Origin of the sequence: Pseudomonas sp. HS-18 (assembly GCF_020401845.1) — a bacterium.
GTDB lineage: Bacteria > Pseudomonadota > Gammaproteobacteria > Pseudomonadales > Pseudomonadaceae > Pseudomonas > Pseudomonas nitroreducens.
The window spans coordinates 2,148,212-2,260,676 of record NZ_CP084413.1 but is presented as its reverse complement, the minus strand read 5'-3'; the positions used below and the strand labels follow the sequence as shown (position 1 = coordinate 2,260,676).

At 62.5% G+C, this 112,465-nt stretch carries 111 protein-coding genes, 2 tRNA genes, 6 pseudogenes and 3 riboswitches (2 of these 122 cut by a window edge); of the genes and pseudogenes, 73 read left to right on the top strand and 46 right to left on the bottom strand.

Annotated elements, in window-relative coordinates; all coding sequences use genetic code 11:
• The 15 genes in view from LDJ84_RS10610 to hypE are tightly spaced (at most 60 nt apart) and all read left to right on the top strand, a layout consistent with a single transcriptional unit that may run on beyond the window.
• Positions 1 to 222, top strand: the 3' end of a protein-coding gene (locus tag LDJ84_RS10610; protein ID WP_034076038.1) for a nickel-dependent hydrogenase large subunit. The gene continues 1,635 nt to the left of window position 1, outside the view; 222 of the gene's 1,857 nt are visible here — the last part of the coding sequence; its start codon lies off the left edge, out of view; the stop codon is at positions 220 to 222.
• Positions 223 to 282: 60 nt separating this feature from the next.
• Positions 283 to 966, top strand: coding sequence for a Ni/Fe-hydrogenase, b-type cytochrome subunit (gene cybH, locus LDJ84_RS10605; protein ID WP_034076039.1), 684 nt, complete (start codon positions 283 to 285; stop codon positions 964 to 966).
• The gene (locus tag LDJ84_RS10600; RefSeq protein ID WP_034076040.1) at positions 963 to 1,601 is read left to right on the top strand and encodes a HyaD/HybD family hydrogenase maturation endopeptidase; all 639 of its coding nucleotides are present in this window, start codon (positions 963 to 965) and stop codon (positions 1,599 to 1,601) included. Before cybH ends, LDJ84_RS10600 begins: the two co-directional genes overlap by 4 nt.
• Position 1,602: 1 nt before the next feature.
• Positions 1,603 to 1,926 carry a HypC/HybG/HupF family hydrogenase formation chaperone gene (hypC, locus tag LDJ84_RS10595; RefSeq protein ID WP_034076041.1) on the top strand — a complete coding sequence of 108 codons (324 nt, stop codon included), beginning with the start codon at positions 1,603 to 1,605 and terminating at the stop codon, positions 1,924 to 1,926.
• A complete protein-coding gene (locus LDJ84_RS10590; RefSeq protein WP_034076042.1) occupies positions 1,923 to 2,405 on the top strand; it encodes a hydrogenase in 483 nt (160 codons plus the stop codon). The genes hypC and LDJ84_RS10590 overlap by 4 nt, the downstream gene beginning before the upstream one ends.
• A complete protein-coding gene (locus LDJ84_RS10585; RefSeq protein WP_099049065.1) occupies positions 2,402 to 3,277 on the top strand; it encodes a hydrogenase expression/formation protein in 876 nt (291 codons plus the stop codon). Before LDJ84_RS10590 ends, LDJ84_RS10585 begins: the two co-directional genes overlap by 4 nt.
• Entirely contained in the window at positions 3,274 to 3,498 is a 225-nt protein-coding gene (locus LDJ84_RS10580) for a rubredoxin (RefSeq protein WP_034076045.1), read from the top strand. Before LDJ84_RS10585 ends, LDJ84_RS10580 begins: the two co-directional genes overlap by 4 nt.
• The gene (gene hybE / locus LDJ84_RS10575; protein WP_058168052.1) at positions 3,491 to 3,970 is read left to right on the top strand and encodes a [NiFe]-hydrogenase assembly chaperone HybE; all 480 of its coding nucleotides are present in this window, start codon (positions 3,491 to 3,493) and stop codon (positions 3,968 to 3,970) included. The genes LDJ84_RS10580 and hybE overlap by 8 nt, the downstream gene beginning before the upstream one ends.
• Positions 3,967 to 5,049: a hypothetical protein gene (locus tag LDJ84_RS10570; protein WP_058168054.1), complete on the top strand. Its 1,083-nt coding sequence runs from the start codon at positions 3,967 to 3,969 to the stop codon at positions 5,047 to 5,049. The genes hybE and LDJ84_RS10570 overlap by 4 nt, the downstream gene beginning before the upstream one ends.
• A complete protein-coding gene (locus LDJ84_RS10565) occupies positions 5,042 to 5,389 on the top strand; it encodes a hydrogenase maturation nickel metallochaperone HypA (protein WP_023105843.1) in 348 nt (115 codons plus the stop codon). The genes LDJ84_RS10570 and LDJ84_RS10565 overlap by 8 nt, the downstream gene beginning before the upstream one ends.
• A 21-nt stretch (positions 5,390 to 5,410) precedes the next feature.
• Entirely contained in the window at positions 5,411 to 6,364 is a 954-nt protein-coding gene (gene hypB, locus LDJ84_RS10560; protein ID WP_051878648.1) for a hydrogenase nickel incorporation protein HypB, read from the top strand.
• Entirely contained in the window at positions 6,357 to 7,529 is a 1,173-nt protein-coding gene (locus LDJ84_RS10555; protein ID WP_058168056.1) for a hypothetical protein, read from the top strand. Before hypB ends, LDJ84_RS10555 begins: the two co-directional genes overlap by 8 nt.
• Positions 7,520 to 7,753 (top strand): HypC/HybG/HupF family hydrogenase formation chaperone, encoded by a 234-nt coding sequence (locus tag LDJ84_RS10550; protein WP_031630801.1) that lies wholly within the window; start codon positions 7,520 to 7,522, stop codon positions 7,751 to 7,753. Before LDJ84_RS10555 ends, LDJ84_RS10550 begins: the two co-directional genes overlap by 10 nt.
• Entirely contained in the window at positions 7,750 to 8,880 is a 1,131-nt protein-coding gene (hypD, locus tag LDJ84_RS10545; RefSeq protein ID WP_023105839.1) for a hydrogenase formation protein HypD, read from the top strand. The genes LDJ84_RS10550 and hypD overlap by 4 nt, the downstream gene beginning before the upstream one ends.
• Positions 8,881 to 8,909: 29 nt before the next feature.
• Positions 8,910 to 9,941: a hydrogenase expression/formation protein HypE gene (gene hypE, locus LDJ84_RS10540; protein ID WP_269465861.1), complete on the top strand. Its 1,032-nt coding sequence runs from the start codon at positions 8,910 to 8,912 to the stop codon at positions 9,939 to 9,941.
• A 257-nt stretch (positions 9,942 to 10,198) separates the two neighbouring features.
• Here the strand turns inward: hypE and LDJ84_RS10535 are convergent, their stop codons facing one another.
• A complete protein-coding gene (locus tag LDJ84_RS10535; protein ID WP_226046301.1) occupies positions 10,199 to 10,597 on the bottom strand; it encodes an IS110 family transposase in 399 nt (132 codons plus the stop codon).
• A gap of 96 nt (positions 10,598 to 10,693) precedes the next feature.
• A complete protein-coding gene (locus tag LDJ84_RS10530) occupies positions 10,694 to 11,074 on the bottom strand; it encodes an IS110 family transposase (protein WP_226046300.1) in 381 nt (126 codons plus the stop codon).
• Between the two features lie 345 nt (positions 11,075 to 11,419).
• On the opposite strand from LDJ84_RS10530, the gene LDJ84_RS10525 reads away from it, so the two are divergent.
• The 16 genes and pseudogenes from LDJ84_RS10525 to LDJ84_RS10450 all read left to right on the top strand — a co-directional run.
• Complete coding sequence (locus LDJ84_RS10525) at positions 11,420 to 11,935, top strand: sigma-70 family RNA polymerase sigma factor (RefSeq protein ID WP_023105836.1); 516 nt, start codon at positions 11,420 to 11,422, stop codon at positions 11,933 to 11,935.
• Positions 11,932 to 12,918: a FecR domain-containing protein gene (locus LDJ84_RS10520; RefSeq protein WP_023105835.1), complete on the top strand. Its 987-nt coding sequence runs from the start codon at positions 11,932 to 11,934 to the stop codon at positions 12,916 to 12,918. The genes LDJ84_RS10525 and LDJ84_RS10520 overlap by 4 nt, the downstream gene beginning before the upstream one ends.
• A gap of 111 nt (positions 12,919 to 13,029) precedes the next feature.
• Positions 13,030 to 15,459, top strand: a complete 2,430-nt coding sequence (locus LDJ84_RS10515) for a TonB-dependent siderophore receptor (protein ID WP_181400551.1) — start codon at positions 13,030 to 13,032, stop codon at positions 15,457 to 15,459.
• A gap of 35 nt (positions 15,460 to 15,494) precedes the next feature.
• The gene (locus LDJ84_RS10510; RefSeq protein WP_023105833.1) at positions 15,495 to 15,758 is read left to right on the top strand and encodes a GNAT family N-acetyltransferase; all 264 of its coding nucleotides are present in this window, start codon (positions 15,495 to 15,497) and stop codon (positions 15,756 to 15,758) included.
• A gap of 135 nt (positions 15,759 to 15,893) precedes the next feature.
• Entirely contained in the window at positions 15,894 to 16,472 is a 579-nt protein-coding gene (locus LDJ84_RS10505) for an aldehyde dehydrogenase family protein (protein ID WP_201022401.1), read from the top strand.
• Between the two features lie 63 nt (positions 16,473 to 16,535).
• Positions 16,536 to 17,326, top strand: a pseudogene (locus LDJ84_RS10500) (SDR family NAD(P)-dependent oxidoreductase).
• Positions 17,327 to 17,330: 4 nt separating this feature from the next.
• Positions 17,331 to 17,672 carry an alpha/beta fold hydrolase gene (locus tag LDJ84_RS10495; RefSeq protein ID WP_034076308.1) on the top strand — a complete coding sequence of 114 codons (342 nt, stop codon included), beginning with the start codon at positions 17,331 to 17,333 and terminating at the stop codon, positions 17,670 to 17,672.
• A 158-nt stretch (positions 17,673 to 17,830) separates the two neighbouring features.
• Positions 17,831 to 18,223, top strand: coding sequence for an Ohr family peroxiredoxin (locus tag LDJ84_RS10490; protein ID WP_058168058.1), 393 nt, complete (start codon positions 17,831 to 17,833; stop codon positions 18,221 to 18,223).
• Positions 18,224 to 18,299: 76 nt separating this feature from the next.
• On the top strand, positions 18,300 to 18,602 hold the full coding sequence (locus LDJ84_RS10485; protein WP_034076332.1) for a putative quinol monooxygenase: 303 nt from the start codon (positions 18,300 to 18,302) through the stop codon (positions 18,600 to 18,602).
• 201 nt (positions 18,603 to 18,803) lie between these two features.
• Positions 18,804 to 19,847 carry a zinc-dependent alcohol dehydrogenase family protein gene (locus tag LDJ84_RS10480; RefSeq protein ID WP_034076304.1) on the top strand — a complete coding sequence of 348 codons (1,044 nt, stop codon included), beginning with the start codon at positions 18,804 to 18,806 and terminating at the stop codon, positions 19,845 to 19,847.
• Positions 19,848 to 19,948: 101 nt separating this feature from the next.
• Positions 19,949 to 20,374 carry an Ohr family peroxiredoxin gene (locus LDJ84_RS10475; protein ID WP_034076302.1) on the top strand — a complete coding sequence of 142 codons (426 nt, stop codon included), beginning with the start codon at positions 19,949 to 19,951 and terminating at the stop codon, positions 20,372 to 20,374.
• A complete protein-coding gene (locus LDJ84_RS10470; RefSeq protein ID WP_034076300.1) occupies positions 20,371 to 20,829 on the top strand; it encodes a MarR family winged helix-turn-helix transcriptional regulator in 459 nt (152 codons plus the stop codon). The genes LDJ84_RS10475 and LDJ84_RS10470 overlap by 4 nt, the downstream gene beginning before the upstream one ends.
• An 80-nt stretch (positions 20,830 to 20,909) precedes the next feature.
• Complete coding sequence (locus tag LDJ84_RS10465) at positions 20,910 to 21,917, top strand: NAD(P)H-dependent flavin oxidoreductase (protein WP_051878640.1); 1,008 nt, start codon at positions 20,910 to 20,912, stop codon at positions 21,915 to 21,917.
• A gap of 31 nt (positions 21,918 to 21,948) precedes the next feature.
• Positions 21,949 to 22,509, top strand: coding sequence for a glutathione peroxidase (locus LDJ84_RS10460; protein WP_034076298.1), 561 nt, complete (start codon positions 21,949 to 21,951; stop codon positions 22,507 to 22,509).
• A 74-nt stretch (positions 22,510 to 22,583) separates the two neighbouring features.
• Positions 22,584 to 23,579, top strand: a complete 996-nt coding sequence (locus LDJ84_RS10455) for an aldo/keto reductase (RefSeq protein ID WP_034076296.1) — start codon at positions 22,584 to 22,586, stop codon at positions 23,577 to 23,579.
• A 49-nt stretch (positions 23,580 to 23,628) separates the two neighbouring features.
• Positions 23,629 to 24,402, top strand: a pseudogene (locus LDJ84_RS10450) (NAD(P)-dependent alcohol dehydrogenase); the annotation flags it as partial.
• Here LDJ84_RS10450 and LDJ84_RS10445 read toward each other — a convergent pair.
• Positions 24,379 to 24,552, bottom strand: a pseudogene (locus LDJ84_RS10445) (CopG family transcriptional regulator); the annotation flags it as partial. The pseudogenes LDJ84_RS10450 and LDJ84_RS10445 sit on opposite strands and share 24 nt — an antisense overlap.
• Positions 24,553 to 24,574: 22 nt before the next feature.
• Between LDJ84_RS10445 and LDJ84_RS10440 the strand changes: the two are divergent.
• Positions 24,575 to 25,012, top strand: coding sequence for an MFS transporter (locus tag LDJ84_RS10440; RefSeq protein ID WP_201022402.1), 438 nt, complete (start codon positions 24,575 to 24,577; stop codon positions 25,010 to 25,012).
• 9 nt (positions 25,013 to 25,021) lie between these two features.
• Here LDJ84_RS10440 and LDJ84_RS10435 read toward each other — a convergent pair whose 3' ends face one another.
• The 3 genes from LDJ84_RS10435 to LDJ84_RS10425 form a co-directional block, all read right to left on the bottom strand.
• Positions 25,022 to 26,203 carry an MFS transporter gene (locus LDJ84_RS10435; RefSeq protein ID WP_226046299.1) on the bottom strand — a complete coding sequence of 394 codons (1,182 nt, stop codon included), beginning with the start codon at positions 26,201 to 26,203 and terminating at the stop codon, positions 25,022 to 25,024.
• A 164-nt stretch (positions 26,204 to 26,367) separates the two neighbouring features.
• Complete coding sequence (locus tag LDJ84_RS10430; RefSeq protein ID WP_034076294.1) at positions 26,368 to 27,168, bottom strand: endonuclease/exonuclease/phosphatase family protein; 801 nt, start codon at positions 27,166 to 27,168, stop codon at positions 26,368 to 26,370.
• A 16-nt stretch (positions 27,169 to 27,184) separates the two neighbouring features.
• Positions 27,185 to 27,727: a Chromate resistance protein ChrB gene (locus tag LDJ84_RS10425; protein ID WP_034076292.1), complete on the bottom strand. Its 543-nt coding sequence runs from the start codon at positions 27,725 to 27,727 to the stop codon at positions 27,185 to 27,187.
• Between the two features lie 175 nt (positions 27,728 to 27,902).
• A riboswitch (Fluoride riboswitch) is annotated at positions 27,903 to 27,964 on the top strand.
• A 142-nt stretch (positions 27,965 to 28,106) separates the two neighbouring features.
• Here LDJ84_RS10425 and crcB point away from each other — a divergent pair.
• The 9 genes from crcB (at position 28,107) to zapE (ending at position 35,975) form a co-directional block, all read left to right on the top strand.
• Positions 28,107 to 28,490 (top strand): fluoride efflux transporter CrcB, encoded by a 384-nt coding sequence (gene crcB, locus LDJ84_RS10420; protein WP_034076290.1) that lies wholly within the window; start codon positions 28,107 to 28,109, stop codon positions 28,488 to 28,490.
• A gap of 13 nt (positions 28,491 to 28,503) precedes the next feature.
• Complete coding sequence (locus LDJ84_RS10415) at positions 28,504 to 28,848, top strand: DUF190 domain-containing protein (protein WP_034076288.1); 345 nt, start codon at positions 28,504 to 28,506, stop codon at positions 28,846 to 28,848.
• Between the two features lie 20 nt (positions 28,849 to 28,868).
• Positions 28,869 to 29,402, top strand: coding sequence for an inorganic diphosphatase (gene ppa, locus LDJ84_RS10410; protein ID WP_034076285.1), 534 nt, complete (start codon positions 28,869 to 28,871; stop codon positions 29,400 to 29,402).
• 68 nt (positions 29,403 to 29,470) lie between these two features.
• Positions 29,471 to 29,791 carry a hypothetical protein gene (locus LDJ84_RS10405; protein WP_146219700.1) on the top strand — a complete coding sequence of 107 codons (321 nt, stop codon included), beginning with the start codon at positions 29,471 to 29,473 and terminating at the stop codon, positions 29,789 to 29,791.
• Positions 29,792 to 29,835: 44 nt separating this feature from the next.
• Entirely contained in the window at positions 29,836 to 31,674 is a 1,839-nt protein-coding gene (gene ilvD / locus LDJ84_RS10400; RefSeq protein ID WP_226046298.1) for a dihydroxy-acid dehydratase, read from the top strand.
• A 48-nt stretch (positions 31,675 to 31,722) separates the two neighbouring features.
• Positions 31,723 to 31,788: riboswitch (Fluoride riboswitch) on the top strand.
• A gap of 117 nt (positions 31,789 to 31,905) precedes the next feature.
• Entirely contained in the window at positions 31,906 to 32,346 is a 441-nt protein-coding gene (locus LDJ84_RS10395; RefSeq protein WP_034076280.1) for a hypothetical protein, read from the top strand.
• A complete protein-coding gene (cfa, locus tag LDJ84_RS10390; protein ID WP_052165114.1) occupies positions 32,343 to 33,503 on the top strand; it encodes a cyclopropane fatty acyl phospholipid synthase in 1,161 nt (386 codons plus the stop codon). The genes LDJ84_RS10395 and cfa overlap by 4 nt, the downstream gene beginning before the upstream one ends.
• Before the next feature lie 51 nt (positions 33,504 to 33,554).
• Positions 33,555 to 34,838 (top strand): phosphopyruvate hydratase, encoded by a 1,284-nt coding sequence (gene eno, locus LDJ84_RS10385; protein WP_034076279.1) that lies wholly within the window; start codon positions 33,555 to 33,557, stop codon positions 34,836 to 34,838.
• 54 nt (positions 34,839 to 34,892) lie between these two features.
• A complete protein-coding gene (zapE, locus tag LDJ84_RS10380) occupies positions 34,893 to 35,975 on the top strand; it encodes a cell division protein ZapE (RefSeq protein WP_034076277.1) in 1,083 nt (360 codons plus the stop codon).
• An 18-nt stretch (positions 35,976 to 35,993) separates the two neighbouring features.
• Here zapE and LDJ84_RS10375 read toward each other — a convergent pair whose 3' ends face one another.
• From LDJ84_RS10375 to LDJ84_RS10340, 8 genes are all read right to left on the bottom strand, one after another.
• Positions 35,994 to 36,608: a histidine phosphatase family protein gene (locus LDJ84_RS10375; protein ID WP_058343387.1), complete on the bottom strand. Its 615-nt coding sequence runs from the start codon at positions 36,606 to 36,608 to the stop codon at positions 35,994 to 35,996.
• Between the two features lie 21 nt (positions 36,609 to 36,629).
• Positions 36,630 to 37,100 (bottom strand): HAD family hydrolase, encoded by a 471-nt coding sequence (locus LDJ84_RS10370; protein WP_034076273.1) that lies wholly within the window; start codon positions 37,098 to 37,100, stop codon positions 36,630 to 36,632.
• Between the two features lie 20 nt (positions 37,101 to 37,120).
• The gene (locus LDJ84_RS10365; RefSeq protein WP_034076266.1) at positions 37,121 to 37,540 is read right to left on the bottom strand and encodes a universal stress protein; all 420 of its coding nucleotides are present in this window, start codon (positions 37,538 to 37,540) and stop codon (positions 37,121 to 37,123) included.
• 3 nt (positions 37,541 to 37,543) lie between these two features.
• Positions 37,544 to 38,788, bottom strand: coding sequence for a cation:proton antiporter (locus LDJ84_RS10360; RefSeq protein ID WP_034076264.1), 1,245 nt, complete (start codon positions 38,786 to 38,788; stop codon positions 37,544 to 37,546).
• Complete coding sequence (locus tag LDJ84_RS10355) at positions 38,781 to 39,128, bottom strand: DUF190 domain-containing protein (RefSeq protein WP_034076262.1); 348 nt, start codon at positions 39,126 to 39,128, stop codon at positions 38,781 to 38,783. The genes LDJ84_RS10360 and LDJ84_RS10355 overlap by 8 nt, the downstream gene beginning before the upstream one ends.
• Before the next feature lie 143 nt (positions 39,129 to 39,271).
• Positions 39,272 to 39,334: riboswitch (Fluoride riboswitch) on the bottom strand.
• Between the two features lie 2 nt (positions 39,335 to 39,336).
• The gene (locus tag LDJ84_RS10350) at positions 39,337 to 40,302 is read right to left on the bottom strand and encodes an inovirus-type Gp2 protein (protein ID WP_226046297.1); all 966 of its coding nucleotides are present in this window, start codon (positions 40,300 to 40,302) and stop codon (positions 39,337 to 39,339) included.
• A gap of 328 nt (positions 40,303 to 40,630) precedes the next feature.
• Entirely contained in the window at positions 40,631 to 40,837 is a 207-nt protein-coding gene (locus LDJ84_RS10345) for a helix-turn-helix transcriptional regulator (RefSeq protein WP_034076322.1), read from the bottom strand.
• Between the two features lie 66 nt (positions 40,838 to 40,903).
• Positions 40,904 to 42,274 (bottom strand): hypothetical protein, encoded by a 1,371-nt coding sequence (locus LDJ84_RS10340; protein ID WP_157763316.1) that lies wholly within the window; start codon positions 42,272 to 42,274, stop codon positions 40,904 to 40,906.
• 187 nt (positions 42,275 to 42,461) lie between these two features.
• On the opposite strand from LDJ84_RS10340, the gene LDJ84_RS10335 reads away from it, so the two are divergent.
• Positions 42,462 to 43,139, top strand: coding sequence for a hypothetical protein (locus tag LDJ84_RS10335; protein ID WP_146219698.1), 678 nt, complete (start codon positions 42,462 to 42,464; stop codon positions 43,137 to 43,139).
• 469 nt (positions 43,140 to 43,608) lie between these two features.
• Here LDJ84_RS10335 and LDJ84_RS10330 read toward each other — a convergent pair.
• The 3 genes and pseudogenes from LDJ84_RS10330 to LDJ84_RS10320 all read right to left on the bottom strand — a co-directional run.
• Positions 43,609 to 43,969, bottom strand: a pseudogene (locus LDJ84_RS10330) (transposase); the annotation flags it as partial.
• Between the two features lie 12 nt (positions 43,970 to 43,981).
• Positions 43,982 to 44,200 (bottom strand): annotated as a pseudogene (locus tag LDJ84_RS10325) (transposase); the annotation flags it as partial.
• 622 nt (positions 44,201 to 44,822) lie between these two features.
• Positions 44,823 to 45,170 carry a hypothetical protein gene (locus LDJ84_RS10320; protein ID WP_034076256.1) on the bottom strand — a complete coding sequence of 116 codons (348 nt, stop codon included), beginning with the start codon at positions 45,168 to 45,170 and terminating at the stop codon, positions 44,823 to 44,825.
• 515 nt (positions 45,171 to 45,685) lie between these two features.
• Between LDJ84_RS10320 and LDJ84_RS10315 the strand changes: the two genes are divergently transcribed.
• From LDJ84_RS10315 to LDJ84_RS10265, 11 genes are all read left to right on the top strand, one after another.
• Positions 45,686 to 47,029: an SrfA family protein gene (locus LDJ84_RS10315; RefSeq protein WP_071557648.1), complete on the top strand. Its 1,344-nt coding sequence runs from the start codon at positions 45,686 to 45,688 to the stop codon at positions 47,027 to 47,029.
• A gap of 12 nt (positions 47,030 to 47,041) precedes the next feature.
• Positions 47,042 to 50,161, top strand: coding sequence for a virulence factor SrfB (locus LDJ84_RS10310; protein ID WP_034076252.1), 3,120 nt, complete (start codon positions 47,042 to 47,044; stop codon positions 50,159 to 50,161).
• A complete protein-coding gene (locus LDJ84_RS10305) occupies positions 50,158 to 52,848 on the top strand; it encodes a putative virulence factor (RefSeq protein ID WP_034076250.1) in 2,691 nt (896 codons plus the stop codon). The genes LDJ84_RS10310 and LDJ84_RS10305 overlap by 4 nt, the downstream gene beginning before the upstream one ends.
• Before the next feature lie 3 nt (positions 52,849 to 52,851).
• Positions 52,852 to 53,919 (top strand): hypothetical protein, encoded by a 1,068-nt coding sequence (locus LDJ84_RS10300; protein ID WP_034076248.1) that lies wholly within the window; start codon positions 52,852 to 52,854, stop codon positions 53,917 to 53,919.
• Positions 53,919 to 55,886 (top strand): vWA domain-containing protein, encoded by a 1,968-nt coding sequence (locus tag LDJ84_RS10295; protein WP_034076246.1) that lies wholly within the window; start codon positions 53,919 to 53,921, stop codon positions 55,884 to 55,886. The genes LDJ84_RS10300 and LDJ84_RS10295 overlap by 1 nt, the downstream gene beginning before the upstream one ends.
• 1 nt (position 55,887) lies before the next feature.
• A complete protein-coding gene (locus tag LDJ84_RS10290; protein ID WP_034076244.1) occupies positions 55,888 to 56,580 on the top strand; it encodes an ATP-binding cassette domain-containing protein in 693 nt (230 codons plus the stop codon).
• Positions 56,564 to 57,787: an FtsX-like permease family protein gene (locus LDJ84_RS10285; protein ID WP_034076242.1), complete on the top strand. Its 1,224-nt coding sequence runs from the start codon at positions 56,564 to 56,566 to the stop codon at positions 57,785 to 57,787. Before LDJ84_RS10290 ends, LDJ84_RS10285 begins: the two co-directional genes overlap by 17 nt.
• Before the next feature lie 85 nt (positions 57,788 to 57,872).
• On the top strand, positions 57,873 to 59,324 hold the full coding sequence (locus LDJ84_RS10280; protein WP_161791514.1) for an SUMF1/EgtB/PvdO family nonheme iron enzyme: 1,452 nt from the start codon (positions 57,873 to 57,875) through the stop codon (positions 59,322 to 59,324).
• A 33-nt stretch (positions 59,325 to 59,357) separates the two neighbouring features.
• Positions 59,358 to 60,086 carry a hypothetical protein gene (locus LDJ84_RS10275; RefSeq protein WP_034076240.1) on the top strand — a complete coding sequence of 243 codons (729 nt, stop codon included), beginning with the start codon at positions 59,358 to 59,360 and terminating at the stop codon, positions 60,084 to 60,086.
• Between the two features lie 5 nt (positions 60,087 to 60,091).
• On the top strand, positions 60,092 to 60,592 hold the full coding sequence (locus LDJ84_RS10270) for a hypothetical protein (RefSeq protein ID WP_034076238.1): 501 nt from the start codon (positions 60,092 to 60,094) through the stop codon (positions 60,590 to 60,592).
• A 48-nt stretch (positions 60,593 to 60,640) separates the two neighbouring features.
• Positions 60,641 to 61,900 carry a VWA domain-containing protein gene (locus tag LDJ84_RS10265; RefSeq protein ID WP_034076236.1) on the top strand — a complete coding sequence of 420 codons (1,260 nt, stop codon included), beginning with the start codon at positions 60,641 to 60,643 and terminating at the stop codon, positions 61,898 to 61,900.
• 316 nt (positions 61,901 to 62,216) lie between these two features.
• Here LDJ84_RS10265 and LDJ84_RS10260 read toward each other — a convergent pair whose 3' ends face one another.
• From LDJ84_RS10260 to LDJ84_RS10190, 15 genes are all read right to left on the bottom strand, one after another.
• Positions 62,217 to 63,302: a hypothetical protein gene (locus LDJ84_RS10260; protein WP_034076234.1), complete on the bottom strand. Its 1,086-nt coding sequence runs from the start codon at positions 63,300 to 63,302 to the stop codon at positions 62,217 to 62,219.
• Between the two features lie 25 nt (positions 63,303 to 63,327).
• Complete coding sequence (locus tag LDJ84_RS10255) at positions 63,328 to 64,911, bottom strand: FUSC family protein (protein ID WP_052165112.1); 1,584 nt, start codon at positions 64,909 to 64,911, stop codon at positions 63,328 to 63,330.
• Positions 64,912 to 64,913: 2 nt separating this feature from the next.
• Positions 64,914 to 65,717 carry a hypothetical protein gene (locus tag LDJ84_RS10250; RefSeq protein WP_034076232.1) on the bottom strand — a complete coding sequence of 268 codons (804 nt, stop codon included), beginning with the start codon at positions 65,715 to 65,717 and terminating at the stop codon, positions 64,914 to 64,916.
• Between the two features lie 15 nt (positions 65,718 to 65,732).
• Positions 65,733 to 67,169 carry a hypothetical protein gene (locus tag LDJ84_RS10245; RefSeq protein ID WP_034076230.1) on the bottom strand — a complete coding sequence of 479 codons (1,437 nt, stop codon included), beginning with the start codon at positions 67,167 to 67,169 and terminating at the stop codon, positions 65,733 to 65,735.
• 24 nt (positions 67,170 to 67,193) lie between these two features.
• Positions 67,194 to 67,850, bottom strand: a complete 657-nt coding sequence (locus tag LDJ84_RS10240; RefSeq protein WP_071557649.1) for a thermonuclease family protein — start codon at positions 67,848 to 67,850, stop codon at positions 67,194 to 67,196.
• A gap of 473 nt (positions 67,851 to 68,323) precedes the next feature.
• A tRNA-Pro gene (locus tag LDJ84_RS10235) sits at positions 68,324 to 68,400 on the bottom strand.
• An 85-nt stretch (positions 68,401 to 68,485) separates the two neighbouring features.
• Complete coding sequence (locus LDJ84_RS10230) at positions 68,486 to 68,842, bottom strand: MerR family transcriptional regulator (RefSeq protein ID WP_015476661.1); 357 nt, start codon at positions 68,840 to 68,842, stop codon at positions 68,486 to 68,488.
• The gene (gene ihfA, locus LDJ84_RS10225; protein WP_003090661.1) at positions 68,823 to 69,125 is read right to left on the bottom strand and encodes an integration host factor subunit alpha; all 303 of its coding nucleotides are present in this window, start codon (positions 69,123 to 69,125) and stop codon (positions 68,823 to 68,825) included. The genes LDJ84_RS10230 and ihfA overlap by 20 nt, the downstream gene beginning before the upstream one ends.
• 3 nt (positions 69,126 to 69,128) lie before the next feature.
• Positions 69,129 to 71,507, bottom strand: a complete 2,379-nt coding sequence (gene pheT, locus LDJ84_RS10220) for a phenylalanine--tRNA ligase subunit beta (RefSeq protein WP_024763165.1) — start codon at positions 71,505 to 71,507, stop codon at positions 69,129 to 69,131.
• A gap of 34 nt (positions 71,508 to 71,541) precedes the next feature.
• Complete coding sequence (pheS, locus tag LDJ84_RS10215; protein ID WP_024763164.1) at positions 71,542 to 72,558, bottom strand: phenylalanine--tRNA ligase subunit alpha; 1,017 nt, start codon at positions 72,556 to 72,558, stop codon at positions 71,542 to 71,544.
• A gap of 97 nt (positions 72,559 to 72,655) precedes the next feature.
• The gene (rplT, locus tag LDJ84_RS10210) at positions 72,656 to 73,012 is read right to left on the bottom strand and encodes a 50S ribosomal protein L20 (protein WP_003099086.1); all 357 of its coding nucleotides are present in this window, start codon (positions 73,010 to 73,012) and stop codon (positions 72,656 to 72,658) included.
• Between the two features lie 21 nt (positions 73,013 to 73,033).
• Positions 73,034 to 73,228 carry a 50S ribosomal protein L35 gene (gene rpmI / locus LDJ84_RS10205; protein ID WP_017516491.1) on the bottom strand — a complete coding sequence of 65 codons (195 nt, stop codon included), beginning with the start codon at positions 73,226 to 73,228 and terminating at the stop codon, positions 73,034 to 73,036.
• 60 nt (positions 73,229 to 73,288) lie between these two features.
• A complete protein-coding gene (gene infC, locus LDJ84_RS10200) occupies positions 73,289 to 73,840 on the bottom strand; it encodes a translation initiation factor IF-3 (protein WP_169887484.1) in 552 nt (183 codons plus the stop codon).
• Positions 73,840 to 75,762 (bottom strand): threonine--tRNA ligase, encoded by a 1,923-nt coding sequence (gene thrS / locus LDJ84_RS10195; protein ID WP_037015433.1) that lies wholly within the window; start codon positions 75,760 to 75,762, stop codon positions 73,840 to 73,842. Before thrS ends, infC begins: the two co-directional genes overlap by 1 nt.
• A 241-nt stretch (positions 75,763 to 76,003) precedes the next feature.
• A complete protein-coding gene (locus tag LDJ84_RS10190; RefSeq protein ID WP_065327427.1) occupies positions 76,004 to 76,837 on the bottom strand; it encodes an alpha/beta fold hydrolase in 834 nt (277 codons plus the stop codon).
• A gap of 256 nt (positions 76,838 to 77,093) precedes the next feature.
• Here LDJ84_RS10190 and LDJ84_RS10185 point away from each other — a divergent pair, with 256 nt between their 5' ends.
• Both LDJ84_RS10185 and LDJ84_RS10180 read left to right on the top strand, forming a co-directional pair.
• On the top strand, positions 77,094 to 77,447 hold the full coding sequence (locus LDJ84_RS10185; protein WP_226046296.1) for a histone-like nucleoid-structuring protein, MvaT/MvaU family: 354 nt from the start codon (positions 77,094 to 77,096) through the stop codon (positions 77,445 to 77,447).
• 443 nt (positions 77,448 to 77,890) lie between these two features.
• Positions 77,891 to 78,115, top strand: a complete 225-nt coding sequence (locus tag LDJ84_RS10180) for a hypothetical protein (protein WP_017516486.1) — start codon at positions 77,891 to 77,893, stop codon at positions 78,113 to 78,115.
• Positions 78,116 to 78,183: 68 nt separating this feature from the next.
• On the opposite strand, the gene LDJ84_RS10175 is transcribed toward LDJ84_RS10180, so the two are convergent.
• Positions 78,184 to 78,705: a DUF4946 domain-containing protein gene (locus LDJ84_RS10175; RefSeq protein WP_169887454.1), complete on the bottom strand. Its 522-nt coding sequence runs from the start codon at positions 78,703 to 78,705 to the stop codon at positions 78,184 to 78,186.
• Positions 78,706 to 78,843: 138 nt separating this feature from the next.
• Positions 78,844 to 78,920 (bottom strand) — tRNA-Val (locus tag LDJ84_RS10170).
• A gap of 186 nt (positions 78,921 to 79,106) precedes the next feature.
• Here LDJ84_RS10170 and LDJ84_RS10165 point away from each other — a divergent pair.
• The gene (locus LDJ84_RS10165) at positions 79,107 to 80,390 is read left to right on the top strand and encodes an NAD(P)/FAD-dependent oxidoreductase (protein WP_054911130.1); all 1,284 of its coding nucleotides are present in this window, start codon (positions 79,107 to 79,109) and stop codon (positions 80,388 to 80,390) included.
• 36 nt (positions 80,391 to 80,426) lie between these two features.
• On the opposite strand, the gene LDJ84_RS10160 is transcribed toward LDJ84_RS10165, so the two are convergent.
• The 5 genes from LDJ84_RS10160 to moaA all read right to left on the bottom strand — a co-directional run bounded on the left by LDJ84_RS10160 (position 80,427) and on the right by moaA (position 84,251).
• The gene (locus tag LDJ84_RS10160; RefSeq protein WP_226046295.1) at positions 80,427 to 81,404 is read right to left on the bottom strand and encodes a formate/nitrite transporter family protein; all 978 of its coding nucleotides are present in this window, start codon (positions 81,402 to 81,404) and stop codon (positions 80,427 to 80,429) included.
• Positions 81,405 to 81,485: 81 nt separating this feature from the next.
• Positions 81,486 to 81,971: a hypothetical protein gene (locus tag LDJ84_RS10155; protein ID WP_226046294.1), complete on the bottom strand. Its 486-nt coding sequence runs from the start codon at positions 81,969 to 81,971 to the stop codon at positions 81,486 to 81,488.
• Positions 81,968 to 82,303 carry a low molecular weight protein tyrosine phosphatase family protein gene (locus LDJ84_RS10150; RefSeq protein WP_024763156.1) on the bottom strand — a complete coding sequence of 112 codons (336 nt, stop codon included), beginning with the start codon at positions 82,301 to 82,303 and terminating at the stop codon, positions 81,968 to 81,970. Before LDJ84_RS10150 ends, LDJ84_RS10155 begins: the two co-directional genes overlap by 4 nt.
• Positions 82,304 to 82,362: 59 nt before the next feature.
• Positions 82,363 to 83,193: a substrate-binding periplasmic protein gene (locus tag LDJ84_RS10145; protein WP_226046293.1), complete on the bottom strand. Its 831-nt coding sequence runs from the start codon at positions 83,191 to 83,193 to the stop codon at positions 82,363 to 82,365.
• 62 nt (positions 83,194 to 83,255) lie between these two features.
• A complete protein-coding gene (gene moaA / locus LDJ84_RS10140) occupies positions 83,256 to 84,251 on the bottom strand; it encodes a GTP 3',8-cyclase MoaA (protein ID WP_226046292.1) in 996 nt (331 codons plus the stop codon).
• Between the two features lie 193 nt (positions 84,252 to 84,444).
• Here moaA and LDJ84_RS10135 point away from each other — a divergent pair, with 193 nt between their 5' ends.
• Positions 84,445 to 85,098 (top strand): TetR/AcrR family transcriptional regulator, encoded by a 654-nt coding sequence (locus LDJ84_RS10135; protein WP_037017082.1) that lies wholly within the window; start codon positions 84,445 to 84,447, stop codon positions 85,096 to 85,098.
• A gap of 196 nt (positions 85,099 to 85,294) precedes the next feature.
• On the opposite strand, the gene LDJ84_RS10130 is transcribed toward LDJ84_RS10135, so the two are convergent.
• Entirely contained in the window at positions 85,295 to 85,726 is a 432-nt protein-coding gene (locus tag LDJ84_RS10130; RefSeq protein WP_024763153.1) for a GlcG/HbpS family heme-binding protein, read from the bottom strand.
• A 338-nt stretch (positions 85,727 to 86,064) separates the two neighbouring features.
• On the opposite strand from LDJ84_RS10130, the gene gcl reads away from it, so the two are divergent.
• The 11 genes and pseudogenes from gcl (at position 86,065) to LDJ84_RS10075 (ending at position 100,492) form a co-directional block, all read left to right on the top strand.
• Entirely contained in the window at positions 86,065 to 87,840 is a 1,776-nt protein-coding gene (gene gcl, locus LDJ84_RS10125) for a glyoxylate carboligase (RefSeq protein WP_037017074.1), read from the top strand.
• Positions 87,841 to 87,976: 136 nt separating this feature from the next.
• Positions 87,977 to 88,759 carry a hydroxypyruvate isomerase gene (gene hyi, locus LDJ84_RS10120; RefSeq protein ID WP_226046291.1) on the top strand — a complete coding sequence of 261 codons (783 nt, stop codon included), beginning with the start codon at positions 87,977 to 87,979 and terminating at the stop codon, positions 88,757 to 88,759.
• A gap of 69 nt (positions 88,760 to 88,828) precedes the next feature.
• The gene (locus tag LDJ84_RS10115; protein WP_024763150.1) at positions 88,829 to 89,719 is read left to right on the top strand and encodes a 2-hydroxy-3-oxopropionate reductase; all 891 of its coding nucleotides are present in this window, start codon (positions 88,829 to 88,831) and stop codon (positions 89,717 to 89,719) included.
• A 220-nt stretch (positions 89,720 to 89,939) separates the two neighbouring features.
• A pseudogene (locus tag LDJ84_RS10110) lies at positions 89,940 to 91,202 on the top strand (glycerate kinase); the annotation flags it as partial.
• 271 nt (positions 91,203 to 91,473) lie between these two features.
• Positions 91,474 to 92,904 (top strand): pyruvate kinase, encoded by a 1,431-nt coding sequence (gene pyk / locus LDJ84_RS10105; RefSeq protein WP_226046290.1) that lies wholly within the window; start codon positions 91,474 to 91,476, stop codon positions 92,902 to 92,904.
• A gap of 438 nt (positions 92,905 to 93,342) precedes the next feature.
• Complete coding sequence (locus LDJ84_RS10100) at positions 93,343 to 94,257, top strand: urea transporter (protein ID WP_170859721.1); 915 nt, start codon at positions 93,343 to 93,345, stop codon at positions 94,255 to 94,257.
• 32 nt (positions 94,258 to 94,289) lie between these two features.
• Positions 94,290 to 95,126, top strand: a complete 837-nt coding sequence (dapF, locus tag LDJ84_RS10095) for a diaminopimelate epimerase (protein WP_024763146.1) — start codon at positions 94,290 to 94,292, stop codon at positions 95,124 to 95,126.
• A 204-nt stretch (positions 95,127 to 95,330) separates the two neighbouring features.
• On the top strand, positions 95,331 to 96,575 hold the full coding sequence (gene sstT / locus LDJ84_RS10090) for a serine/threonine transporter SstT (RefSeq protein WP_226046289.1): 1,245 nt from the start codon (positions 95,331 to 95,333) through the stop codon (positions 96,573 to 96,575).
• Between the two features lie 76 nt (positions 96,576 to 96,651).
• Positions 96,652 to 97,503 carry an ion transporter gene (locus LDJ84_RS10085; protein ID WP_084358938.1) on the top strand — a complete coding sequence of 284 codons (852 nt, stop codon included), beginning with the start codon at positions 96,652 to 96,654 and terminating at the stop codon, positions 97,501 to 97,503.
• Positions 97,504 to 97,649: 146 nt separating this feature from the next.
• Positions 97,650 to 99,305, top strand: a complete 1,656-nt coding sequence (locus tag LDJ84_RS10080) for a mucoidy inhibitor MuiA family protein (protein WP_318784719.1) — start codon at positions 97,650 to 97,652, stop codon at positions 99,303 to 99,305.
• A gap of 188 nt (positions 99,306 to 99,493) precedes the next feature.
• Positions 99,494 to 100,492 carry a sulfate ABC transporter substrate-binding protein gene (locus LDJ84_RS10075; RefSeq protein WP_024763142.1) on the top strand — a complete coding sequence of 333 codons (999 nt, stop codon included), beginning with the start codon at positions 99,494 to 99,496 and terminating at the stop codon, positions 100,490 to 100,492.
• 93 nt (positions 100,493 to 100,585) lie between these two features.
• Here LDJ84_RS10075 and LDJ84_RS10070 read toward each other — a convergent pair whose 3' ends face one another.
• Positions 100,586 to 101,683, bottom strand: a complete 1,098-nt coding sequence (locus tag LDJ84_RS10070) for a P1 family peptidase (RefSeq protein ID WP_226046288.1) — start codon at positions 101,681 to 101,683, stop codon at positions 100,586 to 100,588.
• A 28-nt stretch (positions 101,684 to 101,711) separates the two neighbouring features.
• Positions 101,712 to 103,076, bottom strand: coding sequence for an APC family permease (locus LDJ84_RS10065; RefSeq protein ID WP_038803426.1), 1,365 nt, complete (start codon positions 103,074 to 103,076; stop codon positions 101,712 to 101,714).
• Positions 103,077 to 103,285: 209 nt separating this feature from the next.
• Here LDJ84_RS10065 and LDJ84_RS10060 point away from each other — a divergent pair, with 209 nt between their 5' ends.
• From LDJ84_RS10060 to LDJ84_RS10050, 3 genes are all read left to right on the top strand, one after another.
• Positions 103,286 to 104,089 carry a helix-turn-helix transcriptional regulator gene (locus LDJ84_RS10060; RefSeq protein ID WP_084358935.1) on the top strand — a complete coding sequence of 268 codons (804 nt, stop codon included), beginning with the start codon at positions 103,286 to 103,288 and terminating at the stop codon, positions 104,087 to 104,089.
• A 167-nt stretch (positions 104,090 to 104,256) separates the two neighbouring features.
• Entirely contained in the window at positions 104,257 to 104,841 is a 585-nt protein-coding gene (locus LDJ84_RS10055; protein WP_054910872.1) for an HD domain-containing protein, read from the top strand.
• Positions 104,842 to 104,980: 139 nt separating this feature from the next.
• Complete coding sequence (locus tag LDJ84_RS10050) at positions 104,981 to 106,372, top strand: adenylate/guanylate cyclase domain-containing protein (RefSeq protein WP_054910873.1); 1,392 nt, start codon at positions 104,981 to 104,983, stop codon at positions 106,370 to 106,372.
• A gap of 367 nt (positions 106,373 to 106,739) precedes the next feature.
• Here the strand turns inward: LDJ84_RS10050 and LDJ84_RS10045 are convergent, their stop codons facing one another.
• Positions 106,740 to 108,041, bottom strand: coding sequence for a dicarboxylate/amino acid:cation symporter (locus LDJ84_RS10045; RefSeq protein WP_024763138.1), 1,302 nt, complete (start codon positions 108,039 to 108,041; stop codon positions 106,740 to 106,742).
• A 363-nt stretch (positions 108,042 to 108,404) separates the two neighbouring features.
• On the opposite strand from LDJ84_RS10045, the gene LDJ84_RS10040 reads away from it, so the two are divergent.
• Positions 108,405 to 109,406 (top strand): AraC family transcriptional regulator, encoded by a 1,002-nt coding sequence (locus LDJ84_RS10040; protein ID WP_024763137.1) that lies wholly within the window; start codon positions 108,405 to 108,407, stop codon positions 109,404 to 109,406.
• 61 nt (positions 109,407 to 109,467) lie between these two features.
• On the opposite strand, the gene LDJ84_RS30685 is transcribed toward LDJ84_RS10040, so the two are convergent.
• The 3 genes from LDJ84_RS30685 to LDJ84_RS10020 are packed head-to-tail and all read right to left on the bottom strand — an operon-like array spanning position 109,468 to position 112,153.
• Positions 109,468 to 110,811 carry an ATP-binding protein gene (locus tag LDJ84_RS30685; protein ID WP_024763136.1) on the bottom strand — a complete coding sequence of 448 codons (1,344 nt, stop codon included), beginning with the start codon at positions 110,809 to 110,811 and terminating at the stop codon, positions 109,468 to 109,470.
• The gene (locus LDJ84_RS10025; protein ID WP_037009287.1) at positions 110,808 to 111,485 is read right to left on the bottom strand and encodes a response regulator; all 678 of its coding nucleotides are present in this window, start codon (positions 111,483 to 111,485) and stop codon (positions 110,808 to 110,810) included. The genes LDJ84_RS30685 and LDJ84_RS10025 overlap by 4 nt, the downstream gene beginning before the upstream one ends.
• Before the next feature lie 56 nt (positions 111,486 to 111,541).
• Positions 111,542 to 112,153 (bottom strand): hypothetical protein, encoded by a 612-nt coding sequence (locus tag LDJ84_RS10020; protein ID WP_226046287.1) that lies wholly within the window; start codon positions 112,151 to 112,153, stop codon positions 111,542 to 111,544.
• Positions 112,154 to 112,351: 198 nt separating this feature from the next.
• Here LDJ84_RS10020 and napE point away from each other — a divergent pair, with 198 nt between their 5' ends.
• A protein-coding gene (napE, locus tag LDJ84_RS10015) for a periplasmic nitrate reductase, NapE protein (RefSeq protein ID WP_054910878.1) crosses the window boundary here: on the top strand, positions 112,352 to 112,465 show its 5' portion. Its footprint extends 54 nt past the window's final position; the window shows 114 of its 168 coding nt (coding positions 1–114); the start codon lies at positions 112,352 to 112,354; its stop codon lies off the right edge, out of view.

The following is a 112,465-nucleotide window of genomic DNA, read 5'->3' as shown; positions in this document are numbered from 1 at the left end:
AACTACCAGTGCGTGGTGCCCAGCACCTGGAACGGCAGCCCGCGTGACAGCAAGGGGCAGATCGGCGCCTTCGAGGCGGCGCTGATGAACACCCCGGTCGCCGTCGCCGAGCAGCCGGTGGAAATCCTCCGCACGCTGCATTCCTTCGACCCCTGCATGGCCTGCGCGACCCACGTGATGAGCGAGGACGGCGCCGAACTGAGCACGGTCACGGTGCGCTGAAGCGGCCCGCAGCCAATCGCCGGGCGCCTGCGCGCGCCCGGCGCATCCGAGGTGACGACTATGTCTGAACATCCGGCCCGCGCCAGCGGGCATTCCGAATACGTCTACGAGGCGCCGGTGCGCCTGTGGCACTGGATCAACGCCGCGTGCATCGTCGTGCTGGCGATCACCGGCTACTTCATCGGCTCACCGCTGCCGACCCAGCCGGGCGAGGCCAGCGCCAACTTCCTCATGGGCTATATCCGCTTCGCCCACTTCGCCGCCGCCTACCTGTTCGCCGTGGGCCTGATCGGCCGCGCCTACTGGGCGCTGGTCGGCAACCACCATGCCCGCGAGCTGTTCTGGGTGCCGCTGAGCCGAGGCGCCTACTGGCGCGAGTTCGGTGCCTGGTTGCGCTACTACCTGTTCATCGGCCCGGTGCCGGCACCGACCTTCGGCCACAACCCGCTGTCGCGCTTCGCCATGGTCTTCGTCTTTCTGCTCACCTCGCTGTTCATGCTGGTGACCGGCTTCGCCCTGTACGGCGAGGGCGCGCAGATGGGCTCCTGGCAGGAACGCGCGTTCGGCTGGGTGCTGCCGCTGCTCGGCCAGTCGAACAACGTGCACATCCTCCACCACCTGGGCATGTGGCTGCTGATCCTGTTCATCCTGCTGCACGTGTATGCCGCCGTGCGCGAGGAAATCTGCGGCCGCCTGAGCCTGATCGGCGGCATCATCTCCGGCTACAAGACCTTCAAGAAATGAACGCATCCCTGCCTGACACCCCGCCGCGCATCACCGTGCTCGGCATCGGCAACCTGCTCTGGGCCGACGAAGGCTTCGGCGTGCGCTGTGTCGAAGCACTGCAGCAACGCTACCAGTTCGCCGACCACGTGACCCTCATCGATGGCGGCACCCAAGGCCTGTACCTGATCCAGCACGTGCAGCAGGCCGACTACCTGCTGATCTTCGATGCGGTGGACTACAACATGGCCCCCGGCACGCTGAAATTCGTCGCCAACGACGACGTGCCGCGCTTTCTCGGGGTGAAGAAGCTCAGCCTGCACCAGACCGGTTTCCAGGAAGTGCTGATGCTCGCCCAGCTCACCGGCCAGTACCCGCAGCGGGTGCTGCTGATGGGCTGCCAGCCGGAATACATGGACGACTATGGCGGCAGCCTGCGGCCCTGCGTGAAAGCCGCCCTGGAGCTGGCCCTGGAGGCTGCCCTGGAAGTCCTGCAGGACTGGGGCGGCGCGCCACGGCCGCGCACGCAGGCGCTGCCCGAGGACGAAGCGGTGACCCTGCTGCACCTGGAGCTGGCGCGCTACGAGCGCGAACGCCCCAGCGAAGAGGACGCCTGCCGGGTCGGCGACGAGCGCATCCTGGCGCGGCGCAACTGACATGTGCATCGGCCTGCCCATGCAGATACTCGCCACCCGCCCGGGCGCGGCACTGTGCATCGATCGCCACGCCCGCCAGCGCTGGATCGACACCGCGCTGGTCGGCGAATACCCACTTGGCGACTGGCTGCTGGTGTTCATCGACGCAGCCCGCGAGCACCTGGATGCCACCCGTGCCGCGGAAATCGACGCCACCCTGGCCCTGCTCGACGCCGCCCTGCACGGCGAGGCACAGACCGACGCCGCGTTCGCCCTGCCCTCGGCCATGAGCGCCGAGCAACTGGCCGGGCTGCTCGGCCAACCCGTTTCAAAGGAGCCCGCATGAGCGAATCCACCGTCTTTCCACCCCCCCTGCCTGCCACCCCGGCGGTGCCGCCACTGATCGCCCGCCTGGTCGAACAGCACGCCGCCGACTGGGTCGGGCTGGACACCCTCGACGCCTGGCTGCAAGCGCCCGGCGAGGCCCTGCTGCTGCTCTGCGGCGACCCGCAACGCTACCCGGAAGGCCTCGATGTGGCCGTCATTCTGCCGGAGCTGTGCCGGGCCCTGAGCGCGCGTCACGCCTGCCACTTGCGTCTGGGCGTGGGCCGCCGCGACGACGAAGCGGCGCTGGCCGAACGCTTCGCCCTGCGCCGCTGGCCGAGCATCATCTGGCTGCGCGACGGCCACTACGTGACCCAGATCGACGGCATGCGCGACTGGGACGCCTACCTGCACCTGGCCGGCGCCGCCCTGCAACAGCGCCAGGCGCTGATCCCGCTGCGCGCCGACGAGCCACCACGCGCCCCTGGAGGTTGCCAATGAACGGAGCCACGCCCATGGACCCGCTGCTGTACATCCCCCTGACCGACATCGGCCCCGGCTCGCAACCCGAAGACGACGCGGTGCTGGAATACATCAGCATGCCCCAGGGCATGTACACCCATTCGCTGCCGGAACTGCCCGAGCCCGAGGTGCTGGACGCCGCACCCGGCGCGCGGCAGATGCTCGGTGAAATCCTCCATATGCTGCGCAGCCGGCATGCCGGTGACTGCCCGCCGAGCCTCGATCTGCGGCTGTGCAGTGCGGCCGACCGAGCACTGCTCGACCAGTTGCTCGGCGAAGGCGAAGTGAGTGCGCGCATCGGTGCCGGCGTGCGCATTCAGGAATCGATCTTCGCCGGGGTATGGCGGGTCTTCGGCGACGAGCATGACCATATCGACGTGGCCCCGGCGCCGGCCGTGCTGCGCCGCGCGGCGCGCATCGACACCTGCGCGCGGGCCTTCGCCACGCCCCTGCCGCTGCCGGACGGGGTGATGAACGCCCCGGCAATCCTCACCGAACTGCAGGACCGCACCGCGCGCTGGCAGCCCGGCGACGCTGCCCATGTGCTCAACCTCAGCCTGCTGCCGCTCTCCGAGCAGGATGTGCCGTTCCTCGATGCGCGCCTGGGCGAAGGCCCGGTGCTGGTGCTGGCGCGCGGCTACGGCAACTGCCGGATCAACAGCACCGAGGTGGCCAACTGCTGGCGGGTGCGCTACTTCAACTCGCAGGATGCGCTGATCCTCGACACCCTCGAAGTCACCGACCTGCCCGAAGTGGTGCTCGCCGCCCCGGAAGACATCGCCGACTCGCTGGAGCGCTTCGAAGACATCATCCAGTGGTTCGAAGGCGAATGCGCGCAGGTTCCGCGATGAGCGCGCGCGAGGGTTTCGAAGGCAGCTACCTGGGCGACCGGGCGCGCCTGGCCGACGACACACGCCTGGAATGCAAGATCTGCTGGTGGGTGTACGACCCGGCCGAGGGCGACCCGGTCTGGCAGATACCTCCGGGCACACCCTTCGCCCGCCTCCCCGACCACTGGCGCTGCCCACACTGCGACGGCGAGGCCGAACAGTTCATGGTGCTCGATGACTGACCCGACCCTGCGCGCCGAGGCGCTGGCCCGGCGCTTCAGCGAAATCGCCGCGACGCGCATGCGCGACCTGCCGCTGCTCAACCCCGCGCTGGGCGTGGAAGCCGTCGGCTTCGCGGCGCAGAGCCTCGGCGCAGAAGCCGGCAGCGGCCTGCTCGGCGTGCTCGTCACGCCTTGGTGCATGAACCTGATCTGGCTGCCCGACCCCGGCCAGCCCCGGCCACGCGAGGGCGAGTCGCGCGAATACCGCATCGGCGAGCAGCAACTGGGCTTCATCGCCGCACATGACGAGGTCTTCGGGGCCTACCAGAGCTGCTCGCTGTTCTCGCCGATGTTCGAGTTCGCCGACCGGCAGAGCGCCCGCGACACCGCCCTCCAGGTGCTCGCCCTGCTGCGCCGTGGCACGCCGGACGAAGGCCCGGCGCTGGGCCGCCGGCGCCTGCTGTTCGGCCACCTGCGCGAGGCCGCGCGATGAGCCTGGAGCAGGCGGTGTCGCGCCTGGCCGGGTCATTGCAGGTGCGCCCCGGCCAACGCCCGGCGCTTTCCGGTGGGCGGCCGCCGCTGGCTGGCCGGCTGCTGCGCGGGCAACCCTGGCAGGCCGCGGCGCAGCGCCTGCCGCTGCTCTACAGCCTGTGCGGGCAGGCCCACCGGCTCAGTGCCGAACTGGCCGTGCAGGCCGCGCGCCACGGCCACGCCGAAGCCAGCGAGGCGGCGCGCCAGGCGCTGCACGCCGAGGTGCGTCGGGAGCACCAGCGGCATATCGTGCTCGACTGGCCGCGCCTGCTGGCCAGCCCCGGCAATCACAGCGCCGCGCTCGGCGCCCACCTGGGCGAAGACCCGCGCGCCTGGTTCGGCGTATCGCCGCAGGCCTGGCTGCGCGCCTGGTACGACGACCCGCGCGGCGCCTTGCAGACCTTCAGCGACGGCCGCGAACACTGGCTGGCGCGCCTGCTCAGCGCGTGCCGCCAGCGCGCCGAAGCCCTGGCCCTGCCGCTGCGCGCCCTGCCCCTGGAAGCCGGCAGCCTGCGCAGCATCGCCCACGACCTGCAACGCCGCGAAGGCTTCGTGCGGCGCCCGGAACTGGCCGGGCAGCCCTGCGAAACCGGCGCCTGGACCCGCGCCCACGCGGCCTCGTCGCCGGTCTGTGACAACGCCTGGCTGCGCCTCGGGGCGCGCCTGGCCGACCTTGCCGAACTCAGCCTGGAACACCCGCGCCCGCTGGCCCTGGGCGCCCTGGCCATGGCCGAGGGCCAGGCCCTGGCCTGGTGCGAGACCGCGCGCGGCCTGCTGCTGCACCGCGTACACGTGGAAACCCATGGCCCGCAACCGCGCATCTGCGACTACCAGATACTGGCGCCCACCGAATGGAACCTGCATCCTCGCGGCGCACTGGCCCGTGCCCTGGAGGCACTGCCCTGCGACAGCTCGGCACGGCGCCAGGCCGAACTGCTGCTGGCGGTCTACGATCCGTGCCTGGCCTACCAGATCGAGGTCGGCGCGCCCGAGCGGCCCGCCCCTTCGGCAAGCGACTCAGGAGCCTATCCGCATGCATGAAGTCAGCCTGGCCGGCGGCATACTCGCCGCCGTCGAAGACGCCGCACGCCAGGACCCGTTCGTCCGCGTCAGCCGCCTGCGCCTGGAAGCCGGCCAGCTCGCCGGGGTGGAAGTCGAAGCCCTGCGCTTCGCCCTCCAGGCCATTGCCCCCGGCAGCCTGCTCGATGGCGCGCACATCGAGATCGAACAGCCCGACGGCCAGGCCTGGTGCCTGGATTGCGCCACCCACGTCGCCCTGCCGCAGCGCGGCGCTGCCTGCCCGCACTGCGGTGGCTTCTGGCTGCAGCCCACCGCCGGCACCGAACTGCGCATCCTCGACCTGCAGGTCGAGGACTACTGAATTCGCCACAGGAGAAACGCCATGTGCGTCGTCTGCGGCTGCTCCGGCGGCCCATCCCACTCCCACACTCCCGCAGCGCCCGACGCCGGCCTGAATGCCAGCGCCGACCTGCACTACGGGCAGGGCGCCGCCGGCGTCTCGCTGCCCGGCGTGAGCCAATCGCGCACCATTCGCCTGGAGCAGGACGTGCTCGGTGAGAACGACCGCCACGCCGCGCGCAACCGCCAGGACTTCGACAGCCATGGCGTGCTCGCACTCAACCTGGTCTCCAGCCCCGGCTCGGGCAAGACCACCCTGCTCTGCGCCACCCTGCAGGCCTTGCGCCAACGCCAGGCGCAGTTGCCGCTGGCAGTGATCGAAGGCGATCAGCAGACCAGCCACGACGCCGAACGTATCCGCGCCACCGGGGTGCCGGCGATCCAGGTCAATACCGGCAAGGGCTGCCACCTGGACGCGCGCATGGTCGCCGAGGCCTATGCCCGCCTGCCGCTGCACCATGCCGTGCACGCCCGTGGGCACGGCCATGGACAGCCGACCGCACGCCTGGCGCCACCGGCGGCGGGCAGCCGGCTCGGCACCCTGCGGCCGCTCACCGCGGCAGGGCCGGCCGGCATCCTGTTCATCGAAAACGTCGGCAACCTGGTCTGCCCGGCCCTGTGGGACCTCGGCGAGGCCGCCAAGGTGGCGATCCTCTCGGTCACCGAGGGCGAGGACAAGCCGCTGAAGTACCCGGACATGTTCGCCGCCGCCAGCCTCATGCTGCTGACCAAGACCGACCTGCTGCCGCACCTGGACTTCGACGTGCAGCGCTGCCTGGACTACGCCCACCGGGTCAACCCGCGGCTGCGCGTGATCCAGCTCAGCGCCCGCGATGGCAGCGGCATGCCGGCGTGGCTGGAATGGCTGCTCGACGGCCGGGCCCGGCACCCTGGCCAACCCGGCGAACACGTATCGCTGGGGTGCCGGCATGACTGAGCTGCACACGCAACGCCTGCCGCTCGCGGCGGTCTGGCCGCCGGTACTGGCCTGTGGGGCCTGGCTGAAGAACAGCGCCTGCCTGCTGCAGGGCGACCGGGTGCTCTGGTCGCCGGTGCATGGCGACCTTGGCGAGGCGGCCAACTGCCTGGCCCTGGAAGCCTCCGTGGAGCAACTGCTGGCGCACGCCGAAGCCCCGCCCCGGCTGATCGCCCACGACCTGCACCCAGACTTCCACAGCACCCGGCTGGCGCTCGACAGCGCCGCACGCCTGGGCATACCGGCACTGGCGGTGCAGCACCACCACGCGCACATCGCCGCCGTGCAGGCCGAGCACGGGCTGGCCGGGCCGGTGCTCGGCCTGGCCCTGGACGGGGTCGGCCTGGGCTGCGATGGCCAGGCCTGGGGCGGCGAACTGCTGCGCGTCGAGGCCTCCTCCTGGCGTCGCCTCGGCGCGCTGCGGGCGCTGCCGCTGCCCGGTGGCGACAGCGCCGCCCGCGAACCCTGGCGCCTGGTGGCCGCCAGCCTGCACCTGCTCGGCCGCGGCGAGGAGATCGAGGCACGGCTGGCCCCGCAGGTCGGCGCGCCGGCCGCCGCGACCGTGGCACGCATGCTCGAACGTCGGCTCAACTGCCCGCCCAGCAGCGGCGCCGGGCGCTGGTTCGATGCCGCCGCCGGAATCCTCGGCCTGAGCCTGCGCCAGGCCTTTGAAGCCGAAGCCGCCATTGCCCTGGAACGCGCGGCCAGCGACTACCTGGCCAGCCACCCGGCGCCAGCGCCCGAGGGCCTCTGGCAGGTCTGCGACAACGGCCGCCTGGACCTGCTGCCGCTGCTCGCGCGCCTGTTCGAACTGGCCGACCAGGGCCGCGCCGCCGAAGGCGCGGCGCTCTTCCACCTGGCGCTGGCCGCGGCACTGGCCAACTGGCTGGCACGCCAGGGGGGCGACCTGCCGGTGCTGCTCGGCGGCGGCTGCTTTGCCAACCGTCTGCTCAGCGCCCGGCTTGGCCAGCATCTGGCCGCCCAGGGGCGGCGTGTATTCACTGCGCAGAGCGTTTCCTGTGGCGACGCCGGGCTGGCCCTGGGCCAGGCCTGGGTCGCCGCGCACTGGGCTGCCCCGAGCGGCCACGCGGCGCTGCCGCTGGAGGATATTCCCGCATGTGCCTAGCCATCCCCGCCGAAGTGGTCGAGTTGCGCGACAACGACCAGGCCCTGGTCGACCTGGGCGGCATCCGCAAGGAAATCTCGCTGGCGCTGGTCAGCGGCGCACAGGTCGGCGACTACGTGATCGTGCATGTCGGTTACGCCCTCGGCCTGATCGACCCGGAGGAAGCCCGCCGCACCCTGGCAATGTTCAACGAACTGGGCCTGGCCCCGGCGCAGGACCTATGAAGTACATCGACGAATACCGCGATGGCGAACTGGCCCGACAGATCGCCGCACGCATCGCCCAAGCCGCCCGGCCGGAACGCGACTACCGCTTCATGGAGTTCTGCGGCGGGCACACCCATGCCATTTCCCGCTACGGTGTGAGCGACCTGCTGCCGGGCAACGTGCGCATGATCCACGGCCCCGGCTGCCCGGTCTGCGTGCTGCCGATCGGGCGCATCGACCTGGCCATCCGCCTGGCCCTGGAGCAGCGGGTGATCCTCTGCAGCTACGGCGATACCCTGCGCGTGCCGGCCTCCGACGGGCTCTCGCTGCTGCGCGCCAAGGCCCGCGGCGGCGACATCCGCATGATCTACTCCCCGCAGGATGCGCTGAAGATCGCCGAGGCCAACCCCACCCGCGAGGTGGTGTTCTTCGCCGTCGGTTTCGAAACCACTACCCCGCCCACCGCGCTGGTGATCCGCGAGGCGGCCCGGCGCGGGCTGGACAACTTCAGCGTGCTCTGCTGCCACGTGCTGACCCCGCCGGCCATCGCGCACATCCTCGACACCCCGGCCAGCGAGGCGGTGGCCCTGGACGGCTTCATCGGCCCGGCGCACGTCAGCGTGGTGATCGGTGCGGCGCCCTACGCCGAGTTCGCCCGGCGCTACCGCAAGCCCGTGGTGATCGCCGGCTTCGAACCGCTGGACGTGCTGCAGGCCATCCTCATGCTGGTGCAGCAGGTCAACGACGGGCGCGCCGAGGTGCAGAACGAATTCATCCGCGCCGTCAGCGAGGCCGGCAGCCGGCCCATGCAGGCGCTCATGGAAGAAGTCTTCGAGCTGCGCGAGAGCTTCGAGTGGCGCGGCCTGGGCGAGATGCCGGCCAGCGCCCGGCGCATCCGCCCGGCCTTTGCCCGGCACGACGCCGAAGCGCGCTTCGCCCTGCACTACCAGTCGGTGCCCGACCACAAGGCCTGCGAATGCGGGCCGATCCTGCGCGGGCAGAAGCGGCCCATCGACTGCCGCCTGTTCGGCAGCGTCTGCACCCCGGAAAACCCGGTCGGCTCGTGCATGGTCTCCAACGAGGGCGCTTGTGCAGCGCACTACGCCTACGGGCGCTACAAGGACATCGAGGTACACGCCGTATGAACGCTCGCGCCCCTGTCAAACGCGGCTATGTGCGCCCGCTGAACCTGCGCGACGGCCAGGTCGAGATGGCCCACGGCGCCGGTGGCCGCGCCTCGGCGCAACTGATCGAGGAACTCTTCCTGCGTGCCTTCGACAACCCCTGGCTGCGCCAGGGCAACGATGGCGCCACACTGCCGGCCCCCGGGCCCGGCGAGCGCCTGGTGATGGCTACCGATGCGCACGTGATCTCGCCGCTGTTCTTCCCCGGCGGCGACATCGGCAGCCTGGCCGTGCACGGCACCCTGAACGACGTTGCCGTCTGTGGCGCCCGGCCTCTGTACCTGGCCGCCAGTTTCATTCTCGAAGAAGGCTTCGCCCTGGCCGCGCTCAAGCGCATCGCCGACTCCATGGGCCGCGCCGCCCGCGAGGCCGGGGTGGCCATCGTCACCGGCGACACCAAGGTGGTCGAGCGCGGCAAGGGCGATGGCGTGTTCATCAGCACCACCGGGGTCGGTGCGCTCGCCGCCGGCATCGACACCGGCGGCCATCGCGCCCGCCCTGGCGACGTCATCCTGGTGTCCGGCAGCATCGGCGAGCACGGCGTGGCCATCCTCTCGCAACGCGAATCGCTGGAATTCGAAACAAAGATCGCGTCCGACAGCGCCGCCCTGCACGGTCTGGTCGCCGAACTGCTGGCCGTGGCACCGGGTCTGCGCGTACTGCGCGACCCGACCCGCGGCGGGCTGGCCACCACACTCAACGAGATCGCCGGACAGTCCGGCGTAGGCATGCTCCTCGACGAGGCCGCCATTCCGGTGCTGCCCCAGGTCGAGGCCGCCTGCGAGCTGCTCGGGCTCGACCCGCTGTACGTGGCCAACGAAGGCAAGCTGGTGATCATCTGCGCCGAGCCGGACGCCCGGGCCCTGCTCCAGACCCTGCACGCCCACCCGCTGGGCACCCGTGCCGCGCGCATCGGCCAGGTGGTCGAGGACAGCCACGGCTTCGTGCAGATGCACACCCGCTTCGGCGGGCGGCGCATCGTCGACTGGCTGGCCGGCGAACAACTGCCGCGCATCTGCTGACCCAGCCACAATTCGCGGGCTCTGGTATTCGAAAACAGCGGGCGTACGCCCAAGGGCGATACCTCCCCATCTGAAATGTATCCCCCCAGAACCCCCGACGCGCGAACCGTCCCATCGGTCGGCCGAGTGCAGGTAGCACGCAGAGGGGCGAGCGGCAGGAATGCCACGAGAGCGTTAAGATTCTATGCCAACGCTGCCTCCGGTTCGGGGCGTCGATAGGCTGTTTGCGTCTGCATCAGGGCAAAGGCAATACGGGCTTATTTGCGGGCGAGAATGGTCAGCGCCTCAGTCTTTTTCAGGCCGCGCGCCAGGTAGCTTTGATAGATCGATTGCCAGCGCTGCGTGCGGGCTGCGGACATGGCGATGCTGTGCAATAACCGGCGGATTTCCGGGTCTCCCTGCCTGGTCAGCTTGCGCCGGCCACTGTAGCGACCCGATTCCTTCAGGTGCACATCCAGACCTATGAAGGCGATGAACGCATCGCTGTTGCGGAAGCTCCCGCGCAGGAATGCCATGCTCAAGGCGGCTGCGGTCAGCGGCCCGATACCCTCGACTTTCTGGCAGCGCTTGCTCTGGGCTGTCAGTCCGGCTTCGTCCAGCGTTGACTGGATCGCGTCTTCCAGCCTCCTCTCCAGGGTGGCCATGCGCTTGAGCACGGGTTTCAACTCGCTGGCCAGCTCTCGGTCCTGAGAGAAGCTTTGGCGCAGAGAGGTCGCACTACGAACGACGACGGCACGCCGATGCAACATGGCCTACAGCCGGCTGTATACCTTGCTCGGCGGCTGCCAGGGACCCAATTGCGCCTGCTCGTGGGCCAGATAGCGGGCCAGCAGCTGAGCATCGCTGCGATCATCCTTGTTTCGACCACCAATTCCCTGGCGGTAATTGCTCAGGCGATAACCATTGATGACGTAGATCCGATGGCCCCGTGCATGGGTCAGAGTCGCGACCAGGACATGGTAGATCACCGTCGCTTCGATCGCGATCGAACAGCCAGAAGGCAGGGTCTTGAGCCAGTTCCTGATTGAACACGACTCGTTGGGCAGCTCGAACACTTCGCCCGCAGGGGCACCACAGATGCTCAGCGACTCCTTGGCCACATCAATTCCAATCACCGCAGTTTGGCTTGTCATAGAGCTCTCCGACGCTGAAGATGGAGCGACCTGTCGGGGGCTCACATAGCGCAGGCTTACCGGTATTGTCGGTTTGAGCGGCTACTCAACCGAAGGATTCCTTATCGGCGCTTGTGGTGAGCGCGTGGGCGGGGGAAGTCTCCTACCGTCTGTCTGGCTTGCAGAAGAGGGCCTTGTCCCTCCACCCTCGACAGGTTCCTACCCTAACGCCATACAAGTGGGCCATGCCCACGATCTTTTCCCCCGCGCAACTCGTTGCCACTGCGACGTGGAGACTGGGATACTTGCCAAGGCTGGTCAGGTGAGATGAGAATGTGACGCAATTGATAGTAATTCGCCACAATCATGCCCGACTCCTCCACGTCCCGCGACACCTTCCAGCAGCTCTATGCCGACAACCACCGCTGGCTGCATGGTTGGCTGTGGCGGCGGCTGGGCTGCCATGCCGATGCCGCCGACCTCACCCAGGACACCTTCCTGCGTACCTGGACAGCCCCGCAACGTGATGCCCTGCAAGAGCCCCGGGCCTTTCTCTGCCTGGTGGCCAAGCGGTTGCTGTGCTCCTTCTGGCGGCGCAACGAGTTGGAGCGCGCCTACCTCGATGCCCTGGCCGGCCTGCCGGAAGTCGTATCGCCGTCGGAAGAAGACCTGGCTGTTCTGCGCGAGGCCATCGCGGCGGTTGACCACATGCTCGACGGCCTGCCGGAAAAGGTCCGCCATGCCTTCCTGCTCAATCGCCTGGAAGGCCTCACCCACCCGGAGATCGCCGAGCGTCTGGGCGTGTCGGTGGCGACCATCGAACGCTGGATACGCCGCGCGGTGACCCAGTGCTACCTGGCCAGCCTCGGCGGGCAGCCATGAGCCAGGCAGCCGCAGGACGGTTGCCCGAGGCGATCAAGGCGGCCATCGACTGGCTGGTGCTGCTCGACTCCGGTACGGCCCAGCCGGCTGACCGTGGCGCATTCGAAGCCTGGCTGGCGAGCAGTGCCGAACACCGCCAGGCCTGGGCCTCGGTCACCGGCGCGCTGGCCCAGCCGCTGGACAGGCTGGCCGATGCGCACCGGCAGATACCCGGCAGCGAGCAGGTCGCTACCGGCGTGCTGCGCCAGTCCGGCGTGTCGCTGGAGCGTCGCCGGTTGCTGCGCGGCGGTACAGCGCTGCTGCTGCTCGCCGGGCTGCCCGGCGTGCTGACGCTGCAACGGCGCATGCCGCTGGAGGGATTGATCCGCGACTACTACAGCGGCACTGCCGAGCGTCGGCGCATTACCCTGGCCGACGGCAGCCTCCTCACGCTCAATGCGCGGACCACGGTCGACGTGGACATCAGCGCAACGCAGCGCCAGGTGCGCCTGCATCAGGGCGAGTTGTGCATTGAGGTGGCGGACGACCCACGCCGGGCCTTCGTCGTGCAGTGCGCCGAAGGCCGCGTCAGCAGCCATGCCGGCACCTTCGTGGTGGCGCAGGAGGCGGGGCACGCCTGGGTCAGCGTGATGCGCGGCAGCGCGCAGGTGAGCACGCTCTCGGGGCAGTCCGGGCAACTGCAGAGTGGCCAGACGCTGCGCTTCGATGCCTTGCGCCTTGACCCGAAGGGTACGTCGTCCCGGCGCCTGGATGCCTGGCTGCAAGGCCGTGTGGATGTGCAGGACGAAGCCCTGGGCTATGTGGTCGATGCCTTGCGCCCGTATCGCTACGGCCTGCTGCGGATCACCCCGCAGGCCGCGGCATTGCGGGTGTTCGGCGTGTTCCCGCTGGATGACACCGAGCGCGCCCTGCAATCCCTGGCGCAGGTGTTGCCGATCCGTGTCGATCACTATGGCCCGCTGACCCTCATCGACCTGGCCTGAAACCGTGGCTGAACAGCGGGGCTGAAAAAAGTTGTGATCGCGTGAGGGGATTTTTCCGCTCGTTCGACAAAGGAGGAAATTTTTCTCCGAACCTCAAGGAACGACCGCCTCATGCGCACCTCACTTCGCCCCTCGATGCCGCTGGCCTTGGCCATCGCCCTGGCCATGCCCGGCGCGTTCGCCGAACCGGCCTCGCAGCACTACCAGTTGCCGGCCCAGCCCCTGGACCAGGCCCTGCGCGAAATCGCCCGGCAGAGTGGGCGCAGCATCGTCGCCGACCCGGCGCTGGTACGCGGCCGTGCCAGCCATGCGGTAGACGGTGACTTCGACGCCGAAGACGCGGCGCGCCGGGCCTTGCAGGGCAGTGGCCTGCAACTGCGCACCACCGAGAACGGCACGCTGACCGTCGAGCGCACGCCCGAGGGCGACACGCTGGAGCTGGGCGCCACCACGGTGAACGCGGCGGCGCTGGGCGAAACCACCGAGGGCACCGGCTCGTACACCACCGGCGCGCTGACCATCGGCAAGGGCGCGCATACGCTCAAGGAAACCCCCCAGTCGGTGACGGTGATCACCCGCAAACTGATGGATGACCAGAACCTCAACACCATCGATCAGGTGATGGAGAAGACCCCGGGTATCACCGTGTCCGGCTCGCCCATGGCCGGGCAGTATTTCTACTCGCGTGGTTTCAAGATGGATGCGCCGTACCAGTACGACGGCGTCCCGCTGGATATCGGCAGCAGCTACGTACAAGCCAACAGCTTCGGCGCTGACATGACCGTCTACGACCGCGTGGAGATTCTGCGGGGTGCCTCGGGGATGATGAAGGGCGCCGGTACGCCCACTGGTGCGGTGAACCTGGTGCGCAAGCGTGGCCAGGCTACGCCGACGGCGTCGGTCACCCTGCAGGGCGGCTCCTGGGACAACTATCGTGGCCAGGTCGATGTCGGTGGCCCGCTGAACGCGGATGGCACCCTGCGTGGCCGGGCTGTGGTGGCTAAGCAGGACCGCCAGTATTTCTACGACATCGCCAAGCGCGGTGACGATATCGCCTACGCTGCGCTGGACTATGACTTCACGCCCGATACTACCGCCGGTATCGGCTTTGCCTACGAACGTGTCGATGCCACTCCCTGCTGGGGCGGCCTGCCTCGCTACGCCGATGGTAGCGACCTGAAACTCAGCCGTTCCACGTGCCTGGGCGCGAGTTGGAACACCTGGGACAGCAAGCGCAACACCGTCTGGGCCGATATCAGCCAGCGGCTCAACGATGATTGGCGCGCCAAGCTCTCCGCCATCTACACGCACAACACCCAGGATATGAAGTACCTGCAGGGCGCGGTGTTCAGCACCGTAGCCGTGGGAAGCGACAATGGCGCTCTGACCCCGCTTGCCGGGCTCTTCGACTATGACCAGACCGACTACGGCTTCGATGGCTTCATCGATGGCAAATTCCGCGCCTTCGGCCTGGAGCATGAGCTGACCCTCGGCGCCAATACCAGCCGCTCGCGCAGCAATGACGTGTGGGCACTGGAGCGTCTGACCGGAACCACCATCGATGCCTTCGACCCCGGCAAAGTGGCTGAGCCGTCCGACAGCGAGATTATCGCCAACTCCTATCGTGGTGGCTGGCCCTACCCGAGCAAGATCGATATCAAGCAGACCGGTGCGTATGCCAACCTGCGGCTGAAGCTCGCCGAGCCGCTCACCCTGGTGCTGGGCAGCCGGGTGAGCTGGTACGACTACTACAACGACAACAAGTCCTATGGCAGCGTCAGCACCTCGCGCATGACCGAGACTGGCCAGGTCACTCCCTTCGCCGCGCTGCTCTATGACATCGACCCGCATCTGACTGTCTACGCCAGCTATGCCGATGTGTTCCAGCCGCAGTCCTATGTCGATGCCGATGGCAAGCCACTTCCGCCCAAAACGGGAAAGAACTACGAACTGGGGATCAAGGGCGAATGGTTCGATGGCGCGCTCAACGGCACCGCCAACCTGTTCCAGGCTTACCAGGAACATGCGGCCGGCGCGCTGGACAGTTCATGCAACTGCTCCTACGACACGGGCAAGGTCCGTGCCCAGGGGGTCGAGCTGGAAATGAGTGGCTCGCCGATCGAGCGTCTGCAGGTACTGGCCGGCTACACCTACACCCAGACCAAGACCTTGAGTGCCGTGCGTAACGTCAACGTCGCCGCTTCCGATGGCGACACCTACAACACCCTGGTGCCCCGCCACCTGCTGCGGGTGTGGGGCGATTACGAGCTGGCCGGTGCACTGCGCGATTTTAGCGTCGGTGGTGGGGTGACTGCGCAGAGTGACATCTACCGGTTGTCCAACTCGGTGAAGAGTGCGCAGGCCGGCTATGCAATCTGGAGTGGTCGGATCCAGTACCACCTGGATGAGCACTGGAGCGTTGCCTTGAATGGCAACAACCTGTTCGACAAGAAGTACTACCAAACGATTGGCGACCGCCTGACCATGAACTACTACGGCGACCCGCGTAACTTCATGGTCACGCTCAAGGGCAGCTTCTGAGCGAACTGCCCGCCACCCGATGCAAGGACCGCACGATGTCGCCCACGCTCCGCCGCGCCAGCCCCGAAGATGCCCCCGCCATCAGTGCGGTGATCCTGCGCAGCCTGCGCCAGAGCACTGCGCAGGACTACCCGGCCTCGGTGATCGAGCGGGTGGCGCGCAGTTTCGACGTCGACGCCGTGCGCAGGCTGATCGCCCGCCGCGAGGTGTTCGTAGCCCTGGAAGATGGCCAGGCGGTCAGCACCGCCAGCCTCGACCGTGCGGTGGTGCGCAGTGTATTCGTCGACCCCGCGTGGTAGGGGCATGCATCGGTGCCCGCTTGATGGCCGCCGTCGAAGAACGGGCGCGGGCGGTGGGCGTCGCCTGCCTCAAGGTACCTGCGTCACTCACCGCACAAGGGTTCTATACGCGCCTGGGCCATCGTGCTGCCGGACGTGGACGTTGACGAAGTGGCGCTGAAGCTGTTCATGGGCGCCTTCTTCAACAGCGGCCAGGTCTGCGTGGCGTGCAAGCGCCTGTACATCCACGAAAGCATCTACGAGCGCCCGCGCGACAAGCTGCACCAACTGGCGCAGACCCTGCCGATCGGCGATTGCATGCAGCCGGGCGTGCTGTTCGGGCCGATCCAGAACCTGCCGCAGTACCGCCGCGTGCTACAGTTGCGTGACGAGGCCCGCGACGCCGGCCTGGTGCTGCTCGAAGGCGCTGCGGTACCTGAGCGCGGCTACTTCATGCCGCTGACCCTGGTGGACAACCCGCCGGAGGATTCCCGCGTGGCGGTCGAAGAAGCCTTCGGCCCGATCCTGCCGCTGCTGCGCTTCAGCGACGTCGACGAGGTGATCGCCAGCGCCTACGGCCTGGCCGGCGCGGTGTGGATCAACCAGAACCTGGAGTCATCGCCGATGGTGCCGCTGGGTGGCCACAAGCAGTCCGGCCTCGGCGTGGAGAACGGCGTCGCCGGGCTGATGGAGTTCACCCAGCCGAAATCCATCTTCATTCCCAAGTCCGCCTGACCCTTCCCACGCGACAGCGAGTCCCCAGGCTCGCTGTCGCGCCCGCACTCTGGAGACAACCGCATGAACGACGCATCTGCAAAGGCGGGCGTGCCCCTGCACGTCGACCTGTTCGACCAACTCGCCCTGGTCACCGGTGCCGGCAGCGGTCTGGGGCGGCGCTTCGCTCGGGTACTGGCTGCGGCCGGCGCGCGGGTGATCCTCTGCGGCCGCCGCCGCGACCGCTTGCGGAAGTGGCTGAGGCGATTACCGCCAGCGGCGGTCAGGCCATGGTCGAAGTCCTCGACCTGCGCGACGCCGCCACGTTGCCGGTACGCATACGCGAGCTGACCCAGGCGTACGGCAGCATCGACATCCTGGTCAACAACGCCGGCATCGGGCAGAGCGGCACAGCCCTCGACATGGAGCTGGCGGCGATGGACGAGCTCTTCGCCACCAACCTGCGCGCGCCCTTCATCGTCGCCACCGAAGTGGCCCGGCACCTGATCGCCGCCGGACGACCGGGACGCATCGTCAACCTCCTCTCGGGCGGCGCCCTGCACTACAGCAGCGGCATGGGCGCGGCACTCTACTGTTCGCTCAAGGCCGCAGTGATCCGCATGAGCGAAGCGCTGGCGCTGGAGTGGGCGAATCACGGCATCAATGTCAACGCCATCGCGCCGGGGCTGTTCGAGACCGAGATGACCGAAGAGCACCTGGCGCGCTTCCGCGAGCACATGGTCGAGCGCCTGTCACGCAAGCGCGCCGGCTTGCCGGAACAACTGGACAGCACCCTGCTCTACTTGGTGTCGCCGGCCTCCGAGTTCGTCACCGGCATCTGCCAGCACGTCGACGACGCCCAGTACCCCCGCTGACACCATGGCTCCCCGCGCGAACCTCTTCGAGTCGCAACGGCTGCGTCTGCACTACGCCGAGTGGGGCGATAGCAAAGCCCGGCCACTGCTGCTCCTGCACGGCGGCCGCGACCACTGCCGCAACTGGGATTGGGTCGCGGAGCGGTTGTGCGCGGACTGGCGCATCATCGCCCCCGACCTGCGCGGTCACGGCGATAGCCAATGGTGCCCGTCGGGCACCTACACCTACGACGCCTACCTCTGGGATTTGTTGGCCCTGGTAGAACACCTGGGCATTACGATCACTGGGCACCGCGCTGTGCGTAAACGACGGCACAACCAAGAGCCACGGCCGCCTTTGCCTTAGTAAGCCACCTTGAGGCTGCCGGCGAGGACGGCCTGCCAAAACTCCCGTGTACGGCGAACGCCCAAATATATAGCAAGCAATATTATTGCTTGCTATATATTACCAATAAATCAAGGAGGAACACATGAGCACACTTCTACAGCACGACAGTCAACGCCATAGGCGGCCGCAGCGGCACCGTCAAGAGCACCGACGGCCTTCTGGATCTACCCCTGTCCCTGCCTGCCGCGCCTGGCGGCAAGGGCGGGGCGACCAATCCCGAACAACTGTTCGCGGCTGGCTATGCGGCCTGCTTCGGCAACGCCGTCATCCACATCACCCGCAACAAGGAGACGAAGGTCCGCGACAACGACATCGAAGTCGCGGCAACTGTCGGCATGGAGTCGAACGGCAGCGGCGGTTTCACGTTGACCGTGGCACTCGACGTCACCATCGCCGGGGTCGACCAGGCGGCGGCCGAAGCAATCGTTGCCGAGGCGCACAAGGTCTGCCCGTATTCCAATGCGACCCGTGACAACATCGACGTGGCCCTGTTGGTGAAAACGCGATGACGCCATCGGCGCGCGGGCCGGGGCCCGTGCGACACCCAGCCCACCCCAAACGTCAAGGAGTTTCTTGATCATGAGCCTGCTTAAAACTGCGTTGTTCGTTCGTCTGGAGGCTCGGCCCGGAAAAGAGCAGGAGGTCGAGGCGTTCCTGGAGGCGGGCTTGACGCTCGTGCTCGATGAGCCAGCCACCGCCGCATGGTTCGGCCTGCGCCTCGGTCCCAGCACCTTCGCCATTTTCGACGCCTTCCCCGATGAGGCCGGGCGTGAAGCGCATCTGGCGGGCAAGGTCGCCGCCGCCCTGCTCGCCAGGGCCGGAGAATTGCTGTCTGAGCCACCCAGCATCGAGAAGGCGCAGGTGCTTGCCAGCAAGTTGTCCGGGTGAGGCTGTGTTTGCGGAATTCTGTCCCGTCGGATTCTCTGGCACCGGGCTTCACCTTCGAAAAGGGCGAAAGAACCCAATGACCAATTTCTTTAGTCGACTGCATCTTCCGGCTGAGCGGCGGCGAAATCCCGCCATTGATTCTGCAATTGCAAAGCTGATCGTCAAGACGGCATCCAGCAAACCACAATGGAGTACAAAGGTATGAAAGCACTCGTCTACAAGGGGCCTGGTCAGAAGGCGTGGGAAGAAAAGGAAAAACCCGCTATAGAGAAGCCGACCGACGCCATCGTGCGGATCACCAACACCACGATCTGCGGCACCGACCTGCATATTCTCAAGGGTGACGTACCCGCCGTCACGCCGGGCCGGACGCTCGGCCACGAGGGCGTCGGCATTGTCGAGGAGACCGGCAGCGCCCTGCGCAACTTCAAGAAGGGCGACCGGGTGCTGATCTCCTGCGTCACCTCCTGCGGCTCGTGTCCGAACTGCAAGCGCCAGCTCTACTCCCATTGCGCAGATGGCGGCTGGATACTCGGCCATCTGATAGACGGCACCCAAGCCGAATATGTGCGCATTCCGCACGCCGACAACAGCCTTTACCCGGTGCCGGACGGCACGGACGAAGAGGCGCTTGTCATGCTGTCCGACATCCTGCCGACCGGCTTCGAGATCGGCGTCCTCGCGGGCCAGGTGAAGCCGGGCGATGTCGTCGCCATCGTTGGCGCCGGGCCTGTCGGCATGGCCACACTGCTGACGGCGCAGTTCTATTCGCCGGGGCGGCTTGTGATGCTGGACACCGATGCCAACCGGCTTGAAGTCGCAAGGAAATTCGGTGCCACTGACACGATCAACGTTGCCGATGGCAAGGCGGTCGAAACGCTCATGGAAATGACGGGCGGTGTCGGTGTCGACGTGGCGATCGAGGCGGTCGGCATTCCCACAACGTTCGATATCTGCCAGCAGACCATAGCCCCCGGCGGGCGCATCGCCAATGTCGGCGTTCATGGCAAGCCCGTCGAGCTGCACGTGGAGAAGCTCTGGCTTCAGAACATCACCATCGCCATGGGCCTTGTGAACACCAATACCACGCCCATGCTGCTGAAGACGCTTCAGGCCGGGGGCATCTCACCGGCCCAGCTCATCACCCATCGCTTCGCGCTGGACGACATTCTGAAGGCGTACGAGGTCTTCGGCGCAGCGGCGAAGGAGAAAGCCATGAAGGTGATCCTCAAGGCCGCGAAGTAAGGCACTGACAAGACGGAGCCTTGCCTGCCGGCAAGCGCTTCCAGGATATATGGCCAGCCACAACCTGGCTGGCAGTTAATGAATTTGATCAGGAGAAACACATGAGCACACTCTACAGCACGACAGTCAACGCCATAGGCGGCCGCAGCGGCACCGTCAAGAGCACCGACGGCCTTCTGGATCTACCCCTGTCCCTGCCTTCCGCGCTTGGCGGCAAGGGCGGGGCGACCAATCCCGAACAACTGTTCGCGGCTGGCTATGCGGCCTGCTTCGGCAACGCCGTCATCCACATCACCCGCAACAAGGAGACGAAGGTCCGCGACAACGACATCGAAGTCGCGGCAACTGTCGGCATGGAGTCGAACGGCAGCGGCGGTTTCACGTTGACCGTGGCGCTCGACGTCACCATCGCCGGGGTCGACCAGGCGGCGGCCGAAGCAATCGTTGCCGAGGCGCACAAGGTCTGTCCGTACTCCAATGCCACGCGCGGCAACATCGACGTGGCCCTGTCGGTGAAGACGCGATGACGGCATCCGAGCGGGGGCGCGACGAGGATCTGCTTCATCTCGATCGCCAGCTCTGCTTTCCCCTCTATGCGGCGACCAACCTGCTGCAGCGGCTCTACCGGCCGCTGTTGAAGCCCCTGGGCCTGACCTATTCCCAGTATCTGGTGATGCTGGTGCTGTGGGAGCGCGAGGAGGTTTCCGTGGGCGAGCTGGGCGGCTGCCTGCACCTCGACGTCGGCACGCTCAGCCCGCTGCTCAAACGGATGGAGGAAGCCGGGCTGATCGTCCGCAGGCGTGACGTCGCTGACGAGCGGCGCGTTTTCGCCGCCCCGACCGCGCATGGATGGGCGCTGTACGATGAGGTGCGGCGTATCCCCGAAGCGCTCGCCGAGCGCACCGGCCTGGTCGCAGAGGAGGGAGAGCAGTTGCGCGCCCAAGCCCAGGCGTTCGTTGTCAGGCTTGCCGGCGTGGTATAGCCAACGCTCTCGCCAAATCCGTTTGCAGCCGGCCCGGTGCCAGGAGCGACAAGAGACAACACACATTCGAGGTAATAGAAATGTCTTCCAACGAGACACGTGTCTCCAGACTTTTGAAGATCGAGCATCCGGTGATCCAGGCGCCGATGGTCTGGCTGACATCCGCCAACCTGGTTGCCGCAGTGTCGGAGGCCGGGGGCATGGGCGTGCTCGGTCCCAATGCCGGGCAGACCACCAAAACCACCGATCCCGGCGAGACGGCCGAGCGCTTGCGCAATGAAATCCGCAAGACGCGGCGCCTGACGGGCAAGCCCTTTGCGGTGAATTTCCTGCTGCCGATCGAGGGCGTGGACATCAGCTACCTCTATGCCGAACCGCTTTTGAAGGTCATTCTTGAAGAAAAGGTCAGGGTCGTGATCACGGTCGGCCAGGACATCGGCAAAGGCCTGGACTACATCCGCGCGTTCAAAGAGGCTGGTATCACCGTCGTCCATCGGGAGTTGTCGCCCACCGTCGAGAACGCCCTGCAAGCGCAGCAGGCGGGCGTAGACGCCTTTATCGTCACCGGCCACGAGGCGGGCGGGCATCTCAGCGCGCACCGGATCAGCACGCTGGTGCTGTTGCCGCAGATCACTGACGTACTGCGCATTCCCGTGATCGCAGCCGGCGGCATCTACAATGGAAAAACAGCGGCAGCGGCGCATGCTGCGGGCGCGGAAGGCATCTACGCCGGTACGCGCTTCATCATGACCGATGAATCACCAGCTGCGGCAGCGGCCAAGCAGGCGATTCTAGACGTGCGCTCACAAGACCTCATCGAAGCGGGCACGCCCGGTGCCATGGCTCGGATCATCGCACCGAAACCGGGGGCTGGCGCCACAGAATCCGACGGCATCGCGGCGACCAAAACCGGCATGCTCGATGGCGATCTGGACAACGGCATCGTCTGCGTCTCTGAATCCGCCGGCGGCATCGCCAGCATCGTTCCCGCCAGGGAGGTCGTGCTGGAGCTGGCCCGGCCGTTTCATGATGCGCCTGCGACGAACGGCCCGACCACGCTGGGGCACCTGGCGGAATGCGCCGGGTGACATGACTTTCCCACACCGAAGGAAAATGGCGATGACTGCTGCTCTTTTCACCATTCCGATTACCCGCATCGACGGCGCACAGACTTCGCTGGCCGACTATGCCGGCCAGGTGCTGTTGGTCGTCAACACCGCATCCCAATGCGGCCTCACACCGCAATATGAAGGTCTGGAGGCGCTCCATTCCCGGTATCGCGAACAGGGCTTCGCGGTGCTTGGCTTCCCGGCCAATGATTTCGCCGGGCAGGAACCCGGCGACGATGCCGAAATTCAGCGCTTCTGTTCGACGGCCTATGCAGTGGATTTCCCACTGTTTTCCAAGATTTCCGTCGCGGGTGAAGGCAAGCATCCGCTTTACGCCGCGTTGATCGAAGCCAGGCCCAGGGCCCAAGGCGGCGAAACGTTCCGCCAGTGGCTGGCGGGGCATGGCGTGACGCCCAATCCCGAGCCGGAAGTGGCGTGGAACTTCGAGAAGTTCCTGGTCGGCCGCGACGGCGCTGTCATCGCCCGCTTCGCGCCCGGTATCGAGCCGCAGGACGGCGCCATCATCGAAGCGATCGAAGCGGCACTGCCCGGACAACGCCCAAACACCTGATCGGGTGAGCGGATATGCCGGGGTGGAATGATCCGGCCCCGGTCGAACACGGATTCCAAAAGAGGGGACATGACATGAACAAACGCATATTGGGAAACTCCGGCCTGGAAGTGTCCGCGCTCGGGCTCGGCTGTATGGGTATGACCTGGGCCTACGGCGCACCCGGCGAGCGCGGCGACATGATCCGGCTACTGCGCGGAGCCGTCGATCTGGGCGTCACCTTCTTCGATACCGCCGAAGTCTACGGTCCGTTCACCAACGAAGAACTGGTCGGCGAGGCGCTCGCGCCGGTGCGCGACCAGGTGGTGATCGCCACCAAGTTCGGCTTCGCCATCGACCCGAACGGCGGTCCGTGGCCGCTCGGCACCGACAGCCGCCCAGAACACATCAAGGCCGTCGCCGATGCGGCGCTGAAGCGGCTGCGCACCGATCGCATCGACCTGTTCTACCAGCACCGCGTCGATCCGCAGGTGCCAATCGAAGACGTTGCCGGCGCCGTGGCCGATCTGGTGAAGGCGGGCAAGGTCAAGCATTTCGGCCTGTCCGAGGCCGGTGCGGCAACGATCCGCAAGGCCCATGCGGTCCACTCCGTGACCGCGCTGCAAAGCGAGTATTCGTTGTGGTCACGTGAACCGGAGCAGGAGATCCTGGCCCTGCTGGAAGAACTCGGCATTGGCTTCGTCGCCTACAGCCCACTCGGTCGCGGCTTTCTGACGGGAGCGTTCGGCGCCGATGCGACCTTCAGCGACGATGACTTCCGGGGCGGCAATCCGCGCTTCCAGGCTGCGGCGCTGCGCAAGAATGTCGCTCTCGTCGATGCGCTGAAGGCAATCGCGCGGGAGAAGAACGTCACGCCGGGGCAACTCGCACTCGCTTGGCTGCTGGCGAAAAAGCCCTGGATCGTACCGATCCCCGGGACGCGCAAGCGCACCCGGCTCGAAGAAAACATGGCCGCCACCCGCGTATCCCTCAACGTGGCCGACATCGCGGCCATCGAAGCGGCTGTCGCGGCGCATCCGGTCGAGGGCACGCGCTATGACGACCAGGGGCTTGCCGCAGTGGACCTGTAGCAGTCACGAAAAATCCAGACTCCATCATCGTTCGGAAAGGATCTTGGCCATGTCCGCTTGCACCGGCTACGCCGCCGAAAACGCGACCTCGCCGCTGGCTCCCTTCTCGTTCTCACGCCGCGAACCTGGGCCCACGGATGTCGCCATCGACATCCTCTATTGCAGCGTGTGCCACTCCGATCTGCAAACCGCCCGCGGCGGATGGGGTGGCACGCTGTATCCCAGTGTTCCCGGCCACGAAATCGTCGGGCGCCTTTCGGCCGTCGGAGCGAAGGTCGCGCACTTCAAGGTGGGCGACATAGTGGCGGTCAGCTGCATGGTAGATTCCTGCTGCACCTGCCCGAGCTACCGCGAGGGGCTGGAGCAGTATTGCGAGCAAGGCATGGTCGCCACCTACAACAGCGTCGATCCCATCCTCGGCGGCCCTGCCTTCGGTGGCTACTCCAGCCATTTCGTCGTGACGGAAAGCTTCGTGCTGCGCCTGACCGCCGGCGCGCCGCTGCTGTGCGCCGGCATCACTACCTAGTCGCGGCTGCGCCACTGGGGCGCGGGGCCAGGCAAGCGGGTCGGCGGCGTCGGCCTGGGGGCTTGGCCACAGGCCGTCAAGCTCGCCCGGGCGCTCGGCGCGCATGTCATACTGTCCACCACGTCCGCATCCAAGATGCAGGACGGCAAGCGCCTGGGCGCCGACGAGGTCGTACTGTCCAGCGACGCGCAAGCGATGGCCGCGCACGGCTCGACGCTTGATCTCATCATCGACGCCGTCTCCGCCCCGCACTACATCAATCCTTATCTCGACCTGCTCAAGCAGGACGGAACTCTGCTGCAGGCAATCCAGCCATTTGGCGATGGCGGCTTCGCGCTGGTCGCCCGCGTCTGGCGAGAGCCAGGATGCCAGCGCCGCCGCGACAATGGACGATTTGGACACGCCTAGTTCATCGAGGCGCTTGGCGTGCTCGTGATGGAGAGCGATCTTCTACTCGGTGGCGATGGGTGTGAGCGGTTGCGGTTCCCTGCTGTTCGGCCGTCTTTTCGACCGCTACGGCTTCAAGGTGCTGGTCGGCCTGACGCTGGCAAGTAGCGTCTTTGCACCGCTGACGTTGCTTGGCGGGTTCTGGTGCGCACTTTTCGGCGCGGCGATTTGGGGGGTGGGCATGGGGGTGCACGAATCCATCATCCCCGCCGCGGTTGCTCCTATGGTGCCCAGCACTCGCCGCGCCTCCGCCTTTGGTCAATTCACCGCCGGCTACGGTATCGCTTGGTTCGCCGGTAGCAGCCTAATTGGTGTCCTTTACGATCACTCCGTAATGGCAACCGTAGCATTCTGCGTACTTAGTCCGTTGGCAGCCGTTCCAATCCTCTGGTACGTCGGCCTGCGGGTCGGAAATCTAGCGGAAGGCGGCGACAGTTGCTCGCCACCGGCCCCTCCGTAGATAAGCCGCTTAACGTCCAGTACCACCAGACATCCGAGCCAACACCCCAGTACCTGCGATCATTAGTATGGCCGCCAGCAGAAAAGCGAGCACGGGCGAGACTGCAGTCCATAGGAGACCAACAGTAGCGCTCGAGATGAACTTTGCGGTGCCGTTCACCGTGCCAAGCGCACCGTAACTCAGAGCCAGCGTCTCCTGCTGCACCATGTCCGCGGTTACAGTGGACTCCAGGGCCTCCTGCACGGACACATACAGGCCCGCGACGGTGAAGAGCAGTACCAGCATCGGCACGCTGTCCAACCTCAGCCAGAAAGCCAGTGCGGCCAGTAGAGCCGTCAGGCTACCCAAGGCATAACCCGCGACAAGCACCGGCAGCGAGCCCAGGCGATCCGCCAGTATGCCGATGGGGTAGGACGTCAGGACCTGGACCAGGTTGCGCCAGACATACAGCAGACCAGCAACCTGCGCCGCTTGCACCACTCCCAGGGTTCCGCTGAGCAGTTGCGTGGCCGCAAGTATGAGCAAGCTGTGGCTGAAATCACCGATACCGAATAGCCCGACGGCTCCCAGGTAGCGCTTGAAACGCAGAGGCAGGCCTTTGAGGGTCTGGAAGAACTTCAACTCGGGGTTCGCGGAGTGCTGCGGGTCCTTGACCAGGGTCAGGAACGCCAATACGGCGAGGACGCCGGGGATGACGCTCAACCAGAGCACCAGCCGGAAAGGCCCTGTCGCATCGTCCCAGGGTAGCTGTTGAGCCCACCCCAGTAGGGCGACACCAAGCAACGGGCCAATGACGGCCCCCAACGTGTCCATCGCCCGGTGGAAACCGAATGCACGCCCCCGGGTATCGGCAGTCACCGCCTGGATCACGATAGCATCGCGCAATGGGCCTCGCAGTCCTTTGCCGAACCAGGAAACCAGCCGGCCGGCAAGAAGCAGCGGCCAACCCAACGCCAGTGCTAGCAGGACCTGGCCGGCCGGCGTCAGGCCGTAGCCGATCAGGACCAGCAGTTTGCGATGCCCCAGTTTGTCAGCGATGTAGCCGGAGAACATTTTCGTGTAAGCGGCCAGAGCGTCTGCGATCCCTTCGATGGTGCCCAGTGCCGCGGCGGGTATTCCCAGTACCGCAAGGAACCCAGGAAGAATCACGGTTGTGGTCTCGTAGCAAAAATCGCCCAGGGCACTGGTCAATCCCGCTCCCGCGACTGTTCTGTTGAGCCAAGTTGATCGGCCTGTACTGCTTTGGGAGCTATCGCTTTTTTCCAAGGAACGTTCTTGATACTGGCTCATCATGCGATCTCGATAGTAAGGAGCTCGTAATCCCAACTGCTGCGCTAACGTCGGCGGAATCATGGTCAAATGTCGAAAGTCGCCAAGACCGGATAGTGATCCGAAGCACCGTCGGTGGCTGGGGTGCGAATCACCTCATAGCTGACAACCTTGCTGGCAAGGGCTGGCGTGGCCAGGACGTAGTCACACCGCATCTGCGCAAACTCGGAGTTGGTGTAGGCAGCGGTGGGTACCGTAGGTGTGGACTCAGGCTGCAGGAGACGACCTACATCGACCCAGCCAGCTGTTTCGAGCGTTGCGAGGACCGTCGTATCAGCATCACGGCCATTACTGGAGTAACGAATGCGGTGGTGCGCAGAGAGCAGATCGAACCCTTGCGGTTCTGGATCATGTGGTGATGCTGAGTTGAAGTCCCCTGCCAGCAACCGGTACTCATTGGGAGTAGCCTGCACAGCTAGGTATGCAGCTTCCCTGCGTCGGACATCGACCCCGTTCGGGCACAAATGAACGCTCGTCAACAGCAGGCTTTGCTCGCTCTCAGGCAATGCCACCCTGAGCGATGCAACGCTGTGATGAAAATTGGCCGAATCAGACTCGAACGAGAGCGGCCTCAGAGGGGAACGAATAAAGATCGCAAGATGCTGTCCAGTCCGCGGAGCCTGAGCCAAAAAGCCCCGCATCTGAAGCTGGTGCTCCATGTCATACAACCAATCACCACCGTTTGCATCGAATCCGCGTGCCTCCTGCATTAAGAAGACATCGGGATTCAGCTCCCGCACTAGGCCGATCTGCGCCACGGCCCTACGGCTATCTGCGCCGTCACGGCCGGCAAACAGGGTGTTGTATGTCAGCACTTTCAACTGCATGGAGCACCTCTTCAGATCATCGGTTTTCGTCCTGCGCCTCAAACACGCGCTGGGCGTAGGTATCCAGTAAGGTTTCGCAGTGCTGCAGGCGCTGCTCCGATTCCACCAGGAGTGGCGCGCCGTAGAAGTCCAGCTTGCGGATCTTCTCCAGCCAGTTCTGCAGCTTTTTCAAATCGACGTCGTTCTCTTCCAACTCGGCGTAGGTGAAGTGGCAGGCCGCGGTCTCCTTGGCGATTTCCGCTTCGAAGTCATCACACTTATCGAGCAGCTCGCGGTACTCCTCGTCGCGGTCAGCCTTGAAGCGTGCTACCACTTTGTCTTCCTGCAGACGGTCCAAAGCGACGGTCTCCAAGATCACTGAGTCGCCTGCCATTGCCTCGATGTCGTGCTCTAGCATCTTCAACTGACGAACATGCTCATCAGTCTTTGGGAGCAGGCAGACGCCGTTTTGCAGATACACCGCCCCCATCCCTTTGAGCTTGCGCCACAGAGCAATGCGCTTCTTGGCGGGTTCCGATGGAACCTTATAGGTGAGGAGGAGCCAGTTCTGATTCGTCATAGTGTGTAATCCTAATGTTACGGTCGTTACATATTAAAAGAATCAAAATTCATAAGCATATGGTTACAGCTATTGATTTGGATGAAAACGAGGCGATTGCTCCGCCCACGCGTCCGCCTCGTTTCAGGTATGTCATCGCAAGGATGATTTCCCTGAAGTAGGTAGAAATGCTAATTTCTTCACAGGAGATGGCATTCCTCCTTTAACCGCCTTCGTGCTGATGATGCCTACGTGAACCCTGGACAGGGTGCGTAGGTGTGCGTCCTGTCCTTTCGTATAAGGATAGGAACGTGAACGCAATTCTCCGCCCAGCCCCCCTTTCCCCGTCGGGGACATCTGTTTTCGCCTGGTCACCGCTCCGCCATGGAGTCTGGCCAGCGTGCTGAAATCCATTATCGCTATTGCCGGCGGCGCCGCCCTTGGAGCCCTGCTGCGTTGGTTCCTTGGATTGCAGCTCAATGCGCTGTTCCCCACCATTCCGCCGGGTACCTGGACCGCCAATCTCATCGGCGGATACATCATCGGCGTGGCCGTGGCCTTCTTCGCCGCCAACCCGGCGCTCAGCCCTGAATGGCGCCTGTTGATCATCACTGGGTTCTGCGGCGGCCTGACGACCTTCTCGACCTTTTCGGCGGAAACCATGGCGCTGCTCCAGTCCGGGCGCGTCAGTTGGGCAATGACCGCCATCGGCGTGCATGTCGCGGGCTCCCTTCTGGCTACGACCGCTGGACTCATGACCTACCCATTGCTCAGTGGACGCTGACGGAGGAGCAACGATGCAAGGCTATCTGGTGACTTTCTTCACCCAACAGAGCCGCCGCCATGGCGGCAAGCTGATCACCGACTGGATGGTCGATCTGGCTCGCAGCATGAAGCTCAAGGGCGCCACCCTGGTGCTGGGCGCCGAGGGCTACGGCCATGCCGGGCGGCTGCACTCGTACCATTTCTTCGAACTGGCCGACCAACCCGTCGAGATCTGTCTGGCGGTATCCGAGGAGGAGTGCCAGCAGTTGTTTGAGCGCTTGGAAGCCGAAGATCTCGCCCTGTTCTACGTGAAGACTCCCGTAGAAATGGGGACCGTGGGCAAACGCAAGGCCGAACGCGACACCCCCAGCACCTGACGCTTACGGAGACCCAAGACATGAGCTTCACTGACCTCCCTGCCGGCAAAGACGTCCCGGACGACATCTACGCCGTGATCGAGATCCCCGCAAACCACGCGCCCATTAAATATGAACTGGACAAGGCCAGCGGCCAGATGTTCGTCGACCGTTTTCTCAGTACGCCGATGTTCTACCCAGCCAACTACGGCTTCATTCCTTCCACCCTGAGCGAGGACGGCGACCCACTGGATATCCTGGTCATCACACCTTGCCCGGTTGCACCTGGCACCGTTCTGCGTTGCCGCCCGATTGGCGTGATGTACATGACCGACGAGGCAGGGCCCGACGCCAAGATCATCGCAGTGCCCCACGATAAGCTCAGCACCCTGTACACCAATGTGCGCGAATGCAGCGACCTGCGTGAACTGATGCTCCAGCAGATCCAGCACTTCTTCGAGAACTACAAGACTCTCGAGCCCGGCAAGTGGGTACGCATGGACCGCTGGGGCAGTCTCGACGATGCCCGCGAGGAAATCCGCAAGTCGGTGGCGGCCTATGGGGCGGCACATTGAGCGGAGGCATTTCCCAACCCAAGGCGACCTGGCTACCTGCACCCACTCGCCTCCTAGAAGCTGGCTGCTTGTCGCTCGGTCTGCTCGGCGGCTGGTTTTTTGCTCGATCGGCAACTGGCCTGGTCGGGCTAGTACCACTGAGCATGGGCCTGGCATGGGTGCTGGTCCGCTTCGTCCTGAGCGGCCGTAGGCAATTCTCATCCGCGCTCTGCTTCTGCGGAGGCATTGCAGCCTGCTCTGTCAAGCTTGCCGAGATCATCAGTTTCTACATGCACGGACAGCGCTCCCTGGCACTCAGTGAGATACCCGAGCTTTTTATCTGCGTAGTGCTTCCACCACTCATCGCCTTGATCCTGGTGATGCTGGTGAATCTCGTGCTCAACGACTGAGCACCATAAGACAAAAACAATCTAATTAGCTGACAGGACCCACCATGCCCGATTACCGCTCGAAAATCTCCACCCACGGTCGCAACATGGCCGGCGCCCGCACCCTCTGGCGCGCCACCGGGATGAAGGACGAAGACTTCAAGAAGCCGATCATCGCCATCGCCAACTCCTTCACCCAGTTCGTGCCCGGCCACGTGCACCTGAAGGACCTGGGCCAACTGGTCGCCCGCGAGATCGAAAGACACGGCGGCGTGGCGAAGGAATTCAACACCATCGCCGTGGACGACGGCATCGCCATGGGCCATGACGGCATGCTCTATTCCCTGCCGTCGCGCGAGATCATCGCCGACTCCGTGGAGTACATGGTCAACGCCCACTGCGCCGACGCCATCGTCTGTATCTCCAATTGCGACAAGATCACCCCCGGCATGCTGATGGCCGCCCTGCGCCTGAACATCCCGGTGGTGTTCGTCTCCGGCGGGCCGATGGAAGCCGGCAAGACCAAGCTGGCCAGCCACGGCCTGGACCTGATCGATGCCATGGTGGTGGCCGCCGATGACTCCTGCTCCGACGAGAAGGTCGCCGAATACGAGCGTAGTGCCTGTCCGACTTGCGGTTCCTGTTCTGGCATGTTCACCGCCAACTCGATGAACTGCCTGGTGGAGGCCTTGGGCCTGGCCCTGCCAGGAAACGGGACCACACTGGCCACCCACGCCGATCGCGAGCAGTTGTTCCTGCGCGCCGGCCGCCTGGCCGTCGAGCTGTGCCAGCGCTACTACGGCGAGGGCGATGCCTCAGTATTACCGCGCAGCATCGCCAATGTGCTCGCCTTCGAGAACGCCATGTCGCTGGACATCGCGATGGGTGGCTCGACCAACACCATCCTGCACCTGTTGGCCGCCGCCCAGGAAGGCGAGGTGCCCTTCGACCTGCGCGACATCGATCGCCTGTCGCGCAAGGTGCCGCAGCTGGGCAAGGTGGCGCCGAACATCCAGAAGTACCACATGGAAGACGTGCACCGCGCCGGCGGCATCTTCTCTATCCTCGGCGAACTGGCCCGTGGCGGCCTGCTGCACACCGAGGTGCCGACCGTGCACAGCCCGAGCATGGCCGACGCCATCGCCGAGTGGGACATCACCCAGACCCGCGACGAGAAGGTCCATACATTCTTCAAGGCCGGCCCCGCGGGCATCCCGAGCCAGGTTGCCTTCAGCCAATCGACCCGCTGGGACACCCTGGACGATGATCGCGCCGAGGGTTGTATCCGCAGTTTCGAGCACGCCTACTCCCAGGAAGGCGGCTTGGCCATGCTGTACGGCAATATCGCCCTCGACGGCTGCGTGGTGAAAACCGCCGGCGTGGACGAGTCCCTGTATGTCTTCGAGGGCACGGCGAGAATCTTCGAAAGCCAGGACGCCGCGGTGAAAGGCATCCTCGCCGACGAAGTGAAGGCCGGCGACATCGTGATCATCCGCTACGAAGGCCCGAAAGGCGGCCCGGGCATGCAGGAAATGCTCTATCCGACCAGCTACCTGAAATCCAAGGGCCTGGGTAAGGAATGCGCCCTGCTCACCGACGGCCGCTTCTCCGGCGGCACCTCGGGCCTGTCCATCGGCCACGCCTCGCCGGAAGCCGCCGCGGGCGGCGCCATCGGCCTGGTGCAGGACGGCGACAAGGTACTGATCGACATCCCCAACCGCAGCATCAACCTGCTGGTGAGCGATGAAGAACTGGCCACCCGCCGCGCCGAGCAGGACAAGAAAGGCTGGAAGCCGGCACAGCCGCGCGCGCGCAAGGTGACCACCGCGCTGAAGGCCTACGCCCTGCTGGCCACCAGCGCCGACAAGGGCGCCGTGCGCAACAAAGCGCTGCTGGAGGACTAATGCCCCGAGGCTCCCGGACTTCTTGCAAGCCCGGGAGTCGGTGATACAGTTCTCACAGGAGATGGCATTCTCCGTTAACCGCTGACGCCGTCAGCTGATGATGCCTACCGAACTCGCGAAGGCGGGAGCGGTAGGCATTTTTGTATCTACAGCCCCACTTCGCTCAGGTAGTCCCATCGCCAGCCGCGATTCGCCTTATGGCACGCGTCGGCCCTGTACCTGGAGGTGAATGTGGGAACCCCACTGCATCATCAGCCTGACCTCATCTGGTCGTCGTCAGTCACCAGCATCCTGTCCGACGACCTGGAAGCGTTTCTCCAGCTGCTTCCCGCTCAACATATCCTTCTACGAGTAACCTACCCTTCGGCGCTCAATATCGCCCGTGAGCAACAAGAACACCTCGCCCGGGCGCTGTTCAGCCAGGGATTGAAGCGCTCCGCACTGCTAATCGAAAGCGCTGCCCGCTACCTGGTGTTCTCGGAGCCTCGCGAGGCCTGGGACACCTATTGCTGCCTGAGGTACTCCAGCCTGGCAATCGAGGTCGGTATCTGCCGTGTTGGCGTCTACCGAGAGTCGCTAGCGAACCTACGTACCCGCTCCACAGCGACGGCCTATCCGGCCCCGAGCAACCAGCCCACGGCGACGGTCGACGACGCGAGGAACCCGGTATGAGCGAGATACTCGAAACCTCATCGAGCGGCTCGCAGTCCAGCTCGAATCCGGAAGTGCGCAAGCTCGCCGTCGGTTTGCTGCACAAGGCCGATATCGAGGTGAATGGTCAGCGTCCCTGGGACATGCGAGTGCTGCGCCCGTGCGTCTTCGAACGAGCGCTGGGTATGGGCAGCCTCGGCCTGGGCGAGAGCTATATGGACGGTGACTGGGACGCTGCGCATCTCGACGAGTTCTTCCATCGCCTGCTGCGCGCCCGGCTCGATCGCGAGGTCCAGCCGTTGCGCTTGCTTGCCCATGCCCTGCGCTATCGCCTGCGCAACCTGCAGAACATCAGGCGTGCCTGGCAGGTCGGCAGGCAGCATTACGACCTGAGCAATGAACTGTACAAGGCCATGCTGGACTCACGCCTGACTTACAGCTGCGGCTATTGGGAAAACGCCACAAATCTCGAGCAGGCCCAGGAGGCCAAGCTGGAGCTGATCTGCCGCAAGCTGCAGCTCAAGCCCGGCATGCGCCTGCTGGACATCGGCTGCGGCTGGGGAAGCCTGATGGCCTATGCCGCGCAGCACCACGGCGTGGAGTGCGTGGGCGTGACTGTATCCCAGGAACAGGCGAACTGGGCCGGTGACCGCTACCGTGACCTGCCCGTGGAGTTCCGACTGCAGGACTACCGCAGCCTGAACGAGCGGTTCGACCGCATCGCCAGCGTCGGCATGTTCGAGCACGTCGGGCACAAGAACCATCGGGCGTTCATGCAGGTGGCCCACCGCTGTCTCGCTGACGATGGCCTGCTCCTGCTGCACAGCATCGGCAAGAACGCCCGCCGCGGGCATCCCGACCCGTGGATCGACCGCTACATCTTCCCCAACGGCGACCTGCCCTCCATCGGCCAGATCGGCGATGCCGCGGACGACCTTTTCGTCGTCGAGGACCTGCACAACTTCGGCGCCGACTACGACCGCACCCTGATGGCCTGGCACGCCAATTTCGAAGCGGCCTGGCCACGCTTTTCAGCACCGGGGGAGCGCTTCCGGCGCATGTGGCGCTACTACCTGCTGTCCTGTGCCGGCGCCTTCCGCGCGCGCGACATCCAGCTCTGGCAGTGGGTGTTGTCCAAGCGCGGAGTTATCGGCGGCTACCGGCGTCCGCAATCGTAATCGAACGTGGCAATCGCGACTGGCGCATTTGAGCGAAAGAAGGAGATCGGTATGGCCGTATTCATCAAGCAGGTAGTAGCCCGGGAAATCCTCGACTCAAGAGGCAACCCGACAGTCGAAGTGGACGTGACCCTCGAGGACGGTTTCCAGGGGCGAGCCTCGGTGCCTTCAGGGGCGTCAACGGGTAAGCATGAAGCCGTTGAACTGCGTGATTGCGACCCGGCGCGTTATGGCGGCAAGGGCGTGCTGGACGCCGTGCACAATGTCGCCAGCGAAATCGCCCCGCTACTGAAGGGCCATGACGCCTGCGACCAGACCGCTATCGATTTGGCCATGCTGCAGTGCGATGGCACGCCGAACAAGTCGCGCCTGGGCAGCAACGCCATCCTCGGCGTCAGCCTGGCGGTGGCCCGCGCGGCGGCGGCGGCCACCGGCCTGCCGCTGTTCCGCTACCTCGGCGGGGAGCAGGCCACGCGCATGCCGGTGCCCATGTTCAACGTGCTCAACGGTGGCGTGCACGCCCACTGGCAAGGCACGGACTTCCAGGAGTTCATGATCGTCCCTTCCGGCGCCGGCAGCTTCCACGAGGCGCTGCGCTGGGGCGGGGAAATCTACCGCCACTTGCGTACCCTGCTGGAGGCCAAGGGCTTCTCCACCTCGGTGGGCGACGAAGGCGGCTTTGCGCCACCGTTGAAGTACAACGCCGATGCCCTCGACCTCCTGATGAAGGCCATCGAGGCCGCCGGCTACCGTCCGGGCGAGGAAGTCCAGCTCGCCCTGGATCCGGCGCCCAGCGCACTCTACGAAAACGGCTTCTACCGCCTGCACAGCGAAGGCCGGCTTCTGGATGCCGACGAGATGATCGGCCTGTATGCCGACTGGGTGGAGCGCTACCCCATTGTGGTGCTGGAGGACGGCCTTGCCGAGGACGACTGGGAGGGATGGAAGCGCCTGACCGCGGCGCTCGGCCAACGCATCGAGCTGGTTGGCGACGACCTCTTCGTGACCAGCGCCGAACGCATCCGCCGCGGCATCCTCGAGAACACCGCCAACGCGGTGCTGATCAAGCCGAACCAGATCGGCACCCTCAGCGAGACCCGTACCACGGTACTCCTAGCCCACAACAACGGCTGGGGCGCGATGGTGTCGCACCGCAGCGGCGAAACCGTCGACAGCTTCATCGCCGATCTCACCGTGGCCTTCGGCACCGGGCATCTCAAGGCCGGCGCCCCCTGCCGCGGCGAGCGGGTGGAGAAATACAACCAACTACTGCGCATCGAGGAAATCCTCGGTGGCACCGCGCACTATGCTGGCTACCAGGCTTTCGTGCATTGACCTGGCGGAGGGCGCCAGGCGCCCTCCGTCCCCCCATTGAGCCAGAGGTGAAGCATGACTGCCGCCGACCGCCAGGCCATCCCTGAATCCGTATCAGAACGAATTCTCCGACACTTTCGGGTGGCCCTGGAGGAGCGCGGCTACCTCGCCGATTCGCAGCAGCAAAACGCCGTCGAGCACCTTGCCAACTGGCTGGAGCACTTCCTCCACGGACACCATGGCTGGTTTCACAAGCCAACGGCGGGCATCTACCTGTGGGGGGACGTAGGACGCGGCAAGAGCTTTGTGATGGATGCTTTCTTTGCCGCCGCACCCTTGCAGGACAAGCGCCGCGTCCATTTCCATGCCTTTCTGGAGGAAGTGCAGATGCGCCTGCAGGCTTTCGCTGGCCAGTCCGATCCCCTGGAAAAGGTTACTAGGGGCATTGCAGAGGAAACACGCTTGCTGTGCTTCGACGAGTTCCACGTCCATGATATCGGCGACGCCATGCTGCTCGGGCCGACGCTGCAGCAACTGGTGGATGCGGGGGTTGGTTTGGTCTGCACGTCCAACTACCCGCCGTCCGCACTGTGCACGGACCCATTGTACGGAGAGCGCATTCGCCCCGTAGTCGAACTGATCGAGAAGCGCTTCGAGGTTTTGGCGCTGGACAATGGTGAAGACTACCGGCAGCGACTGACACCGCTGGACCGTTGGGGCAGCTACCTCTGGCCGGCCTCATCCGTCGACCTGGGACTTCTGCGCAAGCGGTTCGAACTGGGATCGCAGACGATCTTCGACCAAGTGCTGCAGGTCAACTACCACCCACTACGGGTGCGGGCGCAGGACGGCGACCACGCATGGCTGGACTTCGATGAACTGTTTGAGCATCCACACTCGGCGGCCGACTATCTATGGCTGATCGAACGCTTTCCGTACATGGCGGTGAGCGGCTTGGGGCCATTGCGCGACTGCCCTGATGATGTCGGCAAGCGCTTCCTGAACTTCATCGACATCGCCTATGACCGACACCTCAAGTTGCAGCTCTACGCCAGCGTAGCGTTGGAGCAACTGGCCGCCGGCGACACCCTGCTGGATTTCGAGCGCACCCTCAGCCGCCTCCGGCAGTTGACCCTGGTGCCGCTGGCGGCTGACTGAGCGAACGGTCTTACCTGCTCAGACGCCAGCCAGGTGCCCGCTCTCGTTGAGCCTGTGCAGGGTGAAGACGGTGCCCTCGACGACGATTTCGTTGAGGCAGCAGGGCTCTTGCTTCAGCCGCCAATAGCGCGACAGTGGCAGGCCTAGCGCCTGCAGCAGCAATACGCGGTTGATGCTGTCGTGGCCAACCAGGACTAGGGTCTTGCCGACATGACGATGCAGGACTTCACGCAGTACGTTCGTCCCCCGCGCGAGCACGTCAGCCAGGCTTTCGCCGCCGGGGATGGCGGCCAAGTCGGGCGCTTCCAGCCACGTGCGGTGTTCGTCCGGCCAGCGCTGGCGGACCTCCTCGTGAGTCAGACCCTGCCACTGCCCGTAGTCGGTGTCAGCAAGCCCATCGAGGACCTGCGTCGGCGCGCCAGTGGCACGTGCGATCGCAGCGCCGGTATCGACGCAGCGCGACAGGGGGCTGGTGTAGATCGCTTCCGGTTGCCAGGTCTCTGCGATGCGCTGCGCCACAGCTAGCACCTGGCGCTTGCCCAGATCGGAAAGTGGCAGTTCGGCGCGTCCGCGGAAGCGCTCCGGGGCTATCCAATCGACATGGCCGTGACGGGTCAGAATGATTTGAGTCATGCTTTCTCTCTTGACTGAGGTTCAGCAACGCAGGCTGGTGATGATGCGCTGCGGGTGGGTCAACATATCCAGGGCGCTGAGTATGTCTAGCGCGACCAAGTCAGCCGCACCGAGGGCTATCGACGATGCTCCCTCCGGACCAATGACGGCAATCCCCAGAGCCGATTTCTGCAACATGTGCCGATCGTTGCTGCCGTTTCCAATGGCCACCACGCCATTCATGCCCAGCGTGCGCAGATAGTCTTCCTTGAAGATCGCCTGATCGTCGTCGGAGAGCACCAGCAAGTTGACATCCAGCGCAGCGAGCTCCGCCTCTGCGGTGCCAAGCGGGTCGCCAGTAACCACATGCAAAGCCAGAGTGCGGCCAAGGATCTCCAAGCGCCGCGCTACACCGTCTATCAGGCGACCATCCACCGCCAGGGTGCCGTTGTAGTCGCAGATCAGATGCTTCAGCCTAAGACTCCCCACTCCCGGGATATCGATCGCCAGCATATTCAGGCTCCTTTAGCGGGTCAGCCGCGAATGACGGTAACGGCGCAGGGGGCGTGGTCGATGACCTGCCGGGCCACCGAGCCCAGCAGCCAGCGCTCGAAACCGGAATGGCCACGATGACCAATCACGATATGGTCGATGGCGTGCTCCTCCGCATAACGCACTATTTGCTCCGCGGGACGGCCGACCGAGACATGTGTCGTCGGCCGATCCTCCGGAGCCATCCTCCGGTAACCAAGCATGTTGAAGGCATGATGAAAGTGCGCGCGCGAGCGTTCGATCACTGCCTCGGTCTCCACCTCGTCACCGAACTCCGGCGGCTGCGCCACCGAGAGAATGTGCAGACTGGCGCCAAAACGCTCGGCCAGGTCGTGGGCGAAGTTCAGGGCCAGCTCCGCTGCCGTGGAAGCGTCATAGGCCACCAGAATGTGCTTGATCATGGTTCACCTCCTTTGCGCCGCATCCGAGCGCAAGTCGTCGTGCCGCGCAGATTGCCTGACCTCCGCCGGCGGACCGGCGGCCTCCTCCTCGGGAGCGTTCCTGGGCAACAGATGCCGGGGCAGGAAGAAGGCATTGGCGATCAGCGTCGGTACCACGGCGCTACCGATCACAGCCGCCACCAGCGCTGAGTACTGCCCCTGGTCGATCAGCCCATGGGACAGGCCGAACAACGCCGAGATGGTGCCGAAGGTCAGTCCGGTGGACATCAGCAGGGTGGTGTAGGCGCCTTCCCGACGTGGCGAGCCGTAGTACAGGCAGGTGGGGTACACGCCCACCAGCTTGGTGAGCATTTTCACCAGCAAGAGCAACACGAAAGCCGCGGGTGCGGCGGCCAGTGCCGGCAACGACACCAGCGAGCCAGCGCGGATGAAGTAAAAGGGTGTCAGCAGGCCGAAGGTCAGGGTGCGCAGGCGGCGAATCAACGCGTGGTCCTTGCCTACGGTGCCGGCCAGGACCATGCCGATCAGATACGCCGGCAACACTGCCTCGCTGTCCGCCCACGTGGCCGCCGCGCCCAGGCCGAACAGGCAGAGCATGAGGAACTTGGCTTCCAGTTCCGAAGGGCGGCCACCGAAGCGGCGGAAAAAGCGCGGGGTGATCCACGGCAGCAGCAGCGCAGCCAGGGCCAGGATACCGGCGAAACCAATGGTCTTCAGGGTGAAGGGGGCGAAGATCAGCCCCAGGGCGATCACCGTGGCCAGGTCGTTGACGAAGCAGGCCGCCAGCACGATTTTCCCGTATTCGCTGGTGTTCAGCCCCAATTCCAGCATCACCGCATAGACCACCGCCACCGAAGTGGTAGACATGGCGATACCCGCCAGCCAGCTGGCCTGCGGGTTCCAGCCCAGGCCCCAGCGCGCGAGTGCCGCACAACCGAGGAAGGGCACGATGAAGCCGACCAGGCCGATGACCGTTGCCTGCTTCCAGTGAGTGCGGAACACCTTCGGGTCCAGTTCGGCACCGGCCAGGAAGGTCAGCAGAATGGCCCCGGCACCTGACAGGAACTTGATCCAGCTGGCATCGCCCTGCAGCACTGCCATTCCCAGCAGCGCACCGATGATCAACTGGGCAATGGTCCCGACGACGATCTCCGACAGGGCCGTAGCGATGCGCAAGAAGATCGACACCAGCGTCGCCAGCAGCGCCAGTCCCAACCACAGGGCTGCCTGAGCCCATATCTCAGTCATGGCGGCCTCCGCTTGCGGCTTCGTCGTCCTCACCCAGTACGCCGAACTCGATGGGGGTCTTCACGTACACCAGCTTCAGGTGTTCGTCAGCCAGACGGGTGAAGATCCGCTGCATTTCCTCCTCGGTGACCACCATCACCACTTCCAGCGGTTGATCGGCCAGTTCGAAGAAATGCGCGGCATGCATTCTGTGGTGATGGCCAAAGCCTTCTTTGGCGGCCAGCAGGGTGGCGCCGTGCACACCCAGGCGCAGCGCCTCGGCCATAAGCCATTCGGCGATGGGCTTGTGGTGGACCGTGCGGTCCTGCTGGGTGAAGAAGGTCAGTTGGTAGCCCTTCATGACATCCCCGTACCGCGAGGAAGTACGAGGCAGAAGGCTCAAAGGCAGACCCTGGGAGCGAGGTGAGGTGTGGTTTCATGGCAGCTGTCCATAGGTCATTCGTGGACAGCGCATACAAAAATGCCTACGCCGCCCAGATAGGGTTGTGCGTAGGCATCATCAGCCGGAAGGCGGTTATGAGGAGGAATGCCATCTCCTTCCTAAGACGTTAGCAAAGAGCGCGAAAAATGCACTGAAAGATACGACCGATACGAAGCCCCCTGGCGCCTGCAGGCCTCACCCGTAGCGATTGGCCATCCTCGATCAAGTAGTGGCAGGCCTCGATGATGTTCTGCCTACCAGTTGCATCGTCGCGCTGGAACATCCCTACCCCGCAGCGCTCCTTATACAACCGCTTCTTGTGGTTGCAGCTGTGGAAGTACCCCCAACCCTCGGTAATCCTCTTCCACAGATCACCAATAGCGTCAGCCTTGGCATAGTCACTGCGGACTTTCCGGCCATCGAAGAAGAAGGCGGCATGGATGTGGTAGCCCATGTCCTCCCCTTGCTCCACGGCGCAGATGTAGCCTATCTCGTGCTGGAAGACCGGATCGTACTCCCTCGCCCGGATCAGCCTATCCAGGTCCTCGAAGACGTCCTCTACCTTCAGGCGAGCACGCGCTGCTTCCCGGTAGTACAGGTCCACCCTCACCACCACTGTACGAGAGCGGCTATCCATCACCCGCTCTACGTATTCAGTGACTGCTTGCCGATTGCGTTTCTCCCGGCAAACACGGTCATGCTTCCCACGCTTGAACCACTTGGTCTGCACATGCTCCCGGATCCTCTCCACGAGCCAGTTGTAGGTCTGGGCCTCTGACAGGAGCCCTCCCTCGCTCTCGTCCATGCACGTCATCCCGAACATCCCGAACTCAATGCCGATGTCGTAGCACGCTTCCTTGAACGCGATCAGGTGTTCACTCAGGGCATACGTCTCGTCATGCACCAGGTGATACATCTGCCGAATGTGATCGAAATACCGAGAGAGCCTGGTCCTCTTGATGACTTCATCCCCCTGTGCGTCGTAGCTGATCCTGAATGCAGGACCATCGTGACGGATCACTGCATTCACGAGTCGTTCGATCTGGATAGCGATGTCGGATTGGGAGAGGTGTTTTGCTGTTTGATTGATCATGGTGTGTACCTGGTTGTTGGAAGACATACCAAGTACGGAGTGGGTATTTTTAAACTGGTGAGGTGGGTAGCTAGGTGTCTGGTATCTAGGTGGAGTGGGAGAGAGGATACATAGTTAGAGAGAGTTAGTAGCTATATCAATAAACCCCACGACCCTATTTGCAAAACACCAAGCGCCATCGAGCATCTAGACGAAGAACACCAAGCGTAGCCGGAAGAAATAACAGAACAGGACACTGGGAGTTATCTGAGAAATAGCACCAGCCTAAGCAGACGGCAGAGCTACCCGATGACCAGGGCTCCCTGGTCATCGGGTAGCTCTATCGGCATCAATGTTTACCTGCAACCTGGACTTTCTCATCACGCTCAGCGATCCGATCAAGGATCCACTCGTGCACTTCGCTCTCCAACCAGCGAACGCAACGCTCCCCCACAGATAAAGGAAGCGGGAACGTGCCGAGAGCGATGTATTTATAGATGGTCGAGCGAGCAAGACTGGTGAGATCCATGACCTCTTTTAAACTGATGATCCTCATGGACATGGACGGTGCTCCTGTATTGGTCCAGAGGATGGGTAGAGGTTTTATAAAATAACTCTAGATCTAACCCTCCATAGTCGAAGCCAACAAGCCGGCCGACCTTCGGATGTCTATAGGAATATCCGACTCACGCTCAAACTCCGCCAAATACACATCTCCACTCTCGACCTCTGTAAACCAGTAACATCCCTGACCTATCTCAGCAGAAAGCTTAACCAATACAGCCAGGTATCGATAACCAACATTCAGATCTGCAGGAGCAATTAAAAATCGCTGCCCAGAAAGGTCAACCCCATTCAAATCTGAGAATCGCCTTCTGCAATCCATAGAAAACTCAATCACCACTCGGATAAAGAACCTCAGAACCTCCTGCTCATCTAGAGGCTCTTTAGTCTTTGAACTGACCATGGGCTCTCGAAAAAAAGTTACGATCCTCTTATCCAACTCCATTAGTCGACTAGCCTTATATGCCCCCTGGGTAGTACTCAACACATCCCAATGCAACGACAAGAAATCTCTCGCACAGTTACACAGGAAAAACTCAATCTGCTCCAGAGCATGCCTGGGCAAGCGCAGTATCAAATCAACAACCTCCAAAGGAGTTGTAGGCTTTAGAGCAGGATGTTTCCGAACATTATCTACATCCAGCCAAATACCTTGACTAGGGCCAAACTCATCATCGGAGTCCGGCTTTTGATGCAGCAAAACAGAGGTACAGTCCTTTGACGGGGATATTTGCTGGTGATTGAGGTTAAGAATATAAATGCTCTTAAGCTTTTCTGAGAAAACCGGACTGGCGATACCAGGCACATGCCTTCTGATGAAGCCAAGTTCGACAAGCCTTCTCAATCGTTGAGGAAGGCTCGGGAACGGCAACCCAACCAGTGCGCACAACTCAGCCCGTCCTAGATCACTAACAACGCCGAACTCATCGGATCGACTCAACAAGACAGCCAGCAGCAGACGGTTCGCCAGACTAAGCTTCCCAGCCCGGCTTAAAGGATCGGTATCTATACCATTCCCAGCATCAGGTTTATTTTTAATACCCAGAAGCGCGCTTTGGCCTGGAAACCTTACCATCTCAGCCTTTATGCTTTCTGCAGTGATGACATACTTAGCCAATTCTAGGTTGCTATTAGTGATAGAGCCTTCTGCTATCTCGTATTTTTTTACGCAGGCCTGATTAATCTCAAAAATCCGCTTCGGCCGCCCTCTGCGGGTAGCATCCTGGTGAGTCCTCAGCAGTGACACCTCTACTAACTCTGCCAGCGCCTTCGAGACATCCCGCAAGGGAAGCACCAGTTGCCTAGCTAGGTCTTCAATGGAGACAGGCTCTGGCGTCCTTCCACGGAAGTGCAAGGCTAGCGCTAGCAGGAGAAATTTTGCCTCTGGCCCAATGTGACGGAGCTTTCGGGTAAGAAGATCGGCGAACACAGGGAGACCTCGTATTTATCATACGTAAATATACCCTATACAATCTAAATTTTCATCACGGCTAACGTCACGAGTGACAAGAGTATAAATTACGACTAACATCACGATTGACGAGAGATTATCATCACGACTAACGTTACGAGTGATGATTTTAAAATAGAAAATATCTATCAAATCGGCAGAGACGATGAAAGCCCCCACCACTCTGAAAAAATGGTTTCTTAGCAACAAAAGCGACTGGGAATGGATGTATGGATACTTAAATCGCAACATGGAACCTAGAGCGATTCGGCACATCAACCTCACAACCGGCCCTCACAACGAGCCAAGCTATGCGTGGGTAGAGAATGCAATTAGTTATCTTGATAAGTCAGGAGACATTGCCTTTGCTGGCCGTCTTAAAGGTGCACTTCGACAACACCGACATACCTCAGCAACTCCAGGAAGAAAACACCAATCCTTCTCCATTCCAAAAAACCTGAACAGACGCTTCCAAGAGATTGCAAAAAACAAGAAAGTCAGCATGAACGAGCTATTTATAGACGCTCTAGAAGATTTAATAAAAACAACGACAAAGCACAACGAAGTCGAGAAAAAACTAAACGAAGCAATAAAGCACGAAAAAGAAAGAGCTAATCAAGTCATAAAAACCTCAAAGATAGAACTCGAAGCAGCCATTGCGCACATAAAAACCTTAGCCGAACAACTTTCCAAATGGGAACTATCCATGGGCTCTCACGACCCAGAATACGATGGAGACAAAGAAACCTTAGACGCGGCCACAAAGAAAATAACCAAAGCAATAGAGGATGATTTAAAAAAATTAAGAGCAAGGAATAACCTAATAACGCCGCGAGAAAGCTAAATCACCACCTCACAGCTTTGCTAGCTTTACAGAAAAGTGTTGAAGTGGACGGCCAACCCACTACACACGCCAACCAAACCGTTCATGAACATTAAACCTTACAAACAAAGATATCGCCAAATGCTCACATGCAATCGAAAAACAACCTCAAGGAAATTATTCGCTTAAATAGAAATTGACACACCATTGACAGCTATACTCACGACGCGATCAATCAGGATCGTATTCATACCCCAGAGAGAATTCCAACAACACTACAGCACCCGCTTGATCGCCACCGCCAGAACACTCAGCTAAGTTCTAGGGATGGCCTGAATTAGCCATGAATTTCTGGCCAACTTCAGCGCCTGCCGATTTTGAAAGCGATCAAAAGCAATCCTATCAGCCGCTCATCCTGGTGTTTTAGCCGCCGCGAGCACTCCGTAACCATCATCATCCGTACTACAGGCGCACCCTTCTGCGCCGGCCGTAAACTTCGGTGGGCCATCCACAGATTCGAGTGGACAAACAGCATCACTATTTGCGAGGCATTCCTGGCCAACTCTCGGAAGCGCTCCTTGATAACCGAACTGTCGTTTGACCACGCGGACCGCATGCCCAGCCTTCGTTCATACCTGAACCTTGGCTTTCTCAATATTGCGCGGTGCTTTGTATAAGACACTGCGCTTGCAATGCGTCTTGGAGGTGCTGCGCCGAACCGCGATCTGCCAGATAACCTTCCGCCTGGCATGTTCTTCCCGCCTCTCGAGCCCGGTATAATCGGCATCGGCGCACACCACGCCTTCCTCGTCGTGCAGAAGTTTTTCTACCTGGGTGATGCCCACGGCATTCTCACTGACCGCCTCCATGGTCTTCTTGCCCAGAATCCGTTGCAGTTTGCGAGTCTGCGTGAGGGCATCGGCCAGCTCGGAAGCAGGTACCACCGTTTCACCAGCACTGACCACCGTGAGGCCTTCATCCTGGTAGAGCTTGCGCCAATGGAGCAGTTGGTTAGGATTGATGCCGTTGCGCCGGGCCACCACCGAGACGCTTTGCCCAGGTTCCAGGCTCTCGCGCACCATGGCCAGTTTCTCCTCGACGCTCCAGCGGCGACGCCGCTCCTAGCCGAGCACTTCGATGCTTTTGTCTTTGCTGGTAGTCATAAACATAGTCGTTTGCCTATCCCTTATGGTAAGGGGGGGGGAAACGGTGTCCTGTGTTTCAAGGGGCTCGTTCAAGGCAGTACCGAATGACACTGGCCTCACTATCGAGCTGCACCTACCGCAATTGTCCAAACGAATCGATTTCACGCTGACCCGCGCGGGCAACCTCACTCCTGACAAGATCGTGATCTTCAAGTGGGAAGACCAGTCAGCCTGCTGCGCCGACGAGGGTAGCGACGGGGTGTCAACTGCCACGGTGACGGCTCGGCATTCGTCGGGGCCGGCACTCATGAGGATTACATGGACTCAACCAGCCCGACCTGCATCGCTGGCAAACCAGAGAGCCTGCTACCTCAATACTTTCCAACAAACATCCAGGGCTGAAATGACGGGGCTACGCCCCGCCTCATTGTCTACGCAGGCCTGCCATCCTATCTGACTCGCCGCGCGCCCTTCCTGCCCCAGGCGACGGCAGCGTAGCTGCGAAATGCGGCAAGCGAGAGAGGGAGTGCATGCCAGCTAACTCATCGATCCTTGAAGGTCAGCTGCAGTTTCGCAGGGGCACAAAATCGAAGTCCTTCGGTTTTGCCCAACCGAAGACCTTGCCGGCCCCTGCTTCTGGGTCAGCTTCGTTATAGTCCGGCGTGGTCACCAACTGGATATAGCCGTTCGATTCGGCGCCAACAGTGAAGGAGCTAAAGGATTTGAGAACGAACTGCACACCATTACCGTCAGGTTGTCCGAGGATGACGATCTGTTGCTTGAACTTCAGGCTACCATCCGAACCAACAACGTGCTTGGGGTAAACACATTGGCCTACGTTGCTATCGGCGAAGGCCAGGCTCGATCCAAGTGACGTGAGGGCAAGTGCGAAGATTAGCTTCTTCATATCGTTCCTTGATGAAAGTTGGAAGCCTCAAAGAATATCACCGAGATATCATTTTGACACTTCGCTTGAAGTAGGCCAGAGCCAACCTGAATCAAGGGTTCCACGTTCCTGTCAATTCCACCATCGACCTTCGATGGCTGCTCCATGCCCATTTCTCTCTTTTTGATAGCCAATTGCTCCAGGGGGAGCATGACAGCCGTTACCCGAACTCTCTGCCATGGGTAGCCCGCTCAACCCACCATCTGATGCAGATCAGTACCAGCTTTTGCCGACATACCGTGCTCGAAGCTATGGACAATGACGCTATAGCTTCACAGCCAACGCTGCTGCCTTCGAAACCCATGAAAAAAGCGGTACAGAACAATTCTGTCGTCGAGCGGATTACGCAAGCATGCTTTCCAAAGCTCGGCAAGCTAAGTGCTTGAAATTGACGACGATGGTGTTTTGCCATTACTGTTCGCGTCCTAGCGCATTTTCGCGCTCCATGGACTGATATAGCGGCAAGGGACTGAAACATGCACGGCGCACTGCTTCGTACTGGCAAAAGTGACGACTTCATTGCCATGGGGGAGACCGGGCAACCGGTGTACAAAGCAGCCCTGCAGATCATCGCTGCCCTCAGCCGGAAATCTCCCGAACTGGCCAAGTTCCTGGCCATTCCGAAAAGCAACGAACAAGGCAATTTGATCGATTGGTACAGCCCTGTCGCGGGAGATGTCATCCCCTGGAGCTCAGCCAGCGATTCGGAACGCGATGCCGCCCGCGCCAAGCTGATCAAATTTCGTCAGGCTATCCGAGACATGAGCCAATCTCTGGTGCAGTCGGGCCAGGGTGATAAGGTCATATTCGGCAAGCTGCTCGGGCTGGTTCCACATAGCCCGGATGAAAGCTATCTGTATCTGGTGGAAGGCTCTCGGGTGAATGCAGAAGGCTTGCGCGAACCGCTCAGCCAGCCGGTTCTGAGCTTCTGGGGCTTTGTGAACAACGAGGCCGACCGTCACCGCGATCCCTTGTATTTCCTGACACCACGCTCAGCGTCTTCGGTGCCCAACGTGCTCCCCACCCTCGAGAGCACGCCATCATCGACTTCGGCCACACCAGCAACTCCTCCATCAGACGTATTGGTCAGGCCCTGGTGGCGACGTTTCTGGTGGCTCTGGCCTTTGCTGCTGATAGCGCTGGCGTTGCTGATGCTCGGCCTATTGCGCGGCTGTACTCCCCACGCAGAGTTCGGTCTGGGCAGCGCGTCACTTCCCCAGCCGAGCCTGGACAGCACGAGTCGCGTACCTCCCGGAGCGAACCTAAACGCAGGTTTGCAGGGTACAGCCCCAAGTGTCCCAGGCAATACGACTCAGCCGCCAGAGGCAGTTTCTCATGCCTCGCAGCCGGCAGTGCAGGAAAAGACCGCGCCAGGCAAAGACGTGTCTGGTACAGAACCGAGCACCGTGCCTAACAATAAATCCAGCCCGGGAAACACACCGCCTGTGGCGTCCGAGCCGTTGAATATCCCCCCTCAGGCAGCGGATGGTCCTGCGGACTTCCTCAATGGCAATTACCGCGCAGGCGCCGGCATCCTGGATGCCAAGACGGCCAAACCACTGCGTCTGGAATACGCCTTCGAAAAGGGCAAGGGTAACGTCACCATTCGGCGTCCAGACGGTGTTTCCTGTACGGGCGGGGTCAGCGCGGCAATGAGCGGAGGCAATCTTGGCATCGACAGTCAAGACCAAGCCACCTGCACTGACGGTAGTAGTTATGACATGCCTCAGGTGACCTGCAAACCAGACGCACAGAGCATTGCCGACTGCCAGGGTGCTTACGGCGAGAACCGATTTCCCATGACCATGCGGCGCGAATAAAGGCTGGACCTCATGCTGCCAGAGCTCACGCAATTTGAAGAAACCGTCCACTTGGTAAACGACAGCGGTATCCAGTTCATGGATTTCGCCGTTCAACTGGACCTGCGCAACGAACCGGCCGGGCGCTTCGCCAGGATGGGTAATACCCTGATTGCTCGCCTACTGCAGAATCAGGAAACCAAGCAATATTTCCACTTGGGACCGGTGGGCGGGGAGCGCCAGGGCGGGGCTCAGGAGCGCCTTATCACCGAGGTCGACGAAGAAGACCTGGCCCTGAGCATGCAGGCCAGCCTAACCCTTCTCGATGGCCTGTGGCTGCCTGCGCCTTTCTTCCGCTTCCTGCCGCCAGAACGCTATGACGAGGGCCCCAGTAACTGGGCGCGCATGCGCCTGGTCAAGCTTGAGCAGCCTGATCTGGATGGCAATACTCACCGTTTGACCCTGGCCTTTGACACGCGCGCAATGGTTATCGGCGATGGCATGCAGTACTTGGCCCCGACGCGCGACGACATCAACGCAGGCTCTTCTTTCCGCCTGGCCTGCCATGTTCGCCAGACACGTTGGTTCCTGGATCAGAAGTGGGTGCAGGACTGGCTGCTGGAAATCTACCGCGAGGGCAACCGCCACCGACCAAGCGAGGATGTCGAGGAAGAAGTCGCTGAGCAACGTCACATCGGCCACTACCTCAATCTGCTAAGTCTGATGGCCCGCCCCATTCCCGAACAGCGCAGCAGCGAGCCTGCACGTATCGAGGTGCCGGAGATCAAGCTGATTGCCAATGGTGTGGATTCCATCGATCCACCTATCCCAGTCGATCTGGTACTGGACGTAGGCAACTCTCGTACCTGCGGCATTCTCATCGAAAATCATGGCCAATCCGGCGACGGCCTGAAGTACAACTACGTACTACAGATCCGCGATTTGTCACAACCCGAGCAGGTCTGCAACCAACCGTTCGAGAGCCGTATCGAGTTTGCCCAGGCCTCCTTTGGCAAGGAGAACTTCTCGGTGCAAAGCGGGCGCCACGATGCTTTCCAGTGGCCTACCATCGCTCGCATAGGCGTCGAGGCCGGCCGCCTTTCCGGGCGCCGCCGCGGCACCGAAGGCTCGACGGGTCTATCCAGCCCCAAGCGCTATCTCTGGGATGAGAACGCCTACTCTCACGGTTGGCGCTTCAATAGCGCCTACGTACAAACCGACAGCGAACCCAAAGCCACCGCGGCCCCCTTTTCCCACAAGATCACCAAGCTGGGCCAAGCTTTTTACAAGCTCAAGAACGAGGACGATCGCCTCCCAGCGTTCTCCCCACAGTACTCGCGCAGTTCGCTGATGACCTTCATGCTCGCCGAGGTGCTGACCCAGGCCCTGCTGCAGATCAACAGCCCAGCGCAACGCACACGCATGGGCCATACCCAGCGTCCGCGACAGCTATCAAGTATCACCCTGACAGTGCCGCCGGGCATGCCCCAGGTCGAGCGCAGCATCCTCAACGACCGCCTGCTGCAAGCCATCGCCCTGGTCTGGAAGTGCATGGGCTGGCACGAAGGCGACCTGGACCCAACCAAGGCCAAGGGCCAGAATTCGCCCGTTCCCAAACCCCGTGTCCCCCTGCCGCGAGTCAAAGTCGAGTGGGACGAGGCCACCTGCGGCCAACTGGTATATCTCTACACCGAGATCCGCGAGAACTTCGCCGGCCATCCCCAGGAATTCTTCGACACGCTGGCACGCCCGGATAAACGAGCCAGGGAACAGATCACCCTGGCAAGCATCGATATCGGCGGCGGCACAACCGATCTGGTGATCACCGACTACCGCCTGGAGCGCGGCACGGAAAACACTGCCGGCAGCAACGTTTCAATCATTCCCGAACAACGCTTCCGCGACAGCTTCAAGGTAGCCGGCGACGACATCTTGCTGGATATCATCCAGCGCTTCGTCCTACCGGACATGGAGCGGGCGCTGAAGTCCTTCGGCGTTGCGTCGCCGCGCTCACTGATGTCCCGTCTTAGCGGCGATGAAAGCACCAGTGCCCAGGACGCCATACTTCGTCAGCAACTGAACCTGCAGGTGTATACACCTCTAGGCCTGTATTTGCTCAAGGCCTACGAGGCCTATGACCCCGAGCTGATCAGCCCGGTGCATGAATACAGCTTCGGTGAGCTGCTAGGTGAGGCAGCAATCAGCGAGCGTATCTGTGAGTACGTGGCCAGCGGTGTGCGCCGAGTCGACGGCGGAGCCGATGGTTTCGATCTACGTCAGGTGCGCCTGCGCGTCGATCTTGCAGCCATTCACCAGAGCTTCCTCAAGAGTCAGATCAACCTGACCAAGATCCTCGACGCTCTATGCGAGATAGTGTTCCAGTACCCCTGCGATGCGCTCCTGCTCACTGGGCGCCCGTCACGCCTGCCAGGTGTGCAGGCCTACATCCGCCGCAAAGTACCACTGCCGCCTGGGCGAATTGTCCCCATGAACGGCTATCGCACCGGCGGCTGGTATCCCTTCCATCGTAATGGCGAGATCGACGATCCCAAAAGCACCGCCGCCGTCGGCGCGATGCTCTGCCTGCTTAGCGAGCAGCGCAAGGTTTCCAACTTCTACTTCGGCGTGAACCGCCTGAAACCCTATTCCACCATGCGCCACGTCGGCAAGCTGGATGAGAATAACCTGGTCATCGATCACGACATGCTCTACCGGGATGTGATCAAGACCGATCCACACACCGGCAACGAATACCTCGAACTGCATCCGCCGCAGGTGGACGGGCCACAGTTACGCGTGCTCGGCAAAACCCGTCTGGGCTATCGCCAACTCACGGCCCAACGCTGGGCAGCAGCCCCGCTGTACCTGATCGAACTGACCGAGCGTGGTACCCGCAAGTTGGTCGGCAAGCCCACCACCGACGGACTCGAAGCCTGTCTGATGCTGCGCTTCCGCGTCGAAGAAGCCGATGCTGACCGGGGCGACGCGGAAATCATCGCGGAAAAACTGGTAATCGACGAGAACATCGAAAGCAACGTCAAGGATCAATCCTTCGACCGTAAAGACGTGAGGCTACAGCTGTACACCATGCTGAGCGCCGAAGGCGGAGCCTCAAACTACTGGCTCGACAGCGGGAGTGTGTGTCCGAAATGAGCAATTTGACCCCCGATCAAATCGCGCTCGGCCATGCCTGGTCGTCGGTACATGAAGGTGCAGGCATGGCGCTGGACTGGCTGGCAGACGTCGCCGGCAAGGTCAACGAGGTCGCAGCCAAGGCTGACTCGCTCCAGCGCGACCTGCACCGCGCGCGGAACCTTTCACGCAGCCTCGGACGCGCCGCGGGGACGCCCATGAGCATGGGCTTCTTCGGTCTGTCCCAGGCAGGTAAAAGCTATTTGATCTCGGCGTTGGCCGCAGACTGCGACGGTCGCCTGGAAACCCAGCTCGGCCACCAGCGCTTGGACTTCATCAAACATGTGAACCCGGTCGGTGGCGGCAAGGAAGCCACCGGCCTGGTGACTCGCTTCACCCGCCGAGCCGAGCCCAGCCCGGACCCACTGTTCCCGGTGGAGGTCCGCCTGTTTCGTGAGATCGAGATTGCCATCATCCTGGCCAACGCTTGGTTCGAGGACTTCGACCACCAACGCCTGAACAGCCAAATCAATGAGGCTCAGATCGAGGCGCTGCTGCAGAGCTTCAACGATGGCGACTCCACCGTACCGGGAGTGAGCGGCGACGACGTGGTGGCCCTCTGGGACTATCTGGAGCGCAATTACCCGAATTCCGTACGCCCGTTGGCTAACCACTACTGGCCCAGGGTTCTGCACCTGGCACCGAAGCTCTCTGTGTCTGAACGTGCTCGACTGTTCTCCCCCTTGTGGGGCAACACCGGGTCCATGACCAAGACTTACGAGCAACTCGCCGGAGCCCTGCATCGCCTAGGTCTGGCGGAAACGCTCTTTGCCCCCCTGAGCGCGCTGGTCATCGAGCGCGACGGGCAAATGGTGCAGAGCAACAGCATCATCAACGTCGACATTCTCAGCCGCCTGGGTAACCCCAACGATGGCCGACTGGAAGTGCGCCCATGCGTGGCCGGTGAGCTATATCCCCCAGTATTGATCAACATGGCAGAACTGGCCTCGTTGACCAGCGAACTGATCTTCCGGCTGATCAACGAACCCGCCAAGGCCATCGTCAACACGGTCGACCTGCTGGACTTCCCCGGCTATCGCAGCCGGCAGAAACTGCTGGATATCAACGACGCTGCCGAGATCGGCAGCGATGGCCAACGCAACAATCCAGTGGCCCGTCTGCTGTTGCGTGGCAAGGTCGCCTACCTGTTCGAACGCTATACCAACGAGCAGGAAATGAATGCCCTGGTGATGTGCACCAGCACCTACAAGCAAAGTGAGGTGGTCAGCGTCGGCCCAGTATTGAGGGCCTGGATCAACAAGACTCAAGGCGATACCCCGCAGCGCCGGGAACAGCGCGATGCCGGGCTTTTCTGGGCACTGACCATGTGCGACGGCTTCATCCTTAACGCCCTCAACGGCGATGCCGTGCAGTACCCGGACGCCTGCGACAACATGCTCAAGCTGACCATGATCGAGCGTTTCGGCAACGAAGAATGGATGCAGCAATGGGGCTCACGGCCTTTCTGCAATACCTATCTCGTGCGCAAACCACGTTTTCGCACCCCCTTTATCGAGCTTGCCGAGGATAGCCGGGAAATAGGATTCAACGCCGCCAACAAGACGGCTCTCGATCAGTTGGCAACGACCTTCGATGCAAGCGAACTGGTCAAGCGACATGTCGCCGAGCCCCTGGCCGCCTGGCAAGCCATGCTGACGCTCAACGATGGCGGCATGAGCCGCTTCAGCGACTCACTGGCATCGGTAGCACGCCTGGACTTCAAGCTGGAGCGGATCCGCGAGCAACTCGAAGACCTGCTGACCAGCCTGCTTCCACGGTTGGAGGAATTCTACGAGGCGGGCGGCGAAGACGAACGCGCCAAGAAGAAGTTGGTGGCCAACATGATCGCCAAGCCCTTCGCCACAACCAAGAACGGCAAGTATGTGTTGGGCGAATTGCTGGCCTACATGGCGCTGCCGGAAACGCAACTGCGCGAACTCTATCTGAGCGGCGACTTCGACGCTCCCGCCGACTCGGCCTCTAAGACCGGCGAAACAACCAGCAGCTCAGCTCCGGAAATCGAATACGACATATGGGGCGAAGTCAGCTCAGTTCCCCAAGAAAGCACTCCCGCAGCCGCGGTGCCTGAATACCAGAGTCACGAACACCGCTTTGCCCGTGCCGCCTTCGACCTCTGGGCGAACCACCTGCGCATGCTGAGCCGTCGTCAGCACTTGTTGGATCTGCTTGAGCTGCCAGCGGATGCCATTACCCTACTGGCCAATGAAATGGTGGTCTGCGCTGAGCGCCTAGAACTCCCCAGACAGCTCAGTCAGGCCCTGCTCAAACGCGCCCAGAGCGGCGTCCGTCGCGAGAGCCTGGTGCAGCGACAAGTTCTGACGACGCAGTTGGTGCTCAACGACTTCGCAGCCTGGTTCGGTCATATGTCGCAACCATTGGAGCAACGCCCGGGCGGTCTGCTAGGCAGCAAGCTGCCACTGTTCGCCTTCTACCAGCAGGCCATGCCAGGGCGCTTCCCCGATCTGCCGGCCCAAGCTACCGACCAAAGCGTGATCTTCGCCAACGACTGGATTTCCGGGGTCGCCATCCACACTCAGCACAACGCTGGTCACCGCAAGGGCAAGGAAATCACCCCCGAGCAGAACGAAGCGCTGGGTCGAGTCATCCAGGCCTTCAAAGCGAGATAAGACATGTCCATCAATGCCAAACTCTGTCCACTGACGCCAACGGTCGCTGGGCTAGCAACGCTGCAGGTGCGTGGTTGGGAAGAGGATGCCGGCCACCTGGAGTTCGCTATCCAGCGCAACCAAGACGAGTACTACTTGCAACATGATCGGCGCTGGGGCAATGCGCCCTGCTGGTTCGCTCAGCACTTCGTCGAGAATGCCAGTGGCGATTCCATCAGTTGCCAGGTCGGTGCAGAAATCGTCGACCCCCTACTGCTGGGTTCGGCCAACGACATGTACAACTTCCGCCTGCGCAATGACGACGGCGTCGAAGATGACAATCCGCTGATCATCCAGTTGGATGGGCTTCTTCCTTCGCTGGCCGGCAATGGCAGAGGCCCAGGGGCGGCAGAAAGCACCGTCAGCTTGAATTCCACACCGGCTTCCGCACCAGTACCAACGGTAAAGCCCGCGCCTGCAGTAAAACAGATATCTACGCCTGCTCCTGCCCAGGCTGATAGCGTGCCGCCCGCGCCAGCAAGTGCCGGAACTCCAGAGTTTGCCACTGCCTCCGAGCCTAAGCGCGGCAAGGCACTCCCTTTTCTGGGCCTGCTCATTTTGCTGTTGGCATTGGCATTGGCAGGTGGCCTGTGGCTCTGGCTCCGACCAGCAACGGTACCTGTCCCCGATACGCCCGCTGCGGCGGCACCGGCCGCCCCCATACCCACCCCAGCAGCTCAAACCACGCCCCCCTGTAGCAAAGAGGCGCTGGCCAACGAGAGCGAGTTGAGCTTCGTGCAGAACTGCATCAAGAAGTCGCCTGACAGCGATGCTCTTCTGCAGATCATCGCCCAGGCTAAAGATACCCAGCACTGTGGTGTGGCCCAACGCCTGTATGCCAACCGCGCACAGGCCGGCGACATGAAGGTGGCTGCAGCCTACGCCCGCGAGTATGACCCCAAGTACCACCAGCCGAGTGCCTGCTTCGCCGAGCCCGACAACGCTACCGCCGCCTACTGGTACGAACACATTCTCAGTTATGAGCCCAACAACGAAGAAGCTGCACAACGTCTCCAGGAGCTCAAGCCGTGATGTTGCAACGCCTCTCTCTTGTTCTTCTGGCTCTCGTTGCAGTCCCAGCACTCGCTGCTGATAAGCCCCTGCTACAGGAAGGCAAGAAAACCCTCTATCAACGTGTATTGACCACTCCGGGATGCCACCTCAGTAGCAGTGCCGGCGGCTCTCCCGGTGCAGAACAACCCGCCTTCAGTCGTTTCTATGTCTACGAACGTGCCAGCGCCAGAAATGCCGAGTGGCTCAAGGTCGGCCCTGATAGCTTCGGCAATACCAGCGGCTGGCTACCGGCAGGTTGCACCGTAGAATGGAGGATGCAGCTGACCCTGGCGTTCACCAATCCGGCCAACCGCGATCGCCTGCTGTTTTTCAAGAATCGCGAGACGCTGCAGGGCATCCTCGATGCCCCTGATCCCGTTAGCCATATCGCCCCCCTGCGCGCCAAGCTCAAACAGGGCAAACAGGCGCCGGGAGTGCTGGCCCAGGAGCCGGAATACTTCATCGACATGCAGAAGGAGTTCTATCTCCTACCGGTGCTCAGCGGTGAAGAAGTCATGACCGAAGAGGGCTTCCGCACCCGGATTCTCAACGTCGCCTCGGTAAGCAAGGCCGATGCGCCCATGGGGGCTGCCAGCTCTGGTACCACTGTAGCCAATACAAGCAATGGTAAGGACAGTGCAAGCCAGCTCAAGGAATTCAGCGCTGCGGTGGTGTTCGTAATCGACTCGACTATCTCCATGGATCCCTATATCGAGCGTACCCGAGAAGCCATCCGCAAGGTTTATGCTCAGATCGCCAAGGAAAACCTCGGTCGCCAAGTCAAATTCGGCCTGGTTGCCTTCCGCTCCAATACTCAGGCTGTACCCGGCCTGGAGTATGTCAGCAAGCTCTACGCCGATCCCAATACGGTAAAGGACGGCGATGACTTCCTGGCCAAGGTCGCCGATCTCAAGCAAGCGAAGGTATCCAGTAGTAGCTTCGACGAAGACGCTTATGCAGGTGTGATGCAGGCCATCGACCAGATCGACTGGAGCCCATTCGGCGCCCGCTACGTAGTGCTGATCACCGATGCTGGAGCCCTCGATGGCGATGACAAGCTTTCCACCACGGGGCTCAGCGCGGAACAGGTACGCATAGAAGCCGGCAATCCCGGGGTGGCCATCTACACCTTGCACCTGAAGACCGCCACCGGGGCCAAGGACCATGCCAGAGCCCAGGCCCAGTACCAGGCGTTGTCCACCTACACAGGTACCAACACCTCATTGTACTACCCGGTGGACGCCGGCGATCTCAATGCTTTTGGCAACAAGGTTGACGCGCTGGCCAGTGCTATAACCAGCCAAGTAAAAGCCGCCTATATGGGTGAGGATGCCATCGGTAGTGCGCTCAATGCCAAGGCCGCTCCAGCAGAGCAGAAAATGCTCGACGATGCAGCCCTGATCGGGCACGCCATGCGACTGGCTTATCTCGGAGAGAAGAGCGGTAGCCAGGCGCCCCCCGTATTCCAGGCATGGATCGCTGACCGGGATCCGATCAAGCAGAACATTCCCACCACAGATGTACGCGTGCTGCTGACCAAGGCGCAGCTCAGCGACCTGAGCGACGTCCTGAAAGCTATCCTGGACGCCGCCAACCAAGGCCTCATCTCCCCAGAGGAAATGTTCGAGCGCCTACGCTCGGTGGCCGCCACCATGGGCGCGGACCCCAATCAACTCAAGCAAAACGGCACGACCAAGCTAGCTGAGCTTGGTGTGTTGGGCGAGTACCTCGAAGACCTGCCCTACCACAGCGAAGTGCTTAACCTGGATGAGGAAACCTGGAAGAGCTGGGATGGCCTGGCCCAGGAAAAATTCATCCGCACTCTGGGTACCAAGCTGCGCCATTACCAGCGCTATAACGCAGACGTCGACCGTTGGGTATCGCTGGCCGAGGGCAGCGATGCACGCGACGATGTCTACCCCGTACCACTGGAAATGATGCCCTGAAATGTTAGTAGTTCGGGGATTGAGGGTTCAGCGGGGCAATGGTTCGCAAGGGCATCGTGTCTATCTGCCAGAGCTCACGCTGGGCCGTGGCGAGATCCGCGCCATTACCGGTGAAAGCGGCTGCGGCAAGAGCACCCTGCTCGAAGCCCTCGGCCTGCTGCTGGCCCCTCAGTCGCTAGACATCTATCGCCTGGGGGAATGCGACGTGGCCGCCCTGCTGAACGCAGGCGACCAAGACGCCCTGGCACATCTGCGCTCTCGGACGCTGGGCTTCGTGCTGCAGAGCGGTGGGCTGCTGCCCTATCTCAAGGTCCGCGACAATATCAATCTGCCCAGGCGCTTGATGGGCCTACCCGAACAAAGCCCGCAGGTCGAGAGGGCGATTCATGCACTACGCCTGGAGTCGCTGTTGGAGAAGCTGCCGCAAGCGCTATCTATCGGCGAGCGCCAGCGCGTCGCCTGCGTTCGTGCCATCGCTCACGAACCCAGCCTATTGCTGGCTGATGAGCCCACGGCAGCACTTGACCCTTACGGTGCGCGACGGCTATTCGAACTGCTGCTGGAGCTGGTGAACGAACTGGGGCTCAGTGCTCTGGTCGTCAGCCATGACTGGGCTCTGCTAGAAGATTTTTCGGTGCCACGGCTGCATGCCATCAACCAGCCTGGAGAAACGCGCTTTGAAGCCGTGGCATGAACATCTGGCACTGCTCATCAGACTCGTGCTGGCGGACCTCTGGCACGATCGTAAGATATCGCTCTGCGTGGCAGCGTCTCTCGTCGCGGTCATCGCCCCCCTGCTGCTACTGTTCGGCCTCAAGCACGGTGTCGTCAGCCAGCTCCAGGAAGAGCTACTGCGCGACCCACGCAACCTGGAAATCAAACTACTGAGCAGCGGGAACTTCGACGAACAGTGGCTCCTGGGCCTGCAGCAGCGCCCCGAGACCGGCTTCGCCCTAGGCCTGACCCGCTCGCTGAATACTCAAGCTGACCTCGTTGGTACAGACCGACGCTTTGTGGAAAACGCCGAGATAATCCCGACGACCGTCAACGATCCACTGCTACAAGGCGTGGACAGCGCCGTTGCTCCTGGCGAGGCGATCCTCAGCACAGCAGCAGCAGAACGCCTGGGATTGGACACCGGCAACGTGCTACGCCTGATAGTCCTCCGCCGCCTGAATGGCATCAACGAGCGTGCTCAAGTCAGCCTGACAGTCAGTGCCGTGCTACCTCCCGCTAAATTTGGTCGTCCGGCCGCGTTCGTCCATCCGGAGTTGCTCTTGCAACTGGAGCGCTTCCGCGACGGCTACCAAGTCGAAGCAATGGGCGTCAGTAACGGACTGCCCAGCGAAGGCCTTTCACCACGCTATGCCCGAGCCCGCTTGTACGCCCGGGACATCGACAGTGTTGCCCCATTGGAGCACTGGCTGAACGCACAGCACATCGAGACCACCAGCCGCCTGGCGGACATCGAGAACGTCAAGGCGATCAATCATGTGTTGGAAGTGATTTTCAGCGTGATCGCCGGTGCTGCACTGTTGGGCTGCATCGCTGCCCTGATTGGCGCCTTTCTCGCCAACATCGACCGCAAGCGGCGCAGCCTAGCGCTCCTGCGCCTTTTGGGCTTCAAACCGCCGGCAGTAGCCGGCTACGTGGTGTTGCAAGCACTGACGCTAGCGCTAACCGGCTATCTCGGCGGGCTCGCCTGCTACTTGGTTGGCAGCAGTGTATTCAATCAGTTACTCGGCAGCGCTCGAGCTACCGGTGGTTTCGTCTGCCAGATCACACCTTTGCACGGGCTGGTGGCTCTGCTGCTGGCCCTACTGGTGGCAGCCCTAGTCTCCATGGTCGGGGCCAAGCAGGCCATCACCATTCAACCTGCGGAGAGTCTGCGTGAGCTCTAGATATTGGCGCCAACTCCTTTTGCTCCCACTGGGTCTAGCGTGCCTACAAGCATCTGCAGCCTGGGAGGAAAAACTCTACAACCCCATGCCGGATACCGATGACGTGGTGCTACCCATGCCCTGCGATGGTGCGATGGCGTTCCGCAAGGTCTTCATTCCCCTGGCGGGCCCGCTGGATGACTACCCCATCAGCATCGGCCAAGACAATGCCGAATGGGGCTATGTGGAACAGACTCACCCCGCCTTCATCGCAGGAAGCTTCACCACCGACAAGCCAGCCAAATCGCGCTACTACCTGCTGGCCAAGTATGAGATGAGCCAACTGCAGTATCACTCACTGACCGACGCGAATTGCCCTACCCCCTCCAACAAGCAACGTCTTCCCATGACGTCTTTAAGCTGGATGGACGCCATGCAGGCCGCAGACCGCTACAACCTCTGGTTACGCCAGCATGCTGCCGACAAGCTCCCCAAAGAAGATGGGGTTGCCGGCTTCGTACGCCTCCCCACGGAAGTGGAATGGGAATTCGCCGCCCGAGGAGGGCTGGAAGTGAACAGTGCGGAGTTCCGTGATAGCCGCTACCCGATGCCCGAAGGTCTCAACGCCTACGAATGGTTTGCTGGTGCCCAATCGGCCAACGGCCAGCCACAACTGACCGGCCTACTCAAACCTAACCCATTAGGCCTGCATGACATGCTTGGGAACGTCAGCGAAATGATGTTCGAACCTTTCCGCCTGAACAAGCTCGATCGCGAACACGGCCAAGCCGGCGGTTACGTGGTTCGCGGCGGCGATTTCCGAACGGCACAAGGTGACCTGCGCACAGCTCTGCGCCAAGAGCGCAATTACTACGACGGCGCTGCCGCAAGCACCAGTAAAACCGCAGGCCTGCGCCTGGCATTGGCGGCGCCCACACTGACCTCACGCGAGCGCGTAGCCAGCATAGAGGCAAGCTGGAAAACGCTTGGTACCGGCAACCAAGCATCATCCCCAACCGGCGATAAAAATGCCGTGCAAGCGCTGGGCGCCCTGGCATCAGGTGTGACCGACGAGGGCTTGAAGGAGCAACTCAAGAATCTGGAAAACCAACTGCGCGCCAGCAACCAGCAACAGGAGGAAGCACGAGACCAATCCATCCGTGCCAGCCTTAATCTGGGCGCGTTCCTCTGCACCAAGATGCTGGACGATGGCCGTTACTTGGACTTCCTGCAGAAGAATTACGACCTCAACTGTTCAGGAGCAGAGAAGGATCCCAGCTGCCCCATGCGTTTGTCCAAGCTCGATGAGCAGAAGGACCGCTTGCACAAGCTGAGCCGCTACTACGCCAGCAGCTTGGTCGAGTCCGCCACGCTCTATGGCGAACCCCTGCTCGCCAAGCAGGTTCCGGTGATCGGAGAAATCATCGGGCGCAACAAGCAATTGCAAGAGCTCAAGCCGTACCTGCAAAGCCACTGGACTAACCAACAGGGTTTCCTCAAGACCCAGAAGATCGACACCGAAGCCTGGCTACAACGCTGCAAGGCCGTCACCCCATAACACCAACCTAAAAAACGCCAAAGGAGCCACTGCATGAAAAGGACCTACCATCGGACCGCGATTGGCCTCGCCCTTGCTGCCAGCCTAGTGCTTAGCGGCTGCGCTAACACCGGCAGCAAGCTCGTCGATACTTCCGCCCCCACCTCCGACCCACGCCTGACCCAGGGCAACGACGCCAAGTTCTTTTCCACTTCCGGCCTAACCGCCTGCGCCGCCGCAGCCGGCGTCGGGGTATTGGCCTGCGCAGTGACAAGCAGTGCCAACGACCGCACCAAGTGCATGGTCATCGCCGCCATCGGGGCCTGCGGTGTTGCGATGGGCGCCAATTACTACTACGACTACCGACGTAGCAAATACGCCAATACCACCCAGCGTTTGCAGGCCATGAGCGATGACATCAAGGCCGATACCGAGAAGGTAGCCAGCCGTACCGCCACCTTGCAGCAAGTGATCCGTGATGACCAAGAGCGTATCGCCCAGATTCAGAGCTCGATCCAGAACAAGACTGTCGACAAGGCCAAGGCACAGCAGGAAATTGCCAGTATCGACAGCAACCTGGTGCTGATGCGCAAAGATCTCGACGGCATGCGCAGCAAGGTCAACGAATACCAGAAGACCGCTCAGTTGGAGCGCCAAAACGGAGCCGGTGAGAACGTAACGGAGATCGAGCAGGAAATTACGCGGATGAACTCCAAGGTGGTGGCTTTGCAGAAAGAAGTCGATGGTCTCTATGGCCAACGCTCGGCTATTACTCTGGGGTGAAGTCCATGATCTTCAGAGCCCTGCTAATCGGCGGAACCACCCTGCTCCTGGCAGGTTGTGCCAGCCAACCGGGCAGTTGCGATGCTCGTGATGCCAGCGCCAGCCTGATCGCCAAAATGCAATGTGATCACTCCGGCGGCTACAGCGAACAGGTACGAGAACGCGAGCAGGCACTGATTCAAGCTCGCGTCGAAAATGCGGCCTTCCACCAAGTCTACGACGACCTGGTGGCACAACAGCAAGCCACCGGCAAAAACCTGGCTGAACAGCAGCAGCGTCAGGCAGCCCTGGATGCCTCACTGAACAAGCTGCTCACCCAATTACGGACACGGCATGCCGATAAAGCCAACGTCCTGCAGCAGATCGGTGAACTGGAGAAACAGATGGCGAGTGCCCGCAAGGCAGTGACCACCGCCGATCCCGCCGCCGTCGAGGCACGGAAGCAAGAACTCAAGGCCTTGCAACAGAAGGTCGCGCGCCTGCAACTGAGCCTCGGTTACGAATGATCTCCCGGCGAGGCCTGTACAAGGCCTCGCGCTCTCCTGGAAGCCCACATGCAACGCATCACCCGCGACAGTAGCGTCCACGCTCCAGAGCTCCTCACGACTCTGGACGACAAGGTCAGGTTGCTGCAGCGCTACTTCCCCCCCAGTGTCGCCAGTCTGTTTGCTACCCCGCGCCAGGGGGAAGATGGCACCTTACAATGGTGGTCAGGATTGGGCGGTCAGCCTTTGCCCTACAACCAACTGGACGCTGGGGCAGGTCAAGCGCTGCTGGCCCGTTACGAACAGCGCCAGGCGGCCATCGCCCAACTGATCGAGGCACTCGAGCAGCGCGGCAATGCCCAGGAGGTCCAGATGCTGCGCAGCCTGCAAGGTGCGCCGGACTTGGACAACCTGTATAGCCTAAACCAGGAACCCGTGGTCGTACGCTGGGGAATACCGCCCCTCACCAGCGAGGTCAGCGGAACTCCATCCATGCCTCCTCCCACGACCCCGGAAAAGAATAGGCGCCGATGGTTCTTCATCCGTCTATCACGCTGGTGGTTGCTTCTACCGCTGCTACCTCTGCTGCTTTGGTTACTCTGGGGATGGCGGGGCTACCTGTGGCATCTGATCAATCCCCGCCCAGTGGGTAATTTCGCCTGTCATGCCAACGCGACACCGCCCGATTTTGTGGTAGTGCTCGACACCTCCGGTTCCATGAACCTGAATATCGGAATCAGTAAGGAAGACGAGACCTGGATCAATGAGATTGGCGGCAACCTCCCGGACAACAACCCACGTAAGTCTCGTTTGATGTCGGAGCCCACACGCCTCACGGCGGCCAAGCAGGCGTTCGATAGCATGCTCGAACGGCTTCATCCCGCAATCGATCTGCGTCTCATCACCTTTCAAGGATGCGAAGCCACCATTGATCGAGGCCTGTTTGCTACCAGCCAGCGCAATCAATTACGACAAGAGGTCCACCAACTCGGTGCAGCATCTGGAACTCCGTTGGCCGCAAGCCTGGAACAGGCAGCGAGCTTAGTCGATGGACGCTTCAAAGACGCCGTCGTAGTCATGTTCGTGGATGGTGAGGATGGCTGCGGACAGAATGCCTGCGAGCTCTCCAAGCGTATCGCCCAGAAACAGCCACGTTTAAGGGTAAACGTGGTCAACATTAGCGATAGCAACCTGTCCAACTGCGTTGCGGAGAATACAGGTGGGCGGGTCTATGCAGCCCGCAACATCAATGAAGTGCAACGAATGCTTCAGGATGCCAGCGAAGAGGTAGCTAGCGACCCGGCATGTCCGGGTGCTGATGTTCCTTAAGCTATTTTGTTTCAACAGCAGTCCGGACTTCGAGGTGGCTTGGTACCTTGTCGCAACAACTGTCAAATCGACAACGGTGGTGTCGATTCGGTTGCGACAAGGCTGCCATGCCATCTACCTCAGACAATATCTCTAGCCCTATGCGCATCAGGCATCGACCGAAGCGACTCATGCTGACCTTTTCACCTTGCAGCTCTGTGCGCCAGTTTTCACAAACAAAGGAGATTCGGCAGAACCTCTAGCCCCCACCTCAGTCAGTCATCACAGCAACGCCATTCCACAGCGTCTCATAGGCAACGCAGCGGCGCCGGTTTCCTTATCGGCGTACTTCTATTTTGTAGAAATAATCTTCGATGCTCAGGCGACGCCGATCCGAGATGATGGCGTCGCTGATGGAATTTTTGAGCCGGACATAATGTCGGCAATTCTGCGCGCGGCTGAGATCAGCTATTGGCTTCACTGCTCGCAGGAATTCTTCATAGCTGCTGACGGGTCGACTCATCACACGATCGATGTTCGGCAAAACTTTGGCGTCTGCCTGACGGCTTTCCGGCCAAGCAGGCTCAAGGCTTAGATCGTTCTCTCGCAGTTCCAGCGTAAAGAGCATCTGTACCTTGCCGGTCTTCTCGTCCGCCCAGCATGGTGGGAAGTCCATACCACCATTGGCCTCCAAGCGATGCTTGAGGTAGAGCAACTGCCCCTTGAGGTCAGCGTTTTCTTTCTTCACGGCAATGGGGTTACTGGTGTCTGCTTGCATTGCGGTGAAGTACTGGTATTCCTGCGCCAGTTTCTGCAATTTTTCAAGACTACTCTTACCCTCAAGGTTAGCGACAGCCGGGGTTTCGCTAAGTACCTGTTCCAGGGCATTGAGCTTCTCGAGTGAGGCCACGACCTGCTCCTTGAGGGACTTGACGTCATTGGAGCTCGCGACGTCCTGAGGGGCCTTCAGCGACTTCTGCACGGCTTCTTTTAACGACATCGCCAACGCCAAAGCGTCTTCGACCTGCTTCTTGACGAGCTCCCCGCCTTCGCCGCTGGCAGCCTCTACCATCTTCTGTAGTTCGCTGAGGGCCGTGATCTGCTGTTCCTGATCCTCCAGTAGCTGCTTCAATCGCGCGACGTCCTGTTTGGCCTGACTCGCATCCACCAACTGACTGATCACCGCCTCGGGATCGCGCGAGCTATGGGCCCCGATCTCGCTGATGAGCTGCGTCTTGGCGGCATCCAGTTGCGCCAACTTAACGTCGATCCCGCCGATAGCCTTGAGCTGCTCCTGCAGCTTCTGGTTCTCCTGAGTCTTTTGAAACACCATGAAGCCGAGCAGGAGCATCAGCATGAAGATGAGGGTAAGGGCGATCTCCGTCAGCGACAGCTGGAAGACCTGGTCATTGTTCGATGCCATTTCAGGCGGCTCCCACAAATCAGTGTCAGCTGCTGCTTGATTCCGGTTGACCCTGCTGCAGATCGCCTGGCCTCTCTGTCGCCGGACTGAATGGCACCACATTTTCGCCGTTCAGCGGTCGGCGCTCTAGGTGCTCGCTGAGCATATCCAGCTTGCGCTGAACATTGTCCAGTTGATCCAGGCGAGCGAGATTGCCACCGGACTCAAGCTGAGACGTGCTGAGCTCCACCAGTTGGCCGAGGCTGTGAAGAATCTGTTGACCCAGTACCTTGACTTGCTGACGTTCCTGATTCGCCGACTCGGCGTGCTGGCTTGATTGGCCGACCACCGTCAGCAGGCCTGGAATGCTGTGCTGGAGCGTCGCCACCAGCTCCTGGCTGGCCTTTTTGATCTCTTCAGTGCTGCTACCTTGTTGATCAGCGACTTGGTGCATCTTGGCAACTGATGCCGCGGTCTGGGCCATCGATTCGGCGAGCGATTGAACGACACCGGTGAGTTGCGTGGTTGTACCCAATTGCGAGCCCAATTGAGTATTCAGTGACTCCTGCTGCGCAGACACGACGGCGATCAGGGACTTGGACTGCTGGCTCATCTCCTGAAGAACAGCTTCTTGCTGCACCTGCAGCAATTTTGTCAGTGCCTCTAGGCTGGCCCCAACCTGCTGCACGCCATCCAGCACGCCCCCCATGCCTTCCAGTTTCTCATTGATGCGCTTAATGGAATTGTTGACCAGGCGCGCGGAGCCCTGCACGTCGACGGTCACCGACTTGAGGCTGTCGGTTGCGGCTTCGGTTACCACCCCCAATTGAGTGACTGCACCCTCCAGTCGCTTGGAGAAGAGGTCATCCGGGAACTGCACGGCATCTAATCGCGCAACCAGACCATCGACAAAGGCCACTACCGTCTGGTCAATGCGTTCAGTCGTACCTTTGGCCGATACTTCGTATTCGCCAATGATGCGCGTCATACCCATCGCAGTAGTGCGCACATCTTGCATCAGGCCCAGCATCATCTCCTTGTTGTGCTGAGTCATGGTCGCAAAAAACTCCGTGGTCTTGGTGTGGTGTACCTCCGACATGGCAAGGATTTGTTCCTTAACAGCCACAACTGTTTCATCGGTGGCGCGCATCACATCCGCACGGAAGTCCACTACCCGCTCAAGAGACTTTTGCAACTCATCAGCCAGCTTGCGTGAGGCATCTATCACCTGATCCTCAACATTGCGCAGGGCATCCTCGGTACTGGGTCGGAAACTCACCAGAGTCACGCGCACCGCTAAGCCCAGCACCGTGCTCACCATGGCGGCGCCAAAGCGCACCGCGATGATGGTCAAATCAGTACCGATGTTCGGCAGGTCGAAGAGCGAGAAGATGATCGAAGCGATGGTGAAGATGAAGCCTAGGTAATAGCAGGAGTCAGCGAACTTCTCTGCCGAGATGTCGCTGTCACGCAGCCGATAGCCAATGAGCATATACGCTGCCATGAAGAGCAAAGGCAGCAGAAGGCCGAAGATCCAAGGCTCATGCAGATACCAACCAAGAAAGGAACTACCGACTTTTAGGACACAGGTGAGGACGAATAGCCGCTTCAAGGAAATTTTTACTGGCATGTTTAACCCTCCACTGGCGTCACGGCAACGAGTCGGGCACCTGCTTTCTCGAAATAGCGCTCCCAGAACGCCAGTTGCTTGCGAGTCTGCAATTTGGGGTAGTTCATGAGATAGTTCAGCTTGACCTGGACGCCATCCAAGCGGGTCTGTGATTTCTGGCCATAAGCGCTGGCAGCGAAGCCATCGAAATCAGCCTGCCCCTTGAACATACTGAACTCCGAGGTATTAGCCAGCATGTCCGAATAAACAACGAGGGTCTTAGGACCTTGGATGTTTTCCGATTGGAAGCTATTGATCGCGACCAGTTGAAGCATCTCGAAAATCGGTGACTTGTCGGCTGGCTTATCCTGCATCAGGACGTTTTCCAACTGAGTCACCGGCTCGCGAAATTCACGCTCGAAGCGCTCTTGAATACGTGTAGGGTTAGAGTCAAGTTCCGACTTTCCCACAGCAGTACCCGGATTGCACTTCTCGAAGAGCGGTTTTGCCGTCTGAGTAAAATCTTCGCCAAGGGCATACACGGATAGTAGGTAGCCCTCAGGCACCAGCTTGTCGGCGAGAGCTTTTAAGCCTTGAGCGAACGCTTGGCGCTGGATGAAGTTATACGGATCGGTGTTATCGACCAGCACAACATAGTGCCCCAATGGGCCGGACGCTGGGCATAACGTGAGTTTGTCGATGGCGGTGGGCCGCTGTAGAAAATACCAGCCTATTCCGCCAGCCATCGACAAGAGAACGATCACCAATAGTGCAATCGTACGGAGCTCTTGGCGGCGCTTCTTTTCCGCCGCATTCGTCCTGCGCATCGTCAAGTTCCTTTGTCAGATCTGTTGGCGGATGGGTTCAAGTTGGCTGAATTTGACATCGTAGGACGATTGAATTCGGCGACGGATGTCTTCGATCTGGGCCAGAAGATCAGTCAGCAACTCCTCCTGCTCCTGGAGAGCCAGCTCGTCTGCAGCGGTGCTGAAGTCGGGGAAGGTCAATTGCCGTACGGGTACGGGCTGGCGGAAGTAGGCGGGAACCGAGACACCGGTGGCCTTTCGGGATATCTCGTTTTCGGTTCGGAAGATTTTGACCAGTGCACTCATCATGTGCTCTGCCCTATCCAGTGCCCGCTGCAGGCGCTCCGGCGCGATGCGCTTCTTATCGACTTCTGCACGGAAGGCCACGACGTCATTCTTGGCCTGCTCGAGGCCCTCTTCCAGCCTGGCGACATACTCTTCTTTCAAATGCTCCAGCTCTTCCCGAATCTGAGCAATCTCATCGTCGTAGAAGGCTTGAGCCTCATCAGCGATCCTCTGGACTCCGGCGTACCCTGGATAGGGATCCGATAGCTTGTAGCCTTCGCATAGGCCGGCAAGCGCGAAAACCACGCTAAAGACACAGAGAACTATCGAGAAGACATCGTGGAATCCTAGCGGGTTGCTTTGCAGAGTTCGGAGCGCGGTGGCGGCAATGACAGTAATGCTCACATCGCCTGCCTGCCCCAACGCATCGCGAAAATGCGCGATTATCAGGCCTAACCCAACCATGATGGCACCTGCCACGATCACACTAAGATAGCCCGCAAGCCGGCGGACTGAATTGATGTGATTGATGTTCGGCACGAGAAGACGACCGAGCGCAAAGGCGATACCAACGTTTGCCGCAGCCAAGGCACCGGCAAAAAAGAACCCTTGGAACAATCCACCATCTAATCCGGCAGCGAAAAATCCAGCGTTTAGAATGCCTTCGACTGCCACAGTGAATATCGCCAGTAGGATGCAGATAGCTTTACGAGTGCCGGAGATCACCTGAGCATGGCGGGTAAGCTGATTCTTCTCTCGAAACTTGAGTAACTCCTGTTCACGCTGGTGCGCTGAGCTCCGCAGGCTTCGCAACTCGGTTTCACGATCGGAAACCCGGCGATTCGCCTCGCGCTCAAATTCATCGGCCAAATTGGCGGTGCGATTCACAGTCTTGGTGATGTCATAGGTCACCAGACGCTCCTGAATGCGCTGAACATGGGTAGTTGCCCAGCCCTGGTAGCTGAGGCGAAAGCTTTCCAGCTTTTGGCAAATCGACTCTTCAACTCCGGAGAGATGGGTTTCGTCGGGAGCGGGGGCACCAGCTGCACCAAGACGACGCGCTTGAGCCTCAATATCCAGCTCTTTGAGCAGTTCGTCCTTGTCGAGGGCATGCAAGTCTGGATGCTCGGGATCATTCTGCCGGTTTGGTGCCTTCAACCAACCAAACAGCATCTTGAATAGCTTCATGGAAACTTCCTTGAGAACGTTGTATCAACGGCAAAGGCTTTCACAAGGAACGCCATCGCGATCCCGATCCAGAGAGGACACTCCACATTGCCGAAGGTAGAATTTGGCTTCTTGGCAGTTGCTCATTTGTCCACAATACAGCTTGGTACCACAGGCAGAATCAGCACCCTGAGCCCTGCGCTCAGCTACTAGGGCGTGGAGTTGTCGCCCGGCCTTGCGCCATTCCCAAGGTGGGATGATGTCGGCCCCCGGGAGCGCCCAGAGACCTCGGCGCGCTTTCTGGGCATCATCTTGCAAGGCGGGCAAAGAGGTATCGCGGTTATAGCGATCGAAGACCCAGGCTGCGCCACGGACAACCATTTCGCGGTTAATGCTTAGCCCATCGACAGAGACTTGGCCGATTTGTCGACCGTACTTATCTTGGCCGTCCAATTTGAGCTGGATCACGCGACCAAAAATCAAGCTCGCGAGTAGATCCTTCGCCTGACGCCCGTAGGGCTGTCCACTCTCTGGAGTATCAATATTGGCCATCCTTACCTTTACCTGCTGATTAGATCCAGCAAGGCAAGTGAAGGTATCTCCATCGCTGATGCCGACTACTCGGCACTGCAAGTCGATTGCCTGCGCGTCGAAAGCCATGGCACATAACAGCAGTACAATCCATGAGCTGATGAATTGCATTCGTCCCTATAGCTCCGCGCAAAGAATCCGTGGCTCCCACGAGCCAAGTGATGCCAAAAGGCCACGTCATGGACGGAATATTAACGCGAAATTTCGGAAAAGGCTTACAAGATCAGATAGCTGGACGATCTATGTTGCAGCAGTGGCACACACGCACTGAAGATTGGCATGCACGGACAGGGAATAAGGGCTGCTACATTAACCAGCCTAGTGATGGACCGAGTATTGATCCAAGCCCCGGGAGCGACAGGGCTGCCCCGCCCAACCAGACCTCTGCAGTTTACGGAGTCAGTCAGTGGCCTGCGTGACATTCCCCTAGGAGCATCAAGACCCATCCCATCGCCTCCTAAATGCTACAGATAGAGAAAAGCATCGGTGGGGCAAAAAGTGGGGCAAAATTCGGAGACACTACAAAAGCATCAGGCATAAAAAAATCCAGTCACCGTTAAGTGACTGGATTTCTTAAGTTTTTTTGGTCGGGACGGAGTGATTCGAACACTCGACCCCTTGCACCCCATGCAAGTGCGCTACCAGGCTGCGCTACGCCCCGACGTTGCTTTTGAGTTCCCTCAGAAGCGGATCGCACTATACCCCAAGCATTTGTATTGGAGAAGTGCTTTTTTCATTTTTTTCAGTTACTTGCGCAGCACATGCAGTACATCTTCCAATTCGGCGATCATCTGCCGGATCAGTTGCTTGTATTGGGTGGCGTCCTCGCGTGCTTCGTCGCCGGTGAGGCGCTGGCGAGCGCCGCCGATGGTGAAGCCCTGGTCGTAGAGGAGTGCGCGGATCTGACGAATCATGAGCACGTCCTGGCGCTGGTAGTAGCGCCGGTTGCCCCTTCGCTTGACCGGATTGAGTTGCGGGAACTCCTGTTCCCAGTACCGCAGCACGTGCGGCTTCACCGCGCAAAGATCGCTCACTTCACCGATGGTGAAGTAGCGCTTGCCCGGAATGGGGGGCAGCTCGTCGTTATGACTTGGTTCCAGCATAAGCCTCAACCCTGGCCTTCAGTTTCTGCCCTGGACGAAAGGTGACGACGCGCCGGGCTGTGATCGGGATTTCCTCTCCCGTCTTTGGGTTGCGTCCGGGACGCTGACGCTTGTCGCGCAGGTCGAAGTTGCCGAAGCCCGACAACTTCACCTGCTCGTTATGCTCCAGCGCCTGGCGAATCTCTTCAAAGAAGAGCTCCACCAGTTCCTTGGCTTCCCGCTTATTCAGGCCCAGCTCTTCGTACAGACGTTCAGCAATTTCAGCTTTCGTCAGAGCCCCCATACGCTACTTCCTTAACGTGGCGTTGAACCTTTGTTCCAGCGAGGCGACGATATTCTGCGTAGTCGCGTTCACCTCGTCATCATTAAGAGTGCGTGATGGATGCTGCCAGGTCAAGCCAACGGCCAAGCTTTTTCTAAGCGGATCAATGCCTTTACCGTGGTAGACGTCAAACAACCTGAGATCCGTCAGCCATTCGCCCGCCGTTTCACGGATATTGGCCAGCACGAACTCGGCCGGAGTATCCAGATCGACGATCAGCGCCAGGTCACGACGTACTTCGGGGAAGCGCGACAGTTCGCTGAATTTCGGCAGACGACCCTTGGCTACTTCGGCCAGGACCAGCTCGAAGAGGTACACCGGGCGATCCAGGTCCAGCGCCTTGGCCAGTTCCGGGTGCAGCGCGCCGAGGTAGCCGACCAGCACGCCATCGCGCTCGATCTTGGCGGTCTGGCCCGGGTGCAGCGCTGGGTGTTCCGCTGGGGAGAAGGTGAAGGCTTCGATGGCGCCGGCGTTACCCAGCAGCGCTTCGACGTCGGCTTTCACGTCGAAGAAGTCGACGCTCTCGCGACCATTCGCCCAGCCTTCCGGCTGACGTGCACCGCAGACGACGCCGGCGAGCATGTTTTCCTGCACCAGCCCTTCCAGTTGACCGACAAAGCGCAGGCCGCTTTCGAACAGGCGCACACGGGTCTGCTGACGATTGAGGTTGTGCTGCAGGGACTTGACCAGCCCCGGCCAGAGCGAGGCGCGCATGGCGGCCATGTCGGCGGAGATCGGGTTGGCCAACATCAGCGGCTCGACACCGGGATGGAACAGCTGGAACACCTTGGGATCAATGAAGCTATAGGTGATGGCCTCCTGGTAGTCACGGGCGACCAGCAGGCGGCGCAGCGCGGGCAGCTCGGCCTGGGACTCGGACTTGGTGTTCGGCGCCAGGCGTGCCTGCGGGTAGCGCACCGGCAGACGGTTGTAGCCGTACAGGCGACCCAGCTCTTCGATCAGGTCGACTTCGATCGAGACGTCGAAGCGATGGCTCGGCACACCAACGGTCCAGGCATCGGCACCGGCTTTCTGGACGTCGAACTCCAGGGCGGTGAGCAGACGCTCGATCTCGGTGTTTTCCAGGGTCATGCCCAGCATCTGGGTAACGCGCTCGGCACGCAGGGTAACCGGAGCGACCTTGGGCAGGTCCGCTTCACTGACTGCTTCCACGATCGGACCAGCTTCGCCGCCGACGATCTGCAACAGCAGCTCGGTAGCACGCTCCATGGCGCGACGAGCCAACTGCGAGTCCACGCCACGCTCGAAGCGATGCGAGGCATCGGTGTGCAGGCCATAGGAACGGGCCTTGCCAGCAACGGCAATGTTGTCGAAGAAGGCGCTTTCGAGGAACAGGTCGCGTGTCTTGGCGCTGACGCCGCTGTGCTCGCCACCCATCACGCCGGCGATGGCCAGGGCGCGTTCGTGATCGGCAATCACCAGGGTGTCAGCACGCAGGGTGACTTCCTGGCCGTCGAGCAGGACGAGCTTCTCGCCCTCCTCTGCCATGCGCACGCGCACGCCGCCTTTGATCTCGTCGAGATCGAAGGCATGCATTGGCTGGCCCAGCTCGATCATTACGTAGTTGGTGATGTCGACGGCGGCGTCGATGCTGCGGATATCGGAACGACGCAGACGCTCAACCATCCACAGAGGGGTTGGCTTGCTCAGGTCGACGTTGCGGACGACGCGGCCGAGGTAGCGCGGGCAAGCCTTGGGAGCCAGCAGCTCAACGCTGCGCACTTCATCGATCTGCGGAGCAACTGAGCCAACCACTACCGGCCTGACCTCGGCGCTGTACAGCGCGCCGACTTCGCGAGCGAGGCCGGTCAGAGACAGGCAATCACCACGGTTCGGGGTCAGGCCGATCTCGATGGAAGCGTCGTCCAGTTCGAGGTAGTCGCGGACGTTGGCGCCCACCGGCGCATCCGCAGCGAGCTCCATCAGGCCGGCGTTCTCTTCGCTGATTTCCAGCTCTTTGGCCGAGCAGAGCATGCCGTTGGATTCAACGCCGCGCAGCTTGGCCTTCTTGATCTTGAAGTCACCCGGCAGCTCGGCGCCGATCATGGCGAAGGGGATCTTCAGGCCTGGGCGCACATTGGGCGCACCGCAGACGACCTGGAAGGTCTCCGAACCGTTGCTGACCTGGCAGACGCGCAGCTTGTCGGCGTCCGGGTGTTGTTCGGTCGACAGCACTTCGCCCACGACCACACCACTGAACTGACCGGCGACCGGGATCACGGCGTCGACCTCAAGGCCGGCCATGGACAGACGAGCTACCAGCTCGTCACGGGATACCTGCGGGTTTACCCAGCTCCGCAGCCACTGTTCACTGAATTTCATCCTGCTCTCCTAAATGCGTTGACGGTCGTGCGGGCTAGCGGAACTGGCCGAGGAACCGCAGATCGTTGTCGAAGAACAGGCGCAAGTCGTTCACGCCATAGCGCAGCATGGCCAGGCGCTCGATACCCATGCCAAAGGCGAAGCCCTGGTATTTCTCGGGGTCGATGCCGGACATGCGCAGCACGTCGGGGTGGACCATGCCGCAGCCCATGACTTCCAGCCAGCCGGTCTGCTTGCAGACGCGGCAACCCTTGCCGCTGCAAAGCACGCACTGGATGTCGACTTCCGCCGAAGGCTCGGTGAAGGGGAAGAAGGACGGACGGAAGCGGACGGAGAATTCTTTCTCGAAGAAGGCGCGGAGGAATTCTTCGATGGTGCCCTTGAGGTCGGCGAAGCTGACGTCTTCATCGACCAGCAGACCTTCGACCTGGTGGAACATGGGCGAGTGGGTCAGGTCGGAGTCGCAACGGTAGACGCGGCCCGGGCAGACAATGCGAATCGGCGGCTTCTGGTTTTCCATGGTGCGGACCTGTACCGGCGAGGTATGGGTGCGCAGCAGCATGTTCGCATTGAAGTAGAAGGTGTCGTGCATGGCACGAGCCGGGTGGTGACCCGGAATGTTGAGCGCTTCGAAATTGTGGTAGTCGTCTTCGACTTCCGGACCCTCGGCGACTTCATAGCCGATGCGGGTGAAGCACTGCTCGATGCGTTCCTTGGTGCGGGTGACCGGATGCAGGCCACCGGAGGACTGGCCACGGCCCGGCAGGGTCACGTCGATGCGTTCGGCTGCCAGCTTGGCGGCGAGGGCGGCGCCCTCCAGCTCAGCCTTGCGGGCGTTCAGAACATCCTGAACCTTTTCCTTGGCTACGTTGATCAGCGCGCCGACCTTGGGGCGCTCTTCGGCCGGCAGGTCGCCCAGGGTCTTCATGACCTGGGTCAGCTCGCCTTTCTTGCCGAGGTAGTGAACCCGGATCTGCTCCAGGGCGTTGACGTCTTCGGTGTTTCGCACGGCGTCCAGGGCCTGCGAAACCAGCGCGTCCAGGTTTTCCATGTACCAACTCCAGATACAAAATAGGGGAAGAGCGGTAAGGCTCTTCCCCTATCGGTGACGTTACGTCCGGACCGAGATCCGGTAACTGTCGTGGGGCTTAAGCCAGGCTGGCCTTCGCTTTCTCGACAATCGCGGTAAACGCCGCTTTTTCGTTCACAGCCAGATCGGCCAGTACCTTACGGTCGATCTCGATGGCCGCCTTTTTCAGGCCAGCGATCAGACGGCTGTAGGACAGACCGTTCTGACGAGCACCAGCGTTGATACGGGCGATCCACAGGGCGCGGAACTGACGCTTGCGCTGACGACGGTCGCGGTAGGCGTATTGGCCTGCTTTGATTACCGCCTGCTTGGCAACACGGAACACGCGCGAGCGCGCGCCGTAGTAGCCTTTTGCGAGCTTCAGAATCTTTTTGTGACGACGACGGGCAATTACGCCACGCTTAACACGAGCCATTTATTTATCCTCTACCAGAAATCAACGCAGACGCAGGGAGCGCGCTACACGGCGAACGTCGGAAGCAGCGAGCATCGAAGTGCCGCGCAGCTGACGCTTACGCTTGGTGGTCATTTTGGTCAGGATGTGGCTCTTGAAAGCGTGCTTGTGCTTGATGCCACCAGCAGTCACTTTGAAGCGCTTTTTGGCGCCACTTTTGGTTTTCATCTTTGGCATGTTTAGTACTCCGCATTCGTTAACAACTGATAACCATCAGGCCTGCCAGTGCCCGGGAGGTTATTTACGCTTCTTGGGAGCGATGACCATCATCAGCTGGCGTCCTTCCAGCTTAGGGTGCTGTTCCACGGTGCCGACTTCGGCGAGGTCGTTTTCGACTCGCTTCAACAGCTCCATGCCCAGCTCCTGGTGGGCCATCTCACGACCACGGAATCGAAGCGATACCTTGGCCTTGTCCCCTTCATTAAGGAAACGTACCAGGTTGCGTAGTTTTACCTGGTAATCCCCTTCTTCCGTCCCTGGACGAAACTTGATTTCTTTGATCTGTTGCTGGTGCTGGTTTTTCTTCGCAGCAGCGGCTTGCTTCTTCTTCTCGAAGAGGTGCTTGCCGTAGTCCATGATGCGGCAGACAGGAGGCACCGCATCAGCAGAAATTTCCACCAGGTCCAGCTTGGCCTCGTCGGCTAGACGGAGGGCCTCGTCGAGGGAGACCACGCCAATCTGTTGACCGTCGGCACCAATCAGACGCACCTCACGGGCGGTGATGTTTTCGTTGATCGGTGGTTTCGGGAGAGCCCGCTTATCCTGTCTCATTTCACGCTTAATAATGATTACTCCGAGTCTTGGCGACCACGCCGGGAAACCGCCTGAGCGAGAAGCTCCGCGAACTGGGCGACCGGCATCGAGCCGAGGTCTGCCCCTTCGCGCGTACGTACGGCGACGGCCTGCGATTCAACTTCCCTATCACCAATAACCAGCAGATAGGGAACCTTGAGCAAAGTATGCTCGCGGATTTTAAAGCCAATTTTCTCGTTTCTCAAGTCAGACTTGGCACGGAATCCGCTTTGCTCGAGCTGACGCACCACTTCTTCGGCCCATTCGCCCTGCTTGTCAGTGATATTCATCACCACCGCCTGGGTCGGTGCGAGCCAGGCCGGGAACAGACCGGCGTAGTGCTCGATCAGCATACCGATGAAGCGTTCGAACGAGCCGAGGATCGCGCGGTGCAGCATGACCGGACGGGTACGGCTGTTATCTTCGGCGATATAGCTGGCATCCAGGCGCTCCGGCAGGTTCGGATCGTACTGAAGGGTGCCGCACTGCCAGTTACGGCCAAGGCAGTCCTTCAGGGTGAACTCGATCTTCGGACCGTAGAAGGCACCTTCGCCCGGCTGGTATTCCCACTCCAGGCCGGATTCGTTCAGAGCGTCGGCCAGAGCACTTTCGGCCCGATCCCACAGCTCTTCGGAACCGACGCGCTTGGCCGGACGGGTGGACAGCTTCATGGAGACATCGCTGAAACCGAAGTCCGAATAGACCTGCAGGGTCAGTTTGATGAAGTCGGCCGCTTCCTTCTTTACCTGCTCTTCGGTGCAGAAGATGTGCGCATCGTCCTGGGTAAAGCCACGTACACGCATGATGCCGTGCAGCGCGCCGGACGGTTCGTTGCGGTGACACGCGCCAAACTCGGCGAGACGCAGCGGCAGGTCGCGGTAGGACTTCAGGCCCTGGTTGAAGATCTGCACGTGGCATGGGCAGTTCATCGGCTTGACCGCGAAGTCGCGGCTTTCCGACGAAGTGGTGAACATGTTCTCGGCGTAGTTGGTCCAGTGGCCGGAGCGCTCCCACAGGATACGGTCGACGACCTGCGGGGTACGAACCTCCACGTAACCGTGGTCGCGCTGCACCTTGCGCATGTACTGCTCGAGCACCTGATAGACGGTCCAGCCGTTCGGGTGCCAGAAGACCATGCCCGGCGCTTCTTCCTGGAGGTGGAAGAGGTCGAGCTGCTTGCCGATACGGCGGTGATCGCGCTTTTCGGCTTCTTCGATGCGCTGGATGTAGGCAGCCAGCTGCTTCTTGTCCGCCCAGGCGGTGCCATAGACGCGCTGCAGCTGCTCGTTTTTCGAGTCGCCACGCCAGTAGGCGCCGGAAATCTTGGTCAGCTTGAAGGCTTTCAGGAACCGGGTGTTGGGCACGTGCGGGCCACGGCACATGTCCACGTACTCCTCGTGGAAGTACAGGCCCATGGCTTTCTCGTCCGGCATGTCGTCGATGAGGCGCAGCTTGTACTCCTCACCACGAGCCTTGAAGGTCTCGATGACTTCGGCACGCGGCGTCATCTTCTTGATGACGTCGTAGTCCTTCTCGATCAGCTCGGCCATGCGCTTTTCGATGGCGGCCATGTCTTCCGGCGTGAAGGGACGCTCGAAGGCGATGTCGTAATAGAAGCCTTCGTCGATCACCGGGCCGATGACCATCTTGGCGGTCGGATACAGCTGCTTGACCGCGTGGCCCACCAGGTGAGCGCAGGAGTGGCGGATGATTTCCAGCCCGTCCTCGTCCTTCGGGGTAATGATCTGCAGAGTCGCGTCGCTGTCGATGATGTCGCAGGCATCGACCAGACGGCCGTTGACCTTGCCGGCCAGGGTGGCTTTCGCCAGCCCCGCACCAATGGATTGCGCCACCTCGGTCACGCTGACCGGATGATCGAAGGAACGCTGACTACCGTCGGGAAGAGTAATGATGGGCATGGCGCCTCCTCTCCTAGTGGTGACCCCTACGAAAGGCCACATGGGTTGGGATGTGCCAGTAAGCGTCGCCCGCCGGGCAGGCCTGCCTCACAGTGGCAGGCGCCTTGTCGGCACCCTGCGCTTTCGCGCGCGGACGTAGATCACTGGAAGAAATCGAAAACCTGATCGCAAACAATAGCGGACAGGGCGCTGGATGTTACTGCAAGTTGCGCAAGCTGACGAGCGCAGAGCCTGACTTCGCTCAGTACTGATCGACAAATTCCAGCACAGCGCGATTGAAGGACGCCGGACGGATCACATTCATGCCATGGGAGGCGCCGGGAATCGTCACCATGCGCGCATCCGCAAGACTGAGTTGCAGCGCCTGGAGGATTCGCGGAAACGGCTCCGGACTTCTGGCTCCGCCGATCAGCAATACTGGCAACTGCAACTGCGATATCGATTCCCGATTAATAGGCGCAGGATGATCGGCAACCTGCCCAACCAAGGTCATGGCATTGGCCGTCGCCATTTCACGAAACTGTGCAGATGACCTCGACCAGACTCCCGCCCCACTGACAGTATCGACAAAGAGCTGCAACCCTCCTTCAACATCTCCCTCGCGAATCATTCCAAGCGCCTGCTGGCGAAACTGATTGCGTTCGACAGGAGATACCGGCGCTTCAATATTTGCTCCAGTGAAGACATTGTCCGCAAAGTCTCCACCTGGATCAGCCAGCGCCAAAGAGAGCAATTTATGCGGAGCCATCAGTGCCACTCGCAAACAGATGTTGCCGCCCCGCGAATGCCCCAGCAGATGGACCGGCGCAGGTAACTGGTCGATCAAGGCGAGAAGATCATCAACATGCTGTTCCGTCGAAAAGCCAATCCCCTGGCCGCCCCATTGCTCCGGGAAATAATGGCGCAAGCTGGGCACGATCACACGGTAACGGGCAGACAAGGCTTCGACCTGTGCCTGCCAATAGCGGTAGTCGCAAAGCGACCCGTGTACCAGCAGCAGGGGCACGCCCTGCCCGGCAACCTGGCACGTCAGTTCATAGTCATTGACCCGGTATTTCACAATCTCGAAATTCATCCAGCACTCACAGGCAACGCACCACAATAAATCACACAGGATTTGCAGGGATTACTCAGCCCGAACGAAACCCAACCACACCCTTTAGCCCGCGCATTATCCCCAATCACTCAATTAATCCACCAACCCTTCATCCGCTGATTACATTTAAAGTGTGTTTTCCCAATCGCAACAATTCATATATTCAGTTGACGCGAACAATCACCAGAACACAGAATCGCCCCGTACAAATCACCCTACATACGGGAGCACCCAGATGTCCAAACTTGCGGAATTCCGCGAAGCCGAGCGCAAACTCCAGGAACAACTCGCCCTGCTCGAGAAACTCAAGAGCGATGGCGGCCTGAAAAAGGAACTGGAGTTCAAGGATCAACTGCAAGCCTTGATGGACCAGTACGGCATGAACCTGCGCAACGTCATCGAGATTCTCGACCCGCAGACTTCCACCGAGCCCGCAGCCGCACAGCCGGCGCGCCGCACTCGCCAACTGAAGATCTACAAGAACCCGCACAATGGCGAGACCATCGAGACCAAGGGCGCCAACCACAAGACCCTGAAAGCCTGGAAACAACAGTACGGTGGCGACACCGTGGAATCCTGGCTGCAGTGAGTCCGATTATTCCGCGGAGCGCTCCCGCTCCGCGGAATCTCTCACCTTCCCAGAAGGAACTGACCGGCGGCTGTATAAAAACTAGCCATCGTTAGCAGAAATCCTTATAATCCCCTCAGCGAAAACCAAACCCAAGGTCGCCCCTCCCAGCACTCCCTACCTGATCCAGGGCAGAAGCTGGGGTCCACAGGGCCACGGCCAGCGCATCCTCCGCATCGATTCCAGAGCACGCCAACCGTGCCAGGAATGCTTGCCCGAGCGACCAGCGCCCCACGTCAAATCACCTGCAATTACCCAACACCGCAGACTGACGCGAACCGACCCCCAAGTTTCCAATCGCTGCCATATTCCGGTCATACGTTTTCTGCATTCTCAGATCGCAACCGGAGCTTTTGACGATTTCGACGGTCATAGGACCGTTACCTATTTGGAAAGACAAGACAATGAAAACCTCCCCGCAAATCCTGGAGGCGATTGGCACCCTCTCGGCGGCCTTCGCCCCTCTGAACTGCGTCATCCAGGCCAAGCGCAAGCATGGCTTCAGCTTCACCCTGGTCAACGAGCATGGCATCGCCAAGCACACCGAACGCCTCTACCCCCAGCAATACCAGGGCGAGGCGCCGCTGAACGCGGTGATCCAGCGAGTGCAAGCCACCATCGCTGCCTGAGCCCGGAATCGAAAAAGCCCCGCATGAGCGGGGCTTTTGCTTTTCTGCCATCCATATAAAGGAAGAAGTCAGCGCAGGCTGATGCCCGCCTTCACCGTCTCGATCTCCTGCAGCAATTCCGCATAGCGCTGCGCAGGCGCCGCATAGGTCAATGAATAGGCCGCACCATCACCCAGCGCCACCTGCACGGTCTGCTTGAGCACTTCAGTGCCGTTCTGGCTGATCCCGCAATGCACCTCCAGACCCTCCAGACCACCAAGCAGAGTATCCAACGGCTTGCTGCAAGCCGCCTGGAAGCCCTGGCGCATGAAGTCCTTCTGCAACGCCTTGCGCATCTCGACGATGACATTCTCGGCACTGACCGTGACGCCGGAGCCGAGCCGACTGCGCGTGACCTCCATGACCAGGTCTTGAGAACCGTCTTCAGCCAAGCGCACGCCGCGTTGACGAACCACCGGCGCGTCCGCTGCCGCATCAACCGGCGAGCGCGACACTTCCCAACCCTGCGGCCAGATCACCTGCATTTCCGCCAGCGCCGGCAACGGCACCAAGAGCGCACCGAACAACAACCAGGATCGCAGACCGAGCATCACCACCTCCGACCATCAGCCAGGAGAAAACATAGCAGGCGCGCCACCACCCCTGCAGAGAAGCCACTTTCCTAAAGACAAACAAAAAGGGCGATCCTTTCGGATCGCCCTTTCTGAAATCGCCGAAGCGATTATGTTTGGTAGGCACAATTGGACTCGAACCAACGACCCCCACCATGTCAAGGTGGTGCTCTAACCAACTGAGCTATGTGCCTGTCGTGTGGGGCGCATTCTACGCGATCGTTTTCACCGGTCAAGCACTTTTTTCAGCTAAGCCACTGAAAAAGTGAATTTTTTTATGTTCGACCGTCCGTAAATTATTTTGCACGGGCACTAGCCGGCCAGATTCGACTCAGGTAGCATCCGCACATCTCGTAAAAAATAACAAACACAGGTGCATTATGCCGCACACTTCCTACCCCTCTTCCTATTACGCAGCTTCGGCCAACCCGGTCCCGGCCCGTCCTGAACTGCAGGGCGAGGTGGAAACCGATGTCTGCGTGATCGGCGCTGGCTACACCGGCCTGTCGACCGCCCTGTTCCTGCTGGAAAACGGTTTCAAGGTCACCGTACTGGAAGCCGCCAAGGTTGGCTTCGGTGCGTCGGGCCGTAACGGCGGCCAGATCGTCAATAGCTATAGCCGCGACATCGACGTCATCGAGCGCTCCGTTGGCGCCAAGCAGGCCAAGCTGCTGGGCGACATGGCCTTCGAAGGCGGCCGCATCATTCGCGAGCGTATCGCCAAGTACAACATCCAGTGCGACCTGAAGGACGGCGGCGTGTTCGCAGCCCTCAGCGCCAAGCAGATGGGCCACCTGGAGTCGCAGAAAAAGCTGTGGGAGCGCTTCGGCCACACCCAGCTGGAACTGATGGACGCCAAGCGCATCCGCGAAGTCGTGGGCACCGACAGCTATGTCGGCGGTATGCTCGACATGAGCGGCGGCCACATCCACCCGCTGAACCTCGCCCTGGGCGAAGCCGCAGCCGTGGAATCCCTGGGCGGCGTGATCCACGAGCAGTCCCCTGCCGTGAAGATCGACCGTGGCGCCAACCCGGTCGTGCACACCCCGAAGGGCCGCGTGAAAGCCAAGTTCATCGTGGTAGCCGGTAACGCCTACCTTGGCGGCCTGGTGCCGGAGCTGGCTTCCAAGTCCATGCCGTGCGGCACCCAGGTGATCACCACCGAGCCGCTGAGCGCCGACCTGGCCAAGTCCCTGCTGCCGACCGACTACTGCGTCGAGGACTGCAACTACCTGCTCGACTACTACCGCCTGACCGGCGACAACCGCCTGATCTTCGGTGGCGGCGTGGTCTACGGTGCGCGCGATCCGTCGAACATCGAGGCGATCATTCGTCCGAAGATGCTGAAGGTCTTCCCGCAGCTGAAGGACGTGAAGATCGACTTCGCCTGGACCGGCAACTTCCTGCTGACCCTCTCGCGTCTGCCGCAGGTTGGCCGCATCGGCGACAACATCTATTACTCCCAGGGCTGCTCCGGCCACGGCGTGACCTACACCCACCTGGCAGGCAAACTGCTGGCCGAGGTGCTGCGTGGCCAGGCCGAACGTTTCGACGCCTTCGCCACCCTGCCGCACTACCCCTTCCCGGGTGGTCGCATGTTCCAGGTTCCGTTCTCCGCGATCGGCGCCTGGTACTACACCATGCGCGACAAGCTGGGCATCTGACGCCTCGCTTCAAACCGCACGAAGAAAAACGGCGCCTCAGGGCGCCGTTTTCTTTTTCGGGACTTTTTCCGGCGGCGATGAGGTATCGCTGCGAACCTGGGCGTGGCTCATCAAGGCAAAGATCAGGCTGCCGCCGACGATATTGCCCACCAGCGTGGGCAACGCGAAGTCGACGACGAACGCCGCCAGCCCGACCTCCCCGGCAAACATCAGGTAACCCACTTCGCAGGTGCCGACCACGATGTGGCTGAAACTGCCCAGCGCCATCAGGTAGGTGACCAGGAAAATGATCCACACCTTGGCGTTCTCCGCCGCCGGCACCAGCCAGACCATGGTGGCGATCATCCAGCCAGAGACGATGCCCTTGGAAAACATCTGCCAATGGTCGTTCTCCATGACCTCGCGGCCGATCTCCAGGAAAGCCTGATCCACCTTGGTATCGAAGATCGGCAAGTGCAGCATGCCGTAGGCGAACAGCAGCGCACCGACGATGTTGCCCGCCAACACTACCGACCACAGCCGCAGGAGCTGCCCGAACTTCTCCAGCGTCGGCTCGCTCATGACCGGCAATACCGCCGTCAGGGTGTTCTCGGTGAACAGTTGCTGGCGCGCAAGAATGATTGCCAGAAAGCCCACCGGATACCCGAGGCTGGTGGTGATCACTGCCATGTCGTGATCGGGCAGACGCGCGCGGAACATCCCCATGGCCATCAGCGACAAGCCGATGGTCAGGCCGGCGGCCAGCGCCGACCACCAGAGCGCCGCCAGGGTGCGCTCCAGTTCGTGGTTGCCTTGCAAGCGTATGACTTCGTGCAACACCAGTGCGCGCGGCGGCTGGCTCTTCTCGACCTTGCGACGCTCTTCGGCAGAGAGATCGTCCGCGGTATCACTGCCCGCCTTCGATTCCCTGGCCTGGGTGCCTGGTGCGGTCTTGCGCGTTGCGGCAGAGTCGCTGCCTTTGCTACGCGGTCGCGACTGGGCTGCGCCGCGAGCGGGCGGTTTTTCGGTGGCCATGCGGAGCACCTCGCTGGGACAGTGCAGATTTAGGCTGCGACCGCTGCGCTTCGGTTCCGGAAATCTTGGGGTGCGCCGAAATCAGGAAGTCGGCTCGATCCGCAGCCGGCGCCAGTCCGTGTCCAGATGGCCGAGGTAGACGCAGCCGTGCCCACGGGGAAAGAGAATGTGCTCGGGGCCGATCCCCGGCCCCTCAAGACGCAGCAGGCGCCCCCAGGGATGATGACTGACGCGCCCGCGCACGTCCTCGACCGCCCCGCCGCGCCACCAATGGATGGCGGCCTCGGCATCCTCCACACCTTCGGGCTGCACGATGCGCACAGGCTCATCACGCCAGCCGATCACCCGCTGCGGATCGAACCCCGCCTGCTGCGCAAGCGGCACCGGCACAATCCACAACGCGCCGTCGCGCTCTTCCAGCAACACGGCCAGCTCGCACCATTGCGGCTGCTCCAGCGCCCAGAGCAGGTCGCCATCGATCTCCAGCGAAGGCTCGGGCTGGGCCTGGATACGGAACCCCGGGCAGACCAGCACTGCATCCCGGAGCGCAATACGGACTTCGCTCACGCCTGAGCCTGCCGCAGGAAAGGCCCGACCTTGTGCTCGAGAATCCGCACCAGCTCCGGTTGCAGGTAGCCGTAGTCATCGGGGATATCCAGGCATACCAGGCGCTTGCCGCGCATCGCCATGGGGAATCGGCGCAGCAGCGCCTGTCGCTGCCTGCGCTCCATGACGAACACCAGATCAGCCCACTCCAACTGCTCGACGCCCAGCAGAACCTCCGCGTCCTGCGCCAACCCAGCGGAGTCGGTCTCGACCTCCGGCCAGTTGGCGAAGACAGCTTCGGCAGTGGGACTGCGCAAGCGGTTGCGGCTACAGATGAACAAAGCGCGGCGCACTTCATCCTCCCTACGGCTGGCGCGCAAACGACAGCGGCGATTCTAGGGAAGATGGAGGATCAGGGCGACTTCTGTTTCGCTTTCTGCCGCTCGAGGAAATCCACCTTCCACTGCTCGACGCCCAGATGCTCGGAGTCCAGGCTCGCCTCGACGCCGTACTTGGCCTTGAGCGCTGCGACTTCCTTGGCATGGTCGACGAGGAAGCGGTCGAAGCGCTGGATGAGGTCGCCCTGCCTCACCGTGGACAGGTGGAACGCGCTGCGGGTATGCGGTAGCGAAGGATCGAACACCAGCGCACCGGGCTTGGCACGAATGTTGTCCAGGTAGTAAGTGGCGACCACCACGTTGAAGTAGGCGCCGTCGGCCTGCCTCTTCAGCGCGGTATGAACCATCTGCCGAAGGTCGGCGCTGGGCGCCAGGCTGATCTGCCCGGCCTGGATCGGCGCCTCGTAGCCCCGCGGCGTCCAGCCTTCCACCAGCGCCAGCCGCTTCAGCGCGCCGATGCCCTGCCCCAGGCGCTCCGGCGCAACCAGCACGCCATCGACGTACTGCGTCACCGACTGGCTATAGCGCAGGGTCTTGCCGGCCTTCTGCTCCGGAGCCCAGTCGGGGTTATCGGGATACTTGAGATCGACCTCTCCGGAAAGCAGCGCCGGCAGCAGCGCGTCCACCGGTAGCGGACGGTACTCGAGACTGATGCCGCTGCTGCTGGCGAACAGATCCAGCACATCGCGGGCGAAGCCCTGGTAATTGCCCTGGGCATCGGTGCTGTAGTGCGGAGCGAAGGGAAGGTTCTCGACGCCGACCACGTAGGTCTGCGCCACGACAGGAGCGGAAATGACGGGGGACAGGATGCTGGCGAGCGCCCAGCAGAAGGCCTTGAGCTTCAAACGACTCTCCTTGTGACGTGTTGTTGTTCTATCGGCAGGTCAGGCAACCCGCCGTGGCGGACTCAGCCGCCGGTCATGCTCATGAAGCGCAGCACCTGTACTTGCTGATCCGCTTCGAAATGGTGGCGCTCAGGCTTGAGTTGCAGCGCGCGCATCAGCGCCTCGCGCAGGCGCACGCTGTCGCCGGGGTGTTCGCGCAGCAGTTGGCGCAGGTCCAGCGCGCCTTCATGGCCAAGGCAGAGCACCAGCTTGCCTTCGGCGGTCACCCGCACCCGATTGCAGTCGCCACAGAAGTTATGGCTGTGGGGGGAGATGAATCCAATGCGGCTGGGGTAGCCGTCGATGCGGTAGTAGCGCGAAGGCCCGCCGCTGCGCTCGGGCGTGGGCAGCAACTGCCAGCGTTCGGCGAGCTGCGCGCGGACTTCGTCGCTGCTGCAAAGCGTCTGCTTGCGTTCATGGCTGCTGACGCTGCCCAGAGGCATCTCTTCGATGAAGCTGATGTCGATGCCCTTGGCCAGGGCAAACTCCACCAGGTCGCAGACCTCGTCGTCGTTGCGGCCCTTCTGCACCACGGCATTGAGCTTGATGCGCTCGAAGCCGGCCTCGCGGGCGGCGTCGATACCGTCGAGCACCTGCTCCAGCCTGTCGGAACGGGTGAAGGCGGCGAAGCGCTCGCGGCGCAGGGAGTCGAGGCTGATGTTCAGGCGGCGCACACCCGCCGCTCGCAGCTCAACGGCGCGCTCACGCAGTTGCGAGCCATTGGTGGTGATGGAGAGGTCTTCCAGTTCCGGCCGCGCGCCCAGCCTGGCCAGCAGGCCGGTCAGCCCCTTGCGCACCAGCGGCTCGCCGCCGGTGATACGGATGCGCTTCACACCCAGGCCGATGAAGGCGTCGGCGACGGCTTCGAGCTCCTCCAGGCTCAATACCTGGTCGCGCGGCAGGAACTGCATGTCTTCGCTCATGCAGTAGGTGCAGCGGAAGTCGCAGCGGTCGGTGACCGACAGGCGCAGGTAGGTGATGCGTCGACCGAAGGGGTCGACCAACTGGGAATCGGACATTGGGGTTCCGGATGGCAGGTGCCGAACGAAAGTGCGCTAGAAATACCGCAGAACCTTGCCGCTGTACACAAAAAACCGACCCATGAGTCAGGAAAATGCGTACAAGCGCCTGAGTTGAGGGCTTCCGGAGCCCGGTGCTACCATGCCCGGCTTATATTTGGTGACCACGCAATACAAGAAAGAAGACCAGCCAATGACCAGCATTCGCGAGCGTAACCGGCGCCTGATCCTGCGCGCAGCCAGCGAGGAGTTCGCCGAGAAGGGGTTCGCGGCGACCAAGACCAGCGACATCGCCGCTCGCGCCGGGCTGCCCAAGCCCAACGTCTACTACTACTTCCAGTCCAAGGAAAACCTCTACCGCAGCGTGCTGGAAAGCGTGGTGGAACCCTTGCTGCAGGCGTCCGCGCCGTTCCGCGAGGACGACGAGCCGAGCGAAGCACTGCGCGCCTACATCCGCTCCAAGGTGAAGATTTCCCAGGAGTTGCCGCACGCCTCGAAGGTATTCGCCAGCGAGCTGATGCACGGAGCACCGCACCTGCCCAAGGAATACCTGGAGGAACTGAACGCCCAGGCCCAGCGCAACATCGCCTGCCTGCAGAGCTGGATCGACCGCGGCCTGCTGGCACCGGTGGACCCGCACCACCTGCTGTTCACCATCTGGGCGGCAACGCAGACCTATGCCGATTTCGACTGGCAGATCTCCATGGTCACCGGCAAGACCAGCCTGAGCGATGCGGATTTCGAGGCGGCCACCGAGACCATCACTCGCCTGGTGCTGCGCGGCACCGCGCCGGACAACGGCAGCGAGCCGAAGGCGCAGGGGCGTTTGCGGCCGCTCTCGATCTAAGCGTTTTCAACCGTTGCAGCATGGGTATCGCTTCGCTCCACCCATCCTACTGGCACCCCGGAAACGCGTAGGAGCGAGCTTGCTCGCGATCCCGCTTCACACCTGAAACGACCGGTGTTAATGGAGGTTCGCGAGCAAGCTCGCTCCTACAAGTTCGCCCAGGCGCACGACGAACGCGCGCCCTTCCCGTCTTCGATCAGCCCGCGTCCGCGACCAGGCCCAGCGCCTGAACGCCGCGGATAGCGCACTGCTCATCGATATCCGACACATCGCCGCTGATGCCGATGGCGCCGATCACTTCATTGGCCGAATTGCGGATCAGCACGCCCCCCGGCGCCGGCACCACGTTGCCCTGCGCCAGCGTATTCACTGCCGCAATGAACGAGGGGCGCTGCTGAGCGTCCGCCGCCAGCACGCGCGACGACTTGCCCAGCGCCACCGCCCCCCACGCCTTGCCGATGGCGATCTGCGGGCGAAGCATGCTCGCGCCATCCTCGCGCTGCAGGCTCAACAGATGCCCGCCAGCGTCCAGCACAGCGATGGTCAGCGGCGCAGTGGACAGCTCGCGGCTGGCGACCAGGGCGTGACGGGTGATGTCCAGTGCGGTTTCCAGGCTCAGGGTGGTCATGAGGTTTTCCTCTTCAAGGGTGATAAGCCGGATCACGCTGTGCGCACCGATAAATGCTGCACACACGCGTATCAGAAATCTGTACGCAATCTAGTAGCCGAAGGTCTCACCCAAAGCAACTGAAAAGGACAATATGCATCTATTTTTGTATACATTTTTTCAAACGATAGTTTGACCCTGCGTTCAGGTTTTCTCGGAAACCAGCGCAGCAGAAGGCCTTCAGTGAAAAATGACCGTTTAGTCCATCGTATACAACCCGTCTTGACCTTCGTCGAATTGCCTGCCTAGAATCGCCTCAACTTTTGTACACAATCAGTATAAGAACCGAGGAACAAAATATGGCCAGAATGAGAGCAATCGAGGCTGCCGTACTCGTCATGCGTCGCGAAGGTGTCGATACCGCCTTCGGCGTACCGGGCGCCGCCATCAACCCCATGTACGCGGCCATGAAGAAACTCGGTGGCATCGATCACGTCCTGGCCCGCCACGTGGAAGGCGCCTCGCACATGGCCGAGGGCTACACCCGCACCAACGCCGGCAACATCGGCGTGTGCATCGGCACCTCCGGCCCGGCCGGCACCGACATGGTCACCGGCCTGTACTCGGCTTCCGCCGACTCCATCCCGATTCTCTGCATCACCGGCCAGGCTCCCCGTGCGCGCATGCACAAGGAAGACTTCCAGGCCGTGGACATCACCAGCATCGTCAAGCCGGTCACCAAGTGGGCGACCACCGTGCTGGAGCCGGGCCAGGTGCCCTACGCCTTCCAGAAGGCCTTCTTCGAAATGCGCAGCGGCCGTCCCGGCCCAGTGCTGATCGACCTGCCGTTCGACGTGCAGATGGCCGAGATCGAGTTCGACATCGACGCCTACGAGCCGCTGGCGGTCAACAAGCCCAAGGCCACCCGCGCCCAGGCCGAAAAAGCCCTGGCCCTGCTCAATGATGCCGAGCGTCCGCTGATCTGCGCCGGCGGCGGCATCATCAACGCCGACGCATCCGCCAAGCTGGTGGAATTCGCCGAGCTGACCGGCGTGCCGGTAGTCCCGACCCTGATGGGCTGGGGCACCATCCCCGACGATCACCCGCTGATGGCCGGCATGTGCGGCCTGCAGACCTCGCACCGCTACGGCAACGCCACCGTCCTGGAGTCGGACATGGTGTTCGGCATCGGCAACCGCTGGGCCAACCGTCACACCGGTTCGGTCGACGTCTACACCGCTGGCCGCAAGTTCGTCCACGTGGACATCGAACCGACCCAGATCGGCCGCGTATTCACCCCGGACCTGGGCATCGTCTCCGACGCCGGCTCCGCCCTGGACGTGTTCCTGGAAGTGGCCCGCGAATGGAAAGCCGCCGGCAAGCTCAAGGACCGCAGCGCCTGGGTCGAATCCTGCCGCGAGCGCAAGCGCACCATGCAGCGCAAGACCCACTTCGACAACGTGCCGGTCAAGCCGCAGCGCGTCTACGAAGAGATGAACGAGTTCTTCGGCAAGGACACCTGCTACGTCAGCACCATCGGTCTGTCACAGATCGCCGGCGCGCAGTTCCTGCACGTGTACAAGCCGCGCCACTGGATCAACTGCGGCCAGGCCGGCCCGCTGGGCTGGACCATTCCGGCAGCGCTGGGCGTGGTCAAGGCCGACCCGAGCCGCCAGGTCGTCGCACTGTCGGGCGACTATGACTTCCAGTTCATGATCGAAGAGCTGGCCGCCGGCGCGCAGTTCAACCTGCCGTACATCCACGTGCTGGTGAACAACTCCTACCTGGGCCTGATCCGCCAGGCGCAGCGCGGTTTCGAGATCGACTACTGCGTGCAGCTGGCGTTCGAGAACGTCAACGCGCCGGAGCTCAACGGTTATGGCGTCGACCACGTCGCCGTGGTGGAAGGTCTGGGTTGCAAGGCGATCCGCGTATCCGACCCGAACCAGATCGGCGCGGCCTTCGCCCAGGCCCGCGAGCTGATGCAGCAGCACCGTGTACCGGTGGTGGTCGAGGTCATCCTGGAGCGTGTCACCAACATCTCCATGGGCACCGAGATCAACGCGGTCAACGAGTTCGAAGAGCTGGCCCTGAAAGGCGTCGACGCGCCGACGGCCATCTCGCTGCTCGACTGATTAGTCGGAGCGAACGACTCCTCCCTGCGGGGAGGAGCTGGGGGTGGACATTTCCTGGCGGGGAGTCCCCCACCCCCAGCTCTCTCTAAAGAAGAAGCCGAGCACCACGCACCACCCGTTCAACAGGAGTGACCCCATGCCCCGTTTCTGCGCCAACCTGTCCATGCTGTTCACCGAGGTGGACTTCCTCGACCGCTTCGACGCCGCCGCACGCGCCGGTTTCAGCGGTGTCGAATACCTGTTCCCGTATGACGTCGAGGCCGAGGTGATCAAGGCCCGCCTGGACGCCAACCAGCTCGAGCAAGTGCTGTTCAACCTTCCGGCGGGCGATTGGTCGAAAGGCGAACGCGGCATCGCCTGCCACCCGGACCGCGTCGAGGAATTCCGCGCCGGCGTCGACAAGGCCATCGCCTACGCCAAGGTGCTGGGCAACACCCAGGTCAACTGCCTGGCCGGCATCCGTCCGCAGGGTCATGACTGCGCGACCATCGAAAATACCTTCCTGAACAACCTGGAGTACGCGGCGGGCAAGCTCGAAGCCGCGGGCATCAAGCTGGTCATGGAAATGATCAACACCCTCGACATTCCCGGCTTCTACCTGCAGACCACCCAGCAGGCCCAGGACATCCGCGAGAAGGTCGGCAGCGCCAACCTGTTCCTGCAGTACGACATCTACCACATGCAGATCATGGAAGGTGACCTGGCGCGGACGCTGGAGAAGAACCTCGCCTCGATCAACCACGTGCAGCTGGCCGACAACCCCGGCCGCCACGAACCGGGCACCGGCGAGATCAACTACCGCTTCCTGTTCGACCACCTGGACCGCATCGGCTACCGCGGCTGGGTCGGCTGCGAATACAAGCCCAAGACCACCACCGAAGCCGGCCTTGGCTGGCTGAAGAGCCACAACGTCATCTGATTCGCCGGCTGGCGCGGTAGGTACGCACCGCGCCAGCCAGCCTAACAAGAACAACCAGGAGAATTCCTCATGGCCAAAATCGGATTCATCGGCACCGGCATCATGGGCCTGCCCATGGCGCAGAACCTGCAGAAAGCCGGTCACCAGATCTTCGTTTCCACCCACCACGATGCAGCGCCTGCCGCCCTGGTCGAAGCCGGCGCCATCGGCCTGGCCAATCCCAAGGAAGTGGCCCAGGAAGCCGAGTTCATCATCGTGATGGTCCCGGACACCCCGCAGGTCGAAGACGTGCTGTTCCGCAAGGACGGCATCGCCGAGGGCGTGGGCCCGAACAAGGTGGTGATCGACATGAGCTCGATCTCCCCCACCGCCACCAAGACCTTCGCCGAGAAGATCAAGGCCACCGGCGCGCAGTACCTGGACGCCCCGGTTTCCGGCGGTGAAGTCGGCGCCAAGGCCGCGTCCCTGAGCATCATGGTCGGCGGCTGCCCGAATACCTTCGAACGCGCCCTGCCGCTGTTCCAGGCCATGGGCAAGAACATCACCCGCGTCGGCGGCAATGGCGATGGCCAGACCGCCAAGGTGGCCAACCAGATCATCGTCGCCCTGAACATCCAGGCCGTTGCCGAAGCCCTGCTGTTCGCCGCCAAGAATGGCGCGGACCCGGCCAAGGTGCGTGAAGCGCTGATGGGCGGCTTCGCCTCCTCGCGCATCCTCGAAGTGCACGGCGACCGCATGGTCAAGGGCACCTTCGATCCGGGCTTCCGCATCAGCCTGCACCAGAAGGACCTCAACCTGGCCCTGGCCGGCGCGCGCGAACTGGGCCTGAACCTGCCCAACACCGCCAACGCCCAGCAAGTGTTCAGCACCTGCGCGGCCATCGGCGGCAGCAACTGGGACCACTCCGGCCTGATCAAGGGCCTGGAGCACATGGCCAACTTCTCCATCCGCAAGGATTGAGAGGCGGCGGATAACGCCACGGCGTTATCCGCCAGCAAGAGCAAGGTGACGGGCGAGGTTATGGGAGTGGCGTCGCCCGCCATGCTGCAAAGCGACTCGAACACCCGGCCGTTGGGAATCACGGCCTTGCCGGCCGGGGCGTTCGAATCCATCGCTGAGTCTCCTTTGCCAAGGAGATTGAGCCATGGATACACCACAACAAGAATCACGGGAGTCTGTCATGAGCCTGGACCCACGCGCCTTCCTGCGCGAGCTGTTCGACACCGCCATTGCCGCTGCGCATCCGGCCCAGGTACTGGCGCAGCACCTGCCCACCGATAAAGGTGGCCGCACCATCGTCATCGGCGCCGGCAAGGCCGCCGGGGCCATGGCCGAAGTCGCCGAGAAGCACTGGAACGGCCAGGTCGAAGGCCTGGTCGTCGCGCCCTACGGCTACGGCGCGCAGTGCCGCAGCATCGAAGTGGTGGAGGCCTCGCACCCGGTACCGGACGACGCCGGCGAGCGCGTTGCGCGTCGAGTGCTGGAGCTGATCAGCGGCCTGACCGAAAGCGACCGGGTGATCTTCCTGCTCTCCGGCGGCGGCTCTGCCCTGCTCGCCCTGCCGGCCGAAGGCATCAGCCTCGACGACAAGCGCAGCGTGAACAAGGCACTGCTGAAATCCGGCGCGGCCATCAGCGAAATGAACTGCGTGCGCAAGCACCTCTCGGCCATCAAGGGCGGCCGTCTGGCCCGCGCCTGCTGGCCGGCCAGCGTGTACACCTACGCGATTTCCGACGTGCCCGGCGACGAGGCCACGGTGATCGCCTCCGGCCCCACCGTAGGCGACCCGACCACCTCCGCCGACGCCCTGGCGATCCTCAAGCGCTATGCCATCGACATCCCGGCGAACGTGCGCGCGTGGCTGGAAGACCCGCGTTCGGAAACGGTAAAGCCCGGTGACGAATGCCTGTCGCGCAGCCACTTCAAGCTGATCGCCACACCCCAGCATGCCATCGACGCGGTGGCTGCCAAGGCCGAAGCCGCTGGCATCCCCACGCTGATCCTGGGCGACCTGGAAGGCGAGTCCCGCGAAGTGGCCAAGGTCCACGCCGGCATCGCCCGGCAGGTTCGCAAGTACGGCCAGCCGCTGAAGGCGCCGTGCCTGATCCTCTCCGGTGGCGAGACCACCGTGACCGTGCGCGGCAATGGCCGCGGCGGACGCAACGCCGAGTTTCTCCTCAGCCTCACCGCCGACCTGAAAGGTGAACCGAACATCTGGGCCCTGGCGGGGGACACCGACGGCATCGACGGCATGGAAAGCAACGCCGGTGCCCTGATGAGCCCGTGCAGCTACAGCCGTGCCGCCAAGGCCGGCCTGAACCCGCTGCACGAGCTCGACAACAACAACGGCTACGGCTTCTTCGCCGAACTGGGCGACCTGGTGATCACCAGGCCGACCCGCACCAACGTCAACGACTTCCGCGCCATCCTGGTCCTCGAGAATACAGGCTCGAATCAGGTGATTTCGTCGGCCGCGACGGAGGCCAGCTTGTCGCAGGGCGAGGCGCGAGGAGAGAGATTTGGTGATTCCAAATGACCGACGAGCAACGCTGCACTGCGACAAGCTGGCCCCGTCCCTTCGGGTTGCGTGTCAGCGTTCGCCATGCGTCGTTGCGGAATTTGCGAAGGGAACGCCATTAGCTGCATTCCGCGTCTAGCCTGGCGAACGCTGACCCAGCAACGCGGCCACGAAATCACCTGATTCGAGCCTGATTATGACTCCTGACAAGAAAGTAAAAATCCTCGCGACCCTGGGCCCGGCGATCAAAAGCCGCGACGACATCCGCGCATTGGTGGAAGCCGGCGCCAACCTGTTCCGCCTGAACTTCAGCCACGGCGAGTACAGCGACCACGCCCAGCGTTTCGCCTGGGTGCGCGAAGTGGAAGCCGAACTGAACTACCCCATCGGCATCCTCATGGACCTGCAAGGGCCGAAGCTGCGCGTGGGCCGTTTCGCCGAGGGCGCCGTCCAGCTGGAGAAGGGCCAGACCTTCACCCTCGACCTCAACGACGCACCGGGCGACCAGCAGCGCGTCACCCTGCCCCACCCGGAAATCATCCAGGCGCTGGAACCGGGCATGAGCCTGCTGCTGGACGACGGCAAGATTCGCCTGCAGGTGCTCAACGCCCACAGCGATGCCATCGAAACCCGCGTGATGAACAGCGGCGAGCTGTCCGACCGCAAGGGCGTCAACGTCCCGGAAGCGGTGCTCAAGCTCAGCCCGCTGACCGCCAAGGACCGCCGTGATCTGGCCTTCGGCCTGGAGCTGGGCGTGGACTGGGTGGCGCTGTCCTTCGTGCAGCGTCCCGAAGACATCGAGGAAGCCCGCGCGCTGATCGGCGACAAGGCGTTCCTCATGGCCAAGATCGAGAAGCCTTCGGCGGTGCAGTCCATCGAAGCCATCGCCCGCCTGTCCGACGCGATCATGGTCGCCCGTGGCGACCTCGGCGTGGAGATGCCGGCCGAGAGCGTGCCGGGCATCCAGAAGCGCATCATCCAGGTCTGCCGCCAGCTCGGCCGCCCGGTGGTAGTGGCGACGCAGATGCTCGAATCCATGCGCTTCTCCCCGGCGCCGACCCGTGCCGAGGTGACCGACGTCGCCAACGCCGTCAGCGAAGGCGCCGACTGCGTGATGCTCAGCGCCGAAAGCGCCTCGGGCCAGTACCCGCGCGAAGCGGTGGAGATGATGGCGAAGATCATCCGCCAGGTCGAAGCCGAGCCGGACTACCAGGCGACGCTGGAGATCAACCGCCCGGAACCGGACGCCACCGTCTCCGACGCCATCAGCTGCGCGATCCGCCGGATCAGCCGCATCCTGCCGGTGGCGGTGCTGGTGAACTACACCGAGTCCGGCGCCTCGACCCTGCGCGCCTCCCGCGAGCGGCCCAAGGCACCGATCCTCAGCCTCACCCCGCAACTCAAATCCGCCCGCCGCCTGACCGTGGCCTGGGGTGTCCATTCGGTGGTCAACGCGCAGCTCGCCCATGTCGACGAGATCTGCTCCACCGCCCTGGACATCGCCCTGGCCCAACGCATGGCACGCCGTGGCGACACCGTGGTGATCACCGCTGGCGTGCCCTTCGGCCAGCCGGGCAGCACCAACATGCTGCGGATCGAGACGGTGGCGCCGGCACTGGAAGCTTGATGCAAGCCTGAGCCCCCTCTCCCCAACCCTGGCTGGGGAGAGGGAAGCGAGCTGACAGGAGAAACACCGAGTTCAGGAGCCACGCCAACGCGCGTGCCTCCGCACCGAGTCACTCCCGGACGGACGGGGCCGGGAATACGGGGCCGCGTCCCCGTCCGTCCGGGTTTGACCTTGCTACTGCGTGCTTCAGCAGCAGAAACATGAGCACCGAATGCTTGTCGGTCCATGGCCCCCACGCAGCAACTCCCAATGCTGGTCATGGAACTTTGAGGTTGTTGGCGGCGATCCCGCCGGCAGCCTCTTTTCTTTTTCCAACCCCGTGGCGCGGCCCCGTATGGCGGCGTCACAGAATGCTCACGCACTGCTCGTCGATGGGGCCTCGATGCTCCACACCTAGCGAAGCGCTGCGGAGCCTCATTTAACCTGCCCTGTACCCACATGCACCTGAATCCTCTCTCCAGGAAACATCCGCTGCGCACCCGGCTGATCGGCTTCGGCCAGATCTACCTGCAGGCTGACGCACGCTTCGGCCTGATCCTGCTGCTGACCATCGCCTGGTCCGCACCGCAGCTGCTGCCCGGCGCCTTGCTGGGCGCCCTGCTCGGCCCGCTCACCGCGCGCTTCGTGCGCGAGCCGCAGGCGGACATCGACGCCGGCCTGCACGACTACAACCCGATCCTCATCGGCCTGCTGCTGCCCTTCGTATTCCAGTGGTCGCTGGGGCTGGTGATGCTGACCATCGCCGCCATCCTCACCTCGGTGGCGGTGCAGGCCGTGCTATTGCGGCAGTCACGCCAGCGCTTCGGCCTGCCGGCCTATACCTCGGCCTTCGTGCTGCTGGGCTGGGTGTCGGTGACGCTGGGCAAGGCCCTTGGCTTCGCGCCAGCGGCCGCGACCGCCTGCCTGTCCTGCGGCACGGTGAACCCGTTGCTGGACTCGACGACGCAGGGCTTCGGCGAGGTGATCTTCCTCGGTGAACCGCTCGCCGGCCTGACCATCGCCCTCGGCCTGCTGCTGGCGGATCGTCGCGCCGCGTTCTGGGCGCTGCTCGGCGCCGCAGGCGCCTTGGCCATCGCGCCGCTGCTCGGCCTGCCGGCCGCCTCCGCTCAGGCCGGACTGCTCGGGCTGAACGGCGCGCTGGCCGGGATCGCCCTGTCGCTGCGCTTCCGCAGCCCCCTGGCGCCACTATGCGGCATCCTCCTGGCGGTGCTGCTGCAACCCTGCTTCGCGCTGGTCGGCCTGCCCGCCTTCACCGCGCCCTTCATCCTCGCCTGCTGGCTGGTGATTCTCGGCCAGCGCGTGCTGGATGCGCTGCTGAGCCAGGGCACGGAACACACCGGGCCGCGTGTATAGTCGGAGTTTTCCACTGGCGACGGACCGCGACCATGCACTTCGTGAAATACCAGGCACTGGGCAATGACTATCTGGTGTACGCCGGCAAAGCGCCCTTTACCCTGACGCCGGCGCAGATCGGCCGGGTCTGCGACCGCCACTTCGGCATCGGCTCCGACGGCATCCTGCTGGCGAATCACAGCGACAGCGCCTTCGGCCTGCGCATCCTCAATCCGGACGGCTCGGAAGCGGAGAAGAGCGGCAACGGCCTGCGCATTTTCTCCCGCTACCTGTGGGATTGCGGATTGGTCGCAGACCAGCCGTTCGACGTCGTCACCGCCGGCGGTACGGTCACCAGCCAGGTATTCGACGAGGGTCGCACCGTCGAGGTATCCATGGGCCGCGCCGAGTTCGCCTGTGCAAGGATTCCGGTGCGGGTCGATGCCCCCGAGGCGCTGGGCTATCCACTGGAAATCGACGGCGTCGCGCTGGAGATCAACGCCGTTTCCATGGGTAATCCGCACTGCGTGGTCTTCGTCGAACAGACCAGCCCCGAACTGGCACGCCGCCTCGGTCCGCTGCTGGAAAATCATCCGCTGTTCCCCCGGCGCAGCAACGTGCAGTTCGTCCAGTGGCTCGCCCGCGACGCGCTACGCGTCGAAATCTGGGAGCGCGGCGCCGGCTACACGCTGTCCTCCGGCACCAGCAGTTGCGCGGCGGCCGCAGTGGCACGCCGGCTGGGGCTGTGCGATGAGCACATCGACCTGCACCTGGCTGGCGGCCGCCTGGAAATCCGTGTCGCTGATGACTTTCAGGTCACCATGCGTGGCGCCGTGCAACGGGTCGCCGCCGTCGACCTGGACCCGGAAACCTTCGCCGACCTGCGCTGAATTCCCGTTATTGCCAAGGCGACCGGCATGGATCAATGCCGGCGCGCGCGCAGCCGTCCAGACTGCGACCTGACACCTGAAGAAGCACAACCTGACCGATCAATCGACGGGTAGCCGCGCATTTGCCGACTCCAGACGGCATAATCCGCGCCCTTGCGCATCCGGCCACGGGTGCGTCCCCTCATTCACGCAGCGAACGATGTCATGACGCTTCCCACTCCCACCCTCCTGCAGCGGCTCAAGGGCACCAGCCTGGTCCTGCGGATCTTCATCGGCATGCTCTGCGGCATCGCCCTCGCCCTGCTCTGGCCGCAAGGCGCACAGGCGGTCGGCCTGCTCGGCAAGCTGTTCATCTCCGCGCTGAAGGCCGTGGCGCCGATCCTGGTGCTGGTACTGGTGATGGCCTCCATCGCCAACCACAAGCAGGGCCAGCGCACCCATATCCGGCCGATCCTGGTGCTCTACCTGATCGGCACCTTCTCCGCCGCGGTGGTCGCGGTGATCGCCAGCTTCGCCTTCCCGTCGAACCTGGTACTGCATGCGCCCAGCAGCGAACTGGCACCGCCCGGCGGTATTGGCGAAGTGCTGCGCTCGCTGCTGTTCAGCGTCACCACCAACCCGGTGAAGGCGCTGCTGGAGGCGGACTTCATCGCCATCCTGGCCTGGGCCATCGGCCTGGGGATCGCCCTGCGCCACGCCCGCCAGACCACCCGCGACCTGCTGGATGACATGGCCAACGGCGTCACCCTGATCGTTCGCGTCGTCATCGCCTTCGCCCCGCTGGGCATCTTCGGCCTGGTGGCCGGCACCATCGCCGAATCCGGCTTCGACGCCTTGCTCGGCTACCTGCACCTGCTGGCCGTGCTGCTGGGCTGCATGCTGTTCGTGGCGCTGGTGGTCAACCCGCTGATCGTCTTCGCCAAGATCCGTCGCAACCCTTACCCGCTGGTGCTGATGTGCCTGCGCGAGAGCGGCATCACCGCCTTCTTCACGCGCAGCTCGGCGGCCAACATCCCGGTCAACCTGCAACTGTGCGAGCGCCTGGGCCTGCACGAGGACACCTACTCGGTGTCGATCCCGCTGGGCGCGACCATCAACATGGCCGGCGCCGCCATCACCATCAGCGTGCTGACCCTGGCGGCTGTGCATACCCTCGGCATCGCCGTGGACCTGCCCACCGCCATCCTGCTCAGCGTGGTCGCCTCGGTCTGCGCCTGCGGCGCTTCCGGCGTGGCCGGCGGCTCGCTGCTGCTGATCCCGCTGGCCTGCGGCCTGTTCGGCATATCCAGCGAGATTGCGATGCAGGTGGTGGCGGTCGGCTTCATCATCGGCATCCTCCAGGACTCGGCCGAAACCGCGCTGAACTCCTCCACCGACGTGCTGTTCACCGCCGCGGCCTGCATGGCCGAAGGCGACGTGGACGAGCAGCAGGCGACCGAGCGCGCCTGATCCTCCCGGCGGGGCGGCATCAGCCGCCCCGCCACATCTCGGCTAAGGTGACTGAACCCGTTCCGCGGATTCATCCATGGCCGACCCCCAAAGCTGGCGCCAGCGCCTCTACGTCATCATCTTCCAGTCCGACACGGTCGCCGGCCGGCGCTTCGACAGCGCGCTGCTGATCGTCATCCTCGCCAGCCTGCTGGTGGTGGTCCTCGACAGCGTCGACGAGATCAGCAACGCCTACGGCGGCCTGCTCAGCGACATCGAGTGGGTGATCAACGGCCTGTTCCTGATCGAATACCTGCTACGCCTGTACTGCTCGCCCAAGCCCCTGCGCTATGCCCTGAGCTTCTACGGGCTGGTCGACCTGCTGGCGGTGCTGCCGGGGGTGATCGCCATCTTCTACCCCAACGCCCAGTATCTGCTGGTGATCCGTATCGTGCGGGTGCTGCGCATCTTCCGCATCCTCAAGCTGCGCCAGTACCTGCGCCAGGCCGACTTCCTGCTCACCGCCCTGCGCGGCAGCCGGCAGAAGATCACGGTGTTCTTCGTCTCGGTGATGAGCCTGGTGACGGTGTTCGGCTCGCTGATGTACGTGGTCGAAGGCCCCGAGCACGGCTTCACCAGCATCCCCCGCGGCATCTACTGGGCCATCGTCACCCTGACCACCGTGGGCTTCGGCGACATCACCCCGAAGACGCCGCTGGGCCAGGCCATCGCCAGCCTGGTGATGCTCACCGGCTACTCGATCATCGCCGTGCCCACCGGCATCTTCAGCGCCGAACTGCACAACGCCATGCGCCAGGAACGCCCGCCAGGGCAACTGGACAAGCCTTGCCCGGCCTGCGCCAAGGCCAGCCACGAGGCCGAAGCGGCGTTCTGCTCGCGCTGCGGCAACGCGCTGTTCCCAAGGGCGGATGACACTGCCAGGGGCTGACCCAGGTAACCGTTCGTCGCCCATCGCGGCATGAATTCACCCAGTCTCAACCCGTTGCCTGCGCCCCCTTCGTCACAAGCGCCATGGACGGACGCCATGGTGGCGTTCCGCAGTGTCGGTCGCCTTCCAGGCCCCGAGGTGAGCACATGCCCTTTCGACTCCATCCACTGATCCTCGCCATGACCGGTGCGCTGGCCAGCACCTCGCTGCTGGCCGCGCCGCAGGTGGCCGACAGCCGCATCAGCGCGGTGACCGTCTATACCGACCGCGCCATCGTCACCCGCACCGCCACCCTGCAACTGCCCGCCGGCCAGCACGAGATCGCCCTGGAGCAGTTGCCCCTGCGCATCGATGACAACAGCCTGCAGGCCTCGCTCAGCGCCAGCGCCGCCGCGACCCTGCTCGACGTCAGCAGCGCGCCGCAGGTTTCACCGCCCTCCGAGGACAACCGCCTGCAACAGCTGGACGCGCAACTGCGCGACCTCGAACGGCAGGAGCGCGAGATCAGCGACCGCGGCAGCGTGCTGGAAAACCAGAAGCAGTTCCTCGCCGACATCCAGGCCAGCAGCACCAAGCCGGGCAAGAACCAGGCACTGCCGAGCATCGACGAACTGAAGAACCTGCTGCAGATGAGCGAAGGCAACCTGGGCCGCATCCTCGACGAGCAGCGCAAGCTCGACCAGCAGGGCGAGGAACTGCAGCAACGCAAGCAGGAACTGGAGAACCAGCGCAGCCACCTGGCCGGCGACGGCACCCACTACAAGCGGGCCATCCTGCGCGTGGCACTGGAGAAGCCGGCACAAGTCCAGCTGCAGCTCAACTACACGCTCTACGATGCCTCCTGGCGCCCGGCCTACGACGCCCGTCTGCGCGACGGTGAGGACAAGATCGAATTGACCTACCAGGGCATAGTCCGGCAGAGCAGCGGCGAGGACTGGACGGACGTCGACCTCACCCTGTCCACCGCTCGCCCCAACCTGGGCAGCAGCGTGCCGGCGCTGTCGCCATGGTTCGTCGACACCTTCGATCCACGCACGGTAATGCCCGCCCGCCCCGCTCCAGCACCGGCCGCACCGATGATGGCGATGGAAGCGAAGAAGGCCCAGCGCTTCGTCGCGGACGAACAGGCCGTGGCCGGTTCGCTGGCGGAAATGCCTGTCGCCGTCGCCGACGTCAGCGGTGCTACCACCAGCGCCTCCTTCCATATCCCGACCCGCGCCACGCTCAACAGCGATGGCAGCTCGCAGAAGGTTTCCATCGCCCAGTTCAAGCTGCCGGCGACCTTCCGCTACCTGGCCACGCCATCACTGCGCGAAGCCGCGTACCTGCAGGCCGATACCCGCAATACCAGCGACTACCCACTGTTGCCCGGGCCCCTCAACACCTACCTGGGCAATACCTTCGTCGCCAGCGGCCAGTTGCGCGCGGTGATGCCGGGCGAGACCTTCGAGCTGGCCCTGGGCGGCGACGAAGCGATGTCGATCAAGCGCAAGCTGGTCAACCGCTACACCGATTACACCGGCCTCACCGGCGGCCGCAAGCGCGTCACCTACGAGTTCCGCATCGACGCGCAGAACAACCACAAGACCGAGCAGCGCCTGCAGTTCAAGGACCAGCTGCCGATCTCGCGCAACGAGCAGATCAAGGTCGCCCTGCTGGAGCCCGAAGGCCAGGAGGCCAGGCGCGAAGACGACGGCAAGTTGCTGTGGGACTGGCAACTGAAACCGGGCGAGAAACGCAGTACCACCCTCAAGTTCAGCGTCGAGTATCCCAAGGAGCTGGAAGTCAGCGGGCTGGAATGACGACTGCCGGAGCAGCCCTTGCCCGGCCGGCCTGCTAGGCTGCCGGGCAACTTTCCTCTTCGTGGCATGCGCAACAGCGCGGCGCGGGAAACGGCTCGCCGCATAAGCAAATAGCCTTTAAGTATTTAATTGCCATATAACCTGTCGGCATAATCGACGCCCAACAACACTGCCAAAAGGAACTGCTCGTGAAACGTCTGTTCAGCGCCTCGCTGCTGGCCGCCGGCCTTGCCCTGGCCTCCGCCGCCCAGGCCGCCCAGCCCCTGCTCAACGTCTCCTACGACGTGATGCGCGACTTCTACAAGGACTACAACGCCGCCTTCCAGAAACACTGGCAGGCCGAAAAAGGCGAGAAGATCACCATCCAGATGTCCCACGGCGGTTCCAGCAAGCAGGCCCGCGCAGTGATCGACGGCCTGCCGGCCGACGTCATCACCATGAACCAGGCCACCGACATCGACGCCCTGGCCGACAATGGCGGCCTGGTGCCGAAGGACTGGGCAACCCGCCTGCCGAACAACAGCGCGCCTTTCACCTCCGCCACCGTGTTCATCGTGCGCAAGGGCAACCCGAAGGGCCTGAAGGACTGGGACGACCTGGTGAAGCCGGGTATCCAGGTCGTGGTGCCGAACCCGAAGACCTCGGGCAACGGCCGCTACACCTACCTCTCTGCCTGGGGCTACGCGCAGAAGCACGGCGCCGATGAAGCCAAGGCCAAGGAATTCGTCGCCCAGCTGTTCAAGAACGTCCCGGTGCTGGACACCGGCGGCCGCGCAGCGACCACCACCTTCATGCAGAACCAGATCGGCGACGTGCTGGTGACCTTCGAGAACGAAGCCGAGATGATCGCCCGCGAGTTCGGCCGTGGCGGCTTCGAAGTGGTCTACCCGAGCGTCTCCGCCGAAGCCGAGCCGCCGGTGGCGGTGGTCGACAAGGTGGTCGACAAGAAAGGCACCCGCGCCGAAGCCGAGGCCTACCTGAAGTACCTGTGGTCCGACGAAGGCCAGACCATCGCGGCGAACAACTACCTGCGCCCGCGCAACCCGGAAGTACTGGCCAAGTTCTCCGACCGCTTCCCGAAGGTGGACTTCTTCTCCGTGGTGAAGACCTTCGGCGACTGGCGCACCGTGCAGAAGACGCACTTCGCCGACGGCGGCGTGTTCGACCAGATCTATACCCCGAACTGATCCATCGGGACGCCAAAGACAAAAGCCGGAGCTGCCCAGCAGCTCCGGCTTTTTTCATGCTCCGTTCATGCAACAGTGTGCCGGATGCCCCGGTTATCCCTTCCAGCCGGTCTCACGCAATGCCGCCAGCAAGCGCTCCCCGCTCAGCGCCGGCACCAGCACGCCGTCGTCGGTGCGCATGTCCTTGCCGGCCAGCAGCACGTTGACGATGGCCTCCTCCACCGCTTCCGCCGCGGCGGCGAACAGTGGCGAGATGTGGTCGTTGTTGACCATCTCCAGCGCCGTGGCGAACGGCAGGTTCTTGCGCCCGTAGTCCGCCGGCGGCAGGTCGCGGTTGCCGGTGGCGAAGGCAAGGAAGATGTCGCCGCTGGAATCGTCGGTCCCGCCACCAGTCCGGGCGATCCCCAGCGAGGCGCGTTGCGCCAGGCGCTGGCACTGGTGCGGCAGCAACGGCGCATCGGTGGCCAGGATCACCACGATGGAGCCCATGCCCGGCGTGCCCTGTTCGGCGAAAGGCGACGGCAGGTCGCCCAGCTGGCGGCCGACCGGGTAGCCGTCCACCCGCAGCTCACGGCGCTGGCCATGGTTGGCCTGCACCAGTGCGCCCACGGTCCAGCCGCCCTGCTCCGCCGGCAGCTTGCGCGAGGCCGTGCCGATACCGCCCTTGAACTCGTGGCAGATCATCCCCGTGCCGCCACCCACCGGGCCTTCCCGCACCGGGCCGGACTCGGCCGCGGCCAACGCCTCGCGCACCTGCTCGGCGCCCACATGCTGGCCCCAGATGTCGTTGAGCAGCCCATCGTAGGTTTCCATCACCACCGGCATGCACCAGTAGATGGACGGGTCGGCCAACTCGGCATGCTCGGCGGCGATCAGCGCATCGCGCACCACGCCCACACTGTGGGTATTGGTGATGGCGATGGGCGTGGTCAGCAGGCCCGCCTCGCGAATCCACTCCAGCCCCGTGGCGTCGCCATTGCCGTTGAGCACATGGCAGCCGGCAAAACAGGGTTGCTGGCGTGCCGCCCCCTCGCGCGGCTGGACCACCGTGACCCCGGTGCGTACGGCGCGCCCCTCGCGCTCGCCGATCAGGGTGCTGTGGCCAACGCGGATGCCGGGAACGTCGGTGATGGCGTTGAACTCGCCGGGCGTGCCCAGGCCGAGGGTGATGCCGAGTTGACGAGCGCGCATGCTGTCTCCTTGGTTGTCGAGCAGGGTTTCAGAGCTTCTGGAAGGCCGGGCTGAGCTTGCCGTAGGTGCTGTAGAGAATCACCGACACGGCCAGTATCCCGACAATGATCATGATGTCCCGCGAGGAAGCGTCCATCAGCAGGTTGAGCAACAGGTAGCCGGCGCCGACCACGGCCAGCATCGCCGGCAACGGCCACAGCGGCATGCGGTACGGGTGCTCGCGATCGCGGCGCAGCACGCGGCTGAACAGCGCGCAGAGCGCCACCACCAGGTAGACCATCACCAGCAGCAGCACGGTGAAGGAGGTCAGCTCCTCCAGGTTCGAGCTGAAGCTCAGCGCCGCCGAGGGCACCCCGAGGAACAGCGTGGCGATCCACGGCGACTCCCAGCGCGGATGGATGCGGGTGAAGGCGCGGTTCATCAGCGGCGTCCACAGCTCGTCGCGGCCGCTGCTGAAGATCACCCGGCCGACCTGGATGACGATGGCGACTATGGCGTTGAACACCGAGAGGAAGATGCCGGCGCTGACCAGCCGCGACAGCGTTTCGTTGCCGTGGGCGGTGAGCAGGTAGCCGACCGGGTCGGGGCTGGCGATCATATCTTTCAGCGAAGGCGCGCCCAGCAGCAGCGCGGTCAGCGGGACGATCTCGATCGCCACCACCAGCACCAGCGACCAGATCACCGCACGGTGTACGTTGCGGCCGCCGCACTTCATGTCCTCGGCCAGCAGCACTGCGCCGCCGAAGCCGTTGTAGGAGAACAGCGCGGTACCCACGGCGCCGACCACCAGCGCCCAGGGCGCGGCGGCCAGTATCCCGCCGTCGATGTGCTGCGGCTGCACCAGCACGCTCACCGGCTGGCTGACATGGCCGAAGCCGAGCACCACGATCACCAGCAGCGCCGCCACTTCGCAGAGCAGGAACACGCCAGTGATCCAGGCGTTCACGCGGATATTCAGGATGCCCAGCACGTAGCTGGCGGCGACTATCACCAGGGCCACGGTCTGGGTGTCGAAGTTCGTCCCCAGGGCGTTGTTGAGATAGGTCGCCGCCCCCGTCGCCAGTACCGGCGGGATGAACAGCAGCGAGACCAGTACGGTAAGGAAGGTGGCGTAGCCGGCGAGCCCGCCGAACACGCGCTTGGCGTAGACATACTCGCCGCCGGCGGAGCTGTGGGCCCGGCCCAGCTCGGCATAACACCAGGCGAACATCAGGGCCAGGAACCCGGCGAAGACGAACGCCAGGAAGGCCCCGCTGCCGGCCTGCTGGATGGCAAAGGGAGCGATGACGAAAACGGAGCTGGCGGGGGTGACCGCCGAGACGGTGATGGCGACTACGTCGAGCACGCCCAGGCTGGGCTTGAGCGCGCTCGCTGGCGCAGGGGAAGCGCTCATATCGTTGTTTCCTCGTGTTGTTATTGGTGGCTGAGGCAGGAACGAAGACCTTGATGCGCCCTCTGAGCGGGGCGCTGCGTGGGGTGCAGTCTGGGCATGGCGAGGGGGGCGGCCAATCACCATTTGGGGTTACGCCCCCTTGACGGCGACGGGTTAAAAGGAGGAAACCGTGGGCCGACTCCTCCGCCCCTCTCAGAGAATCCCCTCGGATGCACAACCTGTTCCGCGAAGTCGGCATGCACGCCAACCTTGGTCGCGCCATCGAGCAGATCGGCCAGCCGCGCTTCTGGAAGCAACTGGTCCTGCTGCTGCACCAGTGGTTGCCGTTCGATAACGCCCTGGCGATGTTCTACCCGGCCAGCGGCACTCCGGTGGCGCTGGAGGAATACGATGCCGAGCCCACCGCCGGCCCAGCCGCCATGGCCATCTACCTGGACGGCCTCTACCAGCTCGACCCGTTCTACCAGGCCTGCCGCGAGGGCGTGCCCAGCGGGTTGTACCGGCTGGAGGAAATCTCCCCGGACCAGTTCCGCCAGAGCGAGTACTTCCTCAGCTACTTCCACGACAACGTGCTGGAGGACGAGGTGCAGTTCATCCTGCAGCTGCCCGGCCAGGGCGCGCTGTCGCTGTCACTGGGCATGCGCCGGCTGTTCGATGGCGAGCAGACCGGCCTGCTGGCGATGCTCTGTCCCTGGGTGCTGGCCTTGATGCAGCAGCACTGGCAGCAACGCAGCCAGCGCCTGCTGCCGGGCGCGGGTGACGGCGTGGCGGTGCAGGTACGTGACGCCCTGAGCCACTTCGGCGCCGGCGTGCTGTCCGAGCGCGAGCTGGAGATCGCGCGGCTGATCCTCAGGGGTTACTCCTCCAAGGCCATGGCCGAGCGCCTGGCGATCTCCCCGGAGACCATCAAGGTCCATCGCCGCCACCTCTACAACAAGCTCGACATTTCCTCGCAGCCGGAGCTGTTCTCACTGTTCCTGCAGTCGCTGGGGCACGACCCGCAGAACCCCTGAGCGAACCTTGAACACCAGCCGCCATCCGCGCGGCTGATGCCACACCATTCGCGCGCGCCGGGACACCCCGCTGGCGCTGCACGGACACTACCGCGTGCCCGTCAGGCTTCTAGACTGGATCGGTGCCATCCAGACACGCCACGACAATCACAAGAGAGCACAGCCTGATGAACGCACGCGCCAACTTCACCCACATGGAAGACGGCACCGCCGAGGACTGGGCGATCATCGCCAAGGACTTCGGCCAGTACGCCGCGCTTCTGCCCGACCGGATCATGACCCACCTGCGCCTGCTCGACGGCGACTTCGGCGGCTTCCCGGTAGACCGCCTGACCCACTCGCTGCAGACCGCCACCCTGGCCCACCGCGACGGTCGCGACGAGGAATACGTGGTCTGCGCCCTGCTCCACGACATCGGCGACACCCTCGGCTCGTTCAACCACGCCGACATCGCCGCGGCCATCCTCAAGCCCTTCGTCAGCGAAGAGAACCTGTGGATGATCGAGAAGCACGCGATCTTCCAGGGCTATTACTTCTTCCATCACCTGGGCCTGGACCGGCACCTGCGCGAGCAGTTCAAGGACCACCCGCAGTTCGAGCGGACCATCGAATTCTGCGCGCGCTACGACGCCGCCGCCTTCGATCCGGACGCTGAGGTACTGCCCCTGGAGTACTTCGAACCCATGCTGCGCCGGGTCTTCGCCCAGCCGCGCCGCTCGATCTACCAGAAGCCCGACGGCAGCATGGCCTGAGGGTCCCGAAGCGACCGGCGGTCCGCGACGAGCAGTCGCTAGCCGCCGCTGGCTCCGGGGTAGCGCATGGAATAAGATTCCCAAAATTCAGACGCGTAATTGGCCACAAGCCCACACGCATTAGGGAAGTTTCCTGCGCATGAAGCCTAACGTTCTCGAGCGATCCAGTAGTCCGCTCCCCCCCACCCCTCTGCGCGAATACCATTCCCGCGTGCTGGCCTATATCGCCATCGCCGCGACCATCACCGCCGGCACCTTCGCCAAGTACTTCGGCTACGAGATCCTCTGGATGATCCCGTATGCCCTGCTCTACCCGCACCTGGCCCAGCAGGTGAGCCGCCGCTTCAAGCGCGACAACCCGCAGCGTACCCGCCTGGTGCTGCTGTTCATCGACGCCCTGCACGCCGGTATCGCCACCACGCTGCTGGGGTTCTCCGAGGTACCCAGCCTGATGCTGGTGCTGATCCTTTCCTTCTCGGCACTGATCATCGGCGGCCTGCGCTCGCTGGGGCTGGCGCTGCTGGTGGGGCTGAGTGCCTCGGTGCTGTCTGCCGCGCTGATCACTCCGGGCTACAAGGGCGCGACCCCCGCCATCGTTTCGCTGGTCAGCGTGCTGTTCTCGACCCTGTACATCTGCATCACCGCCTTCTTCGTGCACCAGCAGGGCCTGCGCCTGGCCCAGGCCCGCTCGGACATCACCCTGGAGCAGGAAAAGGCCGCGCGCCTGGCCAGCAACCTGGCCAAGTACCTGTCGCCGCAGGTGTGGGAATCGATCTTCAGCGGCAAGCGCACGGTGCGCCTGGAAACCCAGCGCAAGAAGCTCACGGTGTTCTTCTCCGACATCAAGGGCTTCACCGAGCTGTCCGAGGAGCTCGAAGCCGAAGCCCTCACCGACATGCTCAACAACTACCTCAACGAGATGTCGAAGATCGCCCTGAAGTACGGCGGCACCATCGACAAGTTCGTCGGCGACTGCGTGATGGTGTTCTTCGGCGACCCGGCCACCCAGGGCGCGAAGAAGGACGCCGTGGCCGCCGTGTCCATGGCGGTGGCCATGCGCAAGCACATGAAGGTCATGCGCCAGCAGTGGCGCGCCCAGGGCATCACCAAGCCGCTGGAAGTACGCATGGGCCTGAACACCGGCTACTGCACCGTGGGAAACTTCGGCGCCGACACGCGCATGGACTACACCATCATCGGCCGCGAAGTGAACCTCGCCAGCCGCCTGGAAAGCGCCGCCGAAGCCGGCGAGATCCTCATCAGCCACGAGACCTACTCGCTGGTCAAAGACGTGCTGATGTGCCGCGACAAGGGGCAGATCGCCGTGAAGGGCTTCAGCAAGCCGGTACAGATCTACCAGGTGGTCGACTTCCGCCGCGACCTGGGCTCCAACCCCAGCTTCGTCGAGCACGAGGTGCCGGGCTTCTCCATGTACCTGGACACCAACAACGTGCAGAACTACGACAAGGAACGGGTCATCCAGGCGCTGCAGCAGGCGGCGGAGAAGCTCAAGGACAAGATCATTCTCTGATTCCTTTCCGCTTCTTCAGCGCATGCTTCTGCGTGCGCCTTTCTCGTTGATGCGCACCCTCCCCGCTGGCGGCCGGCCAATCGCGAGCGGAGTCCGTTCCCATGCGCGCCGGGCGCTCCCTGGAATGTTGCAAGGCTGACGACGCCCAGTCCTGGCTGCACACGCCCGCAGCCACTGTAGGAGCGAGCTTGCTCGCGAACCCGCCCACCTCCAAAGCTGCCAGGAAACCGTTCGCGAGCAAGCTCGCTCCTACAAAACGCGCGCCGCCACCAACCACTCGCCCATAAAAAAGCCCGCTCAATCGAGCGGGCTGGAAAGGCTCCGGTGCTTCACGTTCACCGGGCCGAATTGCTCTTTGAAAAGCGCGTCAGGACGGCTGCAGCTCCGCGGAGTTGCCCGGGCCAGCAGCCAGTTCTGCGGACAGGGTCTTCTCGTCCAGCTGCTTGCACCACTTGGCGACCACGATGGTGGCCACGCCATTGCCGACCAGGTTGGTCAGCGCGCGGGCTTCGGACATGAAGCGGTCGATGCCCAGGATCAGCGCCAGGCCCGCAACCGGCAGGTGGCCAACGGCGGACAGGGTGGCAGCCAGCACGATGAAGCCCGAACCGGTGACCCCGGCGGCGCCCTTGGAGGCGATCAGCAGCACAACCAGCAGGGTCAACTGGTGGGTGATGTCCATCGGGGTGTCGGTGGCCTGGGCGATGAACACGGCGGCCATGGTCAGGTAGATCGAGGTGCCGTCCAGGTTGAACGAGTAGCCGGTCGGGATCACCAGGCCGACGACGCTCTTGTCGGCGCCCAGTTTCTCCATCTTGGCGATCATGCGCGGCAGGGCCGATTCGGAGGACGAGGTGCCCAGCACGATCAGCAGTTCTTCGCGGATGTAGGAGATGAAGCGCAGGATGCTGAAACCGTGGGCGCGGGCAATGCCGCCCAGCACGATCAGCACGAACAGCAGGCAGGTGACGTAGAAGCACAGCATCAGCTGGCCCAGCTGCACCAGCGAGCCGAGGCCGTAGGCACCGATGGTGAAGGCCATGGCACCGAAGGCACCGATGGGCGCGACCTTCATGATCACGTTGATGATGTTGAACATCACGTGGGTGATGCGATCGATGAACTCGAACACCGGCTTGCCGTAGTCACCCAGGCGGTGCAGCGCGTAGCCGAACAGCACGGAGAAGAACAGCACCTGGAGGATGTCACCGTTGGCGAAGGCGCCGACCACGGTGCTCGGGATGACGTTCATGAAGAAGTCGATGGTGCTCTGCTTCTCGCCCGAAGCGATGAAGCCGGTTAGCGCCGCGTTCTTGTTCATTTCGGCGGTCAGCGTGGCGACGTCGGCGTGCATGCCGGCGCCCGGCTGGACGACGTTGACCACGACCAGGCCAATGATCAGGGCGATGGTCGAAACGATTTCGAAGTACAGCAGCGCCATGCCACCCGTCTTCCCCACGGCCTTCATGCTCTGCATGCCGGCGATACCGGTAACCACGGTGCAGAAGATGATCGGCGCGATGGCCATCTTGATCAGTTTGACGAAGCCATCGCCCAGCGGCTTCATCAGTTTGGCGGTGTCGGGGTAGAAGTGGCCGAGTGCGATACCGATGGCGATGGCGATCAGTACCTGCACATACAGGCTTTTGTAGAAGGGTTGCTTGGTCATGGCAGCTCTGTCCTCTGGGCCTGCGCTCCGGGGGAGGCGCAAGACCGAACGCGTTATCTCCCTGCAATGGGAGAATTTGTTTTCAGGGCATGCCATACGGCAGGCCTTGCTCGCCTATCGCAAGTGCTGTGCCAGACCTTTAGAAAATATGTAACCCCTTTAAATTCAACGACTTCCGTAAAAAGTCAGGGCACGGAAGGCGCCGAATCTGGCGGAAACCCGCCTCCTCGCTGGCGGGTTTCCCGCCCTCTGGCGGGTATCCGCCACGGCCTTCGTACCGTAGATTGTAGAACTCCGATCAGGTTCGATCGGGTTTGCCGCACTGTTCTTTCGGACATGCGGACAGAACAACAAGGACCGCTCATGCGTGAACGCACCATTGCCAGCCATTTCGTCCGCGCCGCCGTCCATGGCGCCCAGCGCAAGGGCCTCGACGTCCAGGCGCTGCTGCGCGACGCCGGCATCGTCCCGGCCATCCTCGACGAACCTCGCGCACGGATCGATCCCGAGCAGTTCAGCCGGCTGATGCAGACACTCTGGGAAGCGCTGGACGACGAATACATGGGTTTCGGCAGCCTGCCGAGCAAGCGCGGCACCTTCGCCATGATGTGCAACGCGATCATCCACTGCCGCACGCTGGAGAAGGCGCTGGGCCGCGGTTCGCTGTTCTACGGGTTGTTTCCCGAGGCGCCGCGGATCGAGCTGGTGCGCGACGGTGACCGCGCCCGGCTGACCCTGGACGAGACCCACCTGCGCGACCCGGACCACTTCCTTGCCGAGAGCCTGCTGCTGATCTGGCATCGCCTGGCCAGTTGGCTGATCGGCCAGCGCATCCGCCTGGAGGAAGCCACCTTCAGCTACCCGCCGCCCGAGCACCAGGCCGAGTACGACCTGCTGTTCCCCTGCCCTCGCCGCTTTTCCGCCGGCAGCACCAGCCTGCTGTTGCAAGCGCGCTACCTGGACATGCCGCTGCTGCAGGACGAGCGCACGCTCAAGCACTTCCTCAAGGATTCGCCCGCCGACCTGCTCGCCCGCCCCGACGGCGGCGACAGCCTGACCAGCCAGATCCGCCGCCTGCTCGGCCGCGACTGCCGCCGCTGGCCGGACCTGGAGCAGGTCGCTGCGCAACTGCACATGAGCCCGCAGACCCTGCGCCGCCATCTGCGGGAAGAAGGGCCAAACTTCCAGGAGTTGAAGGACCAGCTGCGCCGCGACCTGGCGATCTACTACCTGGGCCGCGACGAGCACTCCATTCAGGATATCGCCGACCAGCTCGGTTTCTCCGAGCCATCGGCGTTCCACCGGGCGTTCAAGAAATGGACGGGACTGACGCCGGGGGCGTATCGGGCACAGCAGGGGGAATGAGACGAAGGCACGATCTCGTCTGGGGGAGCGCGGTGCGATGAGTGTTCGCGCCGACTCTCGATCAACCCGGCAGGCGAATGCGGAAGCAAGCGCCGCCCAGCGCGGAATCCTCCAGCGCCAGCTCGCCGTCGTAGCTGTCGATGATGTCCTTGACCACCGCCGTGCCGATGCCCTGGCCGGGATGCTGGGTATCCAGGCGCTCTCCGCGCTTGAGGATGCGCTCGCGCTGGCTGGCGGGAACACCGGGGCCGTCGTCCTCGATGATCAGTTCGAACATTCGACCCTCCTTGCGCGCGCTGACCTTCACCGTGGTCAGGCACAGACGATAGGCGTTCTCCAGCAGGTTGCCGAGCATCTCCAGCAGCGCGCCCTTTTCCAGCGGCAGGGCCAGGCCCGGCGGGATATCACGTTCGAGCTTCACGCGCTTGTCGTGGTAGACCTTGTCCAGCGCACCAGCGATGGTATCCAGCAGCGGATCGAGGGCCGCGCGGTGGCGAATCAGGCCACTCTTGCGCAGGGTCGCGCGCTGCAACTGGTAGCCGATCTGCTGGCTCATGCGCTCGATCTGGGTCTGCAGCACCTGCATCTGCTCGCGGTTCTGCGGCTGGTCGGCGAGGGTTTCGCTGACGCCCTGCAGCACCGCCAGCGGAGTCTTCAGGCTGTGAGCGAGGTCGCCCAGGGAATTGCGATAGCGCTCGCGCTGGGCGCGCTCGCTTTCCAGCAGGCGGTTGACCGAGTCGGTCAGACGCAGCATCTCGGCTGGATGGTCATCGCTCAGGCGTTCGCGATCACCGGCCTCGATCTGGTCCAGCTCCGAGCGCAGCCCACGCATGGAGCGAAAGCCCCAGCCCAGGCCGAGCCAGAGCAGGCCCAGCAGCAACAGAAGCGCGCCGCCGAGCCAAAGGTAGAGCTGATCGCGGAAGCCACTGACCAGTTCGCGGAATTCGCTCTCCGGCTGCATGGTGACGATGCTGTACGCAGCACGCTTGCCGCCGAGCAGGTCAATCTCCACGTCGTAGACGAAGAACTCCTGGCCAGAGGCATCGCGGATGCGGGTGAACTCGTCGATCATGCCATCGTACTTGGGTGAGTAGTCGACGCTCTCGTCCTGGGCCGAGGTGGAACGCCAGACCAGCTTGCCGGACTGGTCATAGATGAAGCCCAGCAACTTGGATTCGGGAAGGTTGAAGTCCTCCACCGGCAGATGGTCGGGCATGCTCAGGACTTCGCCTTCGATACGCGCAGAGGACACCAGGGTCGCCACGTCCGCCGCCAGGCGTTGCTGGATGGCATTCTCCAGGGCGATGCTGAATGCCCGCTGGAGCGCCGGCAGCAACGCGGCCATGAACAGCACGGCGAGAATCGCCGCACCGATCATCAGGCGCAGGCGCAGCGAGCGGATCATTTACACAGCTCGTTGAAGATGTAGCCCTGGCCGCGCACGGTATCGATCGGTTTGAAGCCCGCTGCGCTCTCCAGCTTGCGGCGCAGGCGCCCGACCAGTACCTCGATGACGTTCGGGTCGCGCTCGTCGTCGTCCGGGTAGAGCTGCTCGATCAGGCGCTCCTTGGCGACCACCTGCTGATGATGGCGCATGAGGTATTCGAGGATGCGGTACTCGAAGGCAGTCAACTGCAGCGACTCACCGTTGACCAGCGCCTGCTTGCGGTTGATGTCCAGCACCAGCGGGCCGGCCTCGATGCTCGACTGGGCGAAGCCGCTGGAGCGGCGCAGCAGCGCGTTCAGGCGGGCCTCGAGTTCTTCGAACTGGAAGGGCTTGACCACGTAGTCGTCGGCGCCGGCGGCCAGGCCTTCGACCTTGTCCTGCCAGTTGCCGCGAGCGGTGAGGATGAGGATGGGGAAGGTCTTGCCCTGGCTGCGGAATTCGCGGATCAGGTCCAGCCCGCTCATACCGGGCAGCCCAAGGTCGATCATCGCCAGGTCGTGATGGTATTCGGCGGCGCGGTACAGCGCCTCTTCGGCATTGGCGACCGCATCGACCACATGGCCTTGCTCGCCGAGCCGGGTGTACAGGTGATGGCGCAACAGCGCCTCGTCTTCCACCACCAGCAGTTTCATGCGCGTGCTCCCTGAGTCAGGCAACCGGGCCACGCGAGGCCCGGTTGCGGTACCGGTCAGAACTTGTAGTTGGCGCCCAGGTAGAACTGGGAGCTGCTGTGCAGGTCAAGGGATCCCACCTTGCTGCCACCGTGCGGGCTCATTTCGGTACTCGCGTTGGTACGCAGGTAACGGTAGCCGCCTTCCACGGATGCGTTCTTGCCGAGTTCCTGGAGGATACCGGCTTGGGCGCCGATGGCGTAACCCACGTCACTGTCGCGGCTGTAGCCCTTGGAGTCCTGCTCCAGCTTGACCAGGCCGGCGGTGCCGCCGCCGAACAGCTTGGTGCCCTGGTCGCCCAGCGGCAGGAAGGCGTCGTAGCTGCCGAGCAGGTTCTGCTGGCGCAGCTTCAGGCCGTTCTCGGTGTCGGAGACGTTTTCATAGGTGACGTAGTAGCGACCCTGCTCCATCTGCTGGCCGGCGCGCACGCCCCAGGTGCCACTGTTGTTGATCACGCTGTCGAACTTGGGATTGTTCAGGTTGCGATTCAGCGCATCGGATTTCTGAATGTTGTTGCTGGTTTCGCCCCAGGTCATGCCGACGAAGGTGTCGGCGGCGTTGGCGGCAGTAGCGGCGACACTGGCACCGAGGATGGCGCTGGCGAGGGCGATTTTCTTCAGAGTTTTCATGGGGATTCTCCCGTCAGAGGTCAGTAATGGGTTGACGGGGAGAAGGTTACGAGGAGGGCTCTGAACGAAACCTGTCAGGGCGCTGAACTATCGCTGAACGAAAGCGCTGTATGAAAAAATAATAACGCTAGTAGGATTTTGCCCACACACAGCGCAGGGACTAGGCTAATTCCCAGTCGTTGGCGGGAGGCTGACCAAATGACTGAAGAGACCGGACCCGGCACGGATAAAGGCAAGGAAACCCGGCTGTTCCTGTTCCTCGTGATCTGCCTGTTCCCTCTGCTCTCCATCGCCATCGTCGGTGGCTATGGC

Coding starts and splice junctions, on each gene's coding strand:
- cybH (WP_034076039.1), top strand. CDS start 283: ATGTCTGAACATCCGGCCCGCGCCAGCGGGCATTCCGAATACGTCTAC.
- LDJ84_RS10600 (WP_034076040.1), top strand. CDS start 963: ATGAACGCATCCCTGCCTGACACCCCGCCGCGCATCACCGTGCTCGGC.
- hypC (WP_034076041.1), top strand. CDS start 1,603: ATGTGCATCGGCCTGCCCATGCAGATACTCGCCACCCGCCCGGGCGCG.
- LDJ84_RS10590 (WP_034076042.1), top strand. CDS start 1,923: ATGAGCGAATCCACCGTCTTTCCACCCCCCCTGCCTGCCACCCCGGCG.
- LDJ84_RS10585 (WP_099049065.1), top strand. CDS start 2,402: ATGAACGGAGCCACGCCCATGGACCCGCTGCTGTACATCCCCCTGACC.
- LDJ84_RS10580 (WP_034076045.1), top strand. CDS start 3,274: ATGAGCGCGCGCGAGGGTTTCGAAGGCAGCTACCTGGGCGACCGGGCG.
- hybE (WP_058168052.1), top strand. CDS start 3,491: ATGACTGACCCGACCCTGCGCGCCGAGGCGCTGGCCCGGCGCTTCAGC.
- LDJ84_RS10570 (WP_058168054.1), top strand. CDS start 3,967: ATGAGCCTGGAGCAGGCGGTGTCGCGCCTGGCCGGGTCATTGCAGGTG.
- LDJ84_RS10565 (WP_023105843.1), top strand. CDS start 5,042: ATGCATGAAGTCAGCCTGGCCGGCGGCATACTCGCCGCCGTCGAAGAC.
- hypB (WP_051878648.1), top strand. CDS start 5,411: ATGTGCGTCGTCTGCGGCTGCTCCGGCGGCCCATCCCACTCCCACACT.
- LDJ84_RS10555 (WP_058168056.1), top strand. CDS start 6,357: ATGACTGAGCTGCACACGCAACGCCTGCCGCTCGCGGCGGTCTGGCCG.
- LDJ84_RS10550 (WP_031630801.1), top strand. CDS start 7,520: ATGTGCCTAGCCATCCCCGCCGAAGTGGTCGAGTTGCGCGACAACGAC.
- hypD (WP_023105839.1), top strand. CDS start 7,750: ATGAAGTACATCGACGAATACCGCGATGGCGAACTGGCCCGACAGATC.
- LDJ84_RS10530 (WP_226046300.1), bottom strand. CDS start 11,074: ATGACAAGCCAAACTGCGGTGATTGGAATTGATGTGGCCAAGGAGTCG.
- LDJ84_RS10525 (WP_023105836.1), top strand. CDS start 11,420: ATGCCCGACTCCTCCACGTCCCGCGACACCTTCCAGCAGCTCTATGCC.
- LDJ84_RS10520 (WP_023105835.1), top strand. CDS start 11,932: ATGAGCCAGGCAGCCGCAGGACGGTTGCCCGAGGCGATCAAGGCGGCC.
- LDJ84_RS10515 (WP_181400551.1), top strand. CDS start 13,030: ATGCGCACCTCACTTCGCCCCTCGATGCCGCTGGCCTTGGCCATCGCC.
- LDJ84_RS10510 (WP_023105833.1), top strand. CDS start 15,495: ATGTCGCCCACGCTCCGCCGCGCCAGCCCCGAAGATGCCCCCGCCATC.
- LDJ84_RS10495 (WP_034076308.1), top strand. CDS start 17,331: ATGGCTCCCCGCGCGAACCTCTTCGAGTCGCAACGGCTGCGTCTGCAC.
- LDJ84_RS10480 (WP_034076304.1), top strand. CDS start 18,804: ATGAAAGCACTCGTCTACAAGGGGCCTGGTCAGAAGGCGTGGGAAGAA.
- LDJ84_RS10475 (WP_034076302.1), top strand. CDS start 19,949: ATGAGCACACTCTACAGCACGACAGTCAACGCCATAGGCGGCCGCAGC.
- LDJ84_RS10470 (WP_034076300.1), top strand. CDS start 20,371: ATGACGGCATCCGAGCGGGGGCGCGACGAGGATCTGCTTCATCTCGAT.
- LDJ84_RS10465 (WP_051878640.1), top strand. CDS start 20,910: ATGTCTTCCAACGAGACACGTGTCTCCAGACTTTTGAAGATCGAGCAT.
- LDJ84_RS10460 (WP_034076298.1), top strand. CDS start 21,949: ATGACTGCTGCTCTTTTCACCATTCCGATTACCCGCATCGACGGCGCA.
- LDJ84_RS10455 (WP_034076296.1), top strand. CDS start 22,584: ATGAACAAACGCATATTGGGAAACTCCGGCCTGGAAGTGTCCGCGCTC.
- LDJ84_RS10430 (WP_034076294.1), bottom strand. CDS start 27,168: ATGCAGTTGAAAGTGCTGACATACAACACCCTGTTTGCCGGCCGTGAC.
- LDJ84_RS10425 (WP_034076292.1), bottom strand. CDS start 27,727: ATGACGAATCAGAACTGGCTCCTCCTCACCTATAAGGTTCCATCGGAA.
- LDJ84_RS10415 (WP_034076288.1), top strand. CDS start 28,504: ATGCAAGGCTATCTGGTGACTTTCTTCACCCAACAGAGCCGCCGCCAT.
- ppa (WP_034076285.1), top strand. CDS start 28,869: ATGAGCTTCACTGACCTCCCTGCCGGCAAAGACGTCCCGGACGACATC.
- ilvD (WP_226046298.1), top strand. CDS start 29,836: ATGCCCGATTACCGCTCGAAAATCTCCACCCACGGTCGCAACATGGCC.
- cfa (WP_052165114.1), top strand. CDS start 32,343: ATGAGCGAGATACTCGAAACCTCATCGAGCGGCTCGCAGTCCAGCTCG.
- eno (WP_034076279.1), top strand. CDS start 33,555: ATGGCCGTATTCATCAAGCAGGTAGTAGCCCGGGAAATCCTCGACTCA.
- zapE (WP_034076277.1), top strand. CDS start 34,893: ATGACTGCCGCCGACCGCCAGGCCATCCCTGAATCCGTATCAGAACGA.
- LDJ84_RS10375 (WP_058343387.1), bottom strand. CDS start 36,608: ATGACTCAAATCATTCTGACCCGTCACGGCCATGTCGATTGGATAGCC.
- LDJ84_RS10370 (WP_034076273.1), bottom strand. CDS start 37,100: ATGCTGGCGATCGATATCCCGGGAGTGGGGAGTCTTAGGCTGAAGCAT.
- LDJ84_RS10365 (WP_034076266.1), bottom strand. CDS start 37,540: ATGATCAAGCACATTCTGGTGGCCTATGACGCTTCCACGGCAGCGGAG.
- LDJ84_RS10360 (WP_034076264.1), bottom strand. CDS start 38,788: ATGACTGAGATATGGGCTCAGGCAGCCCTGTGGTTGGGACTGGCGCTG.
- LDJ84_RS10355 (WP_034076262.1), bottom strand. CDS start 39,128: ATGAAGGGCTACCAACTGACCTTCTTCACCCAGCAGGACCGCACGGTC.
- LDJ84_RS10350 (WP_226046297.1), bottom strand. CDS start 40,302: ATGATCAATCAAACAGCAAAACACCTCTCCCAATCCGACATCGCTATC.
- LDJ84_RS10345 (WP_034076322.1), bottom strand. CDS start 40,837: ATGAGGATCATCAGTTTAAAAGAGGTCATGGATCTCACCAGTCTTGCT.
- LDJ84_RS10335 (WP_146219698.1), top strand. CDS start 42,462: ATGAAAGCCCCCACCACTCTGAAAAAATGGTTTCTTAGCAACAAAAGC.
- LDJ84_RS10320 (WP_034076256.1), bottom strand. CDS start 45,170: ATGAAGAAGCTAATCTTCGCACTTGCCCTCACGTCACTTGGATCGAGC.
- LDJ84_RS10315 (WP_071557648.1), top strand. CDS start 45,686: ATGCACGGCGCACTGCTTCGTACTGGCAAAAGTGACGACTTCATTGCC.
- LDJ84_RS10310 (WP_034076252.1), top strand. CDS start 47,042: ATGCTGCCAGAGCTCACGCAATTTGAAGAAACCGTCCACTTGGTAAAC.
- LDJ84_RS10305 (WP_034076250.1), top strand. CDS start 50,158: ATGAGCAATTTGACCCCCGATCAAATCGCGCTCGGCCATGCCTGGTCG.
- LDJ84_RS10300 (WP_034076248.1), top strand. CDS start 52,852: ATGTCCATCAATGCCAAACTCTGTCCACTGACGCCAACGGTCGCTGGG.
- LDJ84_RS10295 (WP_034076246.1), top strand. CDS start 53,919: ATGTTGCAACGCCTCTCTCTTGTTCTTCTGGCTCTCGTTGCAGTCCCA.
- LDJ84_RS10290 (WP_034076244.1), top strand. CDS start 55,888: ATGTTAGTAGTTCGGGGATTGAGGGTTCAGCGGGGCAATGGTTCGCAA.
- LDJ84_RS10280 (WP_161791514.1), top strand. CDS start 57,873: ATGCCGGATACCGATGACGTGGTGCTACCCATGCCCTGCGATGGTGCG.
- LDJ84_RS10275 (WP_034076240.1), top strand. CDS start 59,358: ATGAAAAGGACCTACCATCGGACCGCGATTGGCCTCGCCCTTGCTGCC.
- LDJ84_RS10270 (WP_034076238.1), top strand. CDS start 60,092: ATGATCTTCAGAGCCCTGCTAATCGGCGGAACCACCCTGCTCCTGGCA.
- LDJ84_RS10265 (WP_034076236.1), top strand. CDS start 60,641: ATGCAACGCATCACCCGCGACAGTAGCGTCCACGCTCCAGAGCTCCTC.
- LDJ84_RS10260 (WP_034076234.1), bottom strand. CDS start 63,302: ATGGCATCGAACAATGACCAGGTCTTCCAGCTGTCGCTGACGGAGATC.
- LDJ84_RS10255 (WP_052165112.1), bottom strand. CDS start 64,911: ATGCCAGTAAAAATTTCCTTGAAGCGGCTATTCGTCCTCACCTGTGTC.
- LDJ84_RS10250 (WP_034076232.1), bottom strand. CDS start 65,717: ATGCGCAGGACGAATGCGGCGGAAAAGAAGCGCCGCCAAGAGCTCCGT.
- LDJ84_RS10245 (WP_034076230.1), bottom strand. CDS start 67,169: ATGAAGCTATTCAAGATGCTGTTTGGTTGGTTGAAGGCACCAAACCGG.
- LDJ84_RS10240 (WP_071557649.1), bottom strand. CDS start 67,850: ATGCAATTCATCAGCTCATGGATTGTACTGCTGTTATGTGCCATGGCT.
- LDJ84_RS10230 (WP_015476661.1), bottom strand. CDS start 68,842: ATGCTGGAACCAAGTCATAACGACGAGCTGCCCCCCATTCCGGGCAAG.
- ihfA (WP_003090661.1), bottom strand. CDS start 69,125: ATGGGGGCTCTGACGAAAGCTGAAATTGCTGAACGTCTGTACGAAGAG.
- pheT (WP_024763165.1), bottom strand. CDS start 71,507: ATGAAATTCAGTGAACAGTGGCTGCGGAGCTGGGTAAACCCGCAGGTA.
- pheS (WP_024763164.1), bottom strand. CDS start 72,558: ATGGAAAACCTGGACGCGCTGGTTTCGCAGGCCCTGGACGCCGTGCGA.
- rplT (WP_003099086.1), bottom strand. CDS start 73,012: ATGGCTCGTGTTAAGCGTGGCGTAATTGCCCGTCGTCGTCACAAAAAG.
- rpmI (WP_017516491.1), bottom strand. CDS start 73,228: ATGCCAAAGATGAAAACCAAAAGTGGCGCCAAAAAGCGCTTCAAAGTG.
- thrS (WP_037015433.1), bottom strand. CDS start 75,762: ATGCCCATCATTACTCTTCCCGACGGTAGTCAGCGTTCCTTCGATCAT.
- LDJ84_RS10190 (WP_065327427.1), bottom strand. CDS start 76,837: ATGAATTTCGAGATTGTGAAATACCGGGTCAATGACTATGAACTGACG.
- LDJ84_RS10185 (WP_226046296.1), top strand. CDS start 77,094: ATGTCCAAACTTGCGGAATTCCGCGAAGCCGAGCGCAAACTCCAGGAA.
- LDJ84_RS10180 (WP_017516486.1), top strand. CDS start 77,891: ATGAAAACCTCCCCGCAAATCCTGGAGGCGATTGGCACCCTCTCGGCG.
- LDJ84_RS10175 (WP_169887454.1), bottom strand. CDS start 78,705: ATGCTCGGTCTGCGATCCTGGTTGTTGTTCGGTGCGCTCTTGGTGCCG.
- LDJ84_RS10165 (WP_054911130.1), top strand. CDS start 79,107: ATGCCGCACACTTCCTACCCCTCTTCCTATTACGCAGCTTCGGCCAAC.
- LDJ84_RS10160 (WP_226046295.1), bottom strand. CDS start 81,404: ATGGCCACCGAAAAACCGCCCGCTCGCGGCGCAGCCCAGTCGCGACCG.
- moaA (WP_226046292.1), bottom strand. CDS start 84,251: ATGTCCGATTCCCAGTTGGTCGACCCCTTCGGTCGACGCATCACCTAC.
- LDJ84_RS10135 (WP_037017082.1), top strand. CDS start 84,445: ATGACCAGCATTCGCGAGCGTAACCGGCGCCTGATCCTGCGCGCAGCC.
- LDJ84_RS10130 (WP_024763153.1), bottom strand. CDS start 85,726: ATGACCACCCTGAGCCTGGAAACCGCACTGGACATCACCCGTCACGCC.
- gcl (WP_037017074.1), top strand. CDS start 86,065: ATGGCCAGAATGAGAGCAATCGAGGCTGCCGTACTCGTCATGCGTCGC.
- hyi (WP_226046291.1), top strand. CDS start 87,977: ATGCCCCGTTTCTGCGCCAACCTGTCCATGCTGTTCACCGAGGTGGAC.
- LDJ84_RS10115 (WP_024763150.1), top strand. CDS start 88,829: ATGGCCAAAATCGGATTCATCGGCACCGGCATCATGGGCCTGCCCATG.
- pyk (WP_226046290.1), top strand. CDS start 91,474: ATGACTCCTGACAAGAAAGTAAAAATCCTCGCGACCCTGGGCCCGGCG.
- LDJ84_RS10100 (WP_170859721.1), top strand. CDS start 93,343: ATGCACCTGAATCCTCTCTCCAGGAAACATCCGCTGCGCACCCGGCTG.
- dapF (WP_024763146.1), top strand. CDS start 94,290: ATGCACTTCGTGAAATACCAGGCACTGGGCAATGACTATCTGGTGTAC.
- sstT (WP_226046289.1), top strand. CDS start 95,331: ATGACGCTTCCCACTCCCACCCTCCTGCAGCGGCTCAAGGGCACCAGC.
- LDJ84_RS10085 (WP_084358938.1), top strand. CDS start 96,652: ATGGCCGACCCCCAAAGCTGGCGCCAGCGCCTCTACGTCATCATCTTC.
- LDJ84_RS10080 (WP_318784719.1), top strand. CDS start 97,650: ATGCCCTTTCGACTCCATCCACTGATCCTCGCCATGACCGGTGCGCTG.
- LDJ84_RS10070 (WP_226046288.1), bottom strand. CDS start 101,683: ATGCGCGCTCGTCAACTCGGCATCACCCTCGGCCTGGGCACGCCCGGC.
- LDJ84_RS10065 (WP_038803426.1), bottom strand. CDS start 103,076: ATGAGCGCTTCCCCTGCGCCAGCGAGCGCGCTCAAGCCCAGCCTGGGC.
- LDJ84_RS10060 (WP_084358935.1), top strand. CDS start 103,286: ATGCACAACCTGTTCCGCGAAGTCGGCATGCACGCCAACCTTGGTCGC.
- LDJ84_RS10055 (WP_054910872.1), top strand. CDS start 104,257: ATGAACGCACGCGCCAACTTCACCCACATGGAAGACGGCACCGCCGAG.
- LDJ84_RS10050 (WP_054910873.1), top strand. CDS start 104,981: ATGAAGCCTAACGTTCTCGAGCGATCCAGTAGTCCGCTCCCCCCCACC.
- LDJ84_RS10045 (WP_024763138.1), bottom strand. CDS start 108,041: ATGACCAAGCAACCCTTCTACAAAAGCCTGTATGTGCAGGTACTGATC.
- LDJ84_RS10040 (WP_024763137.1), top strand. CDS start 108,405: ATGCGTGAACGCACCATTGCCAGCCATTTCGTCCGCGCCGCCGTCCAT.
- LDJ84_RS30685 (WP_024763136.1), bottom strand. CDS start 110,811: ATGATCCGCTCGCTGCGCCTGCGCCTGATGATCGGTGCGGCGATTCTC.
- LDJ84_RS10025 (WP_037009287.1), bottom strand. CDS start 111,485: ATGAAACTGCTGGTGGTGGAAGACGAGGCGCTGTTGCGCCATCACCTG.
- LDJ84_RS10020 (WP_226046287.1), bottom strand. CDS start 112,153: ATGAAAACTCTGAAGAAAATCGCCCTCGCCAGCGCCATCCTCGGTGCC.